Origin of the sequence: Salmonella enterica subsp. diarizonae (genome assembly GCF_008692785.1) — a bacterium.
Classification (GTDB): domain Bacteria; phylum Pseudomonadota; class Gammaproteobacteria; order Enterobacterales; family Enterobacteriaceae; genus Salmonella; species Salmonella diarizonae.
In genome coordinates, this window is sequence record NZ_VXJV01000008.1 from 1 (window position 1) to 115,343 (window position 115,343).

89 protein-coding genes, 2 other RNA genes and 6 pseudogenes are annotated in these 115,343 nt (G+C 52.3%); 47 read left to right on the forward strand and 50 right to left on the reverse strand.

Annotated elements, in window-relative coordinates:
• Positions 1–61: non-coding RNA, RtT sRNA (locus F4V72_RS16750), on the forward strand; the annotation flags it as partial.
• A 44-nt stretch (positions 62–105) separates the two neighbouring features.
• Positions 106–234: non-coding RNA, RtT sRNA (locus F4V72_RS16755), on the forward strand.
• A 226-nt stretch (positions 235–460) separates the two neighbouring features.
• Here F4V72_RS16755 and narI read toward each other — a convergent pair.
• The 5 genes from narI to narK all read right to left on the reverse strand — a co-directional run bounded on the left by narI (position 461) and on the right by narK (position 8,905).
• Entirely contained in the window at positions 461–1,138 is a 678-nt protein-coding gene (gene narI, locus F4V72_RS16760) for a respiratory nitrate reductase subunit gamma (RefSeq protein WP_023178830.1), read from the reverse strand.
• Positions 1,138–1,848, reverse strand: a complete 711-nt coding sequence (gene narJ, locus F4V72_RS16765; protein WP_023247644.1) for a nitrate reductase molybdenum cofactor assembly chaperone — start codon at positions 1,846–1,848, stop codon at positions 1,138–1,140. Before narJ ends, narI begins: the two co-directional genes overlap by 1 nt.
• Positions 1,845–3,380, reverse strand: coding sequence for a nitrate reductase subunit beta (narH, locus tag F4V72_RS16770; RefSeq protein ID WP_023247645.1), 1,536 nt, complete (start codon positions 3,378–3,380; stop codon positions 1,845–1,847). The genes narJ and narH overlap by 4 nt, the downstream gene beginning before the upstream one ends.
• Entirely contained in the window at positions 3,377–7,120 is a 3,744-nt protein-coding gene (locus tag F4V72_RS16775; protein WP_150342479.1) for a nitrate reductase subunit alpha, read from the reverse strand. Before F4V72_RS16775 ends, narH begins: the two co-directional genes overlap by 4 nt.
• Before the next feature lie 387 nt (positions 7,121–7,507).
• Positions 7,508–8,905 (reverse strand): nitrate transporter NarK, encoded by a 1,398-nt coding sequence (gene narK / locus F4V72_RS16780; RefSeq protein ID WP_023247647.1) that lies wholly within the window; start codon positions 8,903–8,905, stop codon positions 7,508–7,510.
• A 340-nt stretch (positions 8,906–9,245) separates the two neighbouring features.
• Here narK and narX point away from each other — a divergent pair, with 340 nt between their 5' ends.
• Both narX and narL read left to right on the forward strand, forming a co-directional pair.
• Positions 9,246–11,042, forward strand: coding sequence for a nitrate/nitrite two-component system sensor histidine kinase NarX (gene narX, locus F4V72_RS16785; RefSeq protein ID WP_023247648.1), 1,797 nt, complete (start codon positions 9,246–9,248; stop codon positions 11,040–11,042).
• Positions 11,035–11,685: a two-component system response regulator NarL gene (gene narL, locus F4V72_RS16790; RefSeq protein WP_001064598.1), complete on the forward strand. Its 651-nt coding sequence runs from the start codon at positions 11,035–11,037 to the stop codon at positions 11,683–11,685. Before narX ends, narL begins: the two co-directional genes overlap by 8 nt.
• On the opposite strand, the gene F4V72_RS16795 is transcribed toward narL, so the two are convergent.
• Positions 11,686–13,110 carry a YchO/YchP family invasin gene (locus F4V72_RS16795; protein WP_070789043.1) on the reverse strand — a complete coding sequence of 475 codons (1,425 nt, stop codon included), beginning with the start codon at positions 13,108–13,110 and terminating at the stop codon, positions 11,686–11,688. It abuts the gene before it with no gap.
• A 176-nt stretch (positions 13,111–13,286) separates the two neighbouring features.
• Between F4V72_RS16795 and F4V72_RS16800 the strand changes: the two genes are divergently transcribed.
• Entirely contained in the window at positions 13,287–13,640 is a 354-nt protein-coding gene (locus tag F4V72_RS16800; RefSeq protein ID WP_001179794.1) for a DsrE/DsrF/TusD sulfur relay family protein, read from the forward strand.
• Positions 13,641–13,725: 85 nt separating this feature from the next.
• Here the strand turns inward: F4V72_RS16800 and F4V72_RS16805 are convergent.
• Positions 13,726–13,803 (reverse strand): annotated as a pseudogene (locus tag F4V72_RS16805) (gamma-glutamylcyclotransferase); the annotation flags it as partial.
• A gap of 196 nt (positions 13,804–13,999) precedes the next feature.
• Positions 14,000–14,230, reverse strand: coding sequence for a putative cation transport regulator ChaB (gene chaB, locus F4V72_RS16810; protein WP_023176685.1), 231 nt, complete (start codon positions 14,228–14,230; stop codon positions 14,000–14,002).
• Positions 14,231–14,497: 267 nt separating this feature from the next.
• On the opposite strand from chaB, the gene chaA reads away from it, so the two are divergent.
• Entirely contained in the window at positions 14,498–15,598 is a 1,101-nt protein-coding gene (gene chaA / locus F4V72_RS16815; protein ID WP_053528995.1) for a sodium-potassium/proton antiporter ChaA, read from the forward strand.
• A gap of 53 nt (positions 15,599–15,651) precedes the next feature.
• Here the strand turns inward: chaA and kdsA are convergent, their stop codons facing one another.
• From kdsA to hemA, 6 genes are read right to left on the reverse strand one after another with little or no spacing between them, the layout of a single operon-like run.
• The gene (gene kdsA / locus F4V72_RS16820) at positions 15,652–16,506 is read right to left on the reverse strand and encodes a 3-deoxy-8-phosphooctulonate synthase (RefSeq protein ID WP_000811044.1); all 855 of its coding nucleotides are present in this window, start codon (positions 16,504–16,506) and stop codon (positions 15,652–15,654) included.
• Between the two features lie 37 nt (positions 16,507–16,543).
• The gene (gene sirB1, locus F4V72_RS16825) at positions 16,544–17,353 is read right to left on the reverse strand and encodes an invasion regulator SirB1 (RefSeq protein WP_023185552.1); all 810 of its coding nucleotides are present in this window, start codon (positions 17,351–17,353) and stop codon (positions 16,544–16,546) included.
• A 3-nt stretch (positions 17,354–17,356) separates the two neighbouring features.
• Entirely contained in the window at positions 17,357–17,746 is a 390-nt protein-coding gene (gene sirB2 / locus F4V72_RS16830; protein WP_053528993.1) for an invasion regulator SirB2, read from the reverse strand.
• Positions 17,743–18,576, reverse strand: a complete 834-nt coding sequence (gene prmC / locus F4V72_RS16835; RefSeq protein WP_023247653.1) for a peptide chain release factor N(5)-glutamine methyltransferase — start codon at positions 18,574–18,576, stop codon at positions 17,743–17,745. Before prmC ends, sirB2 begins: the two co-directional genes overlap by 4 nt.
• Complete coding sequence (gene prfA, locus F4V72_RS16840) at positions 18,576–19,658, reverse strand: peptide chain release factor 1 (RefSeq protein ID WP_000804703.1); 1,083 nt, start codon at positions 19,656–19,658, stop codon at positions 18,576–18,578. Before prfA ends, prmC begins: the two co-directional genes overlap by 1 nt.
• Positions 19,659–19,698: 40 nt before the next feature.
• Complete coding sequence (hemA, locus tag F4V72_RS16845) at positions 19,699–20,955, reverse strand: glutamyl-tRNA reductase (RefSeq protein WP_000173208.1); 1,257 nt, start codon at positions 20,953–20,955, stop codon at positions 19,699–19,701.
• A gap of 313 nt (positions 20,956–21,268) precedes the next feature.
• On the opposite strand from hemA, the gene lolB reads away from it, so the two are divergent.
• Both lolB and ispE read left to right on the forward strand, forming a co-directional pair.
• A complete protein-coding gene (gene lolB, locus F4V72_RS16850; RefSeq protein ID WP_000174489.1) occupies positions 21,269–21,892 on the forward strand; it encodes a lipoprotein insertase outer membrane protein LolB in 624 nt (207 codons plus the stop codon).
• Positions 21,889–22,740 carry a 4-(cytidine 5'-diphospho)-2-C-methyl-D-erythritol kinase gene (gene ispE / locus F4V72_RS16855; RefSeq protein WP_136058302.1) on the forward strand — a complete coding sequence of 284 codons (852 nt, stop codon included), beginning with the start codon at positions 21,889–21,891 and terminating at the stop codon, positions 22,738–22,740. The genes lolB and ispE overlap by 4 nt, the downstream gene beginning before the upstream one ends.
• On the opposite strand, the gene F4V72_RS24155 is transcribed toward ispE, so the two are convergent.
• Positions 22,737–22,907, reverse strand: coding sequence for a hypothetical protein (locus tag F4V72_RS24155; RefSeq protein WP_154707545.1), 171 nt, complete (start codon positions 22,905–22,907; stop codon positions 22,737–22,739). The two genes, ispE and F4V72_RS24155, sit on opposite strands and share 4 nt — an antisense overlap.
• Before the next feature lie 98 nt (positions 22,908–23,005).
• On the opposite strand from F4V72_RS24155, the gene prs reads away from it, so the two are divergent.
• Complete coding sequence (gene prs / locus F4V72_RS16860; protein ID WP_001518537.1) at positions 23,006–23,953, forward strand: ribose-phosphate diphosphokinase; 948 nt, start codon at positions 23,006–23,008, stop codon at positions 23,951–23,953.
• Between the two features lie 124 nt (positions 23,954–24,077).
• Positions 24,078–25,763 carry a C4-dicarboxylic acid transporter DauA gene (gene dauA, locus F4V72_RS16865; protein WP_023247656.1) on the forward strand — a complete coding sequence of 562 codons (1,686 nt, stop codon included), beginning with the start codon at positions 24,078–24,080 and terminating at the stop codon, positions 25,761–25,763.
• A gap of 44 nt (positions 25,764–25,807) precedes the next feature.
• Here dauA and ychH read toward each other — a convergent pair whose 3' ends face one another.
• A complete protein-coding gene (gene ychH, locus F4V72_RS16870; RefSeq protein ID WP_023247657.1) occupies positions 25,808–26,086 on the reverse strand; it encodes a stress-induced protein YchH in 279 nt (92 codons plus the stop codon).
• 276 nt (positions 26,087–26,362) lie between these two features.
• On the opposite strand from ychH, the gene pth reads away from it, so the two are divergent.
• The 3 genes and pseudogenes from pth (at position 26,363) to F4V72_RS16885 (ending at position 29,243) form a co-directional block, all read left to right on the forward strand.
• Positions 26,363–26,947, forward strand: a complete 585-nt coding sequence (gene pth / locus F4V72_RS16875) for an aminoacyl-tRNA hydrolase (RefSeq protein WP_023247658.1) — start codon at positions 26,363–26,365, stop codon at positions 26,945–26,947.
• 116 nt (positions 26,948–27,063) lie between these two features.
• Positions 27,064–28,155, forward strand: coding sequence for a redox-regulated ATPase YchF (gene ychF, locus F4V72_RS16880; protein WP_000505853.1), 1,092 nt, complete (start codon positions 27,064–27,066; stop codon positions 28,153–28,155).
• A gap of 214 nt (positions 28,156–28,369) precedes the next feature.
• Positions 28,370–29,243 (forward strand): annotated as a pseudogene (locus F4V72_RS16885) (tyrosine-type recombinase/integrase).
• A gap of 108 nt (positions 29,244–29,351) precedes the next feature.
• Here the strand turns inward: F4V72_RS16885 and F4V72_RS16890 are convergent.
• The gene (locus tag F4V72_RS16890; protein WP_136058303.1) at positions 29,352–30,296 is read right to left on the reverse strand and encodes a GIY-YIG nuclease family protein; all 945 of its coding nucleotides are present in this window, start codon (positions 30,294–30,296) and stop codon (positions 29,352–29,354) included.
• Positions 30,297–30,526: 230 nt separating this feature from the next.
• On the opposite strand from F4V72_RS16890, the pseudogene F4V72_RS16895 reads away from it, so the two are divergent.
• The 3 genes and pseudogenes from F4V72_RS16895 (at position 30,527) to F4V72_RS16905 (ending at position 33,273) form a co-directional block, all read left to right on the forward strand.
• Positions 30,527–31,130: pseudogene (locus F4V72_RS16895) on the forward strand (tyrosine-type recombinase/integrase).
• A gap of 296 nt (positions 31,131–31,426) precedes the next feature.
• Positions 31,427–31,744, forward strand: coding sequence for a hypothetical protein (locus F4V72_RS16900; RefSeq protein WP_085347635.1), 318 nt, complete (start codon positions 31,427–31,429; stop codon positions 31,742–31,744).
• Between the two features lie 623 nt (positions 31,745–32,367).
• A complete protein-coding gene (locus tag F4V72_RS16905; RefSeq protein ID WP_232081685.1) occupies positions 32,368–33,273 on the forward strand; it encodes a CBS domain-containing protein in 906 nt (301 codons plus the stop codon).
• A 213-nt stretch (positions 33,274–33,486) separates the two neighbouring features.
• Here the strand turns inward: F4V72_RS16905 and F4V72_RS16915 are convergent, their stop codons facing one another.
• From F4V72_RS16915 to ybtP, 6 genes are all read right to left on the reverse strand, one after another.
• A complete protein-coding gene (locus F4V72_RS16915) occupies positions 33,487–34,404 on the reverse strand; it encodes a hypothetical protein (RefSeq protein WP_136058305.1) in 918 nt (305 codons plus the stop codon).
• 191 nt (positions 34,405–34,595) lie between these two features.
• Positions 34,596–35,624 (reverse strand): hypothetical protein, encoded by a 1,029-nt coding sequence (locus tag F4V72_RS16920; protein ID WP_063390502.1) that lies wholly within the window; start codon positions 35,622–35,624, stop codon positions 34,596–34,598.
• A gap of 246 nt (positions 35,625–35,870) precedes the next feature.
• Positions 35,871–37,187, reverse strand: coding sequence for a yersiniabactin biosynthesis salicylate synthase Irp9/YbtS (gene ybtS / locus F4V72_RS16925; RefSeq protein ID WP_150342480.1), 1,317 nt, complete (start codon positions 37,185–37,187; stop codon positions 35,871–35,873).
• A 27-nt stretch (positions 37,188–37,214) separates the two neighbouring features.
• The gene (gene ybtX / locus F4V72_RS16930; RefSeq protein WP_079813865.1) at positions 37,215–38,495 is read right to left on the reverse strand and encodes a yersiniabactin-associated zinc MFS transporter YbtX; all 1,281 of its coding nucleotides are present in this window, start codon (positions 38,493–38,495) and stop codon (positions 37,215–37,217) included.
• Positions 38,488–40,290 (reverse strand): yersiniabactin ABC transporter ATP-binding/permease protein YbtQ, encoded by a 1,803-nt coding sequence (gene ybtQ, locus F4V72_RS16935; RefSeq protein ID WP_053507907.1) that lies wholly within the window; start codon positions 40,288–40,290, stop codon positions 38,488–38,490. The genes ybtX and ybtQ overlap by 8 nt, the downstream gene beginning before the upstream one ends.
• Positions 40,277–41,989, reverse strand: a complete 1,713-nt coding sequence (gene ybtP / locus F4V72_RS16940; protein WP_070789048.1) for a yersiniabactin ABC transporter ATP-binding/permease protein YbtP — start codon at positions 41,987–41,989, stop codon at positions 40,277–40,279. The genes ybtQ and ybtP overlap by 14 nt, the downstream gene beginning before the upstream one ends.
• Positions 41,990–42,450: 461 nt before the next feature.
• Between ybtP and ybtA the strand changes: the two genes are divergently transcribed.
• The 7 genes from ybtA to fyuA all read left to right on the forward strand — a co-directional run bounded on the left by ybtA (position 42,451) and on the right by fyuA (position 64,917).
• A complete protein-coding gene (gene ybtA / locus F4V72_RS16945) occupies positions 42,451–43,410 on the forward strand; it encodes a yersiniabactin transcriptional regulator YbtA (protein WP_023247663.1) in 960 nt (319 codons plus the stop codon).
• A 190-nt stretch (positions 43,411–43,600) separates the two neighbouring features.
• A complete protein-coding gene (gene irp2 / locus F4V72_RS16950; protein WP_136058306.1) occupies positions 43,601–49,708 on the forward strand; it encodes a yersiniabactin non-ribosomal peptide synthetase HMWP2 in 6,108 nt (2,035 codons plus the stop codon).
• Between the two features lie 87 nt (positions 49,709–49,795).
• A complete protein-coding gene (gene irp1 / locus F4V72_RS16955) occupies positions 49,796–59,287 on the forward strand; it encodes a yersiniabactin polyketide synthase HMWP1 (RefSeq protein WP_150342481.1) in 9,492 nt (3,163 codons plus the stop codon).
• Positions 59,284–60,384 (forward strand): yersiniabactin biosynthesis oxidoreductase YbtU, encoded by a 1,101-nt coding sequence (gene ybtU, locus F4V72_RS16960; protein ID WP_150342482.1) that lies wholly within the window; start codon positions 59,284–59,286, stop codon positions 60,382–60,384. Before irp1 ends, ybtU begins: the two co-directional genes overlap by 4 nt.
• The gene (gene ybtT, locus F4V72_RS16965; protein WP_023247668.1) at positions 60,381–61,184 is read left to right on the forward strand and encodes a yersiniabactin biosynthesis thioesterase YbtT; all 804 of its coding nucleotides are present in this window, start codon (positions 60,381–60,383) and stop codon (positions 61,182–61,184) included. Before ybtU ends, ybtT begins: the two co-directional genes overlap by 4 nt.
• 3 nt (positions 61,185–61,187) lie before the next feature.
• Complete coding sequence (gene ybtE / locus F4V72_RS16970) at positions 61,188–62,765, forward strand: yersiniabactin biosynthesis salycil-AMP ligase YbtE (protein ID WP_023247669.1); 1,578 nt, start codon at positions 61,188–61,190, stop codon at positions 62,763–62,765.
• Positions 62,766–62,895: 130 nt separating this feature from the next.
• Positions 62,896–64,917, forward strand: a complete 2,022-nt coding sequence (gene fyuA / locus F4V72_RS16975; protein WP_114048853.1) for a siderophore yersiniabactin receptor FyuA — start codon at positions 62,896–62,898, stop codon at positions 64,915–64,917.
• Between the two features lie 24 nt (positions 64,918–64,941).
• Here fyuA and F4V72_RS24160 read toward each other — a convergent pair whose 3' ends face one another.
• The 13 genes and pseudogenes from F4V72_RS24160 to agaR form a co-directional block, all read right to left on the reverse strand.
• Complete coding sequence (locus tag F4V72_RS24160) at positions 64,942–65,079, reverse strand: hypothetical protein (RefSeq protein ID WP_162786012.1); 138 nt, start codon at positions 65,077–65,079, stop codon at positions 64,942–64,944.
• A 764-nt stretch (positions 65,080–65,843) separates the two neighbouring features.
• Positions 65,844–67,175, reverse strand: coding sequence for a patatin-like phospholipase family protein (locus tag F4V72_RS16980; protein ID WP_211361511.1), 1,332 nt, complete (start codon positions 67,173–67,175; stop codon positions 65,844–65,846).
• Positions 67,176–67,940: 765 nt separating this feature from the next.
• Positions 67,941–69,422 carry a DUF2264 domain-containing protein gene (locus F4V72_RS16985; protein ID WP_023247672.1) on the reverse strand — a complete coding sequence of 494 codons (1,482 nt, stop codon included), beginning with the start codon at positions 69,420–69,422 and terminating at the stop codon, positions 67,941–67,943.
• Between the two features lie 188 nt (positions 69,423–69,610).
• Positions 69,611–71,236: a sulfatase family protein gene (locus F4V72_RS16990; protein ID WP_070793551.1), complete on the reverse strand. Its 1,626-nt coding sequence runs from the start codon at positions 71,234–71,236 to the stop codon at positions 69,611–69,613.
• Positions 71,237–71,249: 13 nt separating this feature from the next.
• A complete protein-coding gene (locus tag F4V72_RS16995) occupies positions 71,250–72,482 on the reverse strand; it encodes an anaerobic sulfatase maturase (RefSeq protein WP_150342483.1) in 1,233 nt (410 codons plus the stop codon).
• 331 nt (positions 72,483–72,813) lie between these two features.
• Positions 72,814–73,872, reverse strand: coding sequence for a glycoside hydrolase family 88/105 protein (locus F4V72_RS17000; RefSeq protein ID WP_023247675.1), 1,059 nt, complete (start codon positions 73,870–73,872; stop codon positions 72,814–72,816).
• Positions 73,865–74,014 (reverse strand): hypothetical protein, encoded by a 150-nt coding sequence (locus F4V72_RS24165; RefSeq protein WP_023247676.1) that lies wholly within the window; start codon positions 74,012–74,014, stop codon positions 73,865–73,867. The genes F4V72_RS17000 and F4V72_RS24165 overlap by 8 nt, the downstream gene beginning before the upstream one ends.
• Complete coding sequence (gene agaF, locus F4V72_RS17005; protein ID WP_053507896.1) at positions 73,998–74,438, reverse strand: PTS galactosamine/N-acetylgalactosamine transporter subunit IIA; 441 nt, start codon at positions 74,436–74,438, stop codon at positions 73,998–74,000. Before agaF ends, F4V72_RS24165 begins: the two co-directional genes overlap by 17 nt.
• A gap of 101 nt (positions 74,439–74,539) precedes the next feature.
• A complete protein-coding gene (locus tag F4V72_RS17010) occupies positions 74,540–75,430 on the reverse strand; it encodes a PTS system mannose/fructose/sorbose family transporter subunit IID (protein ID WP_023247678.1) in 891 nt (296 codons plus the stop codon).
• Positions 75,420–76,190: a PTS N-acetylgalactosamine transporter subunit IIC gene (gene agaW, locus F4V72_RS17015; RefSeq protein WP_023247679.1), complete on the reverse strand. Its 771-nt coding sequence runs from the start codon at positions 76,188–76,190 to the stop codon at positions 75,420–75,422. Before agaW ends, F4V72_RS17010 begins: the two co-directional genes overlap by 11 nt.
• A 47-nt stretch (positions 76,191–76,237) precedes the next feature.
• Entirely contained in the window at positions 76,238–76,735 is a 498-nt protein-coding gene (gene agaV, locus F4V72_RS17020) for a PTS N-acetylgalactosamine transporter subunit IIB (protein WP_023247680.1), read from the reverse strand.
• A gap of 340 nt (positions 76,736–77,075) precedes the next feature.
• Positions 77,076–77,177, reverse strand: a pseudogene (locus tag F4V72_RS17025) (class II D-tagatose-bisphosphate aldolase non-catalytic subunit); the annotation flags it as partial.
• Positions 77,178–77,225: 48 nt separating this feature from the next.
• Positions 77,226–78,002, reverse strand: coding sequence for a transcriptional repressor AgaR (gene agaR, locus F4V72_RS17030; protein WP_023247681.1), 777 nt, complete (start codon positions 78,000–78,002; stop codon positions 77,226–77,228).
• Positions 78,003–78,376: 374 nt separating this feature from the next.
• Here agaR and F4V72_RS17035 point away from each other — a divergent pair, with 374 nt between their 5' ends.
• The 3 genes from F4V72_RS17035 (at position 78,377) to F4V72_RS17045 (ending at position 81,008) form a co-directional block, all read left to right on the forward strand.
• Positions 78,377–78,562, forward strand: coding sequence for a hypothetical protein (locus F4V72_RS17035; RefSeq protein ID WP_053507895.1), 186 nt, complete (start codon positions 78,377–78,379; stop codon positions 78,560–78,562).
• Between the two features lie 137 nt (positions 78,563–78,699).
• Complete coding sequence (locus tag F4V72_RS17040) at positions 78,700–80,259, forward strand: sulfatase family protein (RefSeq protein WP_024149640.1); 1,560 nt, start codon at positions 78,700–78,702, stop codon at positions 80,257–80,259.
• 32 nt (positions 80,260–80,291) lie between these two features.
• Positions 80,292–81,008: an oligogalacturonate-specific porin KdgM family protein gene (locus F4V72_RS17045; protein ID WP_232081686.1), complete on the forward strand. Its 717-nt coding sequence runs from the start codon at positions 80,292–80,294 to the stop codon at positions 81,006–81,008.
• 266 nt (positions 81,009–81,274) lie between these two features.
• Here F4V72_RS17045 and F4V72_RS17050 read toward each other — a convergent pair whose 3' ends face one another.
• A complete protein-coding gene (locus tag F4V72_RS17050) occupies positions 81,275–82,540 on the reverse strand; it encodes a DUF4427 domain-containing protein (protein WP_080168671.1) in 1,266 nt (421 codons plus the stop codon).
• Between the two features lie 495 nt (positions 82,541–83,035).
• Here F4V72_RS17050 and hyaA point away from each other — a divergent pair, with 495 nt between their 5' ends.
• The 11 genes from hyaA to F4V72_RS17110 all read left to right on the forward strand — a co-directional run bounded on the left by hyaA (position 83,036) and on the right by F4V72_RS17110 (position 94,990).
• Positions 83,036–84,154: a hydrogenase 1 small subunit gene (gene hyaA, locus F4V72_RS17060; RefSeq protein ID WP_001058306.1), complete on the forward strand. Its 1,119-nt coding sequence runs from the start codon at positions 83,036–83,038 to the stop codon at positions 84,152–84,154.
• On the forward strand, positions 84,151–85,944 hold the full coding sequence (gene hyaB / locus F4V72_RS17065) for a Ni/Fe-hydrogenase large subunit (RefSeq protein ID WP_136058309.1): 1,794 nt from the start codon (positions 84,151–84,153) through the stop codon (positions 85,942–85,944). Before hyaA ends, hyaB begins: the two co-directional genes overlap by 4 nt.
• 18 nt (positions 85,945–85,962) lie before the next feature.
• Positions 85,963–86,694 (forward strand): Ni/Fe-hydrogenase b-type cytochrome subunit, encoded by a 732-nt coding sequence (gene hyaC / locus F4V72_RS17070; RefSeq protein ID WP_000147066.1) that lies wholly within the window; start codon positions 85,963–85,965, stop codon positions 86,692–86,694.
• Positions 86,691–87,287: a hydrogenase 1 maturation protease gene (hyaD, locus tag F4V72_RS17075; RefSeq protein ID WP_136058310.1), complete on the forward strand. Its 597-nt coding sequence runs from the start codon at positions 86,691–86,693 to the stop codon at positions 87,285–87,287. Before hyaC ends, hyaD begins: the two co-directional genes overlap by 4 nt.
• A complete protein-coding gene (gene hyaE, locus F4V72_RS17080; RefSeq protein WP_023247688.1) occupies positions 87,277–87,681 on the forward strand; it encodes a hydrogenase-1 operon protein HyaE in 405 nt (134 codons plus the stop codon). Before hyaD ends, hyaE begins: the two co-directional genes overlap by 11 nt.
• Positions 87,678–88,526, forward strand: a complete 849-nt coding sequence (locus F4V72_RS17085; RefSeq protein ID WP_136058312.1) for a hydrogenase expression/formation protein — start codon at positions 87,678–87,680, stop codon at positions 88,524–88,526. The genes hyaE and F4V72_RS17085 overlap by 4 nt, the downstream gene beginning before the upstream one ends.
• 74 nt (positions 88,527–88,600) lie before the next feature.
• A complete protein-coding gene (gene appC, locus F4V72_RS17090; protein WP_136058313.1) occupies positions 88,601–90,145 on the forward strand; it encodes a cytochrome bd-II oxidase subunit 1 in 1,545 nt (514 codons plus the stop codon).
• A gap of 11 nt (positions 90,146–90,156) precedes the next feature.
• Positions 90,157–91,293 carry a cytochrome d ubiquinol oxidase subunit II gene (gene appB, locus F4V72_RS17095; RefSeq protein WP_136058314.1) on the forward strand — a complete coding sequence of 379 codons (1,137 nt, stop codon included), beginning with the start codon at positions 90,157–90,159 and terminating at the stop codon, positions 91,291–91,293.
• A gap of 12 nt (positions 91,294–91,305) precedes the next feature.
• Positions 91,306–91,395 (forward strand): cytochrome bd-II oxidase subunit CbdX, encoded by a 90-nt coding sequence (gene cbdX / locus F4V72_RS17100; RefSeq protein WP_023247692.1) that lies wholly within the window; start codon positions 91,306–91,308, stop codon positions 91,393–91,395.
• A 394-nt stretch (positions 91,396–91,789) separates the two neighbouring features.
• On the forward strand, positions 91,790–93,064 hold the full coding sequence (locus F4V72_RS17105; RefSeq protein WP_001664093.1) for a Glu/Leu/Phe/Val family dehydrogenase: 1,275 nt from the start codon (positions 91,790–91,792) through the stop codon (positions 93,062–93,064).
• A gap of 213 nt (positions 93,065–93,277) precedes the next feature.
• Complete coding sequence (locus F4V72_RS17110; RefSeq protein ID WP_023247693.1) at positions 93,278–94,990, forward strand: alpha,alpha-trehalase; 1,713 nt, start codon at positions 93,278–93,280, stop codon at positions 94,988–94,990.
• 62 nt (positions 94,991–95,052) lie between these two features.
• On the opposite strand, the gene F4V72_RS17115 is transcribed toward F4V72_RS17110, so the two are convergent.
• Positions 95,053–95,307, reverse strand: a complete 255-nt coding sequence (locus F4V72_RS17115; protein ID WP_053528977.1) for a GlsB/YeaQ/YmgE family stress response membrane protein — start codon at positions 95,305–95,307, stop codon at positions 95,053–95,055.
• A gap of 168 nt (positions 95,308–95,475) precedes the next feature.
• Here F4V72_RS17115 and ycgR point away from each other — a divergent pair, with 168 nt between their 5' ends.
• Positions 95,476–96,210: a flagellar brake protein YcgR gene (gene ycgR, locus F4V72_RS17120; protein WP_023247695.1), complete on the forward strand. Its 735-nt coding sequence runs from the start codon at positions 95,476–95,478 to the stop codon at positions 96,208–96,210.
• Between the two features lie 13 nt (positions 96,211–96,223).
• Here the strand turns inward: ycgR and emtA are convergent, their stop codons facing one another.
• The gene (gene emtA / locus F4V72_RS17125) at positions 96,224–96,835 is read right to left on the reverse strand and encodes a membrane-bound lytic murein transglycosylase EmtA (protein WP_023247696.1); all 612 of its coding nucleotides are present in this window, start codon (positions 96,833–96,835) and stop codon (positions 96,224–96,226) included.
• A gap of 238 nt (positions 96,836–97,073) precedes the next feature.
• Here emtA and ldcA point away from each other — a divergent pair, with 238 nt between their 5' ends.
• Positions 97,074–97,988, forward strand: coding sequence for a muramoyltetrapeptide carboxypeptidase (gene ldcA / locus F4V72_RS17130; RefSeq protein WP_136058315.1), 915 nt, complete (start codon positions 97,074–97,076; stop codon positions 97,986–97,988).
• 95 nt (positions 97,989–98,083) lie between these two features.
• Positions 98,084–99,799, forward strand: a pseudogene (locus F4V72_RS17135) (potassium/proton antiporter); the annotation flags it as partial.
• Here F4V72_RS17135 and F4V72_RS24850 read toward each other — a convergent pair.
• From F4V72_RS24850 to F4V72_RS17145, 3 genes and pseudogenes are all read right to left on the reverse strand, one after another.
• Positions 99,755–99,862, reverse strand: a pseudogene (locus F4V72_RS24850) (hypothetical protein); the annotation flags it as partial. The pseudogenes F4V72_RS17135 and F4V72_RS24850 sit on opposite strands and share 45 nt — an antisense overlap.
• A gap of 18 nt (positions 99,863–99,880) precedes the next feature.
• Entirely contained in the window at positions 99,881–100,951 is a 1,071-nt protein-coding gene (gene dadX, locus F4V72_RS17140) for a catabolic alanine racemase DadX (protein ID WP_080070250.1), read from the reverse strand.
• Between the two features lie 13 nt (positions 100,952–100,964).
• Complete coding sequence (locus F4V72_RS17145; RefSeq protein ID WP_023247700.1) at positions 100,965–102,263, reverse strand: D-amino acid dehydrogenase; 1,299 nt, start codon at positions 102,261–102,263, stop codon at positions 100,965–100,967.
• Between the two features lie 322 nt (positions 102,264–102,585).
• Here F4V72_RS17145 and F4V72_RS17150 point away from each other — a divergent pair, with 322 nt between their 5' ends.
• Entirely contained in the window at positions 102,586–104,118 is a 1,533-nt protein-coding gene (locus F4V72_RS17150; RefSeq protein ID WP_053528975.1) for a SpoVR family protein, read from the forward strand.
• Between the two features lie 46 nt (positions 104,119–104,164).
• On the opposite strand, the gene fadR is transcribed toward F4V72_RS17150, so the two are convergent.
• Entirely contained in the window at positions 104,165–104,884 is a 720-nt protein-coding gene (gene fadR / locus F4V72_RS17155) for a fatty acid metabolism transcriptional regulator FadR (protein ID WP_023247702.1), read from the reverse strand.
• 218 nt (positions 104,885–105,102) lie between these two features.
• On the opposite strand from fadR, the gene nhaB reads away from it, so the two are divergent.
• From nhaB to F4V72_RS17170, 3 genes are all read left to right on the forward strand, one after another.
• The gene (nhaB, locus tag F4V72_RS17160) at positions 105,103–106,647 is read left to right on the forward strand and encodes a Na(+)/H(+) antiporter NhaB (protein WP_023247703.1); all 1,545 of its coding nucleotides are present in this window, start codon (positions 105,103–105,105) and stop codon (positions 106,645–106,647) included.
• Between the two features lie 141 nt (positions 106,648–106,788).
• Entirely contained in the window at positions 106,789–107,319 is a 531-nt protein-coding gene (gene dsbB / locus F4V72_RS17165) for a disulfide bond formation protein DsbB (protein WP_000943479.1), read from the forward strand.
• A gap of 108 nt (positions 107,320–107,427) precedes the next feature.
• Entirely contained in the window at positions 107,428–107,769 is a 342-nt protein-coding gene (locus tag F4V72_RS17170) for a DUF1971 domain-containing protein (protein WP_079795913.1), read from the forward strand.
• A 71-nt stretch (positions 107,770–107,840) separates the two neighbouring features.
• Here the strand turns inward: F4V72_RS17170 and F4V72_RS17175 are convergent, their stop codons facing one another.
• From F4V72_RS17175 to F4V72_RS17195, 5 genes are all read right to left on the reverse strand, one after another.
• Positions 107,841–108,014 (reverse strand): GnsA/GnsB family addiction module toxin, encoded by a 174-nt coding sequence (locus F4V72_RS17175; protein ID WP_023247706.1) that lies wholly within the window; start codon positions 108,012–108,014, stop codon positions 107,841–107,843.
• 213 nt (positions 108,015–108,227) lie between these two features.
• Positions 108,228–108,365, reverse strand: a complete 138-nt coding sequence (locus F4V72_RS17180; protein WP_001519337.1) for a hypothetical protein — start codon at positions 108,363–108,365, stop codon at positions 108,228–108,230.
• Positions 108,366–108,715: 350 nt separating this feature from the next.
• Positions 108,716–109,162 carry a YcgN family cysteine cluster protein gene (locus F4V72_RS17185; protein WP_001285703.1) on the reverse strand — a complete coding sequence of 149 codons (447 nt, stop codon included), beginning with the start codon at positions 109,160–109,162 and terminating at the stop codon, positions 108,716–108,718.
• A 92-nt stretch (positions 109,163–109,254) separates the two neighbouring features.
• Positions 109,255–109,914: a fumarylacetoacetate hydrolase family protein gene (locus F4V72_RS17190; RefSeq protein WP_023247707.1), complete on the reverse strand. Its 660-nt coding sequence runs from the start codon at positions 109,912–109,914 to the stop codon at positions 109,255–109,257.
• 49 nt (positions 109,915–109,963) lie between these two features.
• The gene (locus F4V72_RS17195; protein WP_001525604.1) at positions 109,964–110,257 is read right to left on the reverse strand and encodes a YcgL domain-containing protein; all 294 of its coding nucleotides are present in this window, start codon (positions 110,255–110,257) and stop codon (positions 109,964–109,966) included.
• 125 nt (positions 110,258–110,382) lie between these two features.
• Between F4V72_RS17195 and minC the strand changes: the two genes are divergently transcribed.
• From minC to minE, 3 genes are read left to right on the forward strand one after another with little or no spacing between them, the layout of a single operon-like run.
• Positions 110,383–111,090: a septum site-determining protein MinC gene (gene minC / locus F4V72_RS17200; protein ID WP_136058317.1), complete on the forward strand. Its 708-nt coding sequence runs from the start codon at positions 110,383–110,385 to the stop codon at positions 111,088–111,090.
• 23 nt (positions 111,091–111,113) lie between these two features.
• Positions 111,114–111,926 (forward strand): septum site-determining protein MinD, encoded by an 813-nt coding sequence (gene minD, locus F4V72_RS17205; protein ID WP_023247708.1) that lies wholly within the window; start codon positions 111,114–111,116, stop codon positions 111,924–111,926.
• 3 nt (positions 111,927–111,929) lie between these two features.
• A complete protein-coding gene (gene minE / locus F4V72_RS17210; protein ID WP_001185666.1) occupies positions 111,930–112,196 on the forward strand; it encodes a cell division topological specificity factor MinE in 267 nt (88 codons plus the stop codon).
• Positions 112,197–112,317: 121 nt separating this feature from the next.
• Here the strand turns inward: minE and rnd are convergent, their stop codons facing one another.
• Both rnd and fadD read right to left on the reverse strand, forming a co-directional pair.
• Positions 112,318–113,445, reverse strand: coding sequence for a ribonuclease D (rnd, locus tag F4V72_RS17215; protein WP_136058318.1), 1,128 nt, complete (start codon positions 113,443–113,445; stop codon positions 112,318–112,320).
• A gap of 72 nt (positions 113,446–113,517) precedes the next feature.
• A complete protein-coding gene (gene fadD / locus F4V72_RS17220) occupies positions 113,518–115,203 on the reverse strand; it encodes a long-chain-fatty-acid--CoA ligase FadD (protein WP_023247710.1) in 1,686 nt (561 codons plus the stop codon).
• Positions 115,204–115,343 lie beyond the last annotated feature (140 nt).

Below are 115,343 nucleotides of genomic sequence, written 5' to 3' on the forward strand. Positions count from 1 at the left end.
CCGCAGGCAACGACCCGAAGGGTGAGGAGCGGAGCGACGAATAATCCTTCCCCCACCACCATCACTTCCGTCGCGTATATTATCCCCATTAAGCACACTGCCTCATATCTCTCCGTACGGGGAAGGAAGAAGCTTCGACTAAGGTTCGATTCGAGCGCAGCGAGAAAGCGTTGCCGCAGGCAACGACCCGAAGGGTGAGGAGCGGAGCGACGAATAATCCTTCCCCCACCACCATCACTTCCGTCGCGTATGTTATCCCCGTTAAGCACACGACATCATATTTCTTCATCCCCCACCTGGATTATATTGCCTGAACTCATTGCCGATGGCGGCTACGCCTGATCGCGCCATCAAACTATAACCCTGCTTCCCTGTAGGCTGGATAAGGCGTAACCGCCATCCAGCAACCAGGCGTAAAAAAACCCTACCGAAGTAGGGTTTAGTATCCTGTTAAAGGGAATCAGTGACGTGCGCGAACAAGCTGATATTTACGGGTCAGGTACTCAACCGGCACGCTCCAGATATGTACCAGACGCGAGAACGGGAACAGCAGGAATAAGGTCATCCCCAGCACCAGATGCAGACGGAAGATAAATGCCACGCCGTCAAGATGTTCAGACGCCCCGCCGTGGAATGTCACTACGGACTGCGCCCAGCCGACCAGTTTCATCATCTCGCTACCGTCCATATGCTGCGCTGAGAATGGAATGGTTAATAGCCCCAGCGCGCACTGAATCACCAACAGCGAGAGAATCAGAATATCTGCGCCGGTAGTGGTGGCGCGAACTCGTGGGCTGAACAGACGACGCTTGAGCAGTAAAATACCGCCAACCAGCGTCAGCACGCCGCAAGCGCCGCCGGCAATCATCGCCATCTTCTGCTTCACGTCGACCGGCAGAAAAGATTCATACATCCAGTGCGGCGTTAACATTCCCAGGAAGTGACCGGCGAAAATACCCAGAATCCCAATGTGGAACAGGTTTGACGCCAGGTTCATCCCCTTGCGATCCAGCATCTGGCTGGAAGCCGCCCGCCAGGTGTACTGGCCGTAGTCGTAACGTAACCAGCTACCGATCAGGAATACCGATCCAGCAATGTACGGGTAGATGTCAAAGAAGAACATATTCAGGAAGTGCATTAGTGCTGTCCTCCGGTGGTGATATTTAGATATTGCGGTGCCACGGCACCGGCAAAACGACGCTGATGGGCGGCAATTTCAGACTCATTGCAGCCCCGATCGGCAAAGAATTTCACCTGCTCTTCTTCCCAGACCGCATCCAGCGCCTGTGGGGTATCATCACGAACTTCATCGGCAATTTTTTCGGCGACTTTGTTGCTGTCGATCGTCGTATTGGCCAGCTTTAATAACAGGTCGAACAATACCGCATACCGGCTTTCACGCTGCTGCAAGCGGGCACTGAGCAACGCCAGAATAGGCGCGATATCCTGCAGACCACCGAGCGCTTCGTTTTTTGGTAACTGCGCCAGATACTCCAGATACAATGGCAGATGGTCCGGTAACTCGCGGCTGTCGAGTTGTAAGCCGTGCTGCTCATACTGGGCCATCAGATCGACCATCGCCTGACCGCGATCGCGAGATTCACCATGTACATGCTCAAACAACAGCAATGAGGTTGCACGACCACGATCGAACAACTCGCTATAGCTTGCCTGAGCATCCAGTATCTCCTGCGCGGTTAAATCGCGCAGAAAAACGACCAACGTCCGGACATCTTCTTTATCCAGATGTTCAGATGAGGCGAGCGCATCGAACAGTTCCTGCTGATGCTGCCACAGGGCAGCATCCGGATATTCGAGTAGACGCGAAACAATGACGAGTTCAATCATGCGTGCGGCTCCGTTTTGCTGGTCACATCAACAGCGTCAATGCGGCGACTGTTGAACAGGTTGAATTTGCTGTCAGACCCGTGGCAACCGTCACCGAAGGTGAAGCCGCAACCGCTTTTTTCCGGGAACGCGTCACGCGCCAGTTCGCGGTGGCTGCTCGGCACCACGAAGCGATCTTCGTAGTTGGCAATCGCCAGGTAACGATACATCTCCTGTGCCTGGGCTTCGCTTAAACCCACCTCTTCCAGCGCACGCGTATCCACTTTACCGTCCACGGTTTCCGCACGTTTGTAGTGGCGCATCGCCAGCATCCGTTTCAGTGCCAACAGTACCGGCTGGGTATCGCCTGCGGTCAGCAGATTTGCCAGGTACTGCACCGGAATACGCAGGCTATCCACGTCCGGCAAAATGCCATTGCTGCCCAGTTCACCCGCGTCAGCCGCTGACTGAATCGGCGACAGAGGCGGCACGTACCAGACCATCGGCAGCGTGCGGTATTCCGGATGCAGAGGCAGCGCCAGTTTCCAGTCCATCGCCATTTTGTACACCGGCGACTGCTGCGCGGCGTCAATCACACTCTGCGGCACGCCGTCTTTCAGCGCCTGCTCAATCACTGCCGGATCGTTAGGGTCGAGGAACACGTCCAGTTGACGCTGGTACAGATCTTTTTCGTTTTCCGTACTGGCGGCGCTTTCAATAGCATCCGCGTCATACAGTAATACGCCGAGGTAGCGGATACGCCCCACGCAGGTTTCCGAGCAAACCGTCGGCTGACCGGCTTCGATACGCGGATAGCAGAAAATGCACTTCTCGGACTTGCCGCTCTTCCAGTTGAAGTAGATCTTCTTGTACGGGCAACCGGTGATACACATCCGCCAGCCGCGGCACTTGTCCTGGTCGATCAGTACGATGCCGTCTTCTTCACGCTTATAAATCGCACCGCTCGGGCAGGTCGCCACGCACGCCGGGTTGAGGCAGTGCTCGCACAGGCGCGGCAGATACATCATGAAGGTATTTTCGAACTGGCCGTACATCGCCTTCTGCATATTTTCGAAATTCTGATCTTTGGCGCGTTTTTCAAACTCGCCGCCCAGAATCTCTTCCCAGTTTGGCCCACTGGTAATTTTGTCCATCCGCTGGCCGGTAATCAACGAGCGTGGACGGGCGATCGGCTGATGTTTGCTTTCCGGCGCGGTATGCAGGTTCTGGTAGTCGTAATCAAACGGTTCGTAGTAGTCGTCGATGCCCGGCAAATGTGGGTTAGCGAAGATTTTACCCAGCAGCAGCGCCCGGTTGCCCATGCGCGGCTGTAGTTTGCCGTTGATTTTGCGGATCCAGCCGCCTTTCCATTTTTCCTGGTTTTCCCAGTCATTTGGAAAACCAACGCCCGGTTTACTTTCTACGTTGTTGAACCACGCATATTCCATACCTTCGCGACTGGTCCAGACGTTTTTACAGGTGACTGAACAGGTATGACAGCCGATGCACTTATCGAGATTCAGCACCATGCCGACTTGTGAACGAATTTTCATTTTACGCTCTCCTGTACCTGGTCATTGCCTTCGCCATCCAACCAGTTAATGTTCTTCATCTTACGTACCACCACAAACTCATCGCGGTTAGAACCGACGGTGCCGTAGTAGTTAAAACCGTAGGCTAACTGCGCATAGCCGCCGATCATATGGGTCGGTTTCGGCGTAATGCGCGTCACCGAGTTATGAATGCCGCCGCGCTGCTGGGTAATTTCCGACCCCGGCAGGTTTACGATACGTTCTTGCGCGTGGTACATCATGGTCATGCCCGCCGGTACGCGCTGGCTGACCACTGCGCGTGCGGTCAATGCGCCGTTGCTGTTAAACACTTCAATCCAGTCGTTATCTTCAATACCCAGATCTTTAGCGTCGGTTTCGCTCATCCAGACTATCGGGCCGCCACGCGACAAGGTCAGCATCAACAGGTTATCGCTGTAGGTCGAGTGGATACCCCATTTCTGGTGCGGCGTCAGGAAGTTGAGCGCCTTCTCCGGGTTGCCGTTGGATTTACGGCCCATCACCGCTTTCACCGAGCGGGTGTCGATCGGTGGACGATACACCAGCAAACTTTCGCCGAAGTCGCGCATCCACTGGTGATCCTGATACAACTGCTGGCGACCAGACAGCGTACGCCACGGGATCAGCTCGTGAACGTTGGTATAACCGGCGTTATAGGAAACGTGCTCGTCTTCCAGACCAGACCAGGTCGGACTGGAGATAATTTTGCGCGGCTGGGCCTGAATATCGCGGAAGCGGATTTTCTCTTCTTCTTTATTGGTTACCAGATGCGTATGGTCGCGACCAGTAAACTCGCTCAGCGCCGCCCAGGCTTTCACCGCCACCTGACCGTTGGTTTCCGGCGCTAACGTCAGGATCATCTCTGCCGCGTCAATCGCCGTGTTGAGCATCGGCTGGCCTTTCGCCGGACCATCCGCTTTGGTGTAATTGAGCTTGCGCAGCAGGTCCATTTCGCTCTGAGTGTTCCAGGCAATCCCTTTCCCGCCGTTGCCGATTTTCTCCATCAGCGGGCCGATAGAGGTAAAACGTTCGTAAGTCGCCGGGTAATCGCGCTCGACGGTCATGATGTGCGGCGCGGTTTTCCCTGGGATCAGATCGCATTCGCCTTTTTTCCAGTCTTTCACGTCCAGCGGCTGCGCCAGTTCAGCGGCAGAATCGTGCTGGATCGGCAGCGTCACGACGTCAGTCTCTTTACCCAGATGACCCACACAGACTTCAGAGAATTTCTTCGCAATACCTTTGTAAATATCCCAGTCGCTTTTCGATTCCCAGGCCGGATCTACGGCAGCAGACAGCGGATGAATAAACGGATGCATATCCGAGGTATTCATATCGTCTTTTTCATACCAGGTGGCGGTCGGCAGTACGATATCGGAATACAGGCAAGTACTGGAGAGACGGAAGTCCAGAGTCACCACCAGATCCAGTTTGCCGTCAAGGCCGTTATCAACCCACTCCACTTCTTCCGGCTTCACGCCGCCCTGTTTGCCCAGATCAAGTCCCTGAATACCATGCTCAGTACCCAGCAGGTATTTCAGCATGTACTCGTGGCCCTTACCGGAAGACCCAAGCAGATTAGAACGCCAGATAAACAGGTTGCGCGGATGGTTTTTGCCGTTTTCCGGCTGCTCGGCGGCAAAGCGAATCGAACCGTCTTTCAGTGATTTGACGGTATAATCCACCGGCGTCATGCCGGCTTTTTCCGCTTCTCGCGCAATGTACAGCGGGTTGGTGCCTAACTGCGGCGCCGACGGCAACCAACCCATACGTTCGGCGCGCACATTGAAGTCAATCAGATGACCGCTATAGCGGGATTTGTCCGCCATCGGCGACAGTAATTCCTCGGCGGTCACCGTCTCGTAGCGCCACTGGCTGGAGTGGTTATAGAAGTAAGAGGTGCTGTTCATGTGACGCGCCGGACGCTGCCAGTCAAGGGCAAACGCCAGCGGCTGCCAGCCGGTCTGAGGACGCAGTTTTTCCTGGCCGACGTAGTGCGCCCAACCGCCACCGCTCTGGCCAACGCAACCACAGAACACCAACATATTGATCAGCCCGCGATAGTTCATATCGAGGTGATACCAGTGGTTCAGACCGGCACCAACGATAATCATTGAACGCCCGTGCGTTTTGTCCGCGTTATCGGCGAATTCCCGTGCGATACGGATAATCTGCGCCCGCGGCACGCCGGTGATCTGCTCGGCCCATGCTGGCGTATACGCTTTGGTATCGTCATAACTGGCGGCACAATTTTCATCGTTCAGGCCGCGTTCCAGACCATAGTTCGCCATAGTCAGGTCATACACGGTGGTGACTAACGCTGAAGAACCATCGGCCAGTTGCAGACGTTTCGCCGGCAGTTTATGCAGCAGTACGTTATCCAGCGCCACATGATTAAAGTACTCTGAACCCTCGCCGCCGAAATACGGGAAGCCCACGTCAGCAATCTCATCCTGACTGCCCAGCAAGCTAAGCTGCAATTCTGCTTCTGCGCCAGTAGTCCCGTCGCGCTGTTCGAGATTCCATTTGCCTTTTTCGCCCCAGCGGAAGCCGATGGAACCGTTCGGCACCACCATCTCGCCATTGCTACTAATGGCGACGGTTTTCCATTCCGGGTTATTTTCCTGCCCCAGCGAATCAACGAGATCGGCAGCGCGCAGCATACGGCCTGCGGCATAATAACCATCACGTTCTTCAAGCATCACCAGCATTGGCATGTCGGTATAGCGACGGACATAATCGGTGAAATACTGGCGTGGGTTGTCCAGATGGAATTCGCGCAACATGACGTGACCCATCGCCAGCGCCATCGCCGCATCGGTCCCCTGCTTCGGCGCCAGCCACAAATCGCACAGTTTGGCGATTTCGGCATAGTCCGGCGTCACCGCGACGGTTTTGGTGCCTTTGTAACGTACTTCGGTAAAGAAGTGGGCGTCCGGTGTACGGGTTTGCGGCACGTTAGAGCCCCAGGCGATAATATAGCTGGAGTTGTACCAGTCGGCGGATTCTGGCACGTCAGTCTGCTCGCCCCAGGTTTGCGGGGAGGCTGGCGGCAGGTCGCAGTACCAGTCGTAGAAGCTCAGGCAGGTACCGCCAATCAGCGAAAGATAACGTGCGCCGGAAGCGTAGGAGACCATCGACATCGCCGGGATGGGTGAGAAGCCAGCCACCCGGTCAGGGCCGTAGGTTTTCACGGTGTACACGTTGGAAGCGGCGATCAGTTCGTTAACCTCCTGCCATGAAGAGCGGACAAAGCCACCACGACCACGCGCCTGTTTGAAACTTTTTGCTTTATCCGCATCTTCAATGATAGAGGCCCATGCCTCTACCGGATCGCGATGCAGTTTTTTCGCCTCGCGCCACATCTTCATCAGACGTTTGCGCATCAGCGGATATTTCAGTCGGTTAGCGCTGTAGAGATACCAGGAATAGCTTGCGCCGCGCGGACAGCCGCGAGGTTCATGGTTTGGCATATCAGGACGGGTACGCGGGTAATCGGTTTGCTGTGTTTCCCAGGTCACCAGACCATTTTTGACATAAATTTTCCAGCTACAAGAACCGGTGCAGTTCACCCCGTGGGTTGAGCGCACAATTTTGTCATGCTGCCAACGTTGGCGGTATCCGTCCTCCCAGTCCCGGTTTGTTTCGAGAAGCTGGCCGTGCCCATCGGCAAAGGTTTCGCCCTTCTGCTTGAAGTAGCGAAACCGGTCCAGGAATTTACTCATCGGGTTTCTCCTGTGTGGAACCTTACGGCTCTCTGATAAATCGACATTGCTTAACTAAGGGCGAAGGTAACGCGCTGAATGGGCGTGAGAATTGATAACGATCAAGGCGGACAGGGATGCAAATGGCGCGCAAACCTTCTGCATACTCCTTTTGGAGGAGGAGTTTTATTTATATATCTTACTGATTTAAATACATAAAATTAAATTTACGCACGACACGAATGTTAAATTTTCAACCAGTGGGTATTAAGGGGTATCCCCCTGGATGGACGGTAGAGATGCACATGGTCAGATACGCCGCACCGCTTTTTTTTGCGATAAGTATGTTGTAACTAAATGCGGACAAAAAAAAGCGCGGTCTAACGCCGCGCAAAGGATAATCAAATGTTACTTTTTATTTTTAGAATGACGTCCATATACCGCCCAGGTAATAACGACGCAGGCGATATAGAAAACTAGAAAGACTTTCATCGCACCGACCGGCGAACCGGTTAATGCTAAAGATGAACCAAACGCTTTCGGAATAAAAAAGCCGCCAATCGCGCCAATCGCGGAAATAAAGCCCAGCGCCGCCGCCGTATCGGTCGCCGCTTCACGCATGGCTCTTTCTTCCGAACCGCCTTCCGCTTTTACCCTATCCATCGTCAGCTTACGGAAGATAACGGAGATCATCTGGAAGGTAGAACCACTCCCCAGTCCCGCCGTCAGGAACAGCGCCAGGAACACCCCGTAGAATGCAATAAAGCTGCCGCCAACGCCGCCAGTAGGTAATGTCAGGAACAGCAGACCGCTGAAAATCGCCATCAGGACAAAGTTGATAAGCGTGACACGAGTCCCACCCAGACGGTCAGAAATTGCGCCGCCTGCCGAACGCGCCAGCGCGCCGATAAACGGACCGAAAAACGCGTAATGCAGGATCTGCACATCCGGAAATTGCGTTTTAGACAGCATAGCGAACCCCGCGGAGAAACCGATAAACGATCCGAAGGTCGCCAGATACAGCAGGCTCATGATCCACAGATGACCACGTTTGAGCACCGGCAGTTGCTCTTTTAGCGAGGCCTTAGACGTCGCCAGTTCGTTCATGCCGAACCACGCAGCCAGCGTAAAAATGGCCAGGAAAGGCACCCAAATCCAGGCCGCGTTCGCCAGATAGAGCTGAGAACCGTCCGGCTGCTCTACACCCTGGCTGCCAAAGGCGGCAAAGATAGAGAGCGAAACCACCAGCGGCGCAACCAACTGCATCACGCTCACGCCCATATTACCCAGACCGCCGTTCAGACCCAGCGCACCGCCCTGCTTTTGTTTAGGAAAGAAAAAGCTGATGTTCGCCATACTGGAGGCAAAGTTCGCGCCGGCAAAACCGCACAGCAAGGAAATAATGATGAAAGTGCTAAATGGCGTACTGGTATCCTGAACGGCAAAGCCTAACCATACGCAAGGCACAATGAGGATACCGGTACTGAACGCTGTCCAACGACGTCCGCCAAATAGCGGAACCATAAAGGAGTAAGGCACACGTAGCAGCGCGCCGGAAACAGATGGCAGCGCAGTCAGCATAAAGAGCTGATCGGTCGTAAAATTAAATCCCACTTTCGGCAGGTTCACCGCCACTGCGCTGAATAGCATCCAGACACAAAACGCCAGCAGTAAACACGGGACAGAAATCCACAGATTACGGCTGGCGACACGATGGCCGCGCTGCTGCCAGAACGCCGGATCTTCCGGACGCCATTCCGTGATAACAGCGCCAGTTGCCCTTTCCGGGGCGGATGAGTGACTCATAGACACCTCTGATTCTTGATTTGATGTCTGCCACATTAGGGTTTACTGCCGAAGGTAAGTTGATATAAATCAAAGGAAAAGTCGTCGTCACGGACGGCTAAAAATAGTTATTACCCTTAATGAGTAGGCTTTATCGGCAAAAAAGCTGTGGTTTTTCACCATACTGTGTCTATCTACTCCTTCCCGTCGTAGATACCTCTCTACGGCGGCAATTAAGGAGTAACTCGTTATAGGTATGGGTATACTCCGCTATATCGTTGAGAATAGCGGCACAGCCGATTGACGCCCCTCTTGTTTGCCAGAGTTTTTCGGCGACACTACCCCGAAGAAAGAAGGTGACATGTTTAAACGTTGTTTCTCTCCTCTTACGCTGGTCAACCAACTGGCGCTTATTGTCATGCTCTCTACCGCTATCGGCGTGGCGGGGATGGCGGTTTCCGGCTGGCTGGTTCAGGGCGTACAGGGTAGCGCTCATGCGATTAACAAAGCGGGTTCATTGCGTATGCAAAGCTATCGACTACTGGCCGCCGTCCCGCTGGATGCTAAAGATCAAAAGCTGCTGGATGAGATGGAACAGACAGCATTCAGCCCTGAACTAACCCGCGCCGCTGAGCGAGACGGGCAGCAGGAGCAGCTTAAAGCGTTGCAGGATTACTGGCATAACGAACTTTCGCCAGGGCTACAGCACGCGCAAAACGCGTACGTGGTCGCAGATGATGTCACGCGCTTTGTAGCGGGCCTGGATCGCCTGGTGACGTCCTTTGACCATACTACTGAATTGCGTATCGAACGCGTGGTGTTAGTTCACCGGGTCATGGCGATCTTTATGGCGCTATTGCTGGTATTTACGATTATCTGGCTACGTGTTCGCCTTTTGCAGCCGTGGAAACAGTTGTTATCGATGGCGCGCGCCGTCAGTCAGCGCGATTTTACCCAACGTGCCAATATCAGTGGACGCAATGAAATGGCAGCGCTGGGTTCAGCGCTTAATAATATGTCTGAAGAACTGGCCGAAAGCTATGCGGTACTGGAACAGCGCGTACAGGAAAAAACAGCCGGTCTGGAACAAAAAAATCTGATTCTCTCGTTTTTGTGGCAAGCCAACCGCCGGCTGCATTCACAGGCTCCGCTATGTGAACGTCTTTCACCGGTACTGAATGGCCTGCAAAATTTAACCCAGTTGCATGATATTGAACTGCGAGTCTATGACCTGGAAGATGAAGATAATCACCAGGAATTTACCTGTCAGTCGGACATCAGTTGCGATGATAAAGGCTGCCATCTTTGCCCACGTAGCGCCCTGCCGATGATAAATGGCGGCACAACCTTAAAATGGCGGCTCACCGACTCTCACACCCAATACGGTATTTTGCTGGCGACGCTGCCCTATGGACGCCATCTCAACCACGATCAGCAGCAACTGGTGGATACGTTGGTTGAACAGCTTACCGCGACTCTGGCACTCGACAGGCATCAGGAGCGCCAGCAGCAGTTGATTGTCATGGAAGAGCGTGCCACCATTGCCCGCGAACTGCATGATTCTATTGCCCAGTCGCTCTCATGTATGAAGATGCAGGTAAGCTGCCTTCAAATGCAGGGCGACGCGTTACCGGAAAGCAGCCGTGAGTTACTCAGCCAAATTCGCAACGAGCTGAACTGCTCCTGGGCGCAACTGCGCGAACTGTTAACCACTTTCCGGTTACAGTTGACGGAACCCGGGCTACGTCCGGCGCTGGAGGCAAGCTGCCAGGAGTTCAGCGCCCGGTTTGGCTTTACGGTAAAACTGGATTATCAGCTTCCCCCCCGTCTGGTGCCGTCACACCAGGCGATACACCTGCTGCAAATTGCCAGGGAAGCCCTCAGCAACGCCCTTAAACACTCTCATGCCGACGATGTGGTGGTGACAGTGACGCAATGTGACAAACAGGTCAAACTAAAAGTGCAGGATAATGGCTGCGGCGTCCCGGAAAACGCTGAACGCAGTAATCACTACGGCATGATCATCATGCGCGATCGGGCGCAAAGCCTGCGCGGCGATTGCCAGGTACGTCGACGTGAGACTGGCGGAACAGAGATCACTGTTACTTTTATTCCAGAAACAAACTTCACAGAAACCCAGGGAGATACCCATGAATAATCAGGAACCGGCAACCATCCTGTTAATCGACGACCATCCGATGCTACGCACGGGTGTAAAGCAGCTTGTGAGTATGGCGCCCGATATCAGCGTGGTCGGAGAAGCCAGCAACGGTGAGCAGGGTATTGACCTGGCGGAATCGCTCGATCCCGACCTTATCCTCCTTGATTTGAATATGCCGGGAATGAATGGTCTCGAAACGCTGGATAAATTACGCGAAAAAGCGCTGTCAGGGCGTATTGTCGTTTTCAGCGTATCCAACCATGAAGAAGATGTCGTCACGGCGCTAAAGCGTGGCGCAGACGGTTATCTGTTGAAAGACATGGAGCCGGAGGACTTGCTCAAAGCGTTACAACAGGCCGCCGCCGGAGAAATGGTATTAAGTGAAGCGTTAACGCCGGTACTGGCGGCCAGCCTGCGGGCCAACCGCGCCACCACCGATCGCGATGTGACGCAACTCACCCCGCGTGAGCGCGATATTCTGAAGCTCATCGCGCAGGGCTTGCCGAATAAGATGATTGCCCGGCGTCTGGATATCACCGAAAGTACGGTCAAAGTGCACGTGAAACATATGCTCAAGAAAATGAAGCTGAAGTCGCGCGTGGAAGCCGCCGTCTGGGTGCATCAGGAACGCATCTTTTAATTATTGCTCCCGGAACTGTTGCCAATGCGGATTATCGTCCGGCATCGTGATAAACGGTTCAGTCAGCGCGAGCGTGATCTCATTGGAAGAGACACGCTGACCTTTTTCATCTTCAACAACCACCGATAAACGCCAGCGATTTGCCGCGCCTTCGCGGTGATCCCAGGCCGGCATAATGATTGTCCAGCCCTCGGTACTGCCGGTGTCCGCTCCCGCCGTCAAACTTAATGCCTGTGTATCGCCCTGCCAGTTCAAATGGCGAATGCCGTGCACGCTGCGCACCTGTAATTTTAACGCCACCGTCTCGCCAGACGTAAGATCCCAGGGCGGCGTCGCCAGAAAAACCGTTAACGTTTTACGCTGTCGATACTCCATTGTCGGCAGCGAGTTACGTTGCGGCGTATCATAGCGGCTACCGCGTAATGACTGGCTTTGCGCCACTTCACTGGCGGCAAGCTGCTTTTTGAGCGACACGCCGAAGCGGTAGTTAAGCGTCAGTCCCAGGTTATTCTGGCTGACCCCGCTCTCGCCCTGTTTGTGCTGGGCGGTCACGGTAAGCAAAGGTACTGGCGTATAGTTGAGACCCAGTTTTAACGCGACAGGATTGTGATACCCCGTACCGGAGTCAAACAGATCCACGCTATCGCCAAAGTACTGCTCCAGGCTAACGCTGGTATTGATATGCTGGTAAAACGGCAGCCGCATTTGCGCGTTGATATCATACCCGCGCGCCATTCGTTGTTCTAAGGTCGCCGTATGCGTCTGCCAGTCGGCAAAAGGCTGATAATAGTTGGCGGATAAACGCAAATATTCTCCCCACGCCTCCGCGCCAAAGCCGGCGCGCTGCAGGTTTTCATCCAGCAGATTATCGTAAAAGGTGTTATAGCCAAGAAACCAGCCATCCTGCGCCCAGCGCTGCCCCACGCCAATGTTGCTTACCAGTCCGTCAGTCTGTTGCGTAAGACCAAGCTGGCTCCAGGTCAAATAACGCTGTTTATCCTGTAAAGGGATAAACCAGCTTCCGCGACTGCCATTAAAATGACCTTCGTTATCGACGTTAACATCAACGCTGGCGCTGCCCCAGGCCGACAGCCAGCTTTCAAGCTGCTGGTTAACCTGCTCGCTGACCACATCACGCACCTGTCCGAAAGCAAATTGCCGCGCCTGTTCACCGGTATCCAGAGCGTTATTTTTCATGCTGGCTTCGCCAAACGCTTTGGCCATCTCGGCAAAATGCTTTTCCCCTTCGTGGGATTCCGGCGTCATGCCTAAATCCGGCAGACGGTTTTGATCGAAAGGGTCTTGCGCCTGCGCACAGATCGTACCGCTGACAGCCAGCAAGAGAAGGGAGAGTGAGAATGAACGAAAAACAATACGGCTCAACGTGTCGGCAACTTCTACAACAAAAAATGAGAGGAATGGCATCAGAGTAAACCATAACGTGTCGAGACAGGTTTTGCAGCCTTTTCTCGTGCTTCCAGGAATATCCTTATTTCTTCCGCAGGGCGTCCCGGGATTTTATCCACGCATTTGGCGGCACTCGGTTCCCGAGGTAACATAACGCCATTGCCGACAAAATTTCTCCAGGAGGAGGGTTACCCATGCAAAATATCGTCATTATCGCTAACGGCGCCGCCTACGGCAGCGAATCATTATTTAATAGCCTGCGTCTGGCCATTGCGCTGCGCGAGCAGGAAAGCCATCTCGATTTACGTCTGTTTTTGATGTCAGATGCCGTAACCGCAGGGTTACGCGGTCAAAAACCAGCCGAAGGCTATAATATTCAGCAAATGCTGGAAATTCTGACCGCACAAAACGTGCCGGTAAAATTATGCAAAACCTGTGCGGATGGGCGTGGTATCACCCCCCTGCCGCTGATTGACGGTGTGGAAATCGGAACGCTGGTCGAGCTGGCGCAATGGACGCTGGCTGCGGACAAAGTGCTGACATTTTAAATCCGTACGCGGGAAAACCTCCCGCGTCAGGATAAACTCGCTATCCCCTGCTCTTCCTTCACGCCAGGCAACGCTTTAACGTTCGCGACCAGTGCAACGATTCTTCAATCGCGCCAAATGCCGTTTTACAATCGGCATTGACTAAAAAATCACGCGTTAACACCTTACATCTCCGCCACTGCCCGCTTTCCTGCACGACATTTTCTGACGCCTTTCGGGCGCTTTTGCTGCTTATTTTGCAACCACCTGCTGGACCATAGGCAATTCACCGCCAGGTTGCAAGCCGTCTGGTGTTAAGCACCGCGCGGGTAACGGAATTTCAGTAAGAAAATCAGGCTAACACGTGAGTAATGCAGCATTTATTTTTTCTTATGCCATTTATCATCCTCGCCTTTTTCATAATCGTTTTTAACCGCCGCCCAGGCGACTTTGTGTGCGGTTTCTTCCCGGCTGGCGTCATCACGACGATCGGCTTTATCTTTATATTGCTCCCAGGCGCTATTAAACGCTTCTTTGTAAATTTCCTGGGCATGGGCTGGGAGAACATTCCGCACATTATCGGGTAAATCACTTTTGGCTTTATACGGCATCAGCGCCTCCGTCTTCAGGGAAAACATTAAGTGTGGTAAACAATGCGTTATCACGCCAGTCGAGGGATATTTTTGCTTTTTACGGAAATTAACTTTTTGTTATTTAAATACGGTTAAAACAAGATGCTTTTTTTTAGGGTTTTGAAAGAAAAAGATAGTCTATGCCGTAAAATTACGTAAAAAACCACTGAAAAAATACAAAGTTCTGCTATTTTTACCTTCTTTACTATTTCCAAAAATATTAACACCTGCACAAGGGAGACCCTAATGACACATGCCTGTGAGGCGGTGAAAACCCGCCATAAGGAGACTTCGCTTATTTTCCCGGTTCTTGCGCTGGTAGTGCTGTTCCTTTGGGGAAGCAGCCAGTCACTACCAGTGGTTATTGGCATCAATATCCTTGCACTTATTGGTATTTTAAGCAGTGCATTTAGCGTGGTCCGCCATGCGGATGTATTAGCGCACCGACTCGGCGAACCCTTCGGATCGCTTATTTTAAGCCTGTCCGTCGTTATTCTTGAGGTAAGTTTAATTTCAGCGCTGATGGCCACCGGCGATGCTGCGCCAACGCTTATGCGCGATACGCTCTACTCTATTATTATGATTGTCACCGGCGGACTGGTCGGTTTCTCGTTGTTGTTGGGCGGGCGTAAATTCGCAACGCAATATATGAATTTATTCGGGATTAAGCAGTATCTTATCGCGCTGTTTCCGCTGGCGATTATTGTGCTGGTTTTTCCAATGGCATTGCCGCAAGCCAATTTCTCTACCGGTCAGGCATTATTGGTCGCGTTAATTTCCGCCGCGATGTACGGCGTATTTTTGTTGATTCAAACCAAAACGCACCAGAGCTTATTTATCTATGAACATGAAGATGAAGGCGATGATGGCAATCCACACCACGGTAAACCCTCAGCGCACAGTAGCAGCTGGCATACTGTCTGGTTACTCATTCATTTAATTGCGGTCATTGCCGTTACCAAAATGAATGCCAGCCCGCTGGAGGCGCTGCTGACCAGCATGAACGCCCCGGTCGCCTTTACCGGCTTCCTGGTCGCGCTGTTAATTCTCTCGCCGGAAGGACTGGGCGCGTTGAAGGCGGTACTGAATAATCAGGTTCAGCGGGCAATGAATCTGTTCTTCGGATCGGTGTTGGCGACGATTTCATTAACCGTGCCGGTCGTCACGCTTATCGCCTGGGCGACAGGTAATGATCTGGTGTTTGGTTTAGGCGCGCCGGAAATGGTAGTGATGGTGGCCTCGTTAGTGCTGTGCCATATATCGTTCTCTACCGGACGCACCAACGTGCTAAACGGCGCAGCGCATCTGGCTTTGTTTGCCGCCTATCTGATGACGATTTTTGCCTGAGATAAAAAAGCCGGATAGCGTCTTATCCGGCCTACACAAGCAAAAAACCGCAATCAGTTCTCGGTATCCAGCTCGTCGAAGCTTTTCACCAAATCATCAATCGCTTTTATCTGGGTCAGGAACTGCTCCAGTTTCGCCAGCGGCAGCGCGGAAGGACCGTCGCACTTCGCGTTAGCCGGGTCCGGATGCGATTCCAGAAACAGCCCCGCCAGACCGACAGCCATACCGGCACGCGCCAGCTCGGTCACCTGACCACGACGACCACCCGAGGCGGCGCCAAACGGATCGCGGCATTGCAGCGCATGGGTAACATCAAAAATTACCGGACTGTTGCCGGAGACTTTCTTCATCACGCCAAAACCCAGCATATCCACAACCAGGTTGTCATAACCAAAGTTCGCGCCGCGGTCGCACAGAATCACCTTATCGTTACCGCCCTCATGGAACTTATCCACGATATTGCCCATCTGACCTGGGCTTACGAACTGCGGCTTTTTCACGTTAATCACAGCGCCGGTTTTCGCCATCGCTTCCACCAGGTCGGTCTGGCGCGCCAGAAACGCCGGGAGCTGAATCACGTCAACCACATCAGCCACAGGCTGCGCCTGGCTGGCCTCATGGACGTCAGTGATCACTTTTACGCCAAATGTCTGCTTGAGTTCCTGGAAAATCTTCATCCCTTCTTCCAGACCCGGCCCACGGTAAGAGTGAATAGAGGAACGGTTGGCTTTATCAAAAGAGGCCTTGAACACGTAAGGGATACCCAGCTTCTGGGTAACGGTCACGTAGTGCTCACAAATGCGCATTGCCAGATCGCGTGACTCCAGCACGTTCATACCGCCAAACAGCACAAACGGCAGGTCATTTGCCACCTTAATGTCGCCAATGTTAACCACTTTTTGTTTCATAGGATCGCCTTACACTTATAGGTAAAATGTCGGTTAATTAATGCAGAACAATTTGCTTGTGCGCAATGGTGTTGATCTGCGCACGAATCATTTCGCTGATCGGGTCTTCCGGACACTGCTCAACGAAGTAGCTTAAATCAGTCAGCGCAACGTGTTCACACTCAAGCTGCGCGTAAATCAACCCGCGGTCACGGATTTCGTAAGGATCTTCCGGGTTAAATTGCAACAACGCTTCGCTAACGCGCAGCGCCAGCTCCATTTGCCGTTCCTCCATCAGAGAGGATTTCAGTGTATCCAGTAGCTTACGGATCACTTCAGCGTTATCGGCCTCGTCCAAATCTTCGTTAAACAACTCGGCGACCGGACTAATATTGCCTTTTAACCAGACTTCCAGAGTATGTTCATCAAGCGTTTCACCGTTGAACGGGTTAATCAGCCACATTTCCCCTTCCAGCGATTCAATACGCAAAATCAACTGCGTCGGGAAGATAACGGGCACCAACGGCAAATCAAGACGGTTTGCTATCCATAATAAAATAGCGCCCAACGATACCGCGCTACCCTGGCGGTTTTTCAGGACTTTATCGAGCCATAAAGCATCAGAAAGACGGTAGACGCCGCGGGAGTCCGTGAACCCCCACTCGCCGTAAAAAAGTGCCAGCAATTTTTCCAGTTGCTCATCCTGAGACAGGAGCTGGCTAATTTCTTCCTGCGCCAGACTGACCAGACGTTCCAGTTCGTCGTAGACAAACTGCGTAGGAAAATCCAGGCGAATCCTCTCTGATGCCAGGATCATGCCATCACACAGCGGCGCATTGTTAAATTCGAAATCAGCTAACGACCTCATGACTTACCCCAGTAACGGTATTTTTGTGGTGGCGAGTTTAATGATGATGTACAGCACCACCAGCGCCAGCGGGAAAGCGATGAAACGCGCCTGCTGGCTGCGCGCCTGACGATAATCAAGCGCAATAAAACCCAAAACGATGTAGATGATAACGCCAAACAGTTTTTCAGTCAGCCATGAGCCCGACTCCGTGAATGGCAGGATGTGCGTTTTAGCGATTAACCCGATGCCGCTAAGCAGTAACAGGGTATCTATGACGGGAGGCGCGATTCGCGTCCAGCGCGCGGCGGCCAACGCGTGACCGCAATAGCGCCACCAGTAACGGGCGACAAACAAACTGACGGAGAGCGCAACGCAGATAAGGTGAAACGTGAGCAACATCGCAATTGTCATAGCGTAAAACGTCCGCAGGTCACGCGTTCATTACCACCATAATCACGACACGTTTCCACATCCGTGTAACCAGACCGCCTGAAAACCGCTCTTACCGCTTCGCCTTGCTGCCAACCGTGTTCCAGCAGCAGGCAGCCGCCGGGCGTTAACATCTGGCGGGCGTGGTCGATAATATGCGTAAGATCCGCCATACCGTTTTCATCCGCCACCAACGCCGAGAGCGGTTCAAAGCGTACATCGCCTTCGCTAAGATGCGGGTCCTGCGCGTCAATGTAGGGTGGATTACTGACAATCATATCGAACTGCTGCCCCGATAGCGCGCTGAACCAACAACTTTGCAGTATACGCACATTCCGGATAGCCAAATGTTTCGCGTTACGTACCGCCAGCGCGACCGCATCAGGCATACGATCGACCGCAGTCACCTCGCAATCCGGTCGCTCGCTGGCCAGCGCCAGCGCAATCGCGCCGGTTCCAGTGCCTAAATCCAGAATACGACAGTTTTTTACCGGCAATCGCGCCAGCGCCTGTTCAACCAGACATTCGGTATCCGGGCGCGGGATTAGCGTGGCAGGAGAAACGAAGAACGGCAGCGACCAGAATTCGCGTAAGCCCGTCAGGTACGCAATCGGTTCGCCCTGTTTACGCCGCTGCAGCAGATCCGCGAGCTGTTGTTGCTGGACATCGGTAAGCGGCGTTTCGCCAAAGGCCATGATATACGTCCGCCCCTTGCCCGTAACGTACTCAAGCAGGATCTCGGCGTCACGCCGCGGGCTGTCGCTATCCCGGAGCTGGTTTACCGCCTCACGCAGCCAGTGCTGAAAATCCATTATTCCTGCTCGGACAACGCGGCTAACAGATCTGCCTGGTGTTCCTGAACAATCGGCTCAATCAGCATATCCAGCTTACCTTCCATCGTTTCATCAAGGCGATATAACGTCAGATTAATACGATGATCGGTCACGCGTCCCTGCGGGAAGTTATAGGTCCGGTTACGATCGCTGCGATCGCCGCTGCCGAGCAGGTTGCGGCGCGTTGACGCTTCGGCCTGCTGGCGTTTTGCCGTTTCGGCGGCGTGAATACGCGCCCCGAGCACCGAGAGCGCTTTCGCTTTGTTTTTATGCTGCGAACGCTCGTCCTGGCATTCCACGACAATCCCGGTCGGCAAGTGGGTAATACGGATAGCGGAGTCGGTGGTGTTGACGTGCTGACCGCCCGCGCCGGAAGAACGAAACGTATCAATGCGCAGATCCGCCGGGTTTATATCCGGCAGCTCGGCTTCCGGTAGCTCCGGCATCACGGCGACGGTACAGGCGGAGGTATGGATACGCCCCTGCGACTCGGTCGCCGGAACACGCTGTACGCGGTGTCCGCCAGACTCAAATTTCAGTCGGCCATACACACCGTCGCCGCTGATTTTGGCGATGATCTCTTTATAACCGCCATGCTCGCCTTCGCTCATGCTCATGATCTCCACACGCCAGCGGCGCGCTTCGGCATAACGGCTGTACATGCGGAACAGATCGCCGGCAAACAGCGCGGCTTCATCGCCGCCGGTGCCGGCGCGAACCTCAAGGAACGCGTTTCGTTCATCGTCCGGATCTTTCGGCAGCAGCAGTACCTGTAACTGTTGCTCCAGTTGTTCGCTTTTTTCTTTCGCTTCGCGCAGTTCTTCCTGCGCCATTTCTCGCATTTCAGGATCGTCGAGCATCATCTGAGCCGTCTCGATATCGTCCTGAACCTGTTGCCAGTCCGTAAAACAGCGAGAAACGTCGCTTAATTGCGCATATTCACGCGACAATGCGCGAAAGCGGTCCTGGTCGGCGATAATTCCCGCATCGCCCAGCAACGCCTGAACTTCCTCATGGCGTTCGTGCAGGGCTTCCAGTTTGGCAACGATAGAAGGCTTCATAGGCGTAAATTCACCCTGTAAAAAAGTGTGGTGTGTACTGCTACTCCAGCCCGAGGCTGTCGCGCAGAATATTCAGGCGTTCGTCATCCCCGTCACGGGCAGCCTGTTGAAGTGATTTCGTTGGCGCATGAATCAGGCGGTTGGTCAGTTTCCATGCCAGATCCTGCAAGATGGCTTGCGCATCGCCGCCCTGTTGAAGGGCTGACAGCGCTTTGGTAGTCAGTTCGTCACGAATCTGCTCCGACTGACTACGGTATTCCCGAATGGTCTCGCTGGCCCCCTGGGCACGTAGCCAGGCCATAAACTCGCTGGCTTCCTGCTCAACAATCGTTTCCGCTTCTACCGCCGCAGCCTGACGCTGCGCCAGATTATGCGAAATGATGCTCTGTAAATCATCGACGCTATAAAGATAAGCGTTCGCCAGTTTGCCGACTTCCGGCTCAACGTCGCGCGGTACGGCGATATCCACCAGCAGCATCGGCTGGTTACGACGGCTTTTTAATGCGCGCTCCACCATGCCTTTGCCGATAATCGGCAGCGGACTGGCGGTCGAGCTGATGATAATATCGGCATCCTGCAAACGGGCGTCGATATCGCTGAGCGAGATAACCTCGGCGCCTACCTCATCCGCCAGGGCTTGCGCGCGCTCGCGGGTTCGGTTGGCGATAATCATCTTTTGTACTTTATGCTCGCGCAGGTGACGCGCCACCAGTTCAATAGTTTCGCCCGCGCCAACTAACAGTACAGTGACCGTCGAGAGCGATTCAAAGATTTGGCGGGCGAGCGTACAGGCGGCAAACGCGACGGAGACGGCGCTGGCGCCGATATCAGTTTCAGTCCGCACTCGCTTGGCGACGGAAAAAGACTTCTGGAACATTCGCTCCAGCGCGCTGGCGTTAAGGTGGCCTTTTTGCGAATCCGCAAACGCTTTTTTCACCTGACCGAGGATTTGCGGTTCGCCCAGCACCAGTGAATCCAGACCGCTGGCGACGCGCATCAGGTGGCTGACGGCGTCATTGTCCTGATGCCAGTACAGACTGTTGCGCAGATCGTCTTCGTTCAGGTTATGGTAATCGCATAACCAGCGGATCAGCGCTTCTTGCAGGTTATCCTGCTCTTCCACGCTCAGATACAGCTCTGTACGGTTACAGGTTGACAGCACGACCCCGCCCTGCACCATTGGCTGCGCAAGCAGACTGTCCAGCGCCTGATCAAGCGTGTCCGGCGAAAACGTTACGCGTTCTCGCAGCGATACAGGTGCCGTTTTATGGTTAATACCGAGCGCTAAAAGGGTCATGTCTGCGGGAGTAGTACCAGCGTTGATATGGTTAGTCTGCTTGCATCATACAGGATGCGCGTGGTCAATAAAAGAGAGAGCCCCCTTTTGGAGTAATTGGCAGCGCTCGCTAATTTGATGATTTAAGACAACTTGAAAGTAGACGATGTTACCAGGCGGCGCTAGCATTAAAGGCTATAACTGTAACCGATAGCAAAAATTTGCCGAATCGCGGCGCGAACGTTTTTACAGCCTGCAGGTTCAGTTTTCAGGCCTGATAAGCGTAACGCCATCAGGTAATTATTGCACCGTATCACAAGGATTCGTCATCACTATGACCCTGCCCGATTTTCGCCTGATTCGTCTACTGCCGTTAGCAAGCCTGGTTCTCACCGCCTGTACGCTTCCTGTGCATAAAGGCCCGGGTAAGAGCCCGGATTCCCCTCAGTGGCGCCAGCATCAGCAAGAGGTGCGCCATCTGAATCAATACCAGACGCGCGGCGCCTTTGCTTACATCTCTGATGATCAGAAAGTCTATGCGCGTTTCTTCTGGCAACAGACCGGACAGGATCGTTACCGTCTGCTGCTCACCAACCCGCTGGGCAGCACCGAGCTGGAGCTTAACGCCCAGCCGGGGAACGTCCAGTTGGTGGATAACAAAGGTCAGCGCTATACAGCCGATGACGCCGAAGAGATGATCGGCAAACTCACCGGGATGCCGATTCCGTTAAACAGCCTGCGGCAGTGGATTCTCGGTCTGCCTGGCGATGCCACCGACTATAAACTGGACGATCAGTATCGCCTGAGCGAAGTGAACTACCGCCAGGACGGTAAAAACTGGAAAGTGGTGTACGGTGGCTATGACAGCAAAACGCAGCCTGCCATGCCTGCCAATATGGAGCTTTCAGACGGCAGTCAGCGCATTAAGCTGAAAATGGATAACTGGATTGTGAAATGATGACCCACTGGCCTTCTCCGGCAAAATTAAATCTGTTTTTATATATCACCGGACAGCGTGCGGACGGCTACCACACGCTGCAGACGCTGTTTCAGTTTCTGGATTATGGCGACACACTACACATCGAACCGCGTCACGATGGCGAAATCCATTTATTAACTCCGGTTAACGGCGTTGAACATGAAGACAACCTGATCGTCCGCGCCGCACGGCTGTTGATGAAAACCGCCTCGGAGAGTGGACGCCTGCCCGCCGGAAGCGGTGCGGATATCAGCATTGAGAAGCGTTTGCCGATGGGCGGCGGTCTGGGCGGCGGTTCGTCTAACGCCGCGACCGTTCTGGTGGCGCTCAATCATCTTTGGCAATGCGGGCTTTCCATTGATGAACTGGCGACGCTCGGCCTGACGATCGGCGCCGACGTCCCGGTCTTTGTTCGTGGCCACGCCGCCTTTGCCGAAGGCGTAGGCGAAATATTAACGCCGGTGAATCCACCGGAAAAATGGTATCTGGTCGCGCACCCTGGCGTCAGCATTCCGACGCCGGTTATCTTTAAAGATCCTCAATTGCCGCGTAATACGCCAAAAAGGTCAATAGATACGTTACTAAAATGTGAATTCGGCAATGATTGCGAGGTTATCGCAAGAAAACGTTTTCGCGAGGTTGATGCGGCGCTTTCCTGGCTGTTAGAATACGCGCCGTCGCGCCTGACTGGGACAGGGGCCTGTGTCTTTGCTGAATTCGATACAGAGTCTTGTGCTCGCCAGGTGCTTGAGCAAGCCCCGGAATGGCTCAATGCTTTTGTGGCGAAGGGTGTCAACCTCTCCCCATTGCATCGAGAGTTACTTTAAAGCATTCGGGTTTCAGGAAGATGGCGAAATGACGAGTCGCCAGTCATATACGCCGTATTTGACTGGTGTGAGGCATCGATGCCAGCGCACATGAAACGTGAATGAAGATGAGTAAGCCGGGCAAGCTGAGCTTCGGTGACAACGTCACCTTGTTCCAGACGTTGCATCGCGCTCTTTAATACACCGCCTGGATAGGATTTTGCCTGGCCCGCACAGTTTTCGGCAAATCTTTTCCACCAATGGACGCATGCCTGAGGTTCTTCTCGTGCCTGATATGAAGCTTTTTGCTGGTAACGCCACCCCGGAACTAGCACAACGTATTGCCAACCGCCTGTACACTTCTCTCGGCGACGCCGCCGTAGGTCGCTTTAGCGACGGCGAAGTCAGCGTACAAATCAACGAAAATGTACGCGGTGGTGATATTTTCATCATCCAGTCCACTTGTGCCCCAACCAACGACAACCTGATGGAATTGGTCGTTATGGTTGATGCCCTGCGTCGTGCTTCCGCAGGTCGTATCACCGCCGTTATCCCCTACTTTGGCTATGCACGTCAGGACCGTCGCGTACGTTCCGCCCGTGTGCCGATTACCGCAAAAGTTGTCGCTGACTTCCTGTCCAGCGTCGGCGTTGACCGCGTTCTCACCGTAGACCTGCATGCTGAACAGATCCAGGGCTTCTTTGACGTTCCGGTTGATAACGTGTTCGGTAGCCCAATCCTGCTCGAAGATATGCTGCAACTGAATCTGGATAACCCGATCGTGGTTTCCCCGGATATCGGCGGCGTGGTTCGTGCCCGCGCTATCGCTAAGCTGCTGAACGATACCGATATGGCTATCATTGATAAACGTCGTCCGCGTGCGAACGTTTCTCAGGTGATGCACATCATCGGCGACGTCGCTGGCCGTGACTGCGTGCTGGTTGACGATATGATCGATACCGGCGGTACTCTGTGCAAAGCAGCAGAAGCATTGAAAGAACGTGGCGCTAAACGCGTGTTTGCTTACGCGACGCACCCGATCTTCTCAGGCAATGCGGCAAACAACCTGCGCAACTCCGTCATTGACGAAGTCGTTGTCTGCGACACCATTCCGCTGACCGACGAAATCAAAGCGCTGCCGAACGTGCGTACCTTGACCCTGTCAGGTATGCTGGCCGAAGCGATTCGCCGTATCAGCAACGAAGAATCGATTTCCGCCATGTTCGAGCATTGATCGAACCCGGATCTAAAACCCGCTGCGGCGGGTTTTTTTGTCTGTAATACCCTTTTGTATGACTTATGCCTCCTTCACCTGCCATTTAGTTGACAGATGATGCGCTCATGGATGAAACATTATTGTGAACAAATTATTTTCCTCACATGTGATGCCTTTCCGCGCTCTCATCGATGCTTGCTGGAAAGAAAAATATACCGCCTCCCGGTTCACCCGCGATGTGATAGCCGGGATCACCGTCGGGATTATTGCTATCCCGCTGGCGATGGCGCTGGCAATTGGCAGTGGCGTTGCGCCGCAATATGGCCTCTATACCTCCGCTGTCGCCGGGATCGTGATCGCGCTAACCGGCGGCTCGCGCTTTAGCGTTTCCGGCCCTACCGCCGCGTTTGTGGTGATTTTGTATCCGGTGTCGCAACAGTTTGGTCTGGCGGGTCTACTGGTCGCCACGCTGATGTCGGGCTTCTTCCTGATCCTTTTCGGCCTGGCGAGACTGGGGCGATTGATTGAATATATCCCGGTGTCGGTCACGTTGGGTTTTACCTCAGGGATTGGTATTACCATCGGTACCATGCAGATTAAAGATTTTCTTGGTCTGCAGATGGCACATGTGCCTGAGCACTATTTGCAGAAAGTCGGCGCGCTGTTTATGGCGTTGCCCACCGTCAATATTGGCGATGCCGCCATTGGCGTGGTGACGCTGGGAACGTTGATTTTCTGGCCGCGTCTCGGCATTCGTCTGCCGGGACATCTTCCCGCGCTGCTGGCCGGTTGCGCCGTGATGGGGATCGTTAATCTGCTGGGCGGCAATGTGGCGACTATCGGTTCACAGTTCCACTACGTTCTGGCTGACGGCACCCGGGGCAACGGCATCCCGCAGCTCCTGCCGCAACTGGTGCTGCCGTGGAATCTTCCTGGCTCCGATTTCACGCTAAGCTGGGATTCACTGCGCGCGCTGTTGCCGGCGGCCTTCTCGATGGCAATGCTGGGGGCAATCGAATCATTGCTCTGCGCCGTCGTGCTGGACGGCATGACCGGCACCAAACATAAAGCGAACAGCGAACTTATCGGCCAGGGGCTGGGGAATATGGTCGCGCCGTTCTTTGGCGGCATCACCGCCACCGCCGCGATTGCCCGCTCTGCCGCCAACGTCCGCGCTGGCGCAACCTCTCCCGTCTCGGCGGTGATTCACGCCATCCTGGTCATTCTGGCGCTACTGGTCTTGGCTCCGCTACTCTCCTGGCTGCCGCTTTCCGCGATGGCGGCGCTACTGCTGATGGTGGCATGGAATATGAGTGAAGCCCATAAAGTGGTGGATCTGTTACGCCATGCGCCGAAAGATGACATCATCGTTATGCTGCTGTGCATGTCATTAACGGTACTGTTTGATATGGTCATCGCCATCAGCGTGGGGATTGTTCTTGCCTCCCTGCTATTTATGCGCCGTATTGCGCGTATGACACGACTTGCGCCGGTCAATGTCGATGTGCCTGATGATGTGCTGGTGCTGCGCGTTATCGGTCCGCTCTTTTTCGCCGCGGCGGAAGGGCTGTTTACCGAGCTTGAGTCGCGTATTAACGGTAAACGTATCGTGGTTTTGAAATGGGATGCAGTGCCAGTGCTGGATGCAGGCGGGCTGGATGCTTTTCAGCGTTTTGTGAAACGTCTGCCGGAGGGTTGCGAATTGCGTATCAGTAACCTGGAGTTCCAACCACTGCGCACAATGGCGCGCGCCGGTATCAAACCCATTCCAGGCCGTCTGACCTTCTTCCCGAACAGGACAGCGGCGTTAGCAGACTTGAGCAGTTAATGGGCAATGCCCGGTGGCGATAACGCTTACCGGGCCTGAACCGGTTAGCTATGACGACGATTGTCGTTACGGCGGCAACGTTTGTCATAGTGACGTACCCACCAGTATTTGTCGCTCACCTGCTCATGCCCCCCTACGCGAGCCCCCGCCAGCCAAAGAACCGCACCGACAAAAATGCTGAGTACAGCGCCATGTGCAAAAAATTGCGGCAAATTAAACTGCGGCAATTGGTTTAAAATAGAGTAACCAACGCCGACAACCATCACTGCCAGCCCCAACCCCATCAGCACGTTACCGAATAACGAAGCGTTTTTGCGTTTCATATGTCACCTCCGGAACTTTTGGGTTGTTTTAAGGAAATCCCCCTAAACTTTATGTGTAAAGTATAGACAACACTGCCGTTTGTAAGTGCGGGTGCGATCACAAATGTAAAGTTTCATTTAACAAAACTTTACAAATAACACACTGAACAGTTTACTTTTTTAATAATTTTCACTGGCAATTATTTAATTTACTTCAGAGTGTCGCTGTATTTTGTCAAGCGGGCAGACAGACAGTAAACTACGCGCCAGTTATGGATCTACTCAGGACAAAAAAACGTGGCAATTAAATTGATTGTTGGTCTGGCGAATCCCGGTGCGGAATATGCCGCGACGCGACACAATGCAGGCGCATGGTACGTCGATTTACTGGCGGAGCGTCTGCGTGCGCCGTTGCGTGAAGAGCCTAAATTCTTTGGCTATACCTCACGCATCATGCTGGAAGGGGAAGATGTTCGCCTGCTGGTACCCACCACGTTCATGAACCTCAGTGGTAAAGCAGTTGGCGCAATGGCCAGTTTTTACCGTATTCAGCCGGACGAAATCCTGGTCGCTCACGATGAGCTGGATCTCCCACCGGGCGTCGCGAAATTTAAACTTGGCGGCGGCCACGGCGGCCATAATGGTCTGAAAGACATCATCAGCAAGCTGGGCAATAATCCCAACTTTCATCGATTACGCGTTGGAATCGGTCATCCAGGCGATAAAAATAAAGTTGTTGGTTTCGTACTGGGTAAGCCCCCTGTTTCTGAACAAAAATTAATTGATGAGGCTATTGACGAAGCGGCACGCTGTACGGAAATGTGGTTCAAAGAAGGTCTGGCCAAAGCAACAAGCCGTTTGCATACCTTTAAGGCGCAATAACCAGTGATGTGCGGCATTTTTGCCGCACGCCGTGTATAATAGGCGAAGTTATTTCCATTTCTGCAATCTGTTTTCTATAACAGGTTGATTATTAAGATATTAAGGTGAGTTAAATCATGGGATTCAAATGCGGTATCGTCGGTCTGCCCAACGTTGGGAAATCCACCCTGTTCAACGCGCTGACAAAAGCCGGTATTGAAGCGGCAAACTTTCCGTTCTGCACCATCGAACCGAATACCGGTGTCGTACCGATGCCCGATCCGCGTCTGGACCAGTTGGCTGAGATTGTTAAACCGCAGCGTATTCTACCAACCACGATGGAGTTCGTGGATATCGCCGGTCTGGTGAAAGGCGCGTCCAAAGGCGAAGGGTTGGGTAACCAGTTCCTGACCAATATCCGTGAAACCGAAGCTATCGGTCACGTTGTTCGCTGCTTTGAGAACGACAATATCATCCACGTGGCGGGTAAAGTAAACCCGGCAGAAGATATTGATGTTATCAATACCGAACTGGCGCTGGCTGACCTCGATACCTGCGAGCGCGCTATCCATCGCGTGCAAAAGAAAGCAAAAGGCGGCGATAAAGACGCCAAAGCGGAACTGGCTGCGCTGGAGAAATGCCTGCCGCACCTGGCCGAAGCGGGGATGCTGCGTTCGCTGGACCTGACGGACGAAGATAAAGCGGCTATCCGCTATTTAAGCTTCCTGACACTGAAGCCGACGATGTATATCGCTAACGTCAATGAAGACGGTTTTGAAAATAACCCGTATCTGGACCAGGTTCGCGAAATCGCCGCGAAAGAAGGTTCGGTCGTGGTTCCGGTGTGTGCCGCCGTCGAGGCCGATATTGCTGAGCTGGATGATGAAGAGCGCGATGAGTTCATGGCAGAACTGGGACTGGAAGAGCCAGGACTGAACCGCGTTATTCGCGCAGGTTATCGTCTGCTGAACCTCCAGACCTACTTCACCGCCGGCGTGAAAGAAGTTCGCGCATGGACCATTCCGGTTGGCGCAACCGCGCCGCAGGCAGCGGGTAAAATCCATACTGACTTCGAAAAAGGCTTTATCCGCGCCCAAACTATCGCCTTTGACGACTTCATTACCTATAAAGGTGAACAAGGCGCGAAAGAAGCCGGTAAGATGCGAGCAGAGGGGAAAGATTACATCGTTAAAGATGGCGATGTGATGAACTTCCTGTTCAACGTCTAAATAAAATTTGTTGTCTCGTGAGGTTTCACTGAATCTCATAACGCTCGCAAAAACCAATTAAATCCACGCAATTGCGTGGATTTTTCATTTCATAACGTCTCAACTCATCTCGTAAAAACGTTGTCAAAAATGAGTACATTGATGAGTACAACATTCTTCCATCTTCATTTTAAGTGAGTACAATAGCGGTATAAGAAATAGACAAGGACTCGCTATGCTCACTGATATGCAATGCCGCACTGCTAAGCCGAAAGAAAAACTCTATCGACTCAATGACTTCAATGGTCTCTACCTCGAAGTGAAACCCAACGGCAAAAAGGCATGGCGCTATCGGTTTAAACTCAGCGGCAAATCCAGCATGTTCGCGTTGGGTGAGTACCCAACGGTCAAACTTGCCGAAGCTCGCGAAAAATGTGAGCAAGCGCGTAAACAAGTCGCGGATGGAGTTAGCCCGACACAGGCTCGCCAGTTAGATAAGATCCGCAAGGCCCTTCCGGCTAATAAGACACAGCACAAACAGGCACTAAATCCTCAGCAAATCGGAAAGTTACTAAGCTGTTTTGACAATAGTCGTGGCTCGTATCAGGTTAACTATTGCATGTGGCTTATGTGGTGGACATTGGCGCGTCCTGCAGAAGCCACCGAAGCAGAATGGACAGAATTCGATCTTAATAACGCCCTATGGACCATTCCGGCAGCGCGAATGAAAGCCCGCAGAGAACACGTTATTCCCCTACCCTTCAGCTGTCAAAATGCTCAGAACACTACAGGGGTTAACCGGGCATCGGCAGCACCTTTTCCCGGGCAGAGATAATCCGCTAGGGCCAATGACATCGCACTCGCTGCGCCAGCTACTTAAAAGCCTCGGATGGAGTGGCATTTATAGTCCCCATGCTACCCGAACTACAGGAAGTACGCGTTTAAACGAAATGGGCTATCGACCTGATGCTATTGAGGCCCAACTTGCACACGCTGATACCAACAATGTTCGTCGCACATACAACCATGCAACTTATCTTGATGAGCGAAAGGTTATGATGCAGGAATGGGCAGATATGTTGGACAAATGGGTAGCTGAATTCGAGTAGAACTTACTGCACTTAGTGAACCACGAGGATAGAACTCATTCTTCAGGGTCCACTTTGTGCCAAGAGCGGACTTTGCAAAATGGAGGTTATTTCAATCAAAACGTAACGTCACAACCAGCCGACGCTCTCTCGCCATTTATAATTAGTAACTTTATCATTTTCGCTTATTTTTTTAGATATAGAGCGCGGCTCTCTTCCTAGATACTCAGATATTTGTGTCGGGGACAAATCAAAATCGACAAGCATGACTCTAAGTTTTTCCATTTCCTTTAAAGTCCAAGGCTTGCCATAATTTTCATAAAGAGATACCTTATGTTCCCTGATAGTTCGCTTTCTCTGAGTTTCACTTTCCCTCTGAAAAATCTCGCTTTTAAATTGTGAACGGAACTCTTTACAGAAGTTGCCATCAGTTTTTTTGTTATATAGATTGCTAAAAATAAGCTGGGATGCCGGGTCTAAATCAGGTGTGCCAATAATGAAAACTTTGACCTTTTCCATATGGGGATATTCAATTTTACCCAATATGCTTAATTTCTTTATATTAAAAAAACCTCTCAAATCAAAAGATTTAATGAGCTTTGATTGGATTACACTTTCAATCCTACTTGCATTTGAATAACAGTACTTTGCCATTGGAAGGGCCCATACTACCAGTTGAGGAATATATTTTTCTAATGCAATGTTCTGCCAATCAGTATCAAAGGTTTGGCTTTTTGCTAGCATGTTTTTCGGCAAATCAGAATACAATGTGGTAGATGCCCATATCTTATAATCCTTCGCCAAGGCTTGATAGTATTTTGTGTGGTTATGAATTTTATAAGCTGACATGAAGCGATAAACGTCGTCGTCGTGACCCGCGTCGTAAATTGTTCGATTTCCTCTCAGATAACCGTCGTAATGTTCGGTTATCCTTCTACCTACATTACAACTTACCCCAACGTAAACCACACGGCTGAAAAGTCCTTTATGGACAATAAGATAAACTCCGCTACAGCCAGATTTCCTAGCCTCTGATAGAGAACCTAAAAATCTCCATTCCATAATTAAATCCATTATCATTACTACTTTTTTATTTATCATTATTTTCGTGAAACTTCAACACTTTTATCCAAAAGATAAGGGCAAAGACTTATATAATTATACTTATCATCGTTAGCGATTATATAGGGTAGTGGCGCTGACCTGTTGCCTGGTGATTCACACAGAATGCTGTTAGTAATGTCCGTTCCTCGCTCGTAAGGGACAACCATACTCAAATCTCCAATATTGCAGGAGATTTGAGTATGAATATGTCACCGTGGAACAAAGACCGTATCATCGGCCAAAAAAGACCACTTCAGATATCTCATATCTGGGGGATCCGAATCCGGCTTGAACTGGAAGGTAAAACACGTGATTTAGCTCTGTTCAATATGGCCCTGGACAGTAAGCTTCGAGGCTGTGATCTGGTCAAACTCAAAGTATCTGATGTTGCATATGGTATGCTCTGTTTCAAGCAGAGCAACGGTGTTGCAACAGAAAACCGGTAGCCCTGTGCAATTTGAGATAACTAAAGGGACAAGAGAAGCTGTTGCTGCATTGATAAAATTTAGCAATTTGCACAGTAAAGACTTCTTGTTTTGGTCTCGGGTCGGAACTAACCAGCACATTTCAACCCGGCAATACAGCCGAATTTTTCATGGATGGGTAGAAAATCTTGGTCTCGAAGCATCGCTTTACAGCACACATTCCATGAGAAGAACAAAACCTTACCTAATCTACAAGAAAACCAAGAATCTCCGGGTGATCCATCTTTTGTTGGGCCATAAGAAACTGGAAAGCACAGTCCGTTATCTGGGCATTGAAGTCGATGATGCGTTAGAGATCTCTGAATCGATTGAAGTCTAAGGTTGTCAGGGCTGCAACAGCAGCCCTGTGCCAGAAGCGGATATTCCTAACTTCTCGCCAAACTATTAGCCTTGTAATTACATCCAGTTGTTACCTGAATATTTCCATTTTTTGTAGAAAAGTTAATTCGTATTTATCGCTTAAGAGAGCTTAATCTGTACCTATAACTTATTGCTACTTATGCAAAAAACATAATATTATATATATTGAACTTCCGAAAATGGAAAGTCTTTTTGAGTAGGGTGCTTTCCATTGATTAAATGTTAGCCATATGAATAATTACCAAGAGTGATAAAATGAAAGAGCTTACAGAGTACGGCAGAACAACTATTGATAGAATTAATTTTCTGATTAATGCACTATCCGAAAAAGAAAAGAAAAACTATTTCAGATTAGAATCTTTCATAAAAATTTGGGCCGCCTCCACTGGTGGAAGTGCCGATATCAACGAACATACTGATTTTTTTATTCGAACAAATACGTATGCGCTTAGGCAAATAGATGCTGTGTTCTTCAAGAAATTTGGGCTGCACATTGAGAAAAACTCACATCAGCTCCAGATGAATGAAGATGAGTGGGCAAATGGAATTAAGCCTATCTCACATAATGACTAACGATTAATTCAAGCCTGATCCGCTTCACGGGTCGGCTTAAATCAGACATTAATGTCCGTTCTTCGTTTCGAACGGACGTGGCAACCTACAGCCCTGTCCGCTCCGTGCCAGAAACGGACAGTGAGCCTCGAGTGGAAAAATAACGATTAATATTGCAGCTTGTTGTCCGAGTCTTGTATTTTTATCAAATTCTAAATAAATAAGGCATCTACTAAACTCAACGCGCTGGCACTAGCGGTAAGGGCAATTCGTATTCTGGCCTCCTTATACTGAACATTAGGAGTCTGAGCTATGTGTATGGGATGGTGCAATCTGAGGTGAGCTGAAAAAGTCAATGCAGCCTCGTTGTCCAGATTTAAAAAAAAGCGTGAGAAGCCTGAATCAAGACTGAAAGCTAACAGTAGCCGACAACCTACATGGAGAAAATTTTATGGCAGTAGAAAATCGAGAAAGACTTAACGAAATCCTTCGTGAACTAAAAGACGGTATGTCCTCAAACCCAATATCAGTGCGAGAATTCATAATCTGGTTTGGCGCAGAGCGTCGAGGCTACATGGTTGCGTACAAAATTCGCAAAGCATTAGAAATGCTTAGGAGTTAAAACCGAACCTGATTTTGATAGTGTGCCGCTGGATGCAAAAATTACTATCTATGCACCTCCGGGGAATGACGCAACGCCCCATGAAGCAGGTGAATGCTTAGACGAAGCAACCGAATCAAGTAACGCCGAATTGGCTACACCTGAAACAGTATTTCAGCCGCATGATGAACTAATTTCCAGTGCAGTTTCCGAGCCAGCCTTCCGTGTTAGTCGACTCGAAGCATCGGATGTTAAGCTAGTGACCGTGAAACCTGACGCTACATTAACAGAAGCCATCACATTGATGTTGCGGCATGACTACTCTCAACTACCCGTTATGACCAGCGAGCGAGATGTTAAAGGTGTTATTAGTTGGGAAAGCATTGCTCCAATACTAGCGTTGACCAAATCCGAATCTGCGGTTGTACGTGATTATATGAAGCCACACAGGGAAATAAACGCCAGTGACTCTATTTTTTCTGCACTACCTAGAATTATTGAGTATGCTTACGTATTAGTGCGATCTTCTGATCAAAGAATTAGTGGGATTATAACTACTACCGATCTTAGTTCTCAGTTCAGACAGTTGTCAGAACCTTTTCTTTTACTATCTGAAATCGAAAATCATATTCGTAAGCTGATAGATGGAAAATTTACGAAAGATGAGCTTGTTAGCATCGTTAATCCATCTGACAGCGAACGGGTTATAGAGTCGGTCGCAGATTTAACCTTTGGGGAATATATACGACTTTTTGAAAATCCAGAATTGTGGAAAAAAACCGAACTTCAAATAGATAAGAAAATCTTTACTAAAGAGCTCGACAAGGTCAGAATAATTCGTAACGACGTGATGCACTTTGATCCAGATGGTATATCAAAGGAAAATCACGAGCTTCTTCATAATTTTGTAAGGTTTATTCATACTATACAAAGCTTATCAAGAAAATAAGAGTGACCTGCTCCCTATTGATTAACACGCAGCAATGTTAGTAATGCGACTATTTGGGTGTGAGATCAACTGTGAACTTCCGCTCCTCGCTCACAGCGGCCCCCTCGGTCCATCAGGCGCTTCCGTTTCGTGCCAGAAGCGGACATTACTGATATTACAATGTCTTAATCAATGGGGGCAGGTCAAGACAGAGCCAGTGATGGTCTGGGTTTCCTAAGTGTTTCTCGATACATAAGTCTGTTGATTTTTAATAATCCTATGAAAATTATCTTTGAACCCTAAAAATATATCGACAACATTATGATTGTGTATAACTACATCATTACTTTTGAATGCGTTATTCTTTTTATAAAAAGAAAGTATGTTTGGTGAAAGAGGATAAGACGAATACGACTCGTAATGCAGTGAGGAGTGTTTTATTGAGTTAGAAAGATCGTTTATTGTGACCAAGTAGTCACTACCATCTTTGATATAGACATCGTCATCACCAAAGAATATATCATAACACTCTTTGTTTTTATTTTTATCACGGATTAACAAACCAATGCTGTCAATTAAATTGTCACTCACTTCGTTAATCAATAGGTATGTCAGTTGGACCATTTCATCAAAAAATGACCTTATCATCGCAACAAAAAACTCAGATTCTACCTTATAATCGAAAATTTTCTCTGGAAATGTGAGTGGGTTATTCTCTGATATTGCTGAATCAAATAATCCAATGATATACAGGTATTTTTTCTGTATGCGAACATAATTGAATGATAGATGCAAAGTTTTTAGACCTGATGATATGTAATCTACAACATCATTGTATTGCGGAAAATAAGAAAATGGAAAATCTATCCTCTCGATTACCATCTCTAATGGTCTTTCGCCTGTGTACGCATAGTTAACTTCCTTAATGTTAGGTCGTGAGAATGTGTCCTGTGCCAAATCCCAGGCATTACCGTTAAATATATACACCATGCCATTGGGAGCTTTTTCTTTTGGTGGGGGGATTTCCGTTGAATTTGCAGGTAACCCGGTGCCTTTCACTTGTCGATAGGTGCTACTGGATATATAGTATTTGCTTATCCGGTGGTATTCATGAATTACTATATCTCTATCAAAATCAAAAAAAACGGCCATTTACTTATCCTAATAATTTATATCGATGTTAATACTCCCCTCCCCAAAGAAAGCGGAATAGTTTGGGAGCAATATGCCCTTCATTTTGATGGGACTCACCTAGTAAGTATTATGTCCGCTTTATCAGCTTCAAGCAAAGGTTCATCACATATGGATTCATCGTATTATCACAAACTTGCATTCTCCTCGTCTTAAAGGGCAAGGATCCTAACCCCATCTGATGAGCTTCGAAGTGCTGTCATTTCGGTTAACGCTTTAGCAGCTATGTGCTCACTATCTAAAACTTGCTTGGTAAGCGTTCGTACTTTATCCATGAGTTCATCAAGCGTAGAAACACTCACACGTTTGTCAGTGATTTTAACAAGATCACTACGAGCCTGTTCGAGATGAGTAGATACTCGCACTAATGCTTTCTCTTCTAGGGTCATTAGTGAAGTATGCTCACGAGCGAGGTATGCGGCTTGCTGATCTATTTCTTTCTTTGCTGTTACAGACTGTATTAGGGTACTAGCCCAAGGCATTCCAACGTACAATTGCAACATACGTCCCGGTAGCCCAGACATCAAAACATCACCGAGCAACGATTTATGTTCCCCGCCAAAATAGAGCGCGCCGGATAATGCTGACCATCCATGAATGACAGTACTGCCACCTACATCATTATTTTTACGTGAAGATATAGGCTGGAGATCAAAAACATTCATCATGAAACTAGACATGACTGCGGCAAAACCTTCATCACTACTAAATCGGGCAATGGTTTCGCAATCTCCATTTGGCCTCGTAGTTTTCAGTTCCCCATTCGGTTGCTTATTATTGACTGCGAATTCGATGGTATGTGGACGCATATCAAGCTGGAAAGTGAGTTGCACCCAAGAAAGCCAACTACGGACATCCTCTTGAAGTCCCTTGACTTCACCTCGCAAGCACCAAAGAATGATTTCCAATACACTTGATTTGCCAACAAGATTGGATTTATTTGTGCCACCAAAACTTGTAACAGCCCATACCCCAGTACTTAAATCCTGCCAGCTAAAACTAAATGCCCCTGTGACTTTACCAACTTTATAGCCTTTAAATCGAATACCGGTAATTGTTAATTTTGGGGTAGGCCTAATTGTTTTGTCAGAAAAGATCCCCCGCTTTTGGAGACGCTCTTCCGCTTCGGTAACTGATATTCCTACGTTCTTAGCAACTGTTTCTAGCCAACTCATTGTCATGCTGCATTTCCTTGCGATAGAACTTCCAAACGTAGGCGTACACGCTCAGTGATAGGGGCAATGATATGTTTTAGCGCAGTATCTGCGTATTCAACGTCTAATTTGTTGTCTCATGAGGTTTCGCTGAATCTCATAACGCTCGCAAAAACCAATTAAATCCACGCAATTGCGTGGATTTTTGTTATAACGCTGCACTTCACATTAAATAACCAGCCACTGACTCCCAGGGCGGACAATCTCGCCTGACTACCCCTGCTCTGCCGCTATTAAATAGGGCGCAATGCTCGCTAATTTTTCCCGGGTTTCCGTCAGTTCGCGTTCCGGCGTAGATTGCGCGATGATTCCCGCCCCCGCCTGTATCCAGCAGCGCTGGCTGTCCTGAAATACGGAACGCAGAACTAGCGCCGCGTCGAAGCGCGTATCGTCCAACAGCAGGATTGCGCCGGAATAAAGCTCTCGCGGCGTCTTCTCAATTTGCATAATCGCGTTCAGAGCAGCATTTTTAGGGATGCCTGAGGCGGTAATAGACGGAAACAGCACGGTAAACGCATCCCAGGTATCCTTGTTTTCCGCAAGCTGACCGCTCACGCCAGACCCCAGATGCTGAACGCTGCCGCGCTGGCGAACCGACATTAAATCTTCAACCACCACGCTGCCCGGCTGGCAAACGGCCTCCAGTTCGACGATAGCTTCTTTGACAGAAAGGATATGCTCAAGCACCTCTTTACTGTCGTGCAGCAGTTCTGCCTCTTTCGCCTTATTATGCTCCGGGTTTCCCATGCGATCGCGGGTGCCCGCAAGCGGTTCAGTAACCACTTTATTGCCCGTCACTGACATCACCAGTTCCGGGCTAAAGCCCAGCGCTTCGCGTCCTTCCTGACGGAACATAAACGAACGCGTAGGCGTGTTTGCCTGCCGCCCGTATAACAGCGTGGCGGGCATATCAATCCTCGATGGCAGGGGAATAGCGCGCGAGACAATCACTTTGACATACTCGCCACGGCGGAGCTCCGCAACGGCGCGTGCAACCTGTTGTTTATACGCCTCACCATTGAGAGCGGTATCCACCGCCAGTGGTGCGTTCTGCGTCGTTGTACCGGCCTCTTTCACCCACTCGCACAGACGTCGGCACCCGTCGGCGGAGTCCGCATAAACGGTGACATTTCCCTTTTCAAAAATAAGTTCTTCACGGGGAACGGTTAACGTCAGTAGCGGCCACTCCCCGGCGTTAAAGGCAATCCCCCGCGCATGCGCCGCAAAGTTGAACCCAACCTGTCCATATACCCGACGTCCTTTCACCTGAGGATGCGCCATAAAACGACGCGCGCAGTCGGCAATGGAATCCACCGCCCATTGTTGCTCCCCGGCATCATCAATAAATGTCGCCTGCGTTCCGTCGGCATTAATGTGCAACCGTGCCTGGCACCCTTTGCCTAAATACCAACAGGGTTGGCGCTCATAGACATAACACTCTTCTTCTGCGAACTGGCGTAAAACGCCAGAAATCGTCGGCAGCCATTGTTCCTCTGGTAACGCCAGGTGTAAAAATTCACTGATTTTCATCCCTTACCTCTCTGTGTTATTCCCGGATCAATCAATTGCGCTTGTCATCAGTTCTCTTGCCGAATGCAGCCGGATATAAGCGACCCACGCCGCCAGCAACGTGAATGCCCCGGCAAACAGGAAGCAGGCCGCATAGCCAAAATGTTGAGCAACAACGCCACCGATAACGCCTGCCAGAATGGCGATTGCCGCGTCAGTACATTGAAAGAGGGTGAAGTCGACACCGGCCTGCAAAGGCGATGAAAGCGACATCAGCGTGGCGTAAAGACAGACCAGCGCGCAGGCCAGCGAAATGGACTGGACAATGACCAGACACTGGAGAATCGGCAGCAACAGATGACCCGGCGCCATCATGAGCGTCATCACCACCGCCAGCAGCGCGATCCCCTGGACGCCATAAGCCGTCAACAGCGCTCTGCCGGGTGAGGTGTATTTCATCAGCAATCCACCGGCCAGCGTTCCTGCTATGCCCGCTGCAATATTGCCGCCGCTAAACAGCGCGCCCAACGCGGACATGCTTAACCCATGATCCAACAACAGCGGCGCCAGAAGAGGCAGCACAAACCGCATGCCTGAATTCAGCATCAATACCAGCAATAAGCCCAGGCGCGCCTGTTTCCTCCTTAGCGCATAACCTAACGCCGGAACATGCGGGATAGTCTCTGTTCGCGTCGGCTCCGTAATGCGCCACAGCGGGAGTGACAGCGCCATAATCAGCACCGCCATCATCAGCATGGCGACAGGCCAGCCGGATGCTGCCGACAGCATCAGGAACACCCCGCCGCCGCACATCATTCCCAGATAGCTGCCGCCGACCTGCACGCTGTTTCCCCAGCCGTAACCCGCACGGGTCAGTTGATCGACGCAAAAGCCGTCGCTGGCGATATCGATGGTGGAGGCGACCGTACCTGCCACCATAAACAGAACAAATAACGCGACGATTTGCGTATCGGGAAATCCCCGTTCTCGCCCGAACCAGCCAATCGCTGCGGCAATCGTCAGGATCGCCGCTAGCGCGACCTGACCACGCAGGATTAACATGCGGGAACGGCGTTCCGGGCTACCGGGCGGAAGCCGCCAGCGTTCGATCCACGGCGCCCAAATAAACTTCAGCGCCCAGGGCAGCATAAACAGGGTTGTCGCACCGGCAAGCGCCAGCGAACCGCCAGCAACGCGCACCAACGCGGGTAAGGACTGCATAGACAGCGCCGATACCAGGCTCTGCGTCACATAGACGCCGGCAATAGCAAAAATCACTCGCCCGGTCGTCAACGTCAGCGGTTTAACATTCGACTGAACATCACTCATGCACCCACTCTCCAGACGCGGAAACCCCTTCGTCGCGCCACGCGCGCGCGGCCATTTGCGCCTGCCACAGCGCCTGATAACGTCCATGACGGGAGAGCAATTGCGCATGAGTACCCTGCTCAACCACCTGTCCCTCCTCCATCACCAGAATGTTTCCGGCCCCGGCGATGGTGGATAAACGGTGGGCGATGATAATCACCGTCCGGTTGTGAACCAGGTTATCGATCGCTTTTTGCACTGCCAGCTCGCTTTCAATATCCAGCGCGGCGGTCGGTTCATCGAGAATGACGACCGGCGCGTTTTTCAATAACGCTCTGGCAATGGAAATCCGCTGGCGCTCGCCGCCCGATAGCTGGCCACCCATCTCCCCCAATGGCGTCAGCCAGCCTTGCGGAAGACGGGAAATAAACTCAAGGCACTGCGCCGCGCGGGCGGCCTCTTCCACCTCCTGTCGCGTCGCCTGTGGGCGCGCGATACGGATATTCGCCAGCAGCGTGTCATCAAACAGCCAGACATCCTGGAAAACAACAGAAATCAGGCTATTGAGCTGTTCCGGCGTCAGGCGGCGAATATCGACGCCGCCAATAGAAATCTGCCCTTGCTGCGGATCGGCATAGCGCATTAACAGTTTAGTGACCGTGGTTTTGCCTGCGCCGGAGGCACCCACCAGCGCGCTCATACTGGCTGCCGGGAACGTCAAAGAAACATTATTAAGCGCGTGACCGTCGCCTTCTTCGTAGCGATAGCTGACGTTGTCAAAGCGGATATCGTAACGTTCCGGCATCTCGTTTTGCGCTGCGACGGGAAGCGGTGCTATCGCCATAAACTGCTCAATCCGTTGCAGGGCGCTGGCGATCAGTTCCACAACCGAGGTGTAGCTGATAAACATCGCCATCGGTTCTGCGAAGCGCATAATCATCGCAACGGCGGCAATCAGAAAGGCGAGATTCAGAGTGCCCGTCACCACCCAGACGATCCCGGATAACACCACCACCTGTAGGCCCAACTCCACGACGCTGGCGATCAGCATCGTCGCGCCAGCGCCCTGACGGTGAGTGCGGGTCTGCAAGTTTTCCAGCGCATTGAAATGCGCCAACAGCGCCCGGCTTTTATCGGCATCGCTGCCGCAGGTGCGCAATACCATCATCCCCTGAGCAAATTCAACGATATCGCCACTCAGTCGCTGGTGCGCTTCCCCCAGCGTCTGCATTTGTCGCCGCATCGCCGGGCGGCGCCAGTAATAAAACGGCACCAGCAGAGGGAAGATCAGCAACATCACCAGCCCCAGCCGCCAGTCTATCCACAATGTCGCCAGCGACGCCGTCAGCGGCGTGATAATGGTGAGCAGCAAAATATTGGCTATCGCAATAACATAATTGAGGTTTTCATCCACGCTGCCCAGCAGCAAGGCATTCATCTCGCCCGCCCTGCCGCGCTGGAGCTTCTCCAGCGGCACGCGGCGTAATTGCTCGCCAAGTCGCAGGCGCAACTCATGGGTGGCCTGCGCCAGATGACCACGGTATTCAAAGCCCAGGCCATACCAGCGTAGCGCCAGCGTCACAATAGTGGCAACGCTGAAGGCCACAGCCCAGTTAAGGAGTTGCGGCGCGTCTCCCCGTAACAGCGCATCAATGATCGGATAAAGACAGGCAAAGGCAATCCCCTGCATGAATGCTGCCAGCAACAGCGCCAGCATACTGCGCCTCAGCATCCTGGCCTGACTGCCAACGCTGGAGATAAGCTGGCGCCAGATGACGCGCCAGGCCAGGTTATCCGCAGGATTATTGTCTTTCATTTTCCACCACCTCTTCCTGTGTTCCACCCGGCACCCAATGCTGCGCCTGCTGATAGTGTTGCCAGAGCCGTTGATACAGGCCGCCCTGCGCCAACAGTTGCGTATGGTTCCCCATTTCCCTGAGCTGTCCGTCGGAAAACAGCAATATCACATCGGCCTGAGTCACCATTGAAAGACGATGCGCGACCATGATGACCGTCCGGCCGCGCATGGCCGCCGCGAGCGCCTTGATAAGCGCCGCTTCGTTTTCCGGGTCAGCAAACGCCGTCGCCTCATCGAGCACCAGGATGGGGCGATCCTGCAAAATCGCCCGGGCAATAGTGATACGCTGCCGCTGGCCACCGGAGAGAAATACCCCGCGTTCCCCGACTCTCGTGTTGTAACCTTCTGGCAACACGCTAATAAAATCATGGGCCTGCGCCACTCTGGCCGCCGCTATTACCGCCTCCAGCGGCGTATCCGGCGCGCCCAGACGAATGTTATTGGCTATCGTGTCGGCAAAAAGGAAGTTGTCCTGAAACACAAACGAGAGTTGCTTCATCAGGGTGTCCGTCTGCATATCGCGCAGATCCACGCCGCCAATACGGATATGGCCTTTGTCTGGATCGGCGTAACGCAGCAGCAAGCGCGCCACGGTGCTTTTTCCGGCGCCGCTTGGCCCGACCAGCGCCACAATTTGCCCGGCAGGCACATGAAAGCTTACCTCCTGCAACGCGGCGCCAGTACGCGCTTGCGGATAATGAAAGCTCACCTGCTCAAAGGTAATGCTCGCCTCTTTCGGCTGCTGGTCGGACAGCGGCAGCGATAACTCCGGCATCGCGAGTACCTGATAAATACGCTGAATGCTTAAACGCGTTTGCGCGACCAGGTTATTGAGCATCATCATTGGCATCACGGCTTCGGCCATCCCGCTGCCCAACAGTAAAACGGCCACCCACGCAGTAAAATCGAGACTGCCATAGTGCAACAGGCCGTACCCCGACCAGATCAGGACAACCAGGGTCGGGAGAGGATTCAGAATCGAGAAGGAAAAACGCGCTGAAAAACCGGCTTTGCGATACCAGGTTTTGAGCACATCGACCCACTCTTCAAGGGCGCGTTGATAGCGCAAAAAACTGGTGCTGCCGCTATCAAACGTTCTCACCACGGGCATGGCCTGCACGAACTCAATAACCGCCGCACTGACCTGCTCGCGCGCCTTATGATAACGCTGAGCCATATCTTCCGAACGCTGGCGGGCAAGCACGAGAACAACCGAGCCAAACGCCAGTACCCCCAGCGTCGCGATTGCCAGCCGCCAGTCCAGCCAGAACAAGATAACGATTGTCGCCAGTGGCATGATGATCGCGCGGGCATAGAGCGGCGTGCTGTCGGCCACAAAGATATGCAGTGACTTCACGTCATCCAGCATCACTTTCGCCACTGACCCACTCCCCATTTGCTGTAACACGCCAGGCGGAAGCTGCAATGCTTTACGGGCTAACCTGCTGCGCAGAATATTCTCCAGATGAAAAGCCGCGTAATGAGAGGTGTTGAACGCCTGCAAGCGCAGAACAAAAGTTAAGACCACGCAGCCGATCACGCCGCCCAGCGGCCAGGCCGGAATAGCGTCAGGCGTCGCGCGAAGGTCGCGCAGGCTCCACGCCAGAAAAAGGAGCGCTCCCAGGCTGGTTAATGCCGCCAGCCCCGCCAGCGCCATCGCTAAAATAACCTTCCGGCGAACCGGTGTAATCACCTGCCAGAGAGGAAATCGGGACAGCGATTCAGTATTGGATGATTGAGATGACATGGGAGTGACTGAATTTCCTGATGAATTTTTACGGACGCCAAAAACGACAATTCAGGGTGGCGTTCTGAGAATTAATGTGAATAATAAGCATTATCAATAACTCTTCTACCCCATTCGGTTCTATTTATACCCTAAATAGTTCGAGTTGCAGGAAGGCGGTAAGCGAGGGAAGCCCCAGGAGCTTACAGAAGTAAGTGACTGGGGTGAGTGACAAATCTGTCTGGAGCAGATTTGAACGCCGCTTGCGGCGGCCCGTAAGGGCGGGCGAGGCCCAGAGATGGGCCGAGTAACCCGTAGCCAACGCACATGCAACTTGAAATATGACGGGTATATGCCCGCATTGGTCTAAGCCACAGGGAGATAACCAGGTCATGACGGAGTCACCGCAAACGCAATCTGAAATCTCTATTCACCAGTTGGTGGTTGGGAAACCTGCAAACGATGGCAATATTCCTGCTCAGTGTGAACTGCTGCGCTGTTCGTTGCAGGAAGGTATGGATATTTTGCTCTGGAGGGGCCATTTTGCGCGGCCTGAGACGTTGCAGCTACACGACGATCTGGGCAGGATTAACTTCTCGTGCATCCTGGAAGGCACATCACGCTTTGCAATTCAGGGACTCAGGCGCCACACCGACTGGGAGCTTGCGCGCAATCGCCATTACATTACCCATACACCAGACTGCCGCGGCAGCGCCTCCTATTGTGGCCGATTCGAGAGCATTACCCTTTCCTTCAGCCCTGAAACCCTCGCGCTGTGGGTGCCGGATATTAACGCGGTCATTAAGAATAAGATCGACTCCCAATGCTGTTGCCAGCAGCAGCGTTGTAATGCTGAAACCCACTTAACGGCTCAGACTTTGCGTCACGCGCTGATGCGCATGCACGGCGGCTTCAGCCATGAACAAAAGCCGTCGACGCTATGGTTGCAGGGGCAAAGTCTGGTCATGCTCAGTCTGGTGCTGGATGAACATCGCGAAGACGCCAGTTGCCTCTCCTGCCACTTCAACCCGATGGAACGCCAGAAACTGCTGCGGGCGAAGGATCTGCTGCTGGCTGATCTGACGCAAGCGCCGGGCGTCGCGGAGCTGGCCAGAGAGTCCGGTCTGAGCGTTCTCAAAATTAAGCGAGGCTTCCGCGTTCTGTTCAACAACAGCGTCTATGGCCTGTTTCAGGCTGAACGAATGCAGGAAGCCAGAAGACGCCTGGCCAACGGCAATACCTCCGTCATGACGGTGGCGGCCGATCTGGGCTATGCCAACGCCAGCCATTTCTCTACCGCCTTCCAGAAACAGTTTGGCGTAACCCCTTCGACCTTTAAACGCGTGATGTAACCTGGGTCGCGCCCCCATAAACGCCTCCCAGACAGAGGCCCGGATACCCCATCCGGGCCTCTGTTCTTTCCGCCTGTTACCAACCCGAAACGGGCATAAATAAACCCGTTTCGGGTAGCGTCCAATTGTTAATAATTATTATTCTCATATTAACAATGCTTTTCGGTAAGACGTGCCATCAGGAGGAAGAATGATTTCTGGCGCACCATCTCAGGATTCGCTGTTACCGGACAACCGCCACGCGGCTGATTACCAACAATTACGCGAGCGGCTTATACAGGAACTGAATTTAACGCCGCAGCAGTTACATGAAGAGAGCAATCTGATCCAGGCCGGCCTGGATTCCATAAGGTTGATGAGATGGTTACACTGGTTTCGTAAAAATGGCTACCGCCTTACCCTTCGCGAGCTGTATGCCGCCCCCACGCTGGCGGCATGGAACCAGTTAATGCTCAGCCGGTCGCCGGAGAACGCGGAAGAAGAAACGCTGCCCGACGAATCATCCTGGCCGAATATGACCGAAAGTACCCCCTTCCCATTGACGCCGGTACAGCACGCCTACCTGACGGGCCGCATGCCGGGGCAGACGCTTGGCGGCGTGGGTTGCCACCTGTATCAGGAGTTTGAAGGCCATTGTCTGACGGCGTTGCAACTGGAGCAGGCCATCACGACCTTGCTGCAACGCCACCCAATGCTGCATATCGCCTTTCGCCCCGACGGGCAGCAGGTCTGGCTACCGCAACCTTACTGGAACGGCGTCACCGTTCATGATTTACGCCATAACGACGCTGAAAGCCGTCAGGCCTATCTGGAAGTACTGCGCCAGCGCCTGAGCCACCGTCTTTTACGCGTGGAAATCGGCGAAACGTTTGATTTTCAGTTGACGCTCTTGCCGGACAATCGCCACCGCCTCCATGTCAATATTGACCTGCTGATTATGGATGCCTCCAGCTTTACGCTTTTCTTCGATGAGCTTAACGCCCTGCTGGCCGGAGAATCGCTGTCGGCTATCGACACCCGCTATGATTTCCGTTCGTATTTGCTGCACCAGCAGAAGATCAATCAACCACTGAGAGACAACGCACGCGCTTACTGGCTGGCGAAAGCATCGACGCTTCCCCCCGCACCCGTCTTGCCGCTGGCCTGCGAACCCGCCACACTGCGCGAAGTCCGTAATACCCGGCGCCGCATGATTGTCCCGGCAACACGCTGGCACGCCTTTAGCAACCGGGCCGGCGAGTATGGCGTGACGCCGACAATGGCGCTGGCGACCTGTTTTTCTGCCGTGCTGGCTCGCTGGGGCGGCCTGACGCGTCTGCTGCTTAACATCACCTTATTCGACCGCCAGCCGTTGCACCCGGCAGTTGGCGCGATGCTTGCCGATTTCACCAATATTCTTCTGCTGGATACCGCCTGCGATGGCGATACCGTCAGCAACCTGGCGCGTAAAAACCAGCTCACGTTTACGGAGGACTGGGAGCATCGTCACTGGTCCGGCGTCGAATTACTCCGTGAACTCAAACGCCAGCAGCGCTACCCCCACGGTGCCCCGGTGGTATTTACCAGCAATCTGGGACGTTCCCTCTACAGCAGCCGCGCAGAATCGCCGTTGGGCGAGCCGGAATGGGGCATCTCGCAAACGCCGCAGGTCTGGATAGATCATCTGGCGTTCGAGCATCACGGCGAGGTCTGGCTGCAATGGGACAGCAATGACGCGCTGTTCCCTCCGGCGTTAGTCGAAACGTTGTTCGACGCCTACTGCCAGTTGATTAACCAACTCTGCGATGACGAAAGCGCCTGGCAAAAGCCGTTTGCAGATATGATGCCCGCCCGCCAGCGCGCGATACGCGAACGGGTCAACGCCACCGGTGCCCCCATTCCCGAAGGCTTGCTGCATGAAGGCATTTTCCGTATCGCTCTGCAACAGCCACAGGCGCTGGCGGTAACGGACATGCGTTATCAGTGGAATTATTATGAGCTGACAGACTATGCCCGCCGTGGCGCGAGCAGGTTAATCGAGTGCGGGGTTCAGCCCGGCGATAATGTGGCTATCACGATGTCGAAAGGCGCAGGACAACTTGTTGCGGTTCTGGCCGCCCTGCTGGCCGGGGCGGTTTACGTTCCGGTTTCGCTGGACCAGCCTGCCGCACGGCGCGAGAAAATCTACGCTGACGCCAGCGTCCGGCTGGTGCTCATTTGCCAGCACGACGCCAGCGCCTGGTCAGACGATATTCCCGTCCTTGCCTGGCAGCAGGCCATTGAGGCGGAGCCGATCGCCAACCCGGTGGTACGCGCCCCCACGCAACCGGCCTACATTATCTACACCTCCGGCTCTACCGGCACGCCGAAAGGGGTGGTCATTTCTCACCGGGGAGCGCTCAACACCTGTTGCGATATCAATACCCGCTATCAGGTTGGCCCCGGTGACAGGGTGCTGGCCCTCTCCGCCCTGCATTTTGATTTATCGGTTTACGACATTTTTGGCGTACTGCGCGCGGGCGGCGCGCTGGTGATGGTGATGGAAAATCAACGGCGCGATCCTCATGCATGGTGTGAGCTGATCCAGCGCCATCAGGTCACGCTCTGGAACAGCGTCCCGGCGCTGTTCGATATGCTGCTGACCTGGTGTGAAGGTTTCGCCGACGCCACGCCGGAAAATCTGCGCGCAGTGATGCTTTCCGGCGACTGGATCGGGCTTGACCTCCCCGCCCGTTATCGGGCCTTCCGGCCACAAGGACAATTTATCGCGATGGGCGGCGCTACCGAGGCGTCTATCTGGTCTAACGCCTGCGAAATTCACGACGTCCCCGCCCACTGGCGTTCCATCCCTTACGGTTTCCCGCTAACCAACCAACGCTACCGGGTGGTGGATGAACGGGGCCGGGACTGCCCTGACTGGGTGCCGGGCGAATTATGGATTGGCGGCATCGGGGTCGCGGAAGGCTATTTCAACGATCCCCTGCGCAGCGAGCAGCAATTTTTGACGCACCCGGACGAGCGCTGGTATCGCACCGGCGATCTCGGCTGCTACTGGCCAGACGGCACAATAGAGTTCCTCGGTCGTCGCGACAAGCAGGTCAAAGTCGGAGGATATCGCATCGAGCTGGGCGAAATCGAAAGCGCACTCAGCCAGTTGGCGGGGGTGAAACAAGCAACCGTTCTGGCGATCGGCGAAAAAGAAAAAACGCTGGCGGCATACGTGGTTCCTCAGGGCGAGGCTTTTTGCGTTACCGATCATCGGGACCCGGCACTGCCGCAGGCGTGGCACACGCTTGCGGGAACGTTGCCCTGTTGTGCTATCTCGCCAGAGATCTCCGCAGAACAGGTAGCCGATTTCCTTCAGCATCGCCTGTTAAAACTGAAGCCGGGTCACACCGCTGGCGCCGATCCTCTCCCCCTGATGAACTCACTCGCTATCCAGCCGCGCTGGCAGGCCGTGGTGGAACGCTGGTTAGCATTTCTGGTGACGCAACGGCGACTGAAGCCCGCAGCTGAAGGTTATCAGGTCTGCGCTGGTGAAGAACGCAAGGATGAGCACCCGAATTTCAGCGGACATGATTTAACGTTATCGCAAATTCTTCGCGGCACCCGCGACGAACTGTCGTTACTGAACGACGCGCAGTGGTCGCCGGAAAGCCTGGCCTTCAACCATCCGGCCAGCGCCCCATATATTCAGGAACTGGCGACAATTTGCCAACAGCTTGCACAGCGCTTACAGCGCCCGGTACGCCTGCTTGAGGTGGGAACCCGCACCGGCCGCGCCGCAGAATCGCTGTTAGTACAACTCAACGCCGGACAGGTTGAGTATGTCGGGCTTGAGCAGAGCCAGGAGATGCTCCTGAGCGCCCGGCAGAGGCTCGTCCCCTGGCCTGGTGCCCGTCTGTCCCCCTGGAATGCAGACACGCTGGCGGCGCACGCTCACTCGGCGGACATTATCTGGCTTAATAACGCCCTGCATCGTCTGCTGCCGGAAGATCCCGGGCTCCTTGCGACATTACAACAGCTTGCCGTTCCCGGCGCGCTGCTCTACGTGATGGAGTTTCGCCAGTTAACGCCGTCCGCCTTGCTCAGCACGCTCCTGTTAACCGATGGACAGCCGGAGGCCCTGCTGCATAACAGTGCCGACTGGGCGGCGTTATTTAGCGCAGCCGCCTTCAACTGTCAGCATGGCGATGAGGTCGCGGGGTTACAACGCTTCCTCGTACAATGTCCCGATAGCCAGGTGCGCCGCGATCCCCGTCAACTTCAGGCCGCCCTCGCCGGACGCCTGCCGGGGTGGATGGTGCCGCAACGGATCGTCTTCCTCGACGCCTTACCGCTGACGGCTAACGGGAAGATTGACTATCAGGCGCTGAAGCGTCGTCATACTCCTGAAGCAGAAAACCAGGCCGAAGCGGATTTACCCCAGGGCGACATTGAAAAACAGGTTGCCGCCCTCTGGCAGCAACTCTTATCGACTGGCAATGTCACCAGAGAAACCGACTTCTTCCAGCAAGGCGGCGATAGCCTGCTGGCGACCCGTCTGACCGGACAACTTCATCAGGCAGGTTATGAAGCGCAATTAAGCGACCTGTTTAATCATCCCCGGCTGGCGGATTTTGCCGCCACGCTGCGTAAAATCGACGTCCCGGTCGAACAACCATTCGTCCACACCCCTGAAGATCGCTACCAGCCCTTTGCGCTTACCGACGTGCAGCAGGCTTACCTGGTGGGGCGTCAGCCGGGCTTTGCCCTGGGCGGCGTCGGCTCACATTTCTTTGTTGAATTTGAAATTGCCGATCTGGACCTCACCCGGCTGGAGACGGTCTGGAACCGATTAATCGCCCGCCACGATATGCTTCGAGCCGTCGTACGTGATGGACAGCAACAGGTGCTCGAACAGACGCCCCACTGGGTGATAACCGCACACACCCTCCATACGCCTGAAGAGGCGTTGCGGGTGCGCGAAAAACTGGCGCATCAGGTACTCAACCCCGAAGTGTGGCCGGTATTCGATCTCCAGGTCGGATACGTGGGCGGGATGCCCGCCCGCCTGTGGCTGTGTCTGGATAACCTGTTGCTTGACGGTCTGAGCATGCAGATCCTGCTGGCGGAGCTGGAGCACGGCTACCGCTACCCGCAGCAGTTGCCTCCGCCGCTGCCCGTCACCTTCAGGGATTATCTGCAACACCCCTCGCTACAGTCGCCCAATCCAGATTCTCTGGCATGGTGGCAGGCGCAGCTTGATGATATTCCTCCGGCGCCTGCGTTGCCGCTGCGCTGCTTGCCTCAGGAGGTTGAAACACCGCGCTTCACCCGCCTGAACGGCGCGCTGGACAACACGCGCTGGCATCGTCTGAAAAAACGGGCGGCTGACGCCCATCTCACCCCGTCGGCCGTACTGTTATCGGTGTGGTCAACGGTTCTCTCTGCATGGAGTGCGCAGCCTGAGTTCACGCTTAACCTTACGCTTTTCGACAGGCGGCCGCTGCACCCGCAAATCAACCAGATTCTGGGCGATTTCACCTCGCTGATGCTGCTGAGCTGGCATCCCGGCGAAAGCTGGCTGCACACCGCGCAGTCACTACAGCAGCGGCTGAGCCAGAACCTGAACCACCGCGATGTGTCAGCCATCCGCGTGATGCGTCAACTGGCGCAACGGCAAAACGTGCCAGCCACTCCGATGCCCGTCGTCTTTACCAGCGCGCTGGGCTTTGAGCAGGATAACTTCCTCGCCCGGTGTAATCTGCTCAAACCGGTCTGGGGCATCTCCCAGACGCCGCAGGTCTGGCTCGATCACCAGGTTTATGAATCCGAAGGCGAACTGCGCTTTAACTGGGATTTTGTCGCCGCGCTGTTTCCTGCCGGGCAGGTGGAGCGCCAGTTTGAACAGTATTGCGCATTGCTAAACCGAATGGCCGAGGATGAAAGCGGCTGGCAACTGCCGCTCGCCGCGCTGGTGCCTCCCGTTAAATACGCAGGGCAATGCGCAGATCGCTCACCGCGCGTATGCCCTGAGCACTCTCAGCCACACATTGCGGCGGACGAGAGCACCGTCAGCCTGATTTGCGACGCCTTCCGCGAGGTGGTTGGCGAGTCTGTCACGCCCGCAGAAAACTTCTTTGAGGCGGGCGCAACGTCACTGAATCTGGTGCAACTGCACGTTTTGTTACAACGTCACGAATTTTCCACCCTGACGTTGCTTGACCTCTTCACCCACCCTTCTCCTGCCGCCCTGGCCGATTATCTGGCCGGCGTCGCCACGGTGGAAAAAACAAAACATCCTCGCCCTGTTCGCCGTCGTCAGCGGCGGATATAGCGCGAAGCAAACTGATTTTCCCCAAAACGCCATCGCGAACGCATGGCGTTCCATTGACTTTGTGAATCTTAGGAAACGAGACCGATTATGGATAACTTGCGCTTCTCTTCTGCGCCGACAGCAGATTCCATTGATGCATCGATCGCTCAACACTACCCGGACTGCGAACCTGTCGCGGTTATCGGCTACGCCTGCCATTTTCCTGAATCGCCGGATGGCGAAACGTTCTGGCAAAACCTGCTGGAAGGTCGTGAATGCAGCCGACGCTTTACGCGCGAAGAGCTTCTGGCCGTCGGTCTGGATGCCGCCACCATTGACGATCCTCATTATGTCAATATCGGTACGGTGTTAGACAACGCCGACTGCTTCGACGCCACCCTGTTTGGCTATTCGCGACAGGAAGCGGAGTCGATGGACCCGCAGCAGCGCCTGTTTTTGCAGGCGGTCTGGCATGCGCTGGAACATGCCGGTTATGCCCCCGGCGCCGTCCCCCATAAGACCGGTGTTTTCGCCTCTTCCCGGATGAGTACCTACCCCGGTCGCGAAGCATTGAACGTGACAGAAGTCGCGCAGGTAAAGGGTCTGCAATCTCTGATGGGCAATGATAAAGACTATATTGCCACCCGCGCCGCGTACAAACTCAACCTGCACGGCCCGGCGTTATCGGTACAGACCGCCTGCTCCAGCTCGCTGGTTGCCGTGCATCTGGCCTGTGAAAGCCTGCGCGCAGGCGAATCCGATATGGCGGTTGCCGGCGGCGTGGCGCTCTCTTTCCCCCAGCAGGCAGGCTATCGCTACCAGCCCGGAATGATTTTCTCTCCTGATGGTCACTGTCGTCCCTTTGACGCCTCGGCTGAGGGCACCTGGGCCGGTAACGGTCTCGGCTGCGTGGTGTTACGTCGCCTGAGAGATGCGCTACTGTCAGGCGATCCGATTATCTCGGTGATCCTCTCCAGCGCGGTCAACAACGACGGCAACAGAAAGGTCGGCTATACCGCCCCTTCCGTCGCAGGGCAACAGGCGGTCATCGAAGAGGCGTTAATGCTGGCGGCCATCGACGACAGGCAGGTAGGTTACATTGAAACCCACGGCACCGGCACACCGTTGGGCGACGCGATTGAAATTGAAGCGTTACGCAACGTCTATGCGCCTCGCCCGCAGGATCAGCGCTGTGCGCTCGGTTCCGTGAAAAGTAATATGGGGCATCTGGATACCGCGGCGGGCATTGCCGGACTGCTAAAAACCGTTCTGGCAGTCAGCCGCGGACAAATTCCACCCTTACTGAATTTTCACACCCCCAACCCGGCGCTGAAACTTGAAGAGAGCCCCTTTACCATACCGGTGTCAGCGCAGGCGTGGCAGGACGAAATGCGTTATGCGGGCGTCTCCTCCTTTGGTATTGGCGGCACCAACTGCCATATGATCGTCGCCTCGCTGCCTGACGCGCTCAACGCGCGCCTCCCCAATACGGATGGCGGCAGAAAAAGTACCGCGTTGCTGCTCAGCGCCGCCAGCGACAGCGCGTTGCGGCGGCTGGCGACGGATTATGCCGGAGCGCTAAGGGATAATGCGGATGCCCGCTCTCTGGCCTTCACGGCCCTGTACGCGCGCCGTCTCGATCTTCCCTTCCGCCTGGCAGCGCCATTAAACCGTGAAACCGCTGCGGCGCTCAGCGCCTGGGCCGGTGAGAAATCGGGGGCGCAGGTTTACAGCGGCCACGGTGCCAGCGGCAAGCAGGTGTGGCTGTTTACCGGCCAGGGCTCGCACTGGCGCACTATGGGTCAGACAATGTACCGGCACTCAACGGCGTTTGCCGACACGCTGGATCGCTGTTTTTCCGCCTGTAGCGAAATGCTCACGCCGTCACTGCGCGAAGCGATGTTTAACCCCGATTCGGCGCAGCTGGACAATATGGCCTGGGCGCAGCCAGCGATTGTCGCGTTTGAAATCGCGATGGCGGCGCACTGGCGCGCTGAAGGACTGAAGCCAGATTTCGCCATTGGGCATTCCGTCGGTGAATTTGCCGCTGCCGTCGTCTGCGGACACTATACGATTGAACAGGTCATGCCACTGGTTTGTCGACGCGGCGCACTGATGCAGCAGTGCGCAAGCGGCGCAATGGTGGCGGTATTTGCAGACGAAGACACGCTGATGCCGCTGGCTCGTCAGTTTGAGCTGGATCTCGCCGCCAACAACGGTACGCAACATACGGTATTTTCCGGGCCGGAAGCCCGTCTCGCGATATTTTGCGCCACGCTCTCGCAGCATGACATTGACTATCGTCGCCTGAGCGTAACCGGCGCGGCGCACTCCGCTTTACTGGAACCGATACTCGATCGGTTCCAGGCCGCCTGCGCGGGGCTGCACGCAGAGCCGGGGCAAATACCGATTATTTCCACGCTCACCGCCGACGTCATTGATGAGTCAACGCTCAACCAGGCGGATTACTGGCGCCGACACATGCGTCAGCCGGTGCGTTTTATCCAGAGTATCCAGATGGCGCATCAGCTCGGCGCCCGCGTTTTTCTGGAGATGGGACCCGATGCCCAGTTGGCTGCTTCCGGGCAGCGCGAATACCGCGATAACGCATACTGGATAGCCAGCGCCCGGCGTAACAAAGAGGCGAGCGATGTCCTCAATCAGGCCCTGCTCCAGCTTTACGCTGCCGGCGTCGCCCTACCGTGGGCCGACCTACTGGCGGGCGATGGACAACGTATCGCTGCGCCATGTTATCCGTTTGATACTGAGCGTTACTGGAAAGAACACGTCTCCCCGGCCTGCGAGCCTGCCGACGCATCGCTGTCTGCCGGGCTGGAGGTGGCGAGTCGCGCCGCGACAGCGCTCGATCTCCCCCGTCTGGAAGCGCTTAAACAGTGCGCCACGCGACTGCACGCCATCTACGTCGATCAACTGGTACAACGCTGTACCGACGATGCCATTGAAAACGGTGTGGACGCCATGACCATCATGCGCCGTGGACGTCTGCTGCCCCGCTACCAGCAGCTACTCCAGCGCCTGCTGAATAACTGCGTGGTCGACGGCGATTACCGCTGCACCGACGGGCGATACGCTCGCGCCCGCCCCATTGAACATCAACAGCGGGAATCACTGCTGACGGAACTTGCCGGTTATTGTGAAGGTTTTCAGGCTATTCCCGACACCATCGCCCGTGCCGGCGATCGGTTATATGAAATGATGAGCGGCGCGGAAGAACCGGTGGCGATTATCTTCCCGCAAAGCGCCTCTGACGGCGTGGAGGTGTTGTATCAGGAATTCAGCTTTGGTCGCTATTTCAACCAAATCGCCGCTGGGGTATTACGCGGCATTGTCCAGACGCGTCAGCCCCGCCAGCCATTGCGTATTCTTGAAGTTGGCGGCGGAACCGGCGGCACCACCGCGTGGCTGCTGCCGGAACTCAGCGGCGTTCCGGCGCTGGAGTACCATTTCACCGATATCTCGGCGCTGTTCACCCGCCGCGCCCAGCAGAAATTCGCCGACTATGATTTTGTGAAGTATAGCGAGCTGGATCTCGAAAAAGAGGCGCAATCGCAGGGTTTCCAGGCACAGTCTTACGATCTCATTGTGGCGGCGAACGTGATTCACGCCACCCGCCATATTGGCCGCACGCTCGATAATCTGCGCCCCCTGCTCAAGCCGGGCGGGCGTCTGCTGATGCGCGAAATCACCCAGCCAATGCGTCTGTTTGATTTCGTTTTCGGCCCGCTGGTTCTTCCGCTACAGGATCTCGATGCCCGCGAAGGTGAGCTATTCCTCACCACCGCTCAGTGGCAGCAACAGTGCCGCCACGCCGGATTCAGCAAAGTGGCGTGGCTACCGCAGGACGACAGCCCGACCGCCGGGATGAGCGAACATATCATTCTCGCCACGCTGCCCGGTCAGGCGGTTAGTGCCGTAACGTTCACCGCACCATCAGAACCCGTGTTGGGGCAGGCGCTGACGGATAACGGTGACTATCTTGCCGACTGGTCTGATTGCGCAGGTCAGCCTGAACAGTTTAACGCCCGCTGGCAGGAGGCCTGGCGTCTGCTCTCACAGCGTCATGGCGACGCTCTGTCTGTGGAACCGCCCCTCGTCGCCGCCCCGGAGTGGCTGGGGGAGGTTCGCTTAAGCTGGCAAAACGAAGCCTTTTCCCGCGGTCAGATGCGCGTTGAAGCCCGTCATCCTGATGGTAAGTGGCTGCCGCTATCGCCCGCCGCGCCTCTTCCTTCACCGCAAACGCATTATCAATGGCGCTGGACGCCCCTCAACATCGCCAGCGTTGACCATCCGCTTACCTTCAACTTCAGCGCCGGTATGCTTGCGCGCCGCGACGAGCTGGCGCAATACGGCATCATTCACGATCCGCACGCCTCTTCGCGACTGATGATTGTTGAGGAGAGCGAGGATACGCTGGCCTTAGCGGAAAAAGTGATAGCAGCGCTCACCGCCAGCGCAGCCGGATTGATTGTGGTCACTCGCCGCGCGTGGCGAGTCGAGGAAAATGAAGCGCTCTCTGCGTCCCATCACGCGCTATGGGCCTTGCTTCGCGTCGCGGCCAACGAACAGCCGGAACGGTTGATTGCCGCCATCGATCTCGCCGAAAACACCCCGTGGGAAACGCTACATCAAGGGTTGAGCGCAGTCTCACTATCACAGCGCTGGCTTGCCGCGCGGGGTAACACCCTCTGGCTCCCTTCACTGGCGCCCAATACGGGATGCGCCGCCGAATTACCGGCAAACGTGTTTACCGGCGATAACCGCTGGCATCTGGTGACCGGAGCGTTTGGTGGATTAGGCCGCCTTGCCGTGAACTGGCTCAGAGAAAAAGGGGCGCGACGCATCGCCCTGCTGGCACCGCGCGTGGATGAGTCATGGCTACGCGATGTGGAGGGCGGGCAAACGCGCGTCTGCCGTTGTGATGTGGGCGATGCCGGGCAACTGGCCACGGTTCTTGACGATCTGGCGGCCAACGGCGGCATTGCCGGAGCGATTCATGCCGCTGGCGTATTGGCTGACGCGCCCTTGCAGGAGCTTGATGACCACCAGCTGGCCGCCGTTTTTGCGGTAAAAGCGCAGGCGGCAAACCAACTGTTGCAAACCCTGCGCAACCACGACGGACGCTATCTTATTCTCTACTCTTCCGCTGCCGCCACCCTCGGCGCGCCGGGTCAGAGCGCCCATGCGCTGGCCTGCGGCTACCTGGACGGGCTGGCCCAGCAGTTTTCCACCCTTGATGCGCCGAAAACGCTCTCTGTCGCCTGGGGCGCATGGGGAGAAAGCGGTCGGGCGGCCACGCCGGAAATGCTGGCGACGCTCGCCAACCGCGGTATGGGCGCGTTAAGCGATGCCGAAGGCTGCTGGCACCTGGAACAGGCGGTGATGCGCGGCACCCCGTGGCGACTGGCGATGCGCGTTTTTACCGACAAAATGCCCCCGTTACAACAGGCTCTGTTTAACATCAGCGCCACAGAAAAAGCCGCCACGCCTGTCATTCCTCCTGCTGATGACAACGCCTTTAACGGCAGCCTGAGCGATGAAACGGCGGTGATGGCATGGCTGAAAAAGCGGATTGCGGTTCAGCTAAGGCTGAGCGATCCGGCATCACTGCGCCCAAACCAGGATCTGTTACAACTCGGCATGGACTCGCTGCTCTTCCTTGAACTCAGTAGCGATATTCAGCACTACCTGGGCGTACGCATCAATGCGGAACGGGCGTGGCAGGATCTGTCTCCTCATGGACTCACGCAGCTTATCTGTTCTAAGCCAGAGACGACGCCTGCCGCTTCGCTGCCGGAAGTGTTGCGGCACGACGCCGACGAGCGTTATGCGCCCTTCCCATTGACGCCCATTCAGCACGCCTACTGGCTGGGGCGAACCCACCTCATTGGCTATGGCGGCGTCGCCTGTCACGTCCTGTTTGAGTGGGATAAACGCCACGATGAGTTTGATCTCGCTATACTGGAGAAAGCATGGAACCAGCTCATCGCTCGCCACGATATGTTGCGTATGGTGGTTGATGCCGACGGGCAGCAGCGAGTCCTGGCGACAACGCCTGAGTATCACATCCCACGCGACGATCTGCGCGCGCTTTCCCTGGAAGAACAGTGTATAGCGCTGGAAAAACGGCGGCATGAACTGAGCTATCGCGTTTTGCCTGCCGACCAGTGGCCTCTTTTTGAGCTGGTGGTCAGCGAAATCGACGATTGCCATTACCGCCTGCACATGAACCTCGACCTTTTGCAGTTTGATGTGCAGAGTTTTAAAGTCATGATGGACGATCTGGCGCAAGTCTGGCGCGGCGAAACACTGGCGCCGCTCGATATCACCTTCCGTGATTATGTGATGGCTGAACAGGCGCGCCGACAGACATCGGTATGGCACGATGCCTGGGATTACTGGCAGGAAAAACTGCCGCAACTGCCCTTAGCGCCAGAGCTGCCGGTGGTTGAAACACCCCCGGAAACGCCACACTTCACCACTTTCAAATCGACGATCGGCAAGAAAGAATGGCAGGCCGTGAAACAGCGCTGGCAGCAGCAAGGCGTCACACCGTCTGCCGCACTGCTCACGCTGTTTGCCGCCACCCTTGAGCGCTGGAGCCGCACCACGGCATTTACGCTGAACCTGACTTTCTTCAATCGTCAGCCGATCCATCCGCAAATCAACCAGTTGATTGGTGATTTTACCTCCGTCACGCTGGTTGATTTTAACTTCTCAACGCCGGTGACGTTGCAAGAGCAGATGCAACAGACCCAACAGCGCCTCTGGCAAAACATGGCGCACAGTGAAATGAACGGTGTTGAGGTGATCCGTGAGCTGGGCCGCCTGCGCGGGTCACAACGTCAACCGCTGATGCCGGTGGTGTTTACCAGTATGCTGGGGATGACGCTGGAAGGCATGACTATCGATCAGGCAATGAGCCATCTGTTCGGCGAACCCTGCTATGTGTTCACGCAAACGCCGCAGGTCTGGCTGGATCATCAGGTCATGGAGAGCGACGGCGAGTTGATGTTTAGCTGGTACTGCATGGACAACGTGCTGGAACCCGGCGCTGCCGAGGCAATGTTTAATGACTATTGCGCCATCCTGCAAGCCGTCATTGCCGCTCCTGAAAGCCTGAAGACTCTCGCCAGCGGCATCGCCGGGCACATTCCCCGTCGACGCTGGCCGCTGAACGCACAGACAGACTACGACCTGCGGGATATTGAGCAGGCGACGCTCGAATACCCCGGCATCCGGCAGACCAGAGCGGAAATAGCCGAACAAGGCGCGTTGACGCTGGATATCGTGATGGCCGATGATCCGTCGCCATCAGCGGCGACGCCCGATGAGCACGATCTCGCCCAACTGGCGCTGCCGTTGCCTGCGCAGGTGCAGCTTGATGAACTGGAGGCGACCTGGCGCTGGCTGGAGGCGCGTGCGCTACAGGGGATCGCGGCTACGCTAAATCGTCACAGCCTGTTTACCACGCCGGAGATCGCCCATCGCTTTAGCGCAATAGTACAGGCGCTGTCCGCGCAAGCATCTCACCAGCGTCTGCTGCGCCAGTGGCTACAGTGTCTGACGGAAAGAGAGTGGTTAATCCGCGAGGGTGAAAGCTGGCGCTGCCGCGTTCCGCTCAGCGAGATTCCTGAGCCTCAGGAAGCGTGCCCGCAAAGCCAATGGAGCCAGGCGTTGGCGCAGTATCTGGAAACCTGCATCGCCCGGCACGACGCCCTCTTCTCCGGGCAGTGTTCACCGCTGGAATTGCTGTTCAACGAGCAGCATCGCGTGACCGACGCGCTGTATCGCGACAACCCCGCCAGCGCCTGTCTGAATCGCTATATCGCGCAGATTGCCGCCTTGTGCGGCGCAGAACGGATTCTGGAGGTTGGCGCCGGAACCGCAGCCACTACCGCGCCGGTACTGAAGGCCACGCGGAACACGCGGCAGTCGTACCACTTCACGGACGTCTCCGCACAGTTCCTCAATGACGCCAGAGCCCGTTTCCATGATGAATCGCGGGTGTCTTATGCCTTATTCGACATCAACCAGCCGCTGGATTTCACCGCCCACCCGGAGGCGGGTTACGACCTGATCGTTGCCGTCAATGTGCTCCACGACGCCAGCCATGTCGTCCAGACGTTGCGCAGATTAAAACTGTTGCTGAAAGCCGGCGGACGTTTGCTGATCGTTGAAGCGACGGAGCGAAACAGCGTATTCCAACTGGCGAGCGTGGGCTTTATTGAGGGATTAAGCGGATACCGCGATTTCCGCCGCCGGGATGAGAAACCGATGCTCACCCGCTCCGCATGGCAGGAGGTTCTCGTTCAGGCCGGGTTTGCAAACGAGCTGGCGTGGCCCACGCAGGAATCGTCGCCGCTGCGCCAGCATCTGCTGCTGGCGCGTTCGCCTGGCGTAAATCGCCCGAATAAAGAAGCCGTGAGCCGCTATTTACAGCAGCGCTTTGGCATCGGTCTGCCCGTTTTACAGATCCGGCAAAGAGAAACGTTATTTACGCCGCAGCATGCCCCGTCTGATGCGCTGATTGAGCCAGCCAAACGCACGCCAGTTGCCGGGGGGAATCCGGCGCTGGAAAAACAGGTGGCTGAACTCTGGCAATCGCTGCTGTCTCGCCCCGTGGCAAGGCATCACGACTTTTTCGAACTGGGCGGCGACAGCCTGATGGCGACAAGGATGGTCGCGCAGCTAAACCGGAGAGGGATTGCCAGGGCTAACCTTCAGGATCTGTTCAGCCATTCGACGCTGAGCGACTTCTGCGCCCATCTACAGACGGCTACGTCAGGAGAGGACAACCCGGTTCCCCTTTGTCAGGGCGACGGCGAGGAAACCCTGTTTGTCTTCCACGCTTCGGACGGCGATATCAGCGCCTGGCTACCGCTCGCCAGCGCGCTGAACAGGCGCGTTTTCGGCCTGCAAGCAAAATCGCCGCTGCGCTTTGCCACGCTTGACCAGATGATCGATGAGTATGTCGGGTGCATCCGTCGCCAGCAGCCTCACGGCCCTTATGTGCTGGCGGGTTGGTCGTATGGCGCGTTTCTCGCGGCGGGTGCCGCACAGCGCCTGTACGCCAAAGGCGAGCAGGTTCGCATGGTGTTAATCGATCCCGTGTGCCGACAGGATTTCTGTTGCGACAACCGGGCGGCCCTGCTGCGCCTGTTAGCCGAAGAACAAACGCCTCTGGCGCTACCCGAACATTTCGACCAGCAGACGCCCGACAGCCAGCTTGCTGACTTTATCGGTCTCGCTAAAACGGCCGGTATGGTGTCGCAAAACCTGACGCTGCAAGCGGCAGAAACGTGGCTCGACAACATCGCGCATCTGCTGCGTTTACTGACTGAGCATACGCCGGGCGAAAGCGTTCCGGTCCCCTGTCTCATGGTGTATGCCGCCGGGAGACCCGCGCGCTGGACGCCAGCAGAAACCGAGTGGCAGGGCTGGATAAACAACGCCGACGGCTATGTGATTGAAGCCAGCCACTGGCAAATCATGATGGAAGCCCCCCACGTTCAGGCTTGTGCGCAACACATTACGCGCTGGCTTTGCGCAACCTCAACGCAACCGGAGAACACGTTATGATGTCGTCCGCCTCCCCAAAACAACGCGTACTGATTGTGGGCGCCAAATTTGGCGAAATGTACCTGAATGCCTTTATGCAGCCCCCGGAGGGGCTGGAACTGGTTGGCCTGCTGGCGCAAGGAAGCGCCCGTTCAAGAGAGCTGGCCCATGCGTTTGGCATTCCGCTGTATACCTCGCCGGAACAGATAACCAGAATGCCGGATATCGCCTGTATTGTCGTGCGTTCAACCGTCGCCGGAGGAACCGGTACGCAGCTTGCCAGACACTTTCTGGCGCGCGGCGTACACGTCATTCAGGAGCATCCCCTCCACCCGGATGACATCAGTTCCTTACAAACGCTGGCGCAGAAACAGGGTTGCTGCTATTGGGTAAACACATTTTATCCGCATACGCGCGCGGGACGCACATGGCTTCGCGATGCGCAGCAACTGCGTCACTGCCTGGCTAAAACGCTGCCAGTAGTCCACGCCACCACCAGCCGTCAGTTGCTCTACTCCACGCTGGATTTGTTGTTGCTGGCTCTGGGCGTTGATGCCGTCGCCGTGGAGTGCGACGTGGTTGGCAGCTTTAGCGATTTTCACTGTCTGAGACTCTTCTGGCCGAAGGGAGAAGCCTGCCTGCTGCTTCAGCGCTATCTCGATCCTGACGATCCAGATATGCATAGCCTTATCATGCACCGCCTGCTGCTGGGCTGGCCGGAAGGTCATCTTTCGCTGGAAGCGAGCTACGGCCCCGTCATCTGGTCATCCAGCCTGTTTGTCGCAGACCATCAGGAGAACGCTCACAGTCTCTATCGCAGACCGGAAATCCTGCGCGATCCGCCGGGTCTGACGCGCAGCGCGGCCCCCCTGAGCTGGCGTGACTGCTGCGAAACCGTCGGGCCGGAGGGTGTCAGTTGGTTGCTACACCAGTTGCGCAGCCATCTGGCGGGCGAACATCCACCAGCGGCCTGCCAAAGCGTACATCAGATCGCGTTATCACGTTTATGGCAGCAGATTCTACGTCAGACCGGCAATGCGGAGATCAGACGCCTGACGCCGCCGCACCACGACCGGTTAGCCGGTTTCTACAACGATGATGATAAGGAGGCGCTGTGACGCAATCTGCAATGTGCATCCCGCTGTGGCCCGCCCGGAACGGCAATACTGCGCATCTGGTCATGTGCCCTTTCGCTGGCGGCAGCAGTAGCGCGTTTCGCCACTGGCAAGCTGAGCAACTGGCTGATTGCGCGCTTTCTCTGGTGATCTGGCCGGGGCGCGATCGCCTTCGCCATCTGGAACCGCTCAGAAGCATTACACAACTGGCGGCACTGCTGGCGAACGAGCTGGAAGCATCCGTATCGCCTGACACGCCGCTTTTACTCGCCGGGCACAGCATGGGGGCGCAGGTGGCGTTTGAAACCTGCCGACTTCTGGAGCAACGGGGGCATGCGCCGCAAGGACTGATTATTTCCGGGTGCCATGCCCCGCATCTGCATTCTGAACGCCAGCTCAGCCATCGCGATGATGCCGACTTTATCGCTGAACTGATAGACATTGGCGGATGTTCTCCTGAACTGCGGGAAAACCAGGAATTAATGTCGCTGTTTCTTCCTCTTCTGCGCGCTGATTTTGACGCCACCGAGAGCTATCACTACGACTCGCCCGACGTCTGTCCGCCGCTGCGCACGCCTGCGCTGTTATTGTGCGGTAGCCACGATCGCGAAGCCTCCTGGCAGCAGGTCGATGCCTGGCGTCAGTGGCTGAGCCACGTTACAGGCCCGGTGGTGATTGACGGCGATCATTTCTATCCCATTCAACAAGCCCGGTCCTTTTTTACGCAGATTATCCGCCATTTTCCCCATGCATTTTCTGCAATGACCGCTTTGCAAAAACAGCCCAGCACTTCAGAAAGGTGACGCATGAATTCTTCCTTTGAATCTCTGATTGAACAGTATCCCTTACCCATTGCCGAACAGTTGCGCCACTGGGCGGCCCGTTATGCCTCGCGAATTGCCGTCGTTGATGCAAAGGGGTCGTTAACCTACAGCGCGCTTGATGCACGGGTCGACGAACTTGCCGCAGGTCTGTCATCACTGGGTTTGCGTTCGGGGGAGCATGTGATTGTGCAGCTTCCCAACGACAACGCGTTTGTTACCCTGCTGTTCGCCTTGTTAAGACTGGGCGTTATCCCCGTGCTGGCGATGCCCTCCCAACGGGCGCTGGATATCGACGCACTGGTTGAGCTGGCGCAACCCGTCGCTTACGTTATTCACGGGGAAAACCACGCAGAGCTGGCCCGACAGATGGCGCACAAACACGCCTGCTTGCGTCATGTTCTGGTCGCTGGAGAGACCGTGAGCAACGATTTTACGCCGCTCTTCTCCCTTCACGGTGAGCAGCAGGCGTGGCCGCAGCCTGATGTTTCCGCCACCGCGTTGCTGCTACTTTCTGGCGGCACAACCGGCACGCCCAAACTCATCCCTCGCCGACACGCCGACTATAGCTATAACTTCAGCGCTTCTGCTGAACTGTGCAGCATCAGTCAACAGAGCGTATATCTCGCCGTCCTCCCGGTGGCGCATAACTTTCCACTGGCCTGCCCCGGCATTCTGGGTACGCTTGCCTGCGGCGGAAAAGTGGTGCTGACCGACAGCGCCAGCTGTGATGAGGTGATGCCGTTAATCGCGCAGGAAGGCGTGACTCACGTCGCCCTGGTTCCGGCGCTGGCGCAATTATGGGTGCAGGCCAGGGAGTGGGAAGACAGCGACCTCTCGTCGCTGCGCGTCATTCAGGCAGGCGGCGCCCGGCTCGACCCGACGCTTGCTGAGCAGGTTATCGCCACCTTTGACTGTACCCTGCAACAGGTCTTCGGTATGGCGGAAGGCCTGCTCTGCTTTACCCGGCTGGACGATCCGCATACCACTATTCTCCACAGCCAGGGGCGCCCGTTGTCCCCTCTGGATGAAATCCGCATCGTTGATCAAGACGAGAACGACGTCGCGCCGGGCGAAACAGGGCAATTGTTAACGCGCGGCCCTTATACCATTTCAGGTTATTACCGCGCCCCTGCCCACAACGCGCAGGCCTTTACCGCGCAAGGGTTTTACCGCACAGGCGACAATGTCAGGCTGGATGAGGCGGGGAACCTGCACGTTGAGGGGCGCATAAAAGAGCAGATCAACCGCGCCGGAGAAAAAATAGCCGCGGCTGAAGTGGAGTCGGCACTGATGCGTTTAGCGGAAGTGCAAGATTGCGCGGTAGTCGCCGCGCCGGACACGCTGCTTGGTGAGCGGATTTGCGCGTTTATCATCGCGCAGCAGGTGCCAACTGACTATCAGCAGTTGCGTCAACAACTGACCCGTATGGGGCTCAGCACGTGGAAAATTCCTGACCAAATCGAGTTTCTGGCCCACTGGCCACTCACCGCCGTCGGCAAGATAGACAAAAAACGCCTGACGGCTCTCGCCATCGACCGTTATCGCCATTCCGCCCAATAAGCGCAAACCGACCCGAAACAGGTTGAAATAAATCCGTTTCGGGTAGCACCACTATTAGAAATAGTTATCATTTTCAATTCACCATTGTCGGTATTTTTGGCGTTTCGCCGTCTTACAGGGACTCACAACAATGAAAATGACACGGCTTTATTCTCTGGCCTTGGGGGGATTATTGCTCCCCGCCATTGCTAATGCCCAGACTTCACAGCAAGACGAAAGCACGCTGGTGGTTACCGCCAGTAAACAATCTTCCCGCTCGGCATCAGCCAACAATGTCTCGTCTACCGTTGTCAGCGCGCCGGAGTTAAGCGACGCCGGCGTTACCGCCAGCGACAAACTCCCCAAAGTCTTGCCTGGGCTCAATATTGAAAATAGCGGCAACATGCTTTTTTCGACAATCTCGCTACGCGGCGTCTCTTCGGCGCAGGACTTCTATAACCCCGCCGTCACCCTGTATGTCGATGGCGTCCCTCAGCTTTCTACCAACACCATCCAGGCGCTTACCGATGTGCAAAGCGTGGAGTTGCTGCGTGGCCCACAGGGAACGTTATATGGCAAAAGCGCTCAGGGCGGGATCATCAACATCGTCACCCGGCAGCCGGACAACACGCCGCGCGGCTATATTGAAGGCGGCGTCAGCAGCCGCGACAGTTATCGAAGTAAATTCAACCTGAGCGGCCCCATTCAGGATGGCCTGCTGTACGGCAGCGTCACCCTATTACGCCAGGTTGATGACGGCGACATGATTAACCCCGCGACGGGAAGCGATGATTTAGGCGGCACCCGCGCCAGCATAGGGAATGTGAAACTGCGTCTGGCGCCGGACGATCAGCCCTGGGAAATAGGCTTTGCCGCCTCACGCGAATGTACCCGTGCCACCCAGGACGCCTATGTGGGATGGAATGATATTAAGGGCCGTAAGCTGTCGATCAGCGATGGTTTACCAGACCCGTACATGCGGCGCTGCACTGACAGCCAGACCCTGAGTGGGAAATACACCACCGACGACTGGGTTTTCAACCTGATCAGCGCCTGGCAGCAGCAGCATTATTCGCGCACCTTCCCTTCCGGTTCGTTAATCGTCAATATGCCTCAGCGCTGGAATCAGGATGTCCAGGAGCTGCGCGCCGCAACCCTGGGCGATGCGCGTACCGTTGATATGGTGTTTGGCCTCTATCGCCAGAACACGCGCGAGCAAATGCAGGCAACTTACGACATGCCTACCATGCGTTATCTGACCAGCGCCGGCTATACCACCGCTGAAACGCTGGCCGCATACAGTGACCTGACCTGGCATTTAACCGATCGTTTTGATATCGGCGGCGGCGTGCGCTTCTCGCATGATAAATCCAGTACACAATATCACGGCAGCATGCGCGGCAATCCGTTTGGCGACCAGGGTAAGAGCAATGACAATCAGGTGCTCGGACAGCTATCCGCAGGCTATATGCTGACCGACGACTGGAGAGTGTATACCCGTGTAGCCCAGGGATATAAACCTTCCGGGTACAACATCGTGCCTACTGCGGGTCTTGATGCCAAACCGTTCGTCGCCGAGAAATCCATCAACTATGAACTTGGCACTCGCTACGAAACTGCTGACGTCACGCTGCAAGCCGCGACGTTTTATACCCACACCAAAGACATGCAGCTCTACTCTGGCCCGGTCGGGATGCAGACATTAAGCAATGCGGGTAAAGCCGACGCCACCGGCGTTGAGCTTGAAGCGAAGTGGCGGTTTGCGCCAGGCTGGTCATGGGATATCAATGGCAACATGATCCGTTCCGAATTCACCAATGACAGTGAGTTGTATCACGGCAACCGGGTGCCGTTCGTACCACGTTATGGCGCGGGAAGCAGTGTGAACGGCGTGATTGATACGCGCTATGGCGCACTGATGCCCCGACTGGCGGTTAATCTGGTCGGGCCGCATTATTTCGATGGCGACAACCAGTTGCGGCAAGGCACCTATGCCACCCTGGACAGCAGCCTGGGCTGGCAGGCGACTGAACGGATGAACATTTCCGTCTATGTCGATAACCTGTTCGACCGTCGTTACCGTACCTATGGCTACATGAACGGCAGCAGCGCCGTCGCGCAGGTGAATATGGGGCGCACCGTCGGTATCAATACGCGAATTGATTTCTTCTGATCCTTTAAATAAACAGGGATGCCGTCACGGCATCCCTGATGCGCTTATCCCGCCCAGGGCAGCTCCGCCCAGGTTATCAATTGCCACATCCCCCCCTGCCTCTTCGTCTATGTGGACTGACCCCACATCAGCAGCCAGATGAGAGTCAAGTTCTGCGATCATTGAGTTAACTCATTGTTTATTAGCGTTAAGTTACCATTCTTTTCTGTTAATATCTGATCGGTTATAAAGCCCTAAGCGCTTTGTCAAAATCGAAGGGATGATGCATGTGTCATTCCTTTTTTGACGTATATTACGGGAATGACACAGAATTTCTAACGCGCTTTGGAAAAAAAATTTATACCTAAAGCTTGCCGATGCAGAGCCCTCCCCTCCTTTACAACTCCGCCAGGGTTGCAATGTCATCGCCCCGACATTCAGGGCTTACGACCTCCGGCTCACAGGCCTGCAGCATAGACACCATCCTGCAGCGACAGTGGCACAGGCAGCGGTATAAGAGAACTCAACATTTACTGCATGTACATACGACCGTTCCAGCCATAATAAAATAACGTCTCATTCCAGAACACCTCTCGTTGTTCCGATGTCAGAGGTTTTTCGGAGCGTGACGCATTCCGTTTTTGATTACTGTTGTCAAAGATCCTGTCACCGATTACGTCACTATATTCCCTTAGACGCAACATTTGTGTTTTAGTGACTGATGTCGTTTCATCACATGAGTTAGTCGCGTCCTTGTAAAAGACATCCGTATGCTGAACGCCTCTGACAAGCATGTCACGCATATGCATCAAACACCTATTCGCTGGCCAAAAAAGAAGTTTCGTAAAAGCGGTAATATCGGCGACATCGTCTTGTGGCAGCCCGAAGGTAGTTGGAATCAGTTTCAACCGCCTTTGAAGCGCTTTTACTTCATTGTGATGTGTGGTCTAATCAATAGGTGGGTAGTCACATCCTGAAGACTGGCCGTTTTTATCAATTGATTCACAGAAATAGATGGGCGGTGGCGGCCCGGCTATTTCCTCACTATCAAACGAAAGATGGACAAAAAATAGCTTCTGCTTAAGCAGTGTGTTTATTTCATCCCAGTTCGCGCGAACTCCACCTGCACAAATGTTGTCAGGTAGCCCATCTTTACGGCACTGCTCGCTATCGGCGGGCGGTACAAAAATTCGCGACCTGAACTCCGCCAGTGCCCGGGTCCTGCTTACAGCCAGGAGTGAATCAAAAGCAGTGAGTAACGTATTAGTATCAATAACCAGCCCCAGCGGTGAGCGCATATACGGGGTATCGTCCCTATGGTTACCCTGAATACCAAAGGCATCCACTGTTAACACAATCACCTGATCGCATTGTGTTAGTATCCGGTGAGAATCTTCGATGAGCGCTCTTTTCACCGCCAGCAACCCCAGGTTATCCGAAGCACCACCGTCAATCAGATGAACATACTTTGGTATGCCGGCTTCCGTCTCATCAGTGCCTCGTTGAAAACGATTTAATACGACCGGCGACATCATGCCAGGGAAGGCTGCAGAGGCGGCGACAGCCCGGGAAATAGGCATGCTTTGATAATCAACACCGATTGAGCCAAGATTCGTCTCCGTAAAAGTAAAAAGGCTACCGAATGGACGGGGGCGAAATGCATCAGAATCATCCCGGGTGGCGATTGTTGAGTTAATGATGATTTGAGGGCGCGTGGGATTCATATCCCCCAACGTGAGCGTACGGCGTTCTCCGGGCACATTGAAGACATCTGAATCCAGAACGGCGAACAGAGCATCCGTCCGGGTTTGGTGACCAAAAATATAGCTGCCGAGAAATATTGGATTGGCTAACTTTGCAGCAGCACTCAACCTCAGGTTAGCGTCCAGGCGTTCGCGTATCAGATTATCATTCCAAACCGGACGCCACACCTCACCCTGCCCCACGTCTTCCGAGATTCCATACAGCGCCGCCGCCAGTGAACCTCCAGAAACAGAAGAGATCACATTGATATGATGAGTGAGATCCTCGCCGTCAACATGCTTAAGTTCCGATAAGACTCGCGCCCCGAAGATTGCCGAACGAGAACCACCGCCAGAGATCGTCATAAAAAATGCCGTACGCTTCCCCGACCCATCGGCGGAACAGATTGGCTGTTGTACCAAGGGTAAATCACCCGAAATACGTGCGGCAGGCTTACCGGATATTGTTGGTCCACACCCCGTAAGGAAAATTGCAGATGCAAACAAAAATGCGAATAATGAAACTGAGACTTTCATGACCTTCCCTGAGCTCAGGTACAACGCATGGTCGTACTGTCAGACTGGTAGACATTCCCCTTCCACGTAGAAGAAGCATTATTTACGCATTACGCGTACATATCGAAAAAAAAGATTGTACGATCAATTAGCTAATCAACACATCGCTATTTAATACTTTCTCACTCGCCAAATTCAGTACCACATATCCCGCCTCATCGTTTTCTGCCAGCATATTTAGCTGCATGATTAACTGAGTATTCATGCCGTCCTCCTCCTTACCATAGAGTCACGTGGACTGACGAATGACCAACTGTGTCTGCAGCAGTTCGGGGATGAGCATCTAAATATAGAGAAAAAACAGTACCACACAATCCTGGTGAACAAGAATTGACTGTTGCTGTGATAACTAGCATCAGTTAACAGCATCAACAAAAGTGAGTACAAACATGAGTATAAAAATAACATTAAAAAATATAAATATTAAATATCAATATGATAATTAAAAAATCACGGCTCAGCGTCGAATAAAATCTGCTATTTCATGAGGTTTCGTTGAATCTCACAAGAGTCGTAAAAAGCGATAAAATCCACGCAATTGCGTGAATTTTATCTTTCATAGTATCTCAGATGACATCGTAGAAATGCAGCTAAACGGAGTACGCCAGTGAATATGGCAAGCAGCGTAGTATTATTCCCGGCACGATTCATACCTTGAAGACGTCTCCAGCCCCGCCCCGCGGTATCCGTCCGCTACGATGCAAAATATGACGAGTATAAATACCACTAAAAAAAGGCCGTCATTTTAGAACTGTAACTTGTCACACCTTTGCGCAATAAATTATTTTTAGGCCGTTCAGCGCGCCCTGTAAGCCACTCTTTAAAACGTGCGGACCTTGATGGCGTGGTAAGGCCACGCGTTAATGGGGATTGCTCCTGGGTATAATCACTACGGAACGTAGCCACCACCTCTTTCGTTTCGCAAGTTCCCATCACAAACAGATTTACAGGCTCAATAGTGAAACTAAAATCCTGGAGTTCTACAGGTAATTGACGACTTTCACACGACCATAAATTAATATCGGATGCACAATACAGAGCAATATTCAGGGCACGTAATGACCAAAAACTACTGGCAGGTCCACTGTAGTTGTCCACCAATCGCTCGTCATCTGCAAATAATCCCTGCGTTGGAACACCAAAACGCATCGCCCCATTGCCAATAAAATAACGCAGTGTTGTTTCCAGAGCACGCTTCGCCTCCCCTATATGTAACGCATCTTTTGAATGACTGGCTACCGCCAGTAATGGGGCAGAAACAGCCAGGCGATAACAGGCACTGCGACCAAAAAAAGGAATGCCCTGCGGCGTCATCAAATAACGATAAGTCGTAACAAACTCCGCCATACAGGATCGAATAAATTGTGGATCATATTCAGGATTGATTTGGTCAAGCCAATATAAGGAATAGTGAAATCCCCAGGCATTGTAATAATCGTAATTACCATGCGCCCCATCCCGAAACCAACCGCCACCTACATGGAATTCTTTTATACGTTCATATTTTTCGTCGCTAACATCCCCAGAGCCATTCAAGGCACGCATTACAAATTGCACGGTTAACGGAAAAAGGTGCCAGTTATTATCAACCGTTTGTAAACCATTAACCTGATTAAACCAGCAAGTAATTTGCTGCTGTTGAGCGGAGGTTAACCGCTCCCAAACTGTTTCACGACATAGCCATAATGCCAGAGCCAAATCGGCACTTTCACAAATACGCTGATCATAATCATGAAGCTTTCCCCAGTAACCTGGATGCGTGGGATCGGTTCCCGCTAAGAACGCCTCAGTGATGATCGCCGTAATATTCAACGTTCCCCCCTTCAGATCATCCATACGCCCCTCTCCGGCAGGTTGATTTCGTAACCACACTGCCAGCGTAGGTAACACCCGACTCACGCCTTCTAAGGCATCAGTACGCGCGTTTTGCTGGCTGGGGCGTCCCGGATAATAGGCATGGGTATGTCCCCAAACAGCATAATGATCAAAAGCCTCTGCTACATAACGGACTAAATAATCACACTGATATTGCAACGAAACCTGAGAATCCTGAAACAGCTTCTGTAACCGCGTGTCGTGAATGTCATAGGGGCATTTTTTGTACCATTGCCGAATGATGTGTTGTTTAAATAACAGGCAATACATCGCTGCATCGGGATGTTCATAAGGAATTATCGGGCGGGGTTTAGCACTAATTTCCACACTCATGGTCAACATACCTGAAAAATATTATAAAGATATTAATGACAAGACTGCTTTTTAACTTAGCATTATTCGAGTCTCATGCATCACGAGATACACTCTCCAGGAATAGCTTTTCTCAACTACCTGAAAATGGGCAAATAAAAATCATCAGAGTTTAGAACTTGATGTCCTTCCCTCTGACGATTAGTCGTTTATTTTTTCGCTGATTCTTCTAATATATGGAAACGATCTTGCCCCCATGCGACAGGTTTCGGCTTATCTTTGATCCACTCATAAAAAGCAGTTTTCATTACTTTGACGCGTTCAGGAAATTGAGCAGCCAGATCCTTCGATTCCATTGGATCTTGCTTGTCATTAAATAATTTCGGAGTATTAGTTCCATCATCGTAAAAATAAAGAGTCCACTCTTGATCACGGATTGCCCATGAGGCTTTTGAAAGTTTTTCTAAATTGGGATTTTTAGGGGCTGACGGATTATTATAAGTTATCCACTTCCAGTAGCCGTACCAGAAAGGTTGATTTTCTTCACTGTAATGTTTCGCTCCCGGTCCAGCCCAGTACAGATATTGATGTGGAGAAGTCTTCGTTTTACCCGCCAGTACCGGCATAATATCTTTACCATCGACATTCATTTCATCAGGAATAGTAATCCCTGCCGCGTGTAATGCGGTAGGTAAAATGTCTAATGCGCTGATCAACGTATCGCTTTGTGTACCCGCAGGGATCTTTTTTGGCCAATATGCCACAAACGGAATATGTACCCCGCCATTATACATCTGACCTTTATAACCGCGATCCATACCATTCATTGGCATTGGAGATTCATTTACAGCACCGTTATCAGAAATGAAAAAAATGAGTGTGTTTTCCAGTTCATTTTTTTCTTTCAAGTAATTTATTATTTTGCCAATGCCTTCATCAGCAGCATTGATTGCCGCAAAATATTTATCTGCTTCCACATTACCTGTATTAAATCTCTCCATATATTTGGCTGGAGACGCTTGCTCTAACGGGATATGAGGGACGCTATATGCCAGACTGATAAAGAAAGGCTTTTGACCTGCCCGATCAATAAATTTTAGTGTTTCGTCAGTAAGATGATGCGTCAGATAACCTGGTGCAGAAATATTCTGGCTATTGCGCCAAATAGCCGGGGAATTCCATAGCGCTGCGCCAGACGCGTAATAACTATAAGAATAATCAAAACCGCGCTTTTCGGGCTCATAACCAGGTTCGCTGACAGAAATCATATTGTCATGATAATCACGGGTTTTAACGTCATCAGCAACATAATTCTTTTTGTCAATGCGTGAATTATGCCATTTACCAATGTTAGCCGTAGCATATCCATTTTCTTGAAACAGCGCTGGCAGCAATTTGATGTCCAATGGAATCCCTTTAATAGCATCATCATTACTGTAAGTACCGAAACTAGTCGGATAACGACCAGTATAAATTCCCGCACGTGATGGTCCGCACACCGGATGAGCCACAAACGCATTGGTCATTTTGACCCCGTTTTGTGCCAGTTGCGCCACATTAGGCATCGCCCGTTGTGCCGCATCAATCATTTTGTCCAAATCCCCCTGATATCGCACGGGAACCGAACGCTGACTTAATACTTTTTTATCCAAATTATTCAAAGTGAAATCTAATTGACCAGTGCCCAGATCATCCATGATGACTAACAGCACATTAGGTTTTTCATTACCTGAGACAACGGATGTCGGTGCAGCCAATACATTGGATGCTATAGTGGAACACACCATGGCAATCAGGCCAGCTAACAGGGTTTTTCTTCCTGCGGATAACTTCATTGTCATTCACTCCTTAATGGCTATTAAATTTATTCAGTAACGGCATAATGTCAGCCGCCACGCCGCCACTCTGAATAATCTTGCTCATGGCCTGCATGACTGGTGCGGTGTGATAGAAGAAATGCTTGTAAGAAGCGCACAGATAATTGTGCTTATGCTTTTCTCCCGCTTGTGGGACGATACGATGTTTCGGACATCCTCCCTGACACAGAGCTTTGACCTCGCACTGCTGACACATTTGGGTCAATTTTTCCTGTTTTGCATTCCCAAAACGCTGTTGCTGGCGTGATGTAGCCAATTTTACCAGCGATGTGTTAGCAATATTACCTAACAAATAAGCCGGATAGACATAGTGATCGCAGCTGTAAATATCGCCGTTAGTTTCAATGATCAGCGCCTGACCGCACGTAGTAGCTTGCACACAGGTTGATGCCGGATATCCCATCCAGGTGCCCAGTAAACTGTCAAACTCACGTATATAGATTGAACCAACATCTTCTTTCACCCAGGCATCAAATACCGCATTCATAAAATGCCCGTAACCATCTGCCGGAACGCTAAAAGGTGATAACACGGCATCTGCTGGTGGTGAGTAATGACCCTTTGCAGGAGTCAAACAACGGGCATCAACTTCTACGATGGGAATAAACTGTAAAAAAGTGGAACCTAATGCTTTGAGCGCCTGGTAAGTCTCCCGTCCTTTATCATAGTTTTGATCGTTCACGACTGTTAGTGTATTAAAATCCACGTTGTATTCACGTAGCAACGCAATAGATTTTTTGACACGCTCAAAGGTTGGCTGACCATTAACAGCAATACGGTATTTATCATGTATCTCTGCTATTCCGTCGACAGAGACACCAATCAGAAAACGATTTTCGGCAAAAAAGTCTGCCCATTGACGATTAATAGCAATTGCATTGGTTTGAAAACTATTGGTAACCATTTTCCCCTCAGCATATTGCTGTTGGTATGCCACAGCCTTACGATAAAAATCTAATCCAGCCAGCGTAGGTTCACCCCCTTGCCAGGCAAAATCCACCGTATCGCCGGCATGAGAACGTAAGTAATCACGGATATAGCGGCGCAACATACTGTCGCTCATTGTCTGCTCCGGGCTTTTCCGCGCATTCAGCATCGTCTCCTTTTCAAGATAAAAACAGTATTCACAATGCAGGTTGCAACGATAGCTGACAGGTTTTGCCATCATGTGAAAGTAGGCTCGTTGAGTCGGTGATATATTCATTGAAAACGAGTTCCGAAAAAATGAAACGATATCGGCTAATTTACCTAAATAAAACGACCGCTGAAATGCGCAAAATCACAAAAATGAAATAAAACGAAAGCAAAACAAAAATAAACGAAAGGTAAGCATTAAAACACGCTTCGTCGAAGAACGATAAATTAGCCAGACGAAATAGAACACACGCTAACGGTCCCTATCTGACCGCAGATAAACGGTACGATGCGGATTCCACCTGTTCGATTTCATTATTCACTACAGACCGTAAAATACGCGCAAGTTTTGTCTCTTTTGCTCTCATCACGATTCACATCAGAGACAGGCTCGTTATACCTTACTTCAAGCGCATCACTTCGGTTGCCGCTAATAAATATGCCCCGGCGCCATAGTCAATATTGTGCTCAAACTTTACATCACGTGGGTTGAACGCCGGCAATTGAACCCAACCGATCATACCATTATCGTGAATACAGCCCTGCAAAGCATCCCAGGCCTTTTCGACGACTGGCAGATAAATTTCAACTGGCAGCACACCCTGATTCACCCCCCAACACAGCCCATAACAAAACAATGCTGTCGCGCTACTTTCCGGCGCCGGAAAACGATGGGGATCAAGCAAACTGGTACGCCATAAACCATCCTCATGCTGATAACGGATCACTTTATCTGCAAGATCAATAAAGAGATTAAGATAGCGCTGACGACCCGCATAATCTTCTGGCATGCGCGCCAGTAAACGTGGGATAGCCGCTAACACCCAACCAATACCTCGGCTCCAGAATACTTTTTGACCATTTTCTTCACGCAATTCACTGCCGTTACCATCAGGAATATAACGATGATCACGATAAAACAGTCCCGTTTCAGGATCGCGCAAATGCTCCACGGCATCCCAGAAAGCCTGATCCATATAGGCCAGATAACGAGGATCATGTGTACATTTACTTAATGCAGCAAACGTTGCGGGCGCCATAAATAACGCATCGCACCACCACCAGTCTTCACGTCCGGGTTTAGGTTCGTTGACGATGGCAGAAATGGCCTTAATCGTGGGTTCCAAAGCTTCCGGGATAGCTATCACCGGCCAAACATCCAGATATGCCTGACAACAGATTAGATCGTCAGCGAAACGTAAGTTTGGCCCGGGACGGAACCCCGTGTGCAGCGTATAATTCATCACGCCATCCAGATATTCCTGATCACCTGTTGCCAGCCAGGCGGCCGCCACACAAGACCAAAATACGCCACGTTCCCAATCGGTATCTTTGATAAAACGGACTTTACCGCTCCGGCGGATCACGCTACGAGTCTGATGCGTTGCCTGATAACGGTATACGCGCTTCATCGTTTCACTCGCCTGCTGAGCGCGAGTCTGCTGTACCATGTTACTCATGGTGAATCTTCTCCCTTGTGTCACAGGCCGGGCTGTCATTAACAACCCGCATGTAACCGGTGACATAATCAATAGCAGTGGCATCCGCATCAACGCCTTGCGGCGTCAGCAGATGCAACAACACATCAGAGCCCACTTTCATTATCACTGTTATCAACAACCAGTGCGGCAGCCAGTTCAGTACGCATGTTCTGTACGCTGGTAGCGCCAATATCCATCAGAATGTCCACCAGTTCAGCTAACGATACGCCATCACGCTCAAAAGCCGCGTTAGCGATCATCGGTAAATTAACCCCAGCCAGTAGCTCAGCATTGCGACCACTCATCAGGATATTTAGCGCACGGTTACACGGCGACCCTCCGGGAATGTCGGTTAAAAACAGTACGCCATCACCACTATCAACCCGATCAGCAGCGTTGCGTAATTCTTCTTCCAGCATGTCTGTAGACAGATTTTCCACGAAATCGACGAAAACCATTTGCGGCTGTTCACCGGCTATTGCTCGTACCGCTGATTCCATACCGGAAGCAAAATGAATATGGCCAGAGACAACAATCCCAATCATTTACAACGTCCTTACCCTAATAATCCTGAATGCATATTACTTACACCATATCCGCATGCTGCGATTGCCCACAGGCGGATACGGCGACACGAATCAATTCATTACACAATGCCCAACAGATGGCCGATAACTCCCGCAGCCAGTGTCGAAAAAATGAGTACCGGGGGTTTTGCCCAAAAGCCTGTTCCCTTCACCATTTTGAACATAAAGAACACTAACGCCAGCGGGAGCAAATTCGGCATGATCTTGTCAAACAGGGCAGTTTGTAACTCCACTGTCTTGCCACCAAGATCGATTGCCGCAGTGGTCTGTAGCCTGATAAAGGTGGCGCATAACGCTCCGATAACAAAGATCCCCATGATGTTGGCGGCTTTTGCCAACTTCTCTGTGGCATCACTCATGTTCACCATCGCCGCTGTGCCCGCGCGATAGCCCATAAACATCAAACCGAAATAGACCAAAAAATGGACAATTTGATACAGTATAAAGAACACAAATGGTCCCGCGATCGACCCTTCAATCGCAATCGATGCCCCCAGAGCCAACGTCAATGGCATCAGCGTCATATGGTCTATAGCATCACCAATACCACCGGTCGGCCCCATTCCCGCAACTTTCATGACGTTAATCGTCGACGGTTTTTCTTTGTTCTCTTCCATAGCAACCGCTGTCCCCAGCAGGAAGGTGAACAGTTTTGGACTGGCATTGAAGAACTGCAAATGGTTCTTCAGTGATTTCGCCAGGTCCGCACGGTTATTACCGTGGATTTTTTGTAATGCCGGGATAATCGAATACGCAAAACCGCCCCCCTGCATGCGTTCAAAATTGAAGTTACCTTCCATAAACAGCCCGCGGATCGCACACTTCCATAGGTCCTTACGGGAAATCACTTTACGAACCTCGGTATCCTGATAAGCATCAACGTTATCTATCAGGCTGCTTGTTTTGGCTTCCGCTACGCGGCCTTTGTCTGCGGTGATATCAGATGCCATCTTCGAAATCCTCTGCTTGTTTGGTATCGTTATTGCTGTTTTTTCCACTAAAGAAGTAGTACAGAAGGGCAATGGATGCGCCCAGAATTGCCACGGCCATAATTGGCAGCTTCAGATAAGTAGTCATCACGAAACCGATAAAGAACACCCCTGCCACTTCTTTCGACCACATGATTTTCAACAACATAGCAAAACCTATTGCCGGTACCATCTTCGCCCCAATCCCCAGACCTTCTAACAAGACCGTTGGCGTGTTTTCATCAATCCAGGCAGCAGCATGCTCACCGAAATAAACCGTCACGAAGGCAATAATGAAATAGAGCATGGAACGCGTAATCAATGTTCCCACCAATAAGCGGGAGATCCCTGCCATATCAGCTTGTTCAGCACATCTATCTGCTTTCCCCATTGTGAAGGCGGTCATTGCAAAGAATCCGATAACAATCATCTGCATCAGAACAGCGATTGGCATACCGACGCCCATAGCAACTTCCGGTGACTGCCCTGTCATAACCGCAAAAGCGACAGCAGCAATCGTCCCCATGGTCACATCAGGTGGCTGTGCGCCAGCATTAGGCACCAGACCTAGCCAGGCCAACTCCAGAGTAGCACCAGCGATCAATCCCACTTCCATATCGCCCATAATCAGGCCTACAACCGGGCCGGTAATTAAAGGACGGTGAATATTCAGGGCTACGTCGTACTTGTCGATACCGCACAAGAAGGCCCAGATTGCAACTAAAGTAGCTTCAAACAGCATAATTTCTTCCTTTATTGCCGTATGTCGTGATGCGATACGTCATGAACTCATGCACTGGCGGCTAGTTCTATGACATTGACCGGAGTCTGGTCTGGTGTGTTCTGCACGGTACAAGTTACACCGCAGGCGAGAATGCGTCTGAAAGCATCGAGATCTTTTTCATCGACAGAAACCGTTTTGGCTATTTGACGTTTACCTTCATGGAAATGCATATTGCCCACATTGCAATGTTTAATTGGCACACCACCTTCAACCAGACGTGCAACATCCGTTGGGTTATTACACAGAATGAATACTTTCTGCTGTGGGGAGGCTTTATGGATCACGTCAATGGTTTTCTGAATACTGAAGAAACGTACGGCATATTCACCGCCCGCAGAAGCTTTCATTCCCGCCTGCATGAAAGCAGCATTTGGGCCTTCGGCGGCATCATCATTAGCGACCAGAATCAGATTAGCCTCTGTATGTTTTCCCCAGGTAATGCGGATTTGTCCGTGAAGTAAACGCTCATCGATACGAGTCCAGACGATATTTGGCTGAGTCATAAAAATATTCCTGTATTTTATTTTAAAACATAAAGCGTTATAGCTTGTGCCATACGGTTAGCTTTTCCGTCAGCATTTGGTTATTCAGTGTATTATTTTAAAAACTAAGCAATAAGAAACGGGAATACCATACTCAGTAAATAATGAGGGTATTCACTATGATTAATATCTACTGCCATAAATAGTTACTTGCAGTATTATTGTTTTCCGCAATCCACTTTTTTCTCCCGGTAAGTTGATTGTTGCTTAATTTATTACGTTACCCCACTAACAGGCAGATGTTTCAACTTTTTCGAGCGGAATTGTAAATATTACGTCACCTTCATCGACTATTTGTCGCCAGTGTAGCCCCAATAACACGAGGATGGGCAGAACAAACAGAATAAATTCCAATTTGTTCCCCAGCCCTGTGGCACTGAACAAGCTTTTCTAACGAAGGCATTAATTTACTCCACAATTAACATTAATAATGTCACTATGGAGTAAAGCGTTACTTCTCTTTTTCAGCGATAATGACTTCGATTCGCATATCCCGCAAGCGTTGCACATACTCTTCGGGGATATTAGAATCCGTCACCAACACATCAATATCACCAAATTCACGGATCATATGGCAACTGCGTTTCCCAAACTTCGTAGAGTCAGCAACCGCAATCACTTGCTCCGAAATATCACACATTAAGCGGTTAAGACTGGCTTCCTGCTCATTATGTGTCGTGATACCCACTCGCAAGTCAAAGCCATCAACCCCCAGAAAAACCTTGTCAAAACGCACGTTTTTCAGGCTGGCTTCAGCTTGAGAACCAGAGAAAGACATCGCACTCTTACGTAGCACACCACCGGAAATGAGGACCTCCACTCCAGGCGCTGACGCTAACTCCACAGCCACATCCAGCCCATTTGTCATGACCACCACGTTTTCTACTGATTTTAAATTGGCAGCGATTTCACGCGTGGTGGTTCCCGAATCCAGAATGACCGTATCACCATTGTTAATCAATTTTGCAGCAGCCCGCCCAATCAGGGATTTTACGTCAGAATTACGACGACTCTTTTCATTAACAGTAAGTTCAGCAATTACGCCGACGTTCGGGATAGCCGAACCGTGCGATCTGACGATATATCCGTTTTTTTCTAAAAAACTCAGGTCACTACGAATGGTGACACTTGAGACATTGAATCTTTCGGCTAAGTTTTCGACACGAGCTTTCCCCTGCCGGGTTATCACCTCAAGGATTTCCATACGCCTTTCGATTGCTGCCTTCACTTCTGTCTCCTTACGAAACCAAACAAATACCATTCGTTTGGGCTCGAATTAAGATTAATATACTTACGTTTACTTTCAAACAGAAAAAACAAAAGTTATGATCTCTTTCACAAAGTTTCGTCAGTTTGACCATATGTTTGCAAAACCTTACACGTAGGCCCCTATCATATAGCCAGCTAACATACTTTCCAATAGCACGGCTACCACGATATCTGATCAAAGATGCAACTCCGTCACAACCACAACAAAAATCAATATAAACAATAAGTTAATTGTGATATTTTTACTGATAAAGAGCAGATTTACGGTAACAAAAACACAAAAGTTCGTTACCTGGAACAAGATGATTTTTAACGAAATTCCAAATAGCACCAATGGATAATGTAGCAAAAAATGAAAATACCATTATTTACGCTGAAAAAAGAACGCAACTATTAAAGGGTAAAATCTTTGACAAAACAAAAATAGTTAATGAAAATCAATCATATAAAAAACTTACTAACAAAAAAAACTACACTCATGCTCAAAAAGAAGCCAAAAAATGCATGGTGAATCGTTGACCATTTTTGGCAAAAACTTTCACCTTGATCACAAACTCAGACTTTTTATTTTGTTTTCTTACGATTAAATAATATCGTAAGAAAATGAAAACAATAACTGAAAGACAAACGACCTATATCCATCTGGAGTAAAGAACATGTCAGTCACAAGAAGAAACTTGCTCAAAGGACTCGCAGCTTCAAGCGCATTAGGCGCAACAGCAGCAGCTGCCGGTTTAAGTGTTACACACACTACCGATACAGTTGCCACAACTAAAAAAATAACCAAGAAGCCTAATTTGTTAATCGTCTTTCCTGATGAAATGCGGGCACAGTCGCTGGGCTTTATGGGTCAGGATCAATCTATTACACCCTTTATTGATCGATTTGCGAGTCAGAGTGTCGTATTGAGGCAAGCGGTTTCGAACTACCCGCTATGTACACCTTTCCGCGGTATGTTAATGACCGGCCAATACCCATATCGCAATGGGTTACAAGGCAACTGTCATACTGGCGCAAACGGTAATTTTGGAGGGAAAGATTTTGGTATTGAGCTCAAAAAAGAAGCCATAACCTGGTCTGACATTCTTAAGAAACAAGGGTTTAGCATGGGGTACATTGGTAAATGGCACCTTGATGCGCCAGAAGCACCTTTCGTGCCAGGCTACAATAACCCAATAGAAGGACGTTACTGGAATGACTGGACACCACCAGAAAAACGCCACGGTTTCGATTTCTGGTACAGCTATGGCACTTACGACTTGCACCTCAACCCAATTTATTGGAGCAATGATACGCCTCGTGATAAGCCGTTGAAAATAAACCAATGGAGCCCAGAACATGAAGCAGATATGGCCATCAAATATCTACGCAATGAAGGGGGCAAATATCGTAATAACAACGAACCTTTTGCGCTGGTCGTTTCAATGAATCCGCCACATTCGCCGTACGATCAAGTACCACAAAAATATCTTGATCGCTTTAAAAATCAGACATCCCGCACTTTGAATAAACGCCCTAACGTAGTATGGGACAAAACGTATCAGGAAGGCTATGGACCTGAATATTTCAAAGAATATATGGCAATGATTAATGGTGTCGATGAACAATTTGGACGTATTCTGGCTGAGTTGGAGCGCCTGAAACTGGATAAAGATACGCTGGTTGTCTTCTTCTCCGATCACGGGTGTTGTATGGGTTCGAATGGTCAACCCACTAAAAATGTGCATTATGAAGAGGCCATGCGTATTCCAATGATGTTCCGCTGGCCCGGTAAACTACCCGCTTGTCAGGATGATTTGCTTTTCTCTGCCCCCGATATTTATCCGACATTACTAGGATTGATGGGCTTGGGTGAGCACATTCCAGATAACGTTGAGGGTACTGATTTCTCAAAGACTCTTATGGGACATGGTGGCGATAAACGTCCAACCTCACAATTCTATACATTTATGCCTTACGGCGGACAATCTTACGGTAGACGCGGTGTACGAACCGACCGTTATACACTGGTTATTGACCGTAAAATAGGCAAACCACTTACCTATATTTTACATGATAATAAAAATGATCCCTATCAGATGAAAAACATCGCATCAGACAATATGCCTCTGGTGAATAAACTGATTACAGAAGAGCTGATTCCATGGTTGGAACATTCAGGTGATGTTTGGCGCCCAACCGAAGTTTCAGCCAAGGCAGTAAACGCTTATATTTAATAATTAAATTTTATTTCATATATCAAAGGATAATGATGAATACGTTTATTAAATTTATCGTGGCCTCCTCATGTCTTTTTTTTGCAGAACAGGCATTAGCAAATGATTATAAAACAACAATTGAATATCGTCATGATTATCGTGATGGTGTTAAAAAACATGGTGACCGCTTTAAAGTCTACCTCGACACAGGGGAAAATATTGGCTTAGAGTTTGATGCTCGTTACAACAATAAAGATGAGAATCCGTATGACGAGATGCAATTAAATGGCTCTGAGCTATCAGCCTTCTATTACACTAACTTAAATAAGAATACCGTCGGCTTAGCAGGTCTTTCTTTGGACTATAACTCTGATGGTTTAGTTTATATTCCTTATGTTCGTCTAAACTATACCTTTGACAATGGTTTTCGTTTGCAAGGCCGTTATAAATGGAAATTATGGGATTATGGTATGGTCGGAGCCGATGGAAATAGCTATCATTCCAAAATTCAGGAGTTTGATAGTTTCATTGGTTATAAGTATGATCGCTGGGATTTTCTGTATCAGTTCGATATTTTTTGGGAAATGGATTCCAATGCGTTACCTCTTTATAACAATCGCAAATGGGATTATCAGCATAACATTAGGCTCATGTATTCTCTTGATAAGAACTGGCGCCCTTTTATTGAAATTGGAAACATTAAAGAGAATCGTTATACCAGTGAGCGACAAACACGCTATCGTGTAGGTATCAAATATACATGGTAACCGTTAAACGTTCTCAAGAATTCAGATAATAAGTACAACGCTCGGCTGTGGAGAGTGTGGGAGAAGGGTTAACTGGCGATCGGTTATCCCATTCTTCCTGCCACAACTGAGCGAGTGTCATAAAATATTGATCCTGGTCTAAAATTAGTACAGATACACAATCTTAAGTACAATCTCTTTTATATTAGTGTCTATTTTTTAATATTACATTAAAAATCAAAGAGTTAAATTTCACGCAAATCTAAAAAAGTAAGTTCTTTTCTTAATTACCAGTCGACATTCATTGTATGATTATAAAAAGGATACTGGTCCTTTAGTGGCGTCTCATAACTTGGGACAGCATCATAATCATCTTTTCCCCAAACAGAATACCTTCCCGCTTCGATACCAAAACGATGCTTGAGCCATCCAGCGACATGACTTGCGAAAGCTTCTTTTCTTCTTAATGGCCAATCAACAGAAGCCAAATTAACATCTAATAAGTACCTTCCTTCTTTATTCACCTTGATCATTCCAGTTTGCAGTAACGCCCGTACCACCTGGCATTGGTTATCATGAATCCAGACCCAGGCATTTCCAAATTCCATTGCATAACTATCATTTAAGAAATCCTTTTTCGAATACAATTCATTTACATAATTATAAATAGAATCAGCATAATTTTTCACTTTGGATTCAGATAAATTAAAAAAAGCTTCGAATTCGAATGTATTATCATTAATATAAGAAAGTAAATTATCTGGTTCTGAAATCTGAGACCATGACTGTAAATTATCAATAGCGATAATAAATCTGAAGGTGTCCCTCCCAATTACACCTCGATCAATTAAGGTTAAAATATCATGAGCTACGGTAGGGATATCTTCCGCTAATGGAACTATTATTCCCGCGCCCTTTATTTTACTTGATTTAAAATCAAAGCCTGGAGTACTTTCAATGTCTTCCGGAATACCATACTCTTCAATATGATTAAGGAAACTTTTAATATCTCCACGATATGGCCATCGCCATTCGCGTTCATGTGACCAGTCAATCTTACCTGGAACATAAGTAACATATCTATATTGTTCAATCAAAGGGAGAACAGATTCATCAAGGATACGTTCCCCGTTTCTGCCTTGCGAGCATCGAGCATTGTTATGCTGATCCAATCCATATATTACTGGTCTTGCCCCATAATTAAACATTTGCTCTTTAGGTAAAACGATTGCATATAAACCGATTTTTTCATTTCGTTCCAATCGGCGCAACCCAGTTTCTAAATAAGCTGCAATCGGCATATCTGTAAAGCATACAACCGGGGAGTCACCATATACGGTTCGTTGCCCATTTCGGTATGACCAGGACGAGAAAATTTTATGACTACGTAAAGATAATCTAAGTAAATATTTAGCATCAATGAAACGTGAATGGTGCTGATTATTAAAACCACAGTGCTCAGGCAAATAAATATGGCTACCGGTCTCTAAATCAACATCCCGAAAAAAATGAATCAAATAATCGGACAAGTCAAATCTGATGTTGTTTTTCATAGGGGTTCCTCATTCAAACATTCTATTTTTTGCATTCCTTTAAAACCAGCACCACTATTTTATATAAAAATCATCACGAAGTACGCTTCTTTTAACGATTACATCAGATCTCCCCCTCCTTTTGCATCAACTTACGTATCCCTGAAATGGCGAGGCCTGGCTGAATCCACCCGAGGTTCCTCGCTGAAAACCTCATCCCGGGATAAGCTCAACCGTCCTTCCCTGCCGCCGCCCTTTCGCCGAAAAAACGATAATGGGCATAAATATACCGCAATAAGCTATACCCATACTCTTTGCATTGTTTATCCCGGTCAATCAGATACGCTTTTTTCACATAATTTCTGGCGATATACGCCAGTGCAAAGTGAATCGGGATTGTTTTCGCGCTCGCGCGTAACACGATGATTTACCTTGCTGGCAGAACGTCGACGGACCCGCAAAAGCGCCTTATGCCCCTGGCGGAGCGTGGTGCAAAAAGGAGAAAAAATACGCGTTATGAATAACGAGGAGACCTTTTATCAAGCCATGCGTCGTAAGGGAGTGACCCGACGCAGCTTTCTCAAATTCTGTAGCCTTGCCGCCACGTCGCTGGGACTGGGCGCCGGAATGACGCCAAAGATTGCCTGGGCGCTGGAGAATAAACCACGGATTCCGGTTGTCTGGATTCATGGACTGGAATGCACCTGCTGTACCGAATCCTTTATCCGTTCCTCGCACCCGCTAGCCAAAGATGTGATCCTCTCGCTGATTTCCCTCGATTATGACGACACCCTGATGGCCGCCGCCGGAGCACAAGCCGAAGAAGTCTTTGACGATATTACCACTCGCTACGCCGGGAAATACATTCTGGCGGTGGAAGGCAATCCGCCGTTAGGAGAGCAAGGGATGTTCTGTATCAGCGGCGGCCGCCCGTTCATTGAAAAACTAAAGAAAGCCGCCGCTGGCGCCAGTGCTATTATCGCATGGGGAAACTGCGCCTCCTGGGGTTGCGTCCAGGCCGCCCGTCCCAATCCGACCCAGGCAACGCCTATCGACAAAGTGATTACCGACAAGCCGATCGTGAAAGTCCCTGGATGTCCGCCAATCCCGGATGTCATGAGCGCCATTATTACCTATATAGTGACGTTTGATCGTCTGCCGGAACTCGATCGCATGGGCCGTCCACTGATGTTCTACGGTCAGCGTATCCACGATAAATGCTACCGCCGCGCCCATTTTGACGCCGGTGAATTTGTCGAGAGCTGGGATGATGACGCCGCCCGCAAGGGATACTGTCTGTACAAGATGGGCTGTAAAGGGCCAACCACCTATAACGCCTGCTCCTCCACACGCTGGAATGGCGGCGTCTCCTTTCCTATCCAGTCCGGCCACGGATGTCTGGGATGTTCAGAAAATGGTTTCTGGGATCGCGGCTCGTTTTATAGCCGCGTGGTGGATATTCCCCAGATGGGTACCCACTCAACCGCCGATACGGTGGGTCTGACCGCGCTGGGCGTAGTCGCTGCGGGCGTTGGCGGTCACGCGGTCGCCAGCGCGCTCAACCAACGTAAACGCCACAAACAACAGTTAGCGCAAGCCGAACAACAGCCGGACAATGAGGATAAGCAGGCATGAGTAACCAGTATCAAACCCAGGGTTATACCGTTAACAACGCCGGCCGTCGTCTGATCGTGGACCCGATTACCCGCATCGAAGGACATATGCGCTGCGAAGTGAACATTGATGAGCAAAATGTCATCACCAATGCCGTTTCCTGCGGCACGATGTTCCGCGGTCTGGAGATCATTCTGCAAGGCCGTGACCCACGTGACGCCTGGGCGTTTGTTGAACGTATTTGTGGTGTATGTACCGGGGTACATGCTTTGGCGTCGGTGTACGCTATCGAAGATGCGATCGGTATCCAGGTGCCGGATAACGCCAATATTATACGTAACATCATGCTGGCTACGTTGTGGTGTCACGATCATCTGGTCCATTTTTATCAGTTAGCCGGGATGGACTGGATTGATGTTCTGAATGCGCTGAAAGCCGATCCGCGCGCCACCTCGCAGTTGGCGCAAAGCCTTTCCGCCTGGCCGATGTCATCGCCGGGCTACTTCTTTGACGTACAAAATCGGTTGAAGAAATTTGTCGACGGCGGCCAGCTTGGGATATTCCGTAACGGTTACTGGGGACATCCACAGTACAAACTGTCGCCAGAGGCTAACCTGATGGGCTTTGCCCACTATCTTGAAGCCCTCGACTTCCAGCGCGAGATCGTCAAAATCCATACCATATTTGGCGGTAAGAACCCCCACCCTAACTGGATCGTCGGCGGTATGCCATGCGCGATCAATCTCGATCAAAGCGGCGCGGTCGGGGCTATCAATATGGAGCGCCTCAACCTGGTGCAGTCGATCATCACCCGCACTGCCGACTTCATTAACAACGTGATGGTTCCGGACGCGCTGGCTATCGGCCAGTTCAATAAAGCATGGAGTCAAATTGGCACCGGACTGTCGGATAAATGCGTTCTGAGCTACGGCGCGTTTCCGGACATTGCCAACGACTTCAGCCAGCAAAGCCTGTTAATGCCGGGCGGCGCAGTGGTCAATGGCGATTTTAAAAATGTCATGCCGGTAGATTTGGCCGATCCGCAACAGATACAGGAGTTTGTGGATCACGCCTGGTACCGCTATCCGGACGATCAACTGGGTCGTCATCCTTTTGACGGCATTACCGATCCCTGGTACAACCCTGGCGATGTCAAAGGCAGCGATACGCATATCCAGCAGCTCAACGAGCAGGAACGCTACTCCTGGATTAAAGCACCGCGCTGGCGTGGCCATGCCATGGAAGTCGGCCCGCTTGCCCGAACGCTAATTGCCTATCACAAAGGGGATGCCGCCACCATAGAGTCGGTGGATCGCATGATGTCCGCCCTTAAACTGCCGCTCTCCTGTATCCAGTCTACGCTTGGCCGTATTTTATGCCGCGCGCATGAAGCGCAATGGGCCGTCAGTAAGCTGCAGTATTTTTTCGACAGGCTTATGACCAACCTGAAAAACGGCGACCTGGCCACCGCCAATACCGAGAAATGGGAACCGGCCAGTTGGCCGCAGCACTGCCGCGGCATCGGTTTTACCGAAGCGCCTCGCGGAGCGTTGGGACACTGGGCGTCAATACGCGATCAGAAGATCGAACTCTATCAGTGCGTGGTCCCCACCACCTGGAACGCCAGCCCGCGCGATCCTAAAAAACAGATCGGTGCCTATGAAGCGGCATTGATGGGAACGCAAATAGCGATTCCCGACCAACCGTTAGAAATCCTGAGGACGCTGCACAGCTTCGACCCCTGCCTCGCCTGTTCAACCCACGTGCTTGGCGACGACGGCAGCGAACTGATTGCCGTCCAGGTACGCTAAGCGTTAAGGAAAAGAACGATGACTGGAAAGCAATCTCCACGCGTCGGGGAGGCGCGTGATACTGTCGTCAGCCACTATGTGTTTGAAGCGCCGGTACGCCTGTGGCACTGGCTAACGGTGGCCTGCATGTTGGTACTGATGGTAACAGGCTACTTCATTGGCCGACCTCTGCCGTCGGTGAGTGGCGAGGCGACCTATCTGTTTTACATGGGCTATATCCGGCTGATCCACTTTGCCGCCGCGATGATCTTTACCGTGTTACTGCTGGGGCGAATTTATTGGGCCTGTGTCGGCAACCGCTATTCGCGAGAGCTGTTTATCGTCCCGGTCTGGCGTCGCAGTTGGTGGCAAGGCGCTTTCTCCGTGGTTCGCTGGTATCTATTTCTGGAGAAAAAACCGGGGAGCGACATCGGACATAACCCTGTCGCGCAGGCCGCGATGTTCGGCTATTTCCTGTTGTCGGTATTTATGATCCTCACCGGTTTCGCTCTGTTTGGCGAGCATAGCCAATACGCCATCTTTGCGCCGTTCCGCTATGTGGTTGAATTTTTCTACTGGACCGGCGGCAACTCCATCGATATTCACAGTTGGCACCGACTGGGCATGTGGCTGATTGCCGCCTTCATCGTCGGGCACGTTTACCTCGCTATCCGGGAAGACATTATGTCCGACGATACGGTGATCTCCACCATGATCAATGGCTACCGCAGCCACAAATTCCCCAAACCGCACGACAAGGAGACCTCATGAATGCGCAACGCGTAGTGGTGATGGGATTAGGAAACCTGCTGTGGGCCGATGAAGGATTCGGTATCCGGGTCGCGGAGCGTTTGTATGCCCGGTATCACTGGCCTGAAGAGGTAGACATTGTTGACGGCGGTACGCAAGGGCTAAACCTGTTGGGTTACGTTGAGCAAGCCAGCCATCTCCTGCTCCTTGACGCGATCGATTACGGCCTGGCGCCGGGCAGTCTGCGAACCTATGCCGGCGAGAAAATCCCGGCGTATCTCAGCGCCAAAAAAATGAGCCTGCATCAAAACAGTTTTTCCGAAGTCCTGGCGCTAGCCGACATCCGCGGCCATCTACCCTGTCACATTGCGCTAGTCGGCCTGCAACCGGCGCTACTGGACGACTACGGCGGTAGCCTGACCGAAATAGCTCGCGCCCAGCTACCGGCGGCGGAACAGGCCGCCCTGGAACAACTGGCCGCTTGGGGGATCGTACCGCAGGCAAACGAAGCCGCACGCTGCCTGAACTATGAATGCCTGTCGATGGAAAACTATGAAGGAGTGCACATACGTCAGTATCAGACACGTCTGGAGGGTAAGAGAAGTGGCGAATGACACCCCATTTTCTGCGCTATGGCAACGCCTGTTAACCCGGGGATGGCAACCGGTAGAGGCTTCCACGGTAGACGACTGGATCAAACAGGTTGGAGATGGCGTCATCCTGTTAAGTCGCGATCCGCGGCGTACGCCGGAAGTCAGCGATAACCCGGTGATGATCGCCGAACTCCTGCGCGAGTTCCCGCAGTTTGACTGGCAGGTGGCGGTGGCCGACCTTGAACAAAGCGAAGCTATCGGCGATCGCTTTAATGTACGTCAGTTTCCGGCGACGTTGGTTTTTACAGACGGCGAGCTACGCGGCGCGCTCAGCGGTATTCATCCCTGGGCTGAACTGCTCACTCTGATGCGTTCGATAGTTGACACTCCCGCAGCGCAGGAGGCGGCACAATGAGCAACGCCTTTTTTCATCTGCTGGGGCCGGGTACGCAGCCTGATGACGCCAGTTTCTCAATGAATCCCTTACCGCTCACCTGTCAGGTCAATGGCGACCCAAGTATGGCGGCGCTCGAGCACTGCGCTCACAGCCCGGCGGTGATGGCATTGTTGACCGATCTACGAGGTCAGCTTGCCCGGCGCATCCCGGAAGTCGGTGACGTGCTGGGATGGGAGTTATCTCCCCTGAATGCCGATGATCTCTCATTCCTCAATACGCTATTGGGCGAAGGCGAAGTCTCGGTACGCATTCAGCATCCGGACGGGAGTGAAAGCGAGATCCAGGAGACCATCTTCTGCGGCCTTTGGCGGGTACGCCATCTGTACAACCGACGTCTGCTGACGGATCGTCTGGAAGCGGGTAGCGCGCCCCTGACATTGTGGCAAGTGGCTACTGCCGATACGCTGCCTGACGACACTCTGCTGCCTCCGCCTGTCGCCGGTCTGATGAATGGACTGCCGCTGGCCCATGAATTATTGGCGCACGTACGCGATCCGGCGATGCAACCCCACAGTATCAATTTGACCCAACTGCCGCTCAGCGAGGCCGATCGTCTTTTTCTGGCGCGCTTATGCGGACACGGGAACATCCAGATTCGCATCTCCGGGTATGGCGAAAGTCAAATCAACGCCACGGCATTGCGCCATCTCTGGCATGTGCGCTGTCTGGACGCCCTTAAAGGGCTGTTGCTCGACAGCTATGAGATTTGTCCTTTGCCGGAGCTGGTACTGGCGGCCCCGGAAGATCTGGCCGATTCGCGCCAGCGCCTGGATGAAGTCTGCCGATGGCTGGAGACGCGCTAACGCTCTCAACAGGAACGTAACCGGTGTCCGGTACTGATTAGCTTTTTACTCTCTTTCTGCCTACAGGAGTTAGCATGTGGGATGTCATTGACTTATCGCGCTGGCAGTTTGCACTGACCGCGCTGTATCACTTTTTATTTGTTCCCCTTACGCTTGGGCTGATTTTTTTGCTGGCCGTCATGGAGACGATCTATGTGGTCACAGGGAAAACCGTCTACCGCGATATGACGCGTTTCTGGGGCAAGCTCTTCGGGATCAATTTTGCTCTCGGTGTGGCTACCGGCCTGACCATGGAGTTTCAGTTCGGGACTAACTGGTCGCTCTATTCCAACTATGTGGGCGATATTTTCGGCGCGCCGCTGGCGATGGAAGCGTTACTGGCCTTCTTTCTCGAATCTACTTTTGTCGGCCTGTTCTTTTTCGGCTGGCAGCGGCTGAATAAATACCAACACCTGCTGGTCACCTGGCTGGTGGCCTTCGGCTCCAATATTTCAGCATTATGGATTCTGAACGCCAATGGCTGGATGCAGCATCCTACCGGCGCTCACTTCAACATCGATACGTTACGGATGGAAATGAGCAGCTTCAGCGATCTGGTCTTTAACCCGGTGAGCCAGGTGAAATTTGTCCATACCGTTATGTCCGGTTATGTCACCGGCGCCATGTTTATTATGTCCATCAGCGCCTGGTATCTGCTACGTGGTCGCGAGCGTGAGGTGGCCTTACGCTCGTTTGCTATCGGCTCAGTATTCGGCACCCTGGCCATTCTGGGAGCCCTGCAACTGGGGGACAGTTCGGCCTACGAGGTCGCCCGGGTTCAGCCGGTGAAACTGGCGGCGATGGAAGGCGAATGGCAAACCGAACCCGCGCCCGCGCCGTTTCATCTGATTGCCTGGCCGCAGCAGGAACAGGAGCGTAATGCATTTGCCGTGAAGATCCCTGCTCTGCTGGGTATTCTGGCCACCCATTCGTTGGATACGCCGGTTCCGGGATTAAAAAACCTGATGGACGACACTCTGCCGCGCCTGAAGCGTGGCCGGGAGGCCTGGCTACTCATGCAGGAGATAGCGCAAGGCAATCGCTCACCGCAGGTACTGAATGCTTTTCACGCCGTTGAGGGCGATCTGGGGTACGGCATTCTGCTGGCGAAATATGCCCCGGATATGAACCATGTAACACCGGAGCAGTATCGTGCGGCCCAGCGTGGCGCTATTCCTCAAGTGGCGCCGGTGTTCTGGAGTTTCCGTATTATGGTCGGCTGCGGTTCGCTGCTGTTAGTGGTGATGTTGATTGCGTTGATACAGACGCTGCGAATGCGTATCGACCAGCATCGCTGGGTATTGCGTATGGCGCTCTGGAGCCTGCCGTTACCGTGGATTGCCATTGAAGCCGGTTGGTTTATGACGGAGTTTGGCCGTCAGCCCTGGGCGATTCAGGACATTCTGCCGACCTGGTACGCTCACTCCACGCTGACGCCAGGCCAGTTGGCCTTCTCAATGGGGCTTATCCTCGGACTTTACACCCTGTTTTTAATCGCGGAAGTCTATCTGATGCAGAAGTACGCGCGTCTTGGGCCGAGCGCCATGCAACGTCAACAACAAGCGCAACAACAGGGATAAAGGAGACAATCATGTTGGATTATGAAACGTTGCGGTTCATTTGGTGGCTGCTGATCGGCGTCATCCTGGTGGCATTTATGGTAACTGACGGGTTTGATATGGGTGTCGGTTGCCTGCTCCCGCTGATAGCGCGCAACGATGACGAACGCCGGGTATTGATCAATAGCGTGGGTGCCCACTGGGAAGGAAACCAGGTATGGTTGATCCTCGCGGGCGGGGCATTATTCGCCGCCTGGCCACGGGTCTATGCCGCCGCGTTTTCCGGTTTTTATGTGGCGATGATCCTGGTGCTGTGTGCCCTCTTCTTTCGCCCGCTGGCCTTTGATTATCGGGGTAAAATCGCCAATGCCCGCTGGCGTGCACTGTGGGATACCGGTCTGGTTATCGGCAGTCTGGTTCCTCCGCTAGTATTCGGCATCGCGTTCGGCAACCTGTTTTTAGGCGTGCCGTTTGCCTTCACGCCGCAGCTTCATGTTGACTATTTTGGTACCTTCTGGCAGTTACTCTCGCCCTTTGCCCTACTGTGTGGATTATTGAGTCTGTCATTGGTGGTGATGCAAGGAGGCGTCTGGTTACAGTTGAAAACGGAGGGCGTTATTCGTCAACGGGCTCTGTCGGCCACCCGCCACAGCGCACTGCTGGTCGTGCTCTGCTTCCTGCTGGCCGGGTACTGGCTGTGGGCCGGCATTGATGGCTTTGTCTTACTCGCGCAAGATGCCAACGGTCCTTCCAATCCGCTCTTAAAAGGCGTGGCGATACTCCCTGGCGCCTGGATGAATCACTTTATACGCTCGCCGCTACTGCTCATCATCCCGTTGCTCGGTATGCTACTGCCGATTCTGGCCTTCTATGCCTGCCTTCGCGGTCGGACTATTCGTGGATTTCTGTTCGCTTCCCTGACCCAGTCCTGCGTCATCTTTACCGCCGGAATAACGCTATTTCCTTTTGTGATGCCGTCGAGTGTTAGTCCTCTCTCCAGCCTGACGGTGTGGGACAGCACCTCCAGCCAGATGACGCTCGAAATCATGCTGGTGATTGTGCTGATTTTTCTGCCGATCGTACTGCTCTATACGCTGTGGAGCTATTACAAAATGTTGGGGCGTATCAACCTGGAGACCCTCCGCCGCAACGATCATGAACTTTATTAGGGAGCGGGAGCGATGTGGTATTTACTGTGGTTTGTCGGCATTCTGCTGATGTGCTCACTGTCGACGCTGGCGCTGATATGGCTTGAATCGCGTCAACAATAAAGAGGTAAACCGGGGCCAGCGTCGTCTGACTCCGGTTATTTTTATCTTTTTACGCGCCTGGCGAAGACGTTTCCCCGCCGACAGGACGACATAACATTGATACATGTCGTTATCATAACGTTTACTTTTAGAGGTGCGTCATAATTATGACAAATAGCCGCCTTTAACACATTGTGCATATTTAAGCAATTAATCGCATAGTTAGCGACATATCACCTCTTATCCCGGATAATTAACCACTTCCCACCCAAAATCATAGCGAAAATCCAACCGCCTGCCGTTTTTGATCTGAGTCAATTGTTTAAAAAAGTGTTAAATTTATCGCTACATGGTGTGATCTACTATGTACCACGGTCAATTAAAGAACATATTACTTTTATCACTAAGGTTTATCATGGATAAGTTATCTTACGCTTCAGATAGCAGCACATCTGCCTGGAATACCTACCTGCAACAAATCGAGCGTGTGGCCCCTTATCTGGGCGAGTTATCCCCCTGGGTGGATACTCTGCGCCACCCGAAACGCGCTCTGATCGTCGATATTCCGGTGCAAATGGATGATGGTACTATTCGTCATTTCGAAGGATATCGCGTGCAGCACAACCTCTCCCGAGGTCCGGGTAAAGGCGGTGTTCGCTACCATCCTGACGTTGATCTCAATGAAGTGATGGCCCTGTCAGCATGGATGACCATCAAATGTGCGGCGCTAAACCTGCCGTATGGCGGCGCCAAAGGCGGCATCCGCGTCGATCCGTTCTCGCTGTCGGAAGGTGAACTGGAGCGTTTGACCCGCCGCTATACCAGCGAGATTGGCATTATCATCGGGCCACAGAAAGATATTCCTGCGCCGGATGTCGGCACCAACGGTAAAGTGATGGCCTGGATGATGGATACGTATTCCATGAATCACGGCACTACGGTCACTGGCGTCGTCACCGGTAAACCTATCCATCTCGGTGGTTCGCTGGGCCGTGAAAAAGCGACGGGGCGCGGCGTTTTCGTCAGCGGCCTGGAAGTCGCGCGTCGGGCAAATATCGCCGTTGAAGGCGCTCGCGTTGCGGTTCAGGGTTTTGGTAACGTCGGCAGCGAAGCTGCGCGTCTGTTTGCCGGCGCTGGCGCCCGTGTCGTAGCGATTCAGGATCATACCGCGACCCTGTTTAACGCCACCGGTATTGACATGAAGGCGCTCACGGCATGGCAGATAGAACACAAACAGATAGCCGGTTTCCCGGGCGCAGAAACTATCGCCAGCGATGCATTCTGGCGTCTGGAGATGGATATCCTGATCCCGGCGGCGCTTGAAGGTCAGATAACCCGTCAGCGCGCGGAAGCCCTGACGTGTAAGCTGGTGCTGGAAGGGGCAAACGGCCCGACCTATCCGGATGCTGATGATGTTCTGGCCAGCCGTGGTATCCTTGTGGTGCCTGACGTGGTCTGTAACGCCGGCGGCGTAACCGTCAGCTACTTCGAATGGGTACAAGATATGGCCAGCTTCTTCTGGAGCGAAGAAGAGATCAACGCGCGCATGGACAAAATCATGACCGACGCGATCGTCCATGTCTGGGAGAAAGCGGCTGAGAAATCCTGCTCTCTGCGAACCGCAGCCTATATTGTCGCCTGTGAGCGCATTCTGTTGGCCCGTAAAGATCGCGGTATCTATCCGGGTTAAGGCTACAAGTCATTGCGCTAAAATCCACGTCCCGGCGTGGATTTTTTGTCTGTATACCCCATTTTCCACGCGCGCGCCGATAAATTCTGTCTGAATAAAATGTCTGTTTGTTCGCAAAATAGCGGTTCAATCACGCGTATCTGGTCATCGTAGGCTAAGGTTTTGTCATGGTAAATGCCGTTGGCTTTGGCTCACCGCTAAGGAGATAACTTGATGATACCCCCCGAGATTCGCCGTTCTGTTCTGCTGGAAAAAGCCATAAAACTGGCGCTGGCAGGGACGCTGCTGACATTTGCATCGTTTTCGGCGACGGCCGCAGACTCTTCTTCCGACACCGAAACTCCACCGCCGCCGGATATTTTGCTTGGCCCGCTCTTTAATGATGTCCAGAATGCAAAACTCTTCCCCGATCAGAAAACCTTTGCTGACGCCATACCTAATAGCGATCCGCTCATGATTCTTGCGGATTATCGTATGCAGCGGAACCTGTCCGGCTTCGATTTGCGTCATTTTGTTGATGTTAACTTCACCCTGCCGAAAGCGGGTGAAAAATATGTCCCGCCTGCCGGGCAGTCATTGCGTGAACATATTGATGGCCTGTGGCCGGTGCTGACCCGTTCAACTAAAAACGTCGAAAAGTGGGACTCGCTCTTGCCGTTGCCTGAGTCCTATGTCGTACCGGGTGGGCGATTCAGAGAAATTTACTACTGGGATAGCTACTTTACGATGCTGGGGCTGGCGGAAAGCGGGCACTGGGATAAAGTTGCGGATATGGTGGCGAACTTTGGTTACGAAATTGACGCCTGGGGGCATATTCCTAACGGCAACCGTACCTACTACCTGAGTCGTTCGCAGCCGCCTTTCTTTGCGTTTATGGTTGAGTTACTGGCGCAACATGAAGGTAACGATGCGCTGAAAGAATACCTGCCGCAGCTACAAAAAGAGTACGCCTACTGGATGGAAGGCGTTGAGACATTGCAGCCAGGGCAACAAAACCAACGCGTCGTCAAACTGGAGGACGGCAGCGTTCTCAACCGCTACTGGGACGATCGGGATACGCCCCGCCCTGAATCCTGGGTTGAAGATATCGCTACCGCCAAAAGCAACCCCAACCGCCCGGCAACCGAGATCTATCGAGACCTCCGCTCTGCCGCCGCCTCTGGCTGGGATTTCAGCTCCCGCTGGATGGATAATCCGCAGCAGCTCAGTACCATCCGAACCACCACGATTGTCCCTGTCGATCTTAACGCTCTGCTGTATAAGCTGGAGAAAACCCTCGCCCGCGCCAGCGCTGCGGCGGGCGATCAGGCCAAAGCCTCGCACTATGACGCGCTGGCCAACGCGCGGCAAAAAGCCATTGAAATGCATCTGTGGAATAACAAAGAAGGCTGGTATGCCGACTACGATCTGAAGAGTAATAAAATCCGTAACCAACTCACCGCTGCCGCACTGTTCCCGCTCTATGTAAACGCCGCCGCGAAAGAGCGCGCCGCGAAAGTGGCGGCAGCGGCCCAGGCACATCTGCTACAGCCTGGCGGTCTGGCTACCACCTCGGTGAAAAGCGGACAGCAGTGGGATGCGCCAAACGGCTGGGCGCCGTTACAATGGGTCGCCACCGAAGGATTGCAAAATTATGGGCAGGATAACGTGGCAATGGAAGTGACCTGGCGCTTTTTAACCAATGTGCAGCATACCTACGATCGCGAGAAAAAACTGGTCGAAAAATATGACGTCAGCAGTACCGGAACCGGCGGAGGCGGCGGCGAATATCCCCTTCAGGACGGCTTTGGCTGGACCAACGGCGTGACGCTGAAAATGCTCGATCTGATTTGTCCGCAGGAAAAACCGTGTGATAGCGTACCGTCTACTCGTCCGGCATCGTTAAGCGCGACGCCAACAAAAACGTCGTCCGCGGCGACGCAGTAACGCACGTTTATAGTAGGTTGACCCGGCACTGACCGGGTCAACGCTTAAACGTTCTGCAGCGGTTAGCCGCGTCGCAGGAGGCGGAAAATCACCAGCACCACGATCGCGCCTACCACGGCGACCAGGAAACTGTGCAGATCAAAGCCGCTGATACTGCCGCCAATACCAAACATCGTCGCCAGCCATCCGCCAACGACCGCCCCGACGATACCGAGAATACAGGTCAGGATAAATCCCCCGCCATCGCGCCCCGGCATAAGCAATTTGGCGATAACGCCGGCAATCAAACCAAAAACAATCCAGGCGATAATTCCCATTTGCAAACCCTCTTTCCAGTAAAAACGTTTTAAGTATAGGCAAAGTCGGACGCCGCACTTCTGAACATTGATTTATCTCGTGGGCGTAAAAATTTATTTATCGCTATTAAGTTCTTTCAACAGATGCCGATAACCCAACGATAGTCTGTGTATCAGGGGTTATTTCGTGTGAGTGGTTACAATGAGCAGTTCCTGAAAAAAAATCCATTAGCGATATTAGGCGTGCTACGGGATTTAAATAAAAATCAGGTTCCACTGCGTATTTCATGGGCGAAGGGGCAATTCATCAGTAAAATTTTGGCGGTAGACCCGGAAAAACTCATCATGGATTACGGCAGCCAGGAATATGAAAATAGCGCCGTATTACGCGCCGGGCAGGTAGCCATTATCGCAGAAACGCAGGGCGCAAAAGTCGAGTTCACGTTGCCGCAGCTCGTCGCAGGTCACTATCAGCAGCTTCCGGCCTTTATCACGCCCCTGCCGTCCTCACTGTGGTTTGTCCAGCGCCGGGAGTATTTTCGCATTGGCGCACCGCTGTATCCGCCTTACTACGGCGTCACCACGCTACCGGACACCCATACGTTACGTTTTCGCCTGTTTGATCTTTCTCTTGGCGGCATGGGCGCGCTACTGGAATCCGCCATCCCCGACGGATTAACGGAAGGCGCACGCTTTTCGCAGGTTGAACTGAACATGGGGCAATGGGGGATTTTTCACGTTGACGCCCAGCTTATCGCCATCAGCGAACGTAAGGTGATTGATGGGAAAAATGAAACGATCACCACTCCCCGCCTGAGCTTTCGTTTCCTTAACGTTAGCCCGGCGGTGGAGCGGGAGTTACAGCGGATTATTTTTTCGCTTGAGCGCGACGCCCGAGAAAGAGCGAATAAAGTACGAGAATAATCTTCACGCTAAACTACATGGCGTCCAGCGCCTGCTGAAGCTTCCAGATATAGCGCGGCGCCTGCGGCGCGGGATGATTATCAACAACATGTTCAAAAAACTCGTCCGCATCCAGATCGTTAATTTTTTCTATCGCCTTCTTCCTGTCGGATGAAAAAGTACGCAATAATGCGCCTGCACCGTTAGCATAAGAGACGACCAGCGCATATTGCATCACCTGCGGATCTTTGATGCCGGCCAGCGGCCCATTTTCCAGAATGCTCAGATACGCCGCGCCCATTGAGATGTTACGCTCAGGGTTTTTCAGCTCGCCGGTGGTCGGTTCGCCACGCCAGCCCATACGACGGTAAACGTCGCGCCCGGAGGTCGACGCCTTTAGCTGCATCAGGCCAATCGCATTGGACTTACTGACCGCATTAGGGTTGCCGCCGGATTCAATAGCGATAATCGCGGTGATTAAATGCGGATCAACCCCCCATGCCGCTCCGGCTTTTTCACTGATGGGCATCCACTGCATCGCACGCTTTACAGGCACTTCGGCATTCCACGGCGGATTCCTGTAATCCTGTTTTGAGCTACAGCCAGCCAGTATTACTACCAAAAAAGCAAACCATCTTAATTTCACGTCATCTATCCTTATAGCCGGAACTTGTCGCTGAGGCGCAATGTCCGCTGACCATCGCCCTGTCACACAGGTCTGGCGCGCTCATTAACCTCTTGTCGGCCAGGGACGAAATCACCCCGGCCAGGCACTCAGGCTGCCGCCCTCATTGCGTCATACAGAAACGCTGCACAACGAGGGACATCGCCTAATATATGCGGCATGATATACATTTGCATTCTATTGTCAGCAAGGAATTGCCATGTCTCTGTTTCATTTAATCGCCCCCTCAGGCTACTGTATTAACCAACAGGCCGCGTTACGCGGCGTTCAGCGCCTGACCGACGCAGGTCATCAGGTGGAGAATAACGAGGTGATTCGCCGCCGCTATCAGCGTTTTGCCGGTACGGACGCGGAACGGTTGGCCGACGTTAATTCGCTGGCCTCTCTGGCCACGCCGGATACGATTGTCATGCCGGTGCGCGGTGGCTATGGTGCCAGCCGCTTACTGGACCGTATTGACTGGCAAGCGATCGCCTCCCGGCAACAGCGCGCCCCCTTACTCATTTGCGGTCATAGCGATTTTACGGCGATTCAGGCTGGACTCCTGGCGCAGGCCAATGTCATCACCTTTAGCGGTCCTATGCTGGCGGCAAATTTTGGCGCCGAAACGCTGAATGCGTTCACCGAGCAACATTTCTGGCTGGCGCTACGCAAGGCGCAATTTACCGTAGAGTGGCAAGGCGACGGCCCTCAGTGCGACGTACAAGGCACCTTATGGGGCGGAAATCTGGCGATGTTGATTTCCCTTATCGGTACGCCCTGGATGCCGACTATCGATAAAGGAATTTTAGTGCTGGAAGATGTCAATGAGCATCCTTTCCGGGTCGAGCGTATGCTTTTGCAACTGGAGTACGCCGGAATTTTAAACCGTCAGAGCGCCATCATTCTCGGCAGCTTTAGCGGTGCGACGCCCAACGAGTATGACGCGGGCTATTCTCTGGAGAGCGTCTACGCGTTTTTACGTTCCCGTCTGTCCGTTCCGCTGATTACCGGTCTCGACTTCGGGCATGAACAGCGTACAGTGACGCTCCCTATCGGGGCAAACGCTACGCTTAAAAATACGCGCCAGGGTACTCAACTCACTTTATCCGGTCATCCTACGCTGCAATTGTAAAAAAACCGCCGACAGGCTAAGTAAAACGCTGTCCCGGCCGTTATTATGTTAATGTTAAATAATACGAAGTCGCGTAAGTCAGGAGATAGAAAACGTTGGATGCTGCAACAATTATTAGTCTATTTATTTTAGGTTCCATCCTTGTAACCAGCAGTATCCTGTTAAGTTCATTCTCATCGCGGCTAGGTATCCCGATTCTGGTCATCTTCCTCGCCATTGGGATGTTAGCCGGTGTGGATGGCATCGGCGGTATTCCTTTCGATAATTATCCTTTCGCTTATATGGTCAGTAACCTGGCGCTGGCGATTATTTTACTCGATGGCGGAATGCGCACTCAGGCCAGCTCTTTCCGGGTAGCGCTGGGCCCCGCGCTGTCGCTGGCGACGCTCGGCGTGCTGATCACGTCGGGGCTAACAGGTATGATGGCCGCCTGGCTGTTTCATCTGGATCTTATCGAAGGTCTGCTCATTGGCGCAATAGTCGGTTCCACTGACGCTGCGGCGGTCTTTTCTCTGCTTGGCGGTAAAGGGCTAAACGAACGTGTAGGCTCCACGCTGGAGATCGAGTCGGGTAGTAACGATCCGATGGCCGTTTTTCTGACCATTACATTAATTGAGATGATCCAGAAACATGAAACCGGTCTGGACTGGATGTTTGCCGTCCATATTATCCAGCAGTTCGGTCTCGGTATTGTTTTTGGCCTGGGCGGGGGTTATCTGTTACAACAGATGATTAATCGAATTTCCCTGCCCAGCGGCCTGTATCCGATGTTGGCGCTCAGCGGCGGTATTCTGATTTTTGCCTTGACGACCGCGCTTGAAGGCAGCGGTATTCTCGCGGTCTATCTGTGCGGATTCCTGTTAGGAAACCGCCCGATTCGCAACCGTTACGGCATTCTGCAAAACTTTGACGGACTGGCCTGGCTGGCGCAGATCGCGATGTTCCTGGTACTGGGGCTGCTGGTGACGCCTTCCGATCTATGGCCGATTGCCGTCCCTGCGCTCATTCTCTCTATCTGGATGATTTTCTTCGCCCGCCCACTGTCGGTGTTTACCGGCCTGCTGCCATTTCGCGGCTTCAATCTTCGGGAACGCATTTTCATCAGTTGGGTCGGACTGCGCGGCGCGGTGCCGATTATTCTCGCCGTTTTCCCGATGATGGCCGGGCTTGAAAACGCTCGCCTGTTCTTTAATGTCGCTTTCTTTGTGGTACTGGTGTCGCTGCTCCTGCAGGGAACATCGCTGTCATGGGCGGCGAAAAGAGCCAAAGTGGTCGTGCCTCCGGTTGGCTGGCCAGTATCGCGCGTGGGGCTTGACATCCATCCTGATAATCCGTGGGAGCAATTCATCTATCAGTTGAGCGCGGACAAATGGTGCGTCGGCGCGGCGTTGCGCGACCTGCATATGCCGAACGAAACCCGCATTGCCGCGCTATTTCGCAATAATGAACTGTTTCATCCCACTGGCAGTACTCGCCTGCGGGAAGGCGACGTACTATGCGTGATTGGCCGGGAGCGCGATCTGCCAGCGCTGGGCAAATTGTTTAGCCAGTCGCCGCCAGTTTCGTTAGATCAGCGTTTCTTTGGCGATTTTATCCTCGAAGCGAGTGCGAAATTCGCCGACGTGGCGCTTATCTACGGGCTGGAAGAAGGAACGGAATACCGGGATAAACAACAAACCCTGGGTGAAATCATACAGCAACTGCTGGGCGCCGCGCCGGTCGTCGGCGATCAGGTGGAGTTTGGCGGCATGATTTGGACGGTAGCTGAAAAAGAAGATAACGTGGTACGCAAGATTGGGGTACGCGTCGCCGAAGACGAAGCAGAATAAGGTCGCCTGAAAACGTCGACCGGCCCACCAGGTGAACCGGTCGATATCTTAGTTTGAGTAACGTTACGTTGTCACAAAAGGCACGCGCAGCGCTACGGCGCACAGTAGCTCATAGCCCAGAGTGCCTGCCGCAGCAGCGACATCATCGACCTTAATTTCTTTGCCCCATAATTCAACCGGCGTGCCGATCCCCGCCTGCGGACACGGCGTCAAATCCACCGCCAGCATATCCATTGAAACGGTGCCTACTGTTCTGGTACGGATACCGTCCACCAGCACAGGCGTCCCGGTCGGCGCATGGCGTGGATAGCCATCGGCATAACCCGCCGCGACGATGCCAATGCGTTGTTCCTGAGTCACAGAATACCCCCCGCCATAGCCTACCCTTTCACCCGCGCTCAGCGTCTGCACGCCAATAATTTCGCTACTCAACGTCATCACGGGTTTTAGTCCGGTATCGGCAATATCCCGCCACTGTCCTGACGGCGACGCGCCGTACAAAATAATGCCTGGCCTGACCCAGTCATAATGCGCCTGGGGATGCCACAGCGTCGCTGCCGAATTTGATAACGAGTATGAACACTGAAGGCCTTCCGTCGCCAGCGCAATACGCCTCATCGCCTCCCCGATACCTTCCGGATGATCGGCCTGGGCAAAATGTGACATCATTGTCATTTCACCGACATTGCGCATTGCCCGCAATTGCTGCCAGACGGTCTGCACCCGCTCAGGCTGAAAACCGAGTCGGTTCATGCCGCTGTTAACTTTGACATAGATATCCAGCGGCGCGTTAAGCCGCGCATTTTGCAGCGCTTTCAACTGCCAGTTACTGTGGATGCAGGTGGTCAGCCGATAAGTGTCATACGCCTCCAGGTCTTGCGCATGGAAAAAACCCTCCAGCATCAATATCGGCCCTTTCCACCCGCGCTCACGTAGGGTAATCGCCTCTTCAAGGTTGAGCATAGCGAAACCATCTGTGGCGCTCAACGCGCTCCAGACGCGTTCAATACCGTGGCCGTAGGCGTTGGCTTTCACTACCGACCAGACGCGCGCCTCTGGGGCCGCCCGGCGCACAATAGCCAAATTTTGTTTCATTACCTGTAAATCAAGGTTGGCCTGTATAGGGCGGGTCATTTCACTTCCTTTATCAGTTATGCGCGCTATGCAAACGTTGCGGACGGGTGGGCGTAAAATCGGAACGGTATCGCGCAACGCTCAGATCGTCGTAGGGTATCGCTGGCGTACGACCCGACAAGATATCGCTTAACAACTGGCCTGAACCGCAGGCCATCGTCCAGCCTAACGTGCCGTGTCCGGTATTAAGCCACAGATTTTTATAACGGGTGCGTCCCACTACCGGCGTGCCGTCCGGCGTCATGGGCCGCAGGCCGGTCCAGAATGTGGCCTGCTCAATATGGCCACCGCGCGGAAAGAGATCGCGCACAACCATCTCCAGCGTCTCGCGGCGCGGTTGCAGTAAGTCGGTATTAAAGCCCACGATTTCCGCCATTCCCCCCACGCGAATACGCTTATCAAAACGCGTAATGGCGATTTTGTAGGTTTCATCAAGAATCGTCGATACTGGCGCGCCGTCTGGCTCGACGATTGGGATGGTTAATGAATAGCCTTTCAGCGGATATACCGGAATATCAACAATACCTTTAAGCATCGCCGTCGAATACGATCCAAACGCCATGACATACGCATCTGCTTTAATGATCTCATCGGCGCATTTCACGCCGTAAATCTGTTCATTTTCGTACAGTAATTTTTCCACGGGAGTATTAAAGCGAAAGGTTACGCCTGCCTGCTCCGCCATGTGCGCCAGACGCTGGGTAAAGAGCTGACAGTCCCCGGTTTCATCATTCGGCAAGCGCAGTCCGCCGGTCAATTTATGCGCAACCTCAGCCAGAGCGGGCTCAACTTCCGCCAGTCGGCTGGATTCCAGGAGCTGATACGGCACCCCAGCATCTTCCAGCACCGCGATATCACGGGTGGCGTTCTCATACTGTTGCGCGGTGCGGAAGAGCTGTAGCGTTCCCCCCTGGCGGCCTTCATATTCGATACCGGTCGCGGCGCGTAGCGTTTTCAGACAGTCGCGGCTATATTCCGCCAGACGCACCATGCGGCCTTTATTTTCCATGTAATGCCGGGTATCGCAGTTACGCAGCATTTGCCACATCCACTTCAGTTGAGACGGGGTGCCATCCAGACGCACCGCCAGTGGCGCATGGCGCTGGAACATCCATTTTATCGCCTTCAGCGGTACGCCAGGTGCCGCCCACGGCGCCGCATATCCCGGTGAAATTTGTCCGGCATTCGCCGCGCTGGTTTCTTGCGCCGGGCCGGATTCGCGATCGATGACGGTGACATCATGTCCCGCCTGACTTAAATACCAGGCGCTGGTCACGCCAACTACGCCACTCCCCAGGATGACAACTCGCATAGCCACTCCGTTAATAGTAAAAGAATAATCTTCTGATTACATCTTGATAACCCAGATGAAAATATTATTCAACATATGACTTTTTTATGGTGACGTGCTTCACATATACCCTAAAGGCAAGCGATCCCACTGGTTTGGGATCTCCTGCTACGCCTCATTTCTATACAGCATAAAATGATGCCAATGCCCGCTTTTTTGCCGTTCAGAGTGGCGGAAATCGCAAAGAAAAATTTTCGCGATCAAGTCGTTTTTTAACATGGTGTTCTATGCTTGAAAGGAGGCGCTCCATACAGAGAGCGTCGCCAACAATGAGGGTGCGCGAATGGTTACGATTGATTCGATGAACAAGGACACCACACGTTTGAGCGATGGACCCGACTGGACATTTGATCTGCTGGATGTCTATCTGGCAGAGATAGACCGCGTGGCGAAACTCTACAAACTGGATACTTACCCGCACCAAATTGAAGTCATCACTTCCGAACAGATGATGGACGCGTACTCCAGCGTCGGAATGCCGATCAACTATCCGCACTGGTCGTTTGGCAAAAAGTTCATTGAGACTGAACGCCTGTATAAGCATGGTCAACAAGGACTGGCTTATGAAATTGTGATCAACTCTAATCCCTGTATTGCCTATCTGATGGAGGAGAACACCATCACCATGCAGGCGCTGGTAATGGCGCACGCCTGTTACGGACACAACTCCTTTTTTAAAAATAATTATCTATTCCGAAGCTGGACGGATGCCAGCTCTATCGTCGATTACCTGATTTTCGCCCGTAATTACATTACCCGCTGTGAAGAACGCTACGGAGTGGATGAAGTAGAAAAACTGCTCGACTCCTGCCACGCGCTGATGAATTACGGCGTCGATCGCTATAAGCGCCCGCAGAAAATCTCATTGCAGGAAGAGAAAGCGCGACAAAAAAGCCGGGAAGAGTATCTACAAAGCCAGGTGAATATGCTGTGGCGCACGCTGCCAAAACGCGAGGAAGAGAAAACTGTCGCCGAAGCACGCCGTTTTCCCTCTGAACCGCAGGAAAACCTGCTCTATTTTATGGAGAAAAACGCCCCGTTGCTGGAGCCGTGGCAACGCGAAATTCTGCGTATTGTGCGTAAAGTCAGCCAGTATTTTTATCCGCAGAAACAGACGCAGGTCATGAACGAAGGCTGGGCGACCTTCTGGCATTACACCATCCTGAATCATCTGTATGATGAAGGCAAAGTGACGGAACGCTTTATGCTGGAGTTTTTACACAGCCACACCAATGTAGTATTCCAGCCGCCCTATAATAGCCCCTGGTATAGCGGAATTAACCCCTATGCGCTCGGCTTTGCCATGTTCCAGGATATCAAGCGTATTTGTCAGTCGCCCACGGATGAAGATAAATATTGGTTTCCAGATATTGCCGGTTCCGACTGGCTGGAAACGCTGCACTTCGCCATGCGCGATTTTAAAGATGAAAGCTTTATCAGCCAGTTCCTGTCGCCAAAGGTGATGCGTGATTTCCGTTTCTTCACGGTACTTGATGATGACAGGCATAATTATCTGGAGATCTCCGCCATTCATAACGAAGAAGGTTATCGGGAGATTCGCTCAAAACTGTCGTCACAGTATAATCTGAGCAACCTGGAGCCGAATATTCAGGTCTGGAATGTCGATTTACGCGGCGACAGATCGCTGACGTTACGGTATATCCCGCATAACCGCGCGCCGCTGGATAAAGGCCGCAAAGAGGTGCTGAAACATGTGCATCGGTTATGGGGCTTTGATGTGATGCTGGAGCAACAAAATGAGGATGGCAGCGTAGAACTGCTTGAACGTTGCCCGCCGCGCATGAACACTCTGTAATTGTGATGCTGCCCGGTAGCGTTTGCGCCTACCGGGCGTCGCTGGATTATCGTCCCTGAATCGCTAAATCGCCGGGCAGATTTTTCTGCATCCGATGCCAAATCTCGCCGCTGTCATGTCCGTAACGCCGCACCGTTTCATACACCTGGTCGTGCGCGCCCTGCTCGCATAACAACGATAATTTATGATAGAAGCCCAATGCCAGACTGCGCGCTTCCGGATTGGCGAAATAGTGGCGACCAATGCGGGTGTATAACCCTTTCATGCCGTTCAGGATCAAGCCGTAGATAGGATTGCCAGAGGCGAATGCCAGACCACGAAAGATGTTATAGTCCAGATCGGCGAATGCATCGGCATGATCGGCCACTTCGTGCGCAGTGGCCAGCACTTCCTGCGCCTTATCCGGGTGTTGACGCAACGCAGTACGAATAAAGATAGTAGAAATATTGGTACGCACCGACAACAAATTGTCGATCAGTTGTGGAACACTTTCATGGTCAAGACGGGCCAGCGTTTCAAGGATATTCAACCCTGACGTTTCCCAAAAATTATTGACCTTTGTCGGTTTGCCATGCTGAATGGTCAGCCAGCCATCTCGCGCCAGCCGCTGTAATACCTCGCGTAATGTCGTGCGCGTCACGCCGATCAGTTCGGAGAGTTCTCGTTCTGCCGGTAAGATCGTGCCGGGAGGAAAGCGGTTATTCCAGATACTTTCAATAATATACTCTTCCGCGAAACCCGCCGGGCTCTGCGCCTTAATGACCATAGTGAGATTTCCATTACACAGCAAAACATAGTTACACTCATCATACCAGACGGGCGTAGCACCTGATAGCGGACGCGATGAAGAAAAAGGGGATCAAGACACCATTTCTGATATCGCCTGCCAATATCGTTAAGGACTTGCTTGCATTCGCCGCGCTCGCTACTCTCTGTGTTTAAACATAAAAACGCTATTTTATTTTTTAGGTAAGGGAAACTTTCATGGAGATCTCCTGGGGTCGCGCCATGTGGCGCAACTTTTTAGGCCAGTCGCCTGACTGGTACAAACTGGCACTACTGGTCTTTTTAATTATCAACCCATTCATTTTCTTCGCTGATTCCTTTGTTGCCGGTTGGCTGTTGGTGGCAGAGTTTATCTTCACCCTGGCGATGGCGTTAAAGTGTTACCCCCTGCTGCCCGGCGGGTTACTGGCCATTGAAGCCGTCATCATCGGCATGACCAGCGCCGCCCATGTGCGTGAAGAGGTTGCCGCCAACCTGGAAGTCTTGCTGCTGCTGATGTTTATGGTGGCGGGTATCTATTTTATGAAGCAGTTACTGCTGTTTATTTTTACCCGTCTGTTACTCAGTATCCGCTCGAAGATGGTCCTGTCGCTGGCTTTTTGCGTCGCCGCCGCGTTCTTGTCGGCTTTCCTTGATGCACTTACCGTCGTCGCGGTAGTGATCAGCGTCGCCGTCGGTTTTTACGGGATTTACCATCGTGTGGCCTCATCGCGCGGCGAAGAGAACGATATGCTGGATGACAGCCATATTGAGCAGCATTCCAAAACGGTGCTGGAACAATTCCGCGGCTTCTTGCGTAGCCTGATGATGCATGCGGGCGTGGGTACGGCGCTGGGCGGCGTCATGACCATGGTCGGGGAGCCGCAAAACTTGATCATTTCTAAAGCGGCTGGCTGGCATTTCGGCGACTTCTTTTTGCGGATGTCGCCTGTCACCGTCCCTGTACTGGTATGTGGGCTGTTAACCTGTATGCTGGTCGAGAAGATGCGCTGGTTTGGCTATGGCGAAACATTGCCGGAGAAAGTCCGCGGCGTCTTGCAGCAATTCGACGACCAAAGCCGTAAGCAGCGCACCCGCCAGGATAAAATTAAGCTAATAGTCCAGGCGATTATTGGCGTCTGGCTGGTTACCGCCCTCGCCCTCCATCTCGCGGAGGTGGGACTGATTGGTCTGTCGGTAATTATTCTGACCACCGCGTTAACGGGTGTAACCGATGAACACGCCATCGGCAAAGCGTTTACCGAGTCGCTGCCGTTCACTGCGCTGTTAACCGTTTTCTTCTCAATTGTGGCGGTTATTATCGATCAACATCTTTTCGCGCCGATTATTCAGTTCGTTTTGCAAGCCTCTGAACACGCGCAGCTAACGCTGTTCTATCTCTTTAACGGCCTGTTGTCCTCTATCTCGGATAACGTCTTTGTTGGCACCATTTATATCAACGAAGCGAAGGCGGCAATGGAAAACGGCGCCATCAGCTTAAAACAGTTTGAGCTGTTAGCCGTAGCCATCAATACCGGTACTAACCTGCCATCGGTAGCGACGCCAAATGGTCAGGCGGCATTCTTATTTCTGCTGACCTCCGCGCTGGCGCCGTTAATCCGTCTCTCCTATGGCCGTATGGTCTGGATGGCGTTACCGTACACTATCGTACTGACGCTGGTAGGGCTACTGTGCGTCGAATTCACTCTTGCGCCGGTCACCGAATGGATGACCCAGGCAGGATGGTTAGCAACGCTTTCGTAACGTTTGACCGGGCAATACACTGCCCGGTTTCGCTTTTTGCCTGATAATTATCCAATTACACATTATTTCATTTCCCGCTAGTGGCGCACGAATTGAATTGGTTTACACTGCGGTCTCTACGCATGTTGCAGGGAAATTATTATGTTGCGATTTTTAAACCAGTGCTCACGGGGTCGGGGCGCCTGGTTACTGATGGCGTTAACCGCCCTGGCGCTGGAAATGGTGGCGTTATGGTTCCAGCACGTCATGTTGCTTAAACCTTGCGTGCTATGTATTTACGAACGTTGCGCCCTGTTTGGCGTGATGGGCGCGGGTCTGGTCGGCGCAATAGCGCCGAAAACGCCGCTGCGATACGTGGCAATGGTTATCTGGATTTACAGCGCCTGGCGGGGTCTACAACTGGCGTATGAACATACGATGATTCAGTTGCACCCCTCGCCGTTCATGACCTGTGATTTTATGGCGCGCTTTCCAGACTGGTTGCCGTTGGGTAAATGGCTGCCGCAGGTGTTTGTGGCATCCGGCGATTGCGCCGAGCGCCAGTGGTCGTTTTTAACGCTGGAGATGCCGCAATGGCTGTTAGGGATCTTTGCCGCCTATCTTGTGGTGGCGATAGCCGTCGTCATAGCCCAGGCGTTTAAGCCTAAAAAACGCGATCTGTTCGGTCGTTGATACACACGCTCCTTCGGGAGCGTTTTTTTTGCCCGATGCGTTGTTTGCCAGTCATTTAAAGGTGTATGTTTAATATATCTTTTAAACGACACACCAGGGAGATGTCTTATGTCCCACTTACGCATCCCGGCAAGCTGGAAAGTTAAACGCTCCACGCCCTTTTTCACCAAAGAGAATGTTCCGGCGGCATTACTCTCTCATCACAACACAGCGGCAGGCGTTTTCGGACAACTTTGCGTGATGGAAGGCACCGTGACCTACTATGGCTTTGCGAATGAAGCCGCGACAGAACCAGAAGTGAAAGTAGTGATTAATGCCGGACAATTCGCCACCAGCCCGCCGCAATACTGGCATCGGGTAGAACTGAGCGATGATGCGCGGTTCAACATTCATTTTTGGGTGGAGGAAGACCATCAGGGCGAAGAACTGTATCAACAGAAAAAAGCCTGATATTGGTAAACCGATCACCACTGGGCAGCGTTCCGCCCAGTAGCCCGGTTGTTAATAACGCGGATTAAACGCTAGAGTAGTTTAATTTTAACGTTGTACCCTTCAAGCCCTTTCATCGTTTCTCGCGGCGCAAACTCTATTTCGGAAACCTCTTGCCCGGTTTTCTTCCGTAGTTCGGCGACCTTTTTGGTAATGAGTGCCGCGATTTCTTCTTCTGCTTTACGTGTCAACTCTTCGCTGTTCATTGATTTCCTCCTTTGAACTCGCAAACGGCTAAGCGCAAATAAGACAGTGTCGTCATGGACGCGCTACTATTTTAACGTACAAAAAATTATAGGCTATCTTTCTGAGGGTTATCAGGATGTTTCGCTTTGGATGACGCAAAAAAAACCGCCTGGTATAGGCTGCCCACTAAAGTCAGGCAACTGCATCAGGCGGTTGGTTAATAGCACAAGACGCTATCTACGAGGATCTTCAACCTCATTTTGGGTATCCGGGTCGAGAGGATCGTCTCCCTCTGGCGTATCCGGAATATTTTCACCAGGAAGCGGTTCATCTTCTGGTAATGGATCGACTAAATCAGGACGTTCAGACATAAAGCCTCCAACGAACCATAGTTATTAAAGATACCCTATATCACTACTTTTGATTTTTCTTTGGATTTTTTCCTTCGTCTTCGGGTGTCTTATCAGGCTTCCTGGGCTGATCCTTCGAAACACGCAACGGTTGGGTATTCATGGGTAACTCCTCAGGATAGGCAGCGATATACTGCTTTGAAAGTATAGGGTCGCCGCCATACGTGCGCGAGCGCAGCGGCAAGGAGTATCGGAGACGATTAAGAGGTGGTGATAACGCCAGGTGACGGAATTTGCACACAATTCCTGTTTTCAGGGGCCGCCCGGCGTAAATTAAAGAATTGTAAACAATCAGCCGTTTTGCCGAAGACTTATTCTGCCCACGACGGTTTATTTAAAATATGATCCTGCCAGTCCCGTACTTCGGATTCTTTAACCGCGATATGACGGACAGAAATTCGCTCGCCATGCATAGCGGCTTTCGATCCAGTAAGCAGCGGATGCCACGTCGGCAAGGGCTTACCTTCCGCTAACAAACGGTAGGCGCAGGTCATCGGCAACCATTCAAAGTCTGGCAAGTTTTCGCGAGTGAGTTTGATACAGTCGGGTTCAAATTCAAAACGGCGCTCATAATGACGGCACTGGCACGTTTTGATATTTAATTGCCTGCACGCCACGTTGGTGAAGTAGATTTCATCTGTATCTTCATCCATCAGCTTATGCAGGCAGCATTGACCGCAGCCATCGCACAGCGACTCCCACTCGGCATCGGTCATTTCATCCAGGGTTTTACGTTGCCAGAAAGGTGTATCGCTCATTAAAGTATCCGCCATTGCACTAAAGCTGCACCTTATAACCAGTCTGGCCTGCAGATGCAAGTTTTACCGCCGCTGAAGGCGGCAAGCAGATTTTACAGAACGCGGGTAGACAACGTTTCGCCATTAAAACGAATGTCCAGCTCATCGCCGCTTAATAATGGCCCCACGCCTGCCGGCGTGCCGGTTAGCACCACGTCCCCGGCTTTGAGCGTAAAATAGCGGCTCATATAGGCGATAAGAGGCACAATAGGATGAATCATATCCGCGGTCGACCCTTGCTGGCGAACCTCGCCATTAACGTTAAGTCCGATAACCGTATTTTGCGGATCGCCGCTGAAGGCCGCGACAGGGATGAAGCCTGAAATCGGACATGCGTTATCAAAACCTTTGGCTTTTTCCCAGGGCTGTCCGGCCTTTTTCATTTTCCCCTGAATATCGCGCAGGGTTAAATCAAGCGCCACGCCATAACCGGCTATCGCTTTACGTACATGATCTTCAGTCGCCTGGCGGAGCGTTGCGCCAATCAGCACAGCAAGTTCAACTTCATGATGAACAGCGCCCATATCCGCCGGAATCGCCAGCGGCTGGCGAATATCACACAATGCGGTTTCCGGCTTGATAAAAAGCACGGGTTCTTCCGGCGTCGCGCTGCCCATCTCCTTGATGTGATTTGCGTAATTACTGCCCACGCAGACCACTTTACTTACCGGGTAATCAAGCAAGGCGCCTTGCCAGTTACGATGTTGATACATATTTTCCCCTAAGATCATGATGGAATTCAGGCGCGGTGCCGAATACCGTTTAACGGTCAGCGGGCGACGTATTTTGTCCTACCGAAGAAAGATGTTGTTTCAGCAAATCTTCCGGCGGCGGCGGCAATTGTAAATAATAGCCCTGCTCGCTTAACGCCTGTTTTACTTTTTCGAGCTCAGCATTGACTAATTTTTTACGTCCATCAAGCGGCAGCATCATCGCTAACTGCGGCTGACCGAATCCTTTCATCAACGCTTCAGGCACCCGCGAAAAATCGTCTTTTTTTTCGACATACAAATAGGTTTGATCGCGCTTGCTACTTCTATAGATCACACAAAACATACTTTTACTCTGAATTAACGGGATGGTGACTTGCCTCAATATAATACTGACTATAACATGCCTTCTGGACTTCGGAATATCACTCCGTATCGGAGATGATAAATAGCAAATTGAGTAAGGCCAGGATGTCAAACACGCCAATCGAGCTTAAAGGCAGTAGCTTCACCTTATCAGTGGTTCATTTGCATGAAGCGGAACCAGAGGTTATTCGTCAGGCGTTAGAAGACAAAATAGCGCAGGCTCCTGCGTTTTTAAAACACGCCCCTGTCGTTATTAACGTTAGCGGTCTTGAAAGCCCGGTAAACTGGCCGGAACTGCATAAGATCGTGACCTCAACTGGCTTACGCATTATCGGCGTGAGCGGCTGTAAAGACGCCAGCCTGAAAGCAGAAATCGATCGGATGGGTCTTCCTTTACTGACCGAAGGTAAAGAGAAAACGGTTCGACCGGCGCCCGTTGAGCCGGCAACGCCCAGCGAGCCGCCGCAAAACGCTAATCCCATCACAAAAACGCGATTAATTGATGTTCCGGTTCGTTCCGGTCAGCGCATTTATGCTCCACAATGTGATCTGATTGTTACAAGTCACGTCAGCGCTGGCGCAGAGCTTATCGCTGACGGCAATATCCATGTCTATGGCATGATGAGAGGTCGCGCGCTGGCAGGGGCGAGCGGCGATCGGGAAGCGCAAATTTTTTGTACCCATCTGACGGCAGAACTGGTCTCTATCGCAGGTGTTTACTGGCTGAGTGATAAAATCCCGGCAGAATTTTATGGCAAAGCGGCGCGCCTGCGTTTAGCAGACAACGCTTTGACAGTTCAACCGTTGAATTGATCCCTTTTTAACAAGGAATTTTTATGGCACGCATTATTGTTGTTACTTCGGGTAAAGGGGGCGTTGGCAAAACCACCTCCAGCGCGGCCATCGCTACAGGTTTGGCCCAGAAGGGAAAGAAAACTGTCGTCATTGATTTTGATATCGGACTGCGTAACCTCGATCTGATTATGGGGTGCGAACGTCGTGTCGTTTACGATTTTGTAAACGTCATTCAGGGCGATGCGACACTGAATCAGGCGCTGATCAAAGATAAGCGTACTGAAAATCTCTTCATTCTTCCGGCGTCGCAGACTCGGGATAAAGACGCGCTGACGCGCGAAGGCGTCGCTAAAGTATTGGACTCACTGAGAGCGATGGACTTTGAGTTCATCGTTTGCGACTCGCCGGCGGGTATCGAAACCGGGGCGCTGATGGCGCTCTATTTTGCCGATGAAGCGATCATCACGACCAACCCGGAAGTCTCTTCTGTTCGTGACTCGGACCGTATTCTGGGTATTCTGGCATCGAAATCTCGTCGCGCAGAAAATGGCGAAGAGCCGATTAAAGAACATCTCCTGTTGACGCGCTACAATCCAGGCCGCGTAAATAAAGGCGACATGCTCAGCATGGAAGATGTACTGGAGATTCTGCGTATTAAACTCGTCGGGGTGATCCCGGAAGATCAATCCGTACTGCGCGCATCTAACCAGGGCGAACCGGTGATTCTTGACGCCACTGCGGATGCGGGTAAAGCCTATGCAGATACCGTAGATCGTCTGTTGGGAGAAGAACGTCCTTTCCGCTTCATTGAAGAAGAGAAGAAAGGTTTCCTCAAACGCCTGTTCGGAGGATAAATTATGGCATTACTGGATTTTTTTCTCTCGCGGAAAAAGAGTACCGCTAATATTGCAAAAGAGCGGTTGCAAATCATTGTCGCGGAACGTCGCCGTAGCGATGCCGAACCGCATTATTTACCGCAGTTACGCAAAGATATTCTTGAGGTCATTTGTAAATACGTACAAATCGATCCGGAAATGGTTACCGTCCAGCTTGAGCAAAAAGATGGCGATATCTCCATCCTTGAACTTAACGTAACGCTGCCGGAAGCCGAAGAGTCAAAATAAGCTCTTTTATGGGAAAATTCCTGGATTAAAAAAGGCAGAAGAATCTGCCTTTTTTATTTTTTTGCATTACTCCGGATACGGACATTTATTTCACTGGCCGTTTTCCTGACAATTACCGTCGTTAACGCGGATACTCCTGCAACAGAAGAGTTAACTTCTCCGCCATCAGTTCGGCGCGCCAGCCGGAAATCAATTCCGGTTGCCCATTTTGCGGTTTTAATTTCCAGTGCCAGTTAAGCAACTGATTAATCTGCCGACGCGATGCCAGTAGCTCGCCGCTGACGTGATGCGCCGCGCTTACCTCCGCCACCAGCACTTTGATGGCCTTAAACGCTTTGCGATAGCCCGGCATGTCCATCAGATTCAACAGCGGTTCCGGCAATGCCTCTTCCGGTAGCGCCTGCGCTTTCGCCACCAGCGATATCAACGTTTTGCCGTGAAAACGAATCTCACTGCCGGAAAGGCCCAGGCTATCCAGCTCACCGAGACTGCCCGGCATATAACGCGCGACCGCCCACAGGTTTTCCTCACGCACAACGAAGTTCACCGCCATATCGCGCTCACGTGCCTTACGCAGACGCCAGTCAGCTAAAAGTTGTAGACAGGCTAACTGGCGGGTACGCAGTTGCCAGGCATTGGTGATATCCCGCCATGCTTCTTCCGGCGCCTGAATCTCCTGACGACGCTGCTGCATCAATCGGCACTCATTAAGCGCGGCAGGCAAGCATCCTGCGGCTTCAGTTTCAATCATCAGCTTTTTAGCGATCGGTAACAGATACCAGACATCCGCCGCCGCGTATTCACACTGACGTTCGCTTAAAGGCCGGGCTAACCAGTCGGTACGAGACTCGCTTTTATCCAGCGCCACGCCCGTATACTCTTCCACCATCGACGCAAACCCCCACGACAGCGGACGCCCGCAAAACGCCGCCAGAATTTGCGTATCAATCAGAGGTGCCGGCAGTTCACCAAACGCATTAAGAAATACTTCCAGATCTTCGCTGCCCGCGTGCAGAAATTTGGTGATTCCCGTATCGCGCAGCACTGCTTTTAACGGCGACCAGTCGCTGATGCCGAGCGGATCGATCAGGGCGACATTTGTCCCATCAAATAACTGGATCAATCCTAACTGTGGGTAATAGGTACGGGTACGGACAAATTCAGTATCTAAAGCAATAGCCGGACATGCGCGGACAGCATCACACAGGCTCGCCAGCGCATCGTCCGTTTCAATCATTTGGTAATTCAAATCGTGTTCTCTTTGGTTCGCGCCAAAAAAAACGCCGGTTTAACCGGCGTCTCTCGTTAGCTGACTTAACGCTCAGGCTTTATTGTCTACTTTGCCACGGGCTTCGTCACGCAGTTCTCGTCGTAAAATTTTCCCAACGTTAGATTTTGGCAACTCCTCGCGAAACTCCACCTGTTTGGGCACTTTATATCCGGTCAGATGGCGACGGCAGAAGGTAATCAGAGCATCGTCAGTCAATGCGGGATCTTTCTTAACCACAAAAATCTTCACCGCTTCGCCGCTACTGCCGGAAGGCACGCCAACCGCTGCAACCTCCTGCACGCCAGAATGCTGCATCACCACATCTTCAATTTCGTTTGGATAAACGTTAAAACCGGAAACCAGAATCATATCTTTCTTGCGATCGACAATCCGCAGAAAGCCTTCTTCATCCATAACCGCAATATCGCCTGTATGCAGCCAGCCATCTTTAATGATTTCATCCGTCGCGTCAGGACGCTGCCAGTATCCCAACATAACCTGCGGGCCTTTCACGCAAAGCTCTCCGGCCTCACCCGGCGCGACTTCATTGTCATCGTCATCCACCAGTTTGGCTTCTGTTGACGGTACCGGCAGGCCGATACTGCCGCTATGATAATCAATATCATGCGGGTTGACGCTCACCAACGGGGCGCACTCGGTCAGCCCGTAGCCTTCCAGCAGGTATTGCCCGGTCAGTTTAACCCAACGTTCCGCAACGGCGTTTTGCACCGGCATCCCGCCGCCGGCTGACAAATGCAGCGAGGAAAAATCCAACTGCTGAAACTCTTTATTATTGAGCAAGGCGTTGAACAGCGTGTTAACGCCAGTCATCGCCGTAAATGGATATTTCGCCAGCTCCTTGACCAGGCCGGGGATATCACGCGGATTGGTAATCAGCAGGTTTTGCCCGCCCAGCTCAATAAAGAGCAGACAATTCATGGTTAAGGCAAAAATGTGATACAGCGGCAGCGCGGTCACCACCAGCTCTTTCCCCGGATGAAGCAACGGCCCATAGGTCGCTTTCACCTGCTCCAGATTCGCCAGCATATTGCGATGAGTCAGCATCGCGCCTTTCGCCACGCCCGTCGTACCGCCGGTATATTGCAGGAAAGCCAGATCTTCGGCGACAACCTCCGGTTTTACGTACTGCATACGGTAGCCATGCTGTAGCGCGCTGCGAAACGAGATTGCGTCTGGCAAGTGGTATTTCGGCACCAGACGCTTGATGTATTTCACGACAAAGTTAACAACCGTACCTTTAGCGGTAGAAAGCTGGTCGCCCATCCGCGTCAGAATAACGTGCTGTACCGACGTTTTCTCGACCACTTTTTCCAGCGTATGGGCAAAGTTAGAAACAATAACAATGGCCGCCGCGCCGCTATCGTTAAGCTGATGCTCAAGTTCGCGCGGCGTGTAAAGCGGGTTAACGTTCACCACAATCATGCCGGCGCGTAAGATACCAAATAGCGCGACGGGATACTGCAACAGGTTTGGCATCATCAGCGCAACACGGTCGCCTTTTTTGAGTCCCAGCCCTTGTTGTAAATAAGCCGCAAATGCCCGACTACGTTCTTCTAATTTGCGGAAGGTCATTACCTCCCCCATATTGACGAACGCAGGCTGATCGGCATAGCGCGTCGCCGCATGTTCAAACAGTTCAACCAGGGATTGATAACGGTCAGGGTTGATCTCCGCCGGAACATCAGCGGGATAACGGTTAAGCCAAACCTTCTTCAATGCATCACCTCTAAAATGAGTGTTCGTCGTCATCACAACCCCAGTTAATAAACAAGTCGTTAACATTATATTAACTCAGCGTACCAGTTTATTAATTACGCAACTGAAAGGTTGCGAAGCGCGTCACTATTTATTTTTAT

What these genes read in the sequence shown, in the direction of transcription:
- narI (WP_023178830.1), bottom strand. Translation starts at nt 1,138, where the DNA reads ATGCACTTCCTGAATATGTTCTTCTTTGACATCTACCCGTACATTGCT.
- narJ (WP_023247644.1), bottom strand. Translation starts at nt 1,848, where the DNA reads ATGATTGAACTCGTCATTGTTTCGCGTCTACTCGAATATCCGGATGCT.
- narH (WP_023247645.1), bottom strand. Translation starts at nt 3,380, where the DNA reads ATGAAAATTCGTTCACAAGTCGGCATGGTGCTGAATCTCGATAAGTGC.
- F4V72_RS16775 (WP_150342479.1), bottom strand. Translation starts at nt 7,120, where the DNA reads ATGAGTAAATTCCTGGACCGGTTTCGCTACTTCAAGCAGAAGGGCGAA.
- narK (WP_023247647.1), bottom strand. Translation starts at nt 8,905, where the DNA reads ATGAGTCACTCATCCGCCCCGGAAAGGGCAACTGGCGCTGTTATCACG.
- narX (WP_023247648.1), top strand. Translation starts at nt 9,246, where the DNA reads ATGTTTAAACGTTGTTTCTCTCCTCTTACGCTGGTCAACCAACTGGCG.
- narL (WP_001064598.1), top strand. Translation starts at nt 11,035, where the DNA reads ATGAATAATCAGGAACCGGCAACCATCCTGTTAATCGACGACCATCCG.
- F4V72_RS16795 (WP_070789043.1), bottom strand. Translation starts at nt 13,110, where the DNA reads ATGCCATTCCTCTCATTTTTTGTTGTAGAAGTTGCCGACACGTTGAGC.
- F4V72_RS16800 (WP_001179794.1), top strand. Translation starts at nt 13,287, where the DNA reads ATGCAAAATATCGTCATTATCGCTAACGGCGCCGCCTACGGCAGCGAA.
- chaB (WP_023176685.1), bottom strand. Translation starts at nt 14,230, where the DNA reads ATGCCGTATAAAGCCAAAAGTGATTTACCCGATAATGTGCGGAATGTT.
- chaA (WP_053528995.1), top strand. Translation starts at nt 14,498, where the DNA reads ATGACACATGCCTGTGAGGCGGTGAAAACCCGCCATAAGGAGACTTCG.
- kdsA (WP_000811044.1), bottom strand. Translation starts at nt 16,506, where the DNA reads ATGAAACAAAAAGTGGTTAACATTGGCGACATTAAGGTGGCAAATGAC.
- sirB1 (WP_023185552.1), bottom strand. Translation starts at nt 17,353, where the DNA reads ATGAGGTCGTTAGCTGATTTCGAATTTAACAATGCGCCGCTGTGTGAT.
- sirB2 (WP_053528993.1), bottom strand. Translation starts at nt 17,746, where the DNA reads ATGACAATTGCGATGTTGCTCACGTTTCACCTTATCTGCGTTGCGCTC.
- prmC (WP_023247653.1), bottom strand. Translation starts at nt 18,576, where the DNA reads ATGGATTTTCAGCACTGGCTGCGTGAGGCGGTAAACCAGCTCCGGGAT.
- prfA (WP_000804703.1), bottom strand. Translation starts at nt 19,658, where the DNA reads ATGAAGCCTTCTATCGTTGCCAAACTGGAAGCCCTGCACGAACGCCAT.
- hemA (WP_000173208.1), bottom strand. Translation starts at nt 20,955, where the DNA reads ATGACCCTTTTAGCGCTCGGTATTAACCATAAAACGGCACCTGTATCG.
- lolB (WP_000174489.1), top strand. Translation starts at nt 21,269, where the DNA reads ATGACCCTGCCCGATTTTCGCCTGATTCGTCTACTGCCGTTAGCAAGC.
- ispE (WP_136058302.1), top strand. Translation starts at nt 21,889, where the DNA reads ATGATGACCCACTGGCCTTCTCCGGCAAAATTAAATCTGTTTTTATAT.
- F4V72_RS24155 (WP_154707545.1), bottom strand. Translation starts at nt 22,907, where the DNA reads ATGCAACGTCTGGAACAAGGTGACGTTGTCACCGAAGCTCAGCTTGCC.
- ychH (WP_023247657.1), bottom strand. Translation starts at nt 26,086, where the DNA reads ATGAAACGCAAAAACGCTTCGTTATTCGGTAACGTGCTGATGGGGTTG.
- ychF (WP_000505853.1), top strand. Translation starts at nt 27,064, where the DNA reads ATGGGATTCAAATGCGGTATCGTCGGTCTGCCCAACGTTGGGAAATCC.
- F4V72_RS16890 (WP_136058303.1), bottom strand. Translation starts at nt 30,296, where the DNA reads ATGGATTTAATTATGGAATGGAGATTTTTAGGTTCTCTATCAGAGGCT.
- F4V72_RS16900 (WP_085347635.1), top strand. Translation starts at nt 31,427, where the DNA reads ATGAAAGAGCTTACAGAGTACGGCAGAACAACTATTGATAGAATTAAT.
- F4V72_RS16915 (WP_136058305.1), bottom strand. Translation starts at nt 34,404, where the DNA reads ATGGCCGTTTTTTTTGATTTTGATAGAGATATAGTAATTCATGAATAC.
- F4V72_RS16920 (WP_063390502.1), bottom strand. Translation starts at nt 35,624, where the DNA reads ATGACAATGAGTTGGCTAGAAACAGTTGCTAAGAACGTAGGAATATCA.
- ybtS (WP_150342480.1), bottom strand. Translation starts at nt 37,187, where the DNA reads ATGAAAATCAGTGAATTTTTACACCTGGCGTTACCAGAGGAACAATGG.
- ybtX (WP_079813865.1), bottom strand. Translation starts at nt 38,495, where the DNA reads ATGAGTGATGTTCAGTCGAATGTTAAACCGCTGACGTTGACGACCGGG.
- ybtQ (WP_053507907.1), bottom strand. Translation starts at nt 40,290, where the DNA reads ATGAAAGACAATAATCCTGCGGATAACCTGGCCTGGCGCGTCATCTGG.
- ybtP (WP_070789048.1), bottom strand. Translation starts at nt 41,989, where the DNA reads ATGGCGCTGGCGGGGCTGGCGGCATTAACCAGCCTGGGAGCGCTCCTT.
- ybtA (WP_023247663.1), top strand. Translation starts at nt 42,451, where the DNA reads ATGACGGAGTCACCGCAAACGCAATCTGAAATCTCTATTCACCAGTTG.
- irp2 (WP_136058306.1), top strand. Translation starts at nt 43,601, where the DNA reads ATGATTTCTGGCGCACCATCTCAGGATTCGCTGTTACCGGACAACCGC.
- irp1 (WP_150342481.1), top strand. Translation starts at nt 49,796, where the DNA reads ATGGATAACTTGCGCTTCTCTTCTGCGCCGACAGCAGATTCCATTGAT.
- ybtU (WP_150342482.1), top strand. Translation starts at nt 59,284, where the DNA reads ATGATGTCGTCCGCCTCCCCAAAACAACGCGTACTGATTGTGGGCGCC.
- ybtE (WP_023247669.1), top strand. Translation starts at nt 61,188, where the DNA reads ATGAATTCTTCCTTTGAATCTCTGATTGAACAGTATCCCTTACCCATT.
- fyuA (WP_114048853.1), top strand. Translation starts at nt 62,896, where the DNA reads ATGAAAATGACACGGCTTTATTCTCTGGCCTTGGGGGGATTATTGCTC.
- F4V72_RS24160 (WP_162786012.1), bottom strand. Translation starts at nt 65,079, where the DNA reads ATGATCGCAGAACTTGACTCTCATCTGGCTGCTGATGTGGGGTCAGTC.
- F4V72_RS16980 (WP_211361511.1), bottom strand. Translation starts at nt 67,175, where the DNA reads ATGAAAGTCTCAGTTTCATTATTCGCATTTTTGTTTGCATCTGCAATT.
- F4V72_RS16985 (WP_023247672.1), bottom strand. Translation starts at nt 69,422, where the DNA reads ATGAGTGTGGAAATTAGTGCTAAACCCCGCCCGATAATTCCTTATGAA.
- F4V72_RS16990 (WP_070793551.1), bottom strand. Translation starts at nt 71,236, where the DNA reads ATGAAGTTATCCGCAGGAAGAAAAACCCTGTTAGCTGGCCTGATTGCC.
- F4V72_RS16995 (WP_150342483.1), bottom strand. Translation starts at nt 72,482, where the DNA reads ATGAATATATCACCGACTCAACGAGCCTACTTTCACATGATGGCAAAA.
- F4V72_RS17000 (WP_023247675.1), bottom strand. Translation starts at nt 73,872, where the DNA reads ATGAGTAACATGGTACAGCAGACTCGCGCTCAGCAGGCGAGTGAAACG.
- F4V72_RS24165 (WP_023247676.1), bottom strand. Translation starts at nt 74,014, where the DNA reads ATGAAAGTGGGCTCTGATGTGTTGTTGCATCTGCTGACGCCGCAAGGC.
- agaF (WP_053507896.1), bottom strand. Translation starts at nt 74,438, where the DNA reads ATGATTGGGATTGTTGTCTCTGGCCATATTCATTTTGCTTCCGGTATG.
- F4V72_RS17010 (WP_023247678.1), bottom strand. Translation starts at nt 75,430, where the DNA reads ATGGCATCTGATATCACCGCAGACAAAGGCCGCGTAGCGGAAGCCAAA.
- agaW (WP_023247679.1), bottom strand. Translation starts at nt 76,190, where the DNA reads ATGCTGTTTGAAGCTACTTTAGTTGCAATCTGGGCCTTCTTGTGCGGT.
- agaV (WP_023247680.1), bottom strand. Translation starts at nt 76,735, where the DNA reads ATGACTCAGCCAAATATCGTCTGGACTCGTATCGATGAGCGTTTACTT.
- F4V72_RS17035 (WP_053507895.1), top strand. Translation starts at nt 78,377, where the DNA reads ATGGATAATGTAGCAAAAAATGAAAATACCATTATTTACGCTGAAAAA.
- F4V72_RS17040 (WP_024149640.1), top strand. Translation starts at nt 78,700, where the DNA reads ATGTCAGTCACAAGAAGAAACTTGCTCAAAGGACTCGCAGCTTCAAGC.
- F4V72_RS17045 (WP_232081686.1), top strand. Translation starts at nt 80,292, where the DNA reads ATGATGAATACGTTTATTAAATTTATCGTGGCCTCCTCATGTCTTTTT.
- F4V72_RS17050 (WP_080168671.1), bottom strand. Translation starts at nt 82,540, where the DNA reads ATGAAAAACAACATCAGATTTGACTTGTCCGATTATTTGATTCATTTT.
- hyaA (WP_001058306.1), top strand. Translation starts at nt 83,036, where the DNA reads ATGAATAACGAGGAGACCTTTTATCAAGCCATGCGTCGTAAGGGAGTG.
- hyaB (WP_136058309.1), top strand. Translation starts at nt 84,151, where the DNA reads ATGAGTAACCAGTATCAAACCCAGGGTTATACCGTTAACAACGCCGGC.
- hyaC (WP_000147066.1), top strand. Translation starts at nt 85,963, where the DNA reads ATGACTGGAAAGCAATCTCCACGCGTCGGGGAGGCGCGTGATACTGTC.
- hyaD (WP_136058310.1), top strand. Translation starts at nt 86,691, where the DNA reads ATGAATGCGCAACGCGTAGTGGTGATGGGATTAGGAAACCTGCTGTGG.
- F4V72_RS17085 (WP_136058312.1), top strand. Translation starts at nt 87,678, where the DNA reads ATGAGCAACGCCTTTTTTCATCTGCTGGGGCCGGGTACGCAGCCTGAT.
- appC (WP_136058313.1), top strand. Translation starts at nt 88,601, where the DNA reads ATGTGGGATGTCATTGACTTATCGCGCTGGCAGTTTGCACTGACCGCG.
- appB (WP_136058314.1), top strand. Translation starts at nt 90,157, where the DNA reads ATGTTGGATTATGAAACGTTGCGGTTCATTTGGTGGCTGCTGATCGGC.
- cbdX (WP_023247692.1), top strand. Translation starts at nt 91,306, where the DNA reads ATGTGGTATTTACTGTGGTTTGTCGGCATTCTGCTGATGTGCTCACTG.
- F4V72_RS17105 (WP_001664093.1), top strand. Translation starts at nt 91,790, where the DNA reads ATGGATAAGTTATCTTACGCTTCAGATAGCAGCACATCTGCCTGGAAT.
- F4V72_RS17110 (WP_023247693.1), top strand. Translation starts at nt 93,278, where the DNA reads ATGATACCCCCCGAGATTCGCCGTTCTGTTCTGCTGGAAAAAGCCATA.
- F4V72_RS17115 (WP_053528977.1), bottom strand. Translation starts at nt 95,307, where the DNA reads ATGGGAATTATCGCCTGGATTGTTTTTGGTTTGATTGCCGGCGTTATC.
- ldcA (WP_136058315.1), top strand. Translation starts at nt 97,074, where the DNA reads ATGTCTCTGTTTCATTTAATCGCCCCCTCAGGCTACTGTATTAACCAA.
- dadX (WP_080070250.1), bottom strand. Translation starts at nt 100,951, where the DNA reads ATGACCCGCCCTATACAGGCCAACCTTGATTTACAGGTAATGAAACAA.
- F4V72_RS17145 (WP_023247700.1), bottom strand. Translation starts at nt 102,263, where the DNA reads ATGCGAGTTGTCATCCTGGGGAGTGGCGTAGTTGGCGTGACCAGCGCC.
- F4V72_RS17150 (WP_053528975.1), top strand. Translation starts at nt 102,586, where the DNA reads ATGGTTACGATTGATTCGATGAACAAGGACACCACACGTTTGAGCGAT.
- fadR (WP_023247702.1), bottom strand. Translation starts at nt 104,884, where the DNA reads ATGGTCATTAAGGCGCAGAGCCCGGCGGGTTTCGCGGAAGAGTATATT.
- nhaB (WP_023247703.1), top strand. Translation starts at nt 105,103, where the DNA reads ATGGAGATCTCCTGGGGTCGCGCCATGTGGCGCAACTTTTTAGGCCAG.
- dsbB (WP_000943479.1), top strand. Translation starts at nt 106,789, where the DNA reads ATGTTGCGATTTTTAAACCAGTGCTCACGGGGTCGGGGCGCCTGGTTA.
- F4V72_RS17170 (WP_079795913.1), top strand. Translation starts at nt 107,428, where the DNA reads ATGTCCCACTTACGCATCCCGGCAAGCTGGAAAGTTAAACGCTCCACG.
- F4V72_RS17175 (WP_023247706.1), bottom strand. Translation starts at nt 108,014, where the DNA reads ATGAACAGCGAAGAGTTGACACGTAAAGCAGAAGAAGAAATCGCGGCA.
- F4V72_RS17180 (WP_001519337.1), bottom strand. Translation starts at nt 108,365, where the DNA reads ATGTCTGAACGTCCTGATTTAGTCGATCCATTACCAGAAGATGAACCG.
- F4V72_RS17185 (WP_001285703.1), bottom strand. Translation starts at nt 109,162, where the DNA reads ATGAGCGATACACCTTTCTGGCAACGTAAAACCCTGGATGAAATGACC.
- F4V72_RS17190 (WP_023247707.1), bottom strand. Translation starts at nt 109,914, where the DNA reads ATGTATCAACATCGTAACTGGCAAGGCGCCTTGCTTGATTACCCGGTA.
- F4V72_RS17195 (WP_001525604.1), bottom strand. Translation starts at nt 110,257, where the DNA reads ATGTTTTGTGTGATCTATAGAAGTAGCAAGCGCGATCAAACCTATTTG.
- minC (WP_136058317.1), top strand. Translation starts at nt 110,383, where the DNA reads ATGTCAAACACGCCAATCGAGCTTAAAGGCAGTAGCTTCACCTTATCA.
- minD (WP_023247708.1), top strand. Translation starts at nt 111,114, where the DNA reads ATGGCACGCATTATTGTTGTTACTTCGGGTAAAGGGGGCGTTGGCAAA.
- minE (WP_001185666.1), top strand. Translation starts at nt 111,930, where the DNA reads ATGGCATTACTGGATTTTTTTCTCTCGCGGAAAAAGAGTACCGCTAAT.